This is a genomic window from Glutamicibacter nicotianae (assembly GCF_002797775.1).
Lineage (GTDB): Bacteria > Actinomycetota > Actinomycetes > Actinomycetales > Micrococcaceae > Glutamicibacter > Glutamicibacter nicotianae.
This window is the reverse complement of the sequence record NZ_PGEY01000001.1, coordinates 57,672-173,014: the sequence shown is the minus strand read 5'-3', so window position 1 is coordinate 173,014 and position 115,343 is coordinate 57,672. Positions and strand designations below refer to the sequence as shown.

The 115,343-nt window shown below is 61.6% G+C and carries 92 protein-coding genes, 3 pseudogenes and 1 riboswitch (1 of these 96 only partly in view); of the genes and pseudogenes, 53 read left to right on the top strand and 42 right to left on the bottom strand.

Features of this window, described 5'->3' with window-relative positions; genetic code table 11:
* The first annotated feature begins 371 nt into the window (after positions 1-371).
* Entirely contained in the window at positions 372-611 is a 240-nt protein-coding gene (locus tag ATK23_RS16165; RefSeq protein ID WP_022874873.1) for a hypothetical protein, read from the top strand.
* Positions 612-1,968: 1,357 nt separating this feature from the next.
* Here ATK23_RS16165 and ATK23_RS00725 read toward each other — a convergent pair.
* The 3 genes from ATK23_RS00725 to ATK23_RS00715 form a co-directional block, all read right to left on the bottom strand.
* Positions 1,969-3,174 (bottom strand): cystathionine gamma-synthase, encoded by a 1,206-nt coding sequence (locus ATK23_RS00725; protein ID WP_066139968.1) that lies wholly within the window; start codon positions 3,172-3,174, stop codon positions 1,969-1,971.
* Positions 3,171-4,478, bottom strand: a complete 1,308-nt coding sequence (locus ATK23_RS00720; protein WP_066139971.1) for an O-acetylhomoserine aminocarboxypropyltransferase/cysteine synthase family protein — start codon at positions 4,476-4,478, stop codon at positions 3,171-3,173. The genes ATK23_RS00725 and ATK23_RS00720 overlap by 4 nt, the downstream gene beginning before the upstream one ends.
* Before the next feature lie 89 nt (positions 4,479-4,567).
* A riboswitch (SAM riboswitch) is annotated at positions 4,568-4,658 on the bottom strand.
* 232 nt (positions 4,659-4,890) lie between these two features.
* Entirely contained in the window at positions 4,891-5,832 is a 942-nt protein-coding gene (locus ATK23_RS00715) for a LysR family transcriptional regulator (RefSeq protein WP_066139973.1), read from the bottom strand.
* Between the two features lie 122 nt (positions 5,833-5,954).
* Here ATK23_RS00715 and ATK23_RS00710 point away from each other — a divergent pair, with 122 nt between their 5' ends.
* From ATK23_RS00710 to ATK23_RS00700, 3 genes are read left to right on the top strand one after another with little or no spacing between them, the layout of a single operon-like run.
* A complete protein-coding gene (locus tag ATK23_RS00710) occupies positions 5,955-6,947 on the top strand; it encodes a DUF1852 domain-containing protein (protein ID WP_066140357.1) in 993 nt (330 codons plus the stop codon).
* A gap of 18 nt (positions 6,948-6,965) precedes the next feature.
* A complete protein-coding gene (locus tag ATK23_RS00705; RefSeq protein ID WP_066139976.1) occupies positions 6,966-8,006 on the top strand; it encodes a methionine synthase in 1,041 nt (346 codons plus the stop codon).
* Positions 7,993-8,541, top strand: coding sequence for a flavin reductase family protein (locus tag ATK23_RS00700; RefSeq protein ID WP_245858258.1), 549 nt, complete (start codon positions 7,993-7,995; stop codon positions 8,539-8,541). The genes ATK23_RS00705 and ATK23_RS00700 overlap by 14 nt, the downstream gene beginning before the upstream one ends.
* A 203-nt stretch (positions 8,542-8,744) precedes the next feature.
* On the opposite strand, the pseudogene ATK23_RS00695 reads toward ATK23_RS00700, so the two are convergent.
* Positions 8,745-9,399 (bottom strand): annotated as a pseudogene (locus tag ATK23_RS00695) (transposase); the annotation flags it as partial.
* Between the two features lie 672 nt (positions 9,400-10,071).
* Between ATK23_RS00695 and ATK23_RS00690 the strand changes: the two are divergent.
* From ATK23_RS00690 to ATK23_RS16160, 6 genes are all read left to right on the top strand, one after another.
* Positions 10,072-12,957, top strand: a complete 2,886-nt coding sequence (locus ATK23_RS00690; RefSeq protein WP_066139982.1) for an SNF2-related protein — start codon at positions 10,072-10,074, stop codon at positions 12,955-12,957.
* Positions 12,958-13,014: 57 nt separating this feature from the next.
* A complete protein-coding gene (locus ATK23_RS00685; RefSeq protein ID WP_066139984.1) occupies positions 13,015-14,943 on the top strand; it encodes a site-specific DNA-methyltransferase in 1,929 nt (642 codons plus the stop codon).
* A gap of 2 nt (positions 14,944-14,945) precedes the next feature.
* Positions 14,946-17,951 carry a restriction endonuclease gene (locus ATK23_RS00680; protein WP_066140360.1) on the top strand — a complete coding sequence of 1,002 codons (3,006 nt, stop codon included), beginning with the start codon at positions 14,946-14,948 and terminating at the stop codon, positions 17,949-17,951.
* On the top strand, positions 17,951-19,195 hold the full coding sequence (locus ATK23_RS00675; protein WP_100339219.1) for an AAA family ATPase: 1,245 nt from the start codon (positions 17,951-17,953) through the stop codon (positions 19,193-19,195). The genes ATK23_RS00680 and ATK23_RS00675 overlap by 1 nt, the downstream gene beginning before the upstream one ends.
* Positions 19,185-20,579: a DUF6414 family protein gene (locus ATK23_RS00670; RefSeq protein WP_066139990.1), complete on the top strand. Its 1,395-nt coding sequence runs from the start codon at positions 19,185-19,187 to the stop codon at positions 20,577-20,579. The genes ATK23_RS00675 and ATK23_RS00670 overlap by 11 nt, the downstream gene beginning before the upstream one ends.
* A gap of 225 nt (positions 20,580-20,804) precedes the next feature.
* Entirely contained in the window at positions 20,805-20,975 is a 171-nt protein-coding gene (locus ATK23_RS16160; protein WP_157066355.1) for a YdeI/OmpD-associated family protein, read from the top strand.
* A gap of 297 nt (positions 20,976-21,272) precedes the next feature.
* Here the strand turns inward: ATK23_RS16160 and ATK23_RS00660 are convergent, their stop codons facing one another.
* The gene (locus ATK23_RS00660) at positions 21,273-23,288 is read right to left on the bottom strand and encodes a DUF262 domain-containing protein (protein ID WP_066139996.1); all 2,016 of its coding nucleotides are present in this window, start codon (positions 23,286-23,288) and stop codon (positions 21,273-21,275) included.
* 1 nt (position 23,289) lies between these two features.
* Positions 23,290-24,633: a DUF262 domain-containing protein gene (locus ATK23_RS00655; protein ID WP_083515518.1), complete on the bottom strand. Its 1,344-nt coding sequence runs from the start codon at positions 24,631-24,633 to the stop codon at positions 23,290-23,292.
* A 107-nt stretch (positions 24,634-24,740) separates the two neighbouring features.
* On the opposite strand from ATK23_RS00655, the gene ATK23_RS16155 reads away from it, so the two are divergent.
* The 3 genes from ATK23_RS16155 to ATK23_RS00645 all read left to right on the top strand — a co-directional run bounded on the left by ATK23_RS16155 (position 24,741) and on the right by ATK23_RS00645 (position 26,534).
* A complete protein-coding gene (locus ATK23_RS16155; RefSeq protein ID WP_157066356.1) occupies positions 24,741-24,881 on the top strand; it encodes a hypothetical protein in 141 nt (46 codons plus the stop codon).
* A gap of 149 nt (positions 24,882-25,030) precedes the next feature.
* Positions 25,031-25,606, top strand: a complete 576-nt coding sequence (locus tag ATK23_RS00650; protein WP_066140001.1) for a YdeI/OmpD-associated family protein — start codon at positions 25,031-25,033, stop codon at positions 25,604-25,606.
* A gap of 184 nt (positions 25,607-25,790) precedes the next feature.
* Positions 25,791-26,534 carry an SDR family NAD(P)-dependent oxidoreductase gene (locus ATK23_RS00645; RefSeq protein WP_066140004.1) on the top strand — a complete coding sequence of 248 codons (744 nt, stop codon included), beginning with the start codon at positions 25,791-25,793 and terminating at the stop codon, positions 26,532-26,534.
* Positions 26,535-26,616: 82 nt separating this feature from the next.
* Here ATK23_RS00645 and ATK23_RS16150 read toward each other — a convergent pair whose 3' ends face one another.
* Positions 26,617-26,811: a hypothetical protein gene (locus ATK23_RS16150; protein WP_157066357.1), complete on the bottom strand. Its 195-nt coding sequence runs from the start codon at positions 26,809-26,811 to the stop codon at positions 26,617-26,619.
* Between the two features lie 145 nt (positions 26,812-26,956).
* Here ATK23_RS16150 and ATK23_RS00640 point away from each other — a divergent pair, with 145 nt between their 5' ends.
* From ATK23_RS00640 to ATK23_RS00590, 11 genes are all read left to right on the top strand, one after another.
* Positions 26,957-27,880: a 2-hydroxyacid dehydrogenase gene (locus ATK23_RS00640; RefSeq protein ID WP_066140007.1), complete on the top strand. Its 924-nt coding sequence runs from the start codon at positions 26,957-26,959 to the stop codon at positions 27,878-27,880.
* A 338-nt stretch (positions 27,881-28,218) separates the two neighbouring features.
* On the top strand, positions 28,219-29,367 hold the full coding sequence (locus ATK23_RS00635; RefSeq protein WP_066140362.1) for a substrate-binding domain-containing protein: 1,149 nt from the start codon (positions 28,219-28,221) through the stop codon (positions 29,365-29,367).
* A gap of 40 nt (positions 29,368-29,407) precedes the next feature.
* The gene (locus ATK23_RS00630; protein ID WP_066140011.1) at positions 29,408-30,172 is read left to right on the top strand and encodes an ABC transporter ATP-binding protein; all 765 of its coding nucleotides are present in this window, start codon (positions 29,408-29,410) and stop codon (positions 30,170-30,172) included.
* On the top strand, positions 30,172-30,936 hold the full coding sequence (locus ATK23_RS00625; protein ID WP_066140014.1) for an ABC transporter ATP-binding protein: 765 nt from the start codon (positions 30,172-30,174) through the stop codon (positions 30,934-30,936). The genes ATK23_RS00630 and ATK23_RS00625 overlap by 1 nt, the downstream gene beginning before the upstream one ends.
* Entirely contained in the window at positions 30,933-31,805 is an 873-nt protein-coding gene (locus tag ATK23_RS00620; RefSeq protein ID WP_066140017.1) for a branched-chain amino acid ABC transporter permease, read from the top strand. The genes ATK23_RS00625 and ATK23_RS00620 overlap by 4 nt, the downstream gene beginning before the upstream one ends.
* Entirely contained in the window at positions 31,802-33,019 is a 1,218-nt protein-coding gene (locus ATK23_RS00615; protein WP_245858251.1) for a branched-chain amino acid ABC transporter permease, read from the top strand. The genes ATK23_RS00620 and ATK23_RS00615 overlap by 4 nt, the downstream gene beginning before the upstream one ends.
* Positions 33,020-34,606, top strand: a complete 1,587-nt coding sequence (locus ATK23_RS00610; RefSeq protein ID WP_245858248.1) for a class I adenylate-forming enzyme family protein — start codon at positions 33,020-33,022, stop codon at positions 34,604-34,606.
* A complete protein-coding gene (locus ATK23_RS00605) occupies positions 34,603-35,253 on the top strand; it encodes a TetR/AcrR family transcriptional regulator (protein ID WP_066140019.1) in 651 nt (216 codons plus the stop codon). Before ATK23_RS00610 ends, ATK23_RS00605 begins: the two co-directional genes overlap by 4 nt.
* On the top strand, positions 35,250-36,026 hold the full coding sequence (locus ATK23_RS00600; protein ID WP_066140022.1) for a 3-hydroxybutyrate dehydrogenase: 777 nt from the start codon (positions 35,250-35,252) through the stop codon (positions 36,024-36,026). The genes ATK23_RS00605 and ATK23_RS00600 overlap by 4 nt, the downstream gene beginning before the upstream one ends.
* Entirely contained in the window at positions 36,023-36,916 is an 894-nt protein-coding gene (locus ATK23_RS00595) for an alpha/beta fold hydrolase (RefSeq protein ID WP_245858247.1), read from the top strand. The genes ATK23_RS00600 and ATK23_RS00595 overlap by 4 nt, the downstream gene beginning before the upstream one ends.
* Before the next feature lie 113 nt (positions 36,917-37,029).
* Positions 37,030-38,562, top strand: a complete 1,533-nt coding sequence (locus ATK23_RS00590) for a deoxyguanosinetriphosphate triphosphohydrolase family protein (protein ID WP_066140027.1) — start codon at positions 37,030-37,032, stop codon at positions 38,560-38,562.
* A gap of 482 nt (positions 38,563-39,044) precedes the next feature.
* On the opposite strand, the gene ATK23_RS00585 is transcribed toward ATK23_RS00590, so the two are convergent.
* Entirely contained in the window at positions 39,045-39,878 is an 834-nt protein-coding gene (locus ATK23_RS00585) for a hypothetical protein (RefSeq protein WP_066140029.1), read from the bottom strand.
* A 1,759-nt stretch (positions 39,879-41,637) separates the two neighbouring features.
* Here ATK23_RS00585 and ATK23_RS16505 point away from each other — a divergent pair.
* The gene (locus ATK23_RS16505; protein ID WP_174520604.1) at positions 41,638-42,405 is read left to right on the top strand and encodes a hypothetical protein; all 768 of its coding nucleotides are present in this window, start codon (positions 41,638-41,640) and stop codon (positions 42,403-42,405) included.
* Between the two features lie 54 nt (positions 42,406-42,459).
* Here the strand turns inward: ATK23_RS16505 and ATK23_RS00565 are convergent, their stop codons facing one another.
* Positions 42,460-44,682 (bottom strand): NADP-dependent isocitrate dehydrogenase, encoded by a 2,223-nt coding sequence (locus ATK23_RS00565; RefSeq protein ID WP_066140033.1) that lies wholly within the window; start codon positions 44,680-44,682, stop codon positions 42,460-42,462.
* 212 nt (positions 44,683-44,894) lie between these two features.
* Entirely contained in the window at positions 44,895-45,488 is a 594-nt protein-coding gene (locus ATK23_RS00560) for a TetR/AcrR family transcriptional regulator (protein ID WP_066140035.1), read from the bottom strand.
* A gap of 147 nt (positions 45,489-45,635) precedes the next feature.
* Between ATK23_RS00560 and ATK23_RS00555 the strand changes: the two genes are divergently transcribed.
* From ATK23_RS00555 to ATK23_RS00510, 10 genes and pseudogenes are all read left to right on the top strand, one after another.
* Positions 45,636-47,096: an MDR family MFS transporter gene (locus ATK23_RS00555; RefSeq protein WP_066140370.1), complete on the top strand. Its 1,461-nt coding sequence runs from the start codon at positions 45,636-45,638 to the stop codon at positions 47,094-47,096.
* 287 nt (positions 47,097-47,383) lie between these two features.
* Positions 47,384-47,692 carry a type II toxin-antitoxin system Phd/YefM family antitoxin gene (locus tag ATK23_RS00550; RefSeq protein ID WP_083515521.1) on the top strand — a complete coding sequence of 103 codons (309 nt, stop codon included), beginning with the start codon at positions 47,384-47,386 and terminating at the stop codon, positions 47,690-47,692.
* Positions 47,689-48,255 carry a type II toxin-antitoxin system RelE family toxin gene (locus ATK23_RS00545; protein WP_066140039.1) on the top strand — a complete coding sequence of 189 codons (567 nt, stop codon included), beginning with the start codon at positions 47,689-47,691 and terminating at the stop codon, positions 48,253-48,255. The genes ATK23_RS00550 and ATK23_RS00545 overlap by 4 nt, the downstream gene beginning before the upstream one ends.
* A gap of 354 nt (positions 48,256-48,609) precedes the next feature.
* Positions 48,610-50,292 carry a formate--tetrahydrofolate ligase gene (locus tag ATK23_RS00540; protein ID WP_066140041.1) on the top strand — a complete coding sequence of 561 codons (1,683 nt, stop codon included), beginning with the start codon at positions 48,610-48,612 and terminating at the stop codon, positions 50,290-50,292.
* 164 nt (positions 50,293-50,456) lie between these two features.
* Entirely contained in the window at positions 50,457-50,606 is a 150-nt protein-coding gene (locus ATK23_RS16145; protein ID WP_157066358.1) for a hypothetical protein, read from the top strand.
* Positions 50,607-50,841: 235 nt separating this feature from the next.
* Positions 50,842-51,600 carry a LamB/YcsF family protein gene (locus ATK23_RS00535; protein WP_066140043.1) on the top strand — a complete coding sequence of 253 codons (759 nt, stop codon included), beginning with the start codon at positions 50,842-50,844 and terminating at the stop codon, positions 51,598-51,600.
* Positions 51,597-53,198: a 5-oxoprolinase subunit B/C family protein gene (locus ATK23_RS00530; protein ID WP_066140046.1), complete on the top strand. Its 1,602-nt coding sequence runs from the start codon at positions 51,597-51,599 to the stop codon at positions 53,196-53,198. The genes ATK23_RS00535 and ATK23_RS00530 overlap by 4 nt, the downstream gene beginning before the upstream one ends.
* Before the next feature lie 9 nt (positions 53,199-53,207).
* Positions 53,208-54,947, top strand: a complete 1,740-nt coding sequence (locus ATK23_RS00525) for an acetyl/propionyl/methylcrotonyl-CoA carboxylase subunit alpha (protein ID WP_066140048.1) — start codon at positions 53,208-53,210, stop codon at positions 54,945-54,947.
* Positions 54,948-54,998: 51 nt separating this feature from the next.
* A complete protein-coding gene (locus tag ATK23_RS00520; RefSeq protein ID WP_066140050.1) occupies positions 54,999-55,676 on the top strand; it encodes a GntR family transcriptional regulator in 678 nt (225 codons plus the stop codon).
* A gap of 954 nt (positions 55,677-56,630) precedes the next feature.
* Positions 56,631-57,623 (top strand): annotated as a pseudogene (locus ATK23_RS00510) (adenosine deaminase).
* Between the two features lie 68 nt (positions 57,624-57,691).
* Here the strand turns inward: ATK23_RS00510 and ATK23_RS00505 are convergent.
* The 9 genes and pseudogenes from ATK23_RS00505 to ATK23_RS16500 all read right to left on the bottom strand — a co-directional run bounded on the left by ATK23_RS00505 (position 57,692) and on the right by ATK23_RS16500 (position 69,521).
* Complete coding sequence (locus ATK23_RS00505; protein WP_066140054.1) at positions 57,692-58,501, bottom strand: putative hydro-lyase; 810 nt, start codon at positions 58,499-58,501, stop codon at positions 57,692-57,694.
* 95 nt (positions 58,502-58,596) lie between these two features.
* Positions 58,597-60,000 (bottom strand): NAD-dependent succinate-semialdehyde dehydrogenase, encoded by a 1,404-nt coding sequence (locus ATK23_RS00500; RefSeq protein WP_066140057.1) that lies wholly within the window; start codon positions 59,998-60,000, stop codon positions 58,597-58,599.
* Positions 60,001-60,145: 145 nt separating this feature from the next.
* Complete coding sequence (locus tag ATK23_RS00495) at positions 60,146-60,571, bottom strand: hypothetical protein (protein ID WP_066140060.1); 426 nt, start codon at positions 60,569-60,571, stop codon at positions 60,146-60,148.
* 48 nt (positions 60,572-60,619) lie between these two features.
* Positions 60,620-62,245, bottom strand: a complete 1,626-nt coding sequence (locus tag ATK23_RS00490) for a GMC family oxidoreductase (RefSeq protein WP_066140063.1) — start codon at positions 62,243-62,245, stop codon at positions 60,620-60,622.
* Between the two features lie 98 nt (positions 62,246-62,343).
* Positions 62,344-63,912, bottom strand: coding sequence for a purine-cytosine permease family protein (locus tag ATK23_RS00485; protein ID WP_245858245.1), 1,569 nt, complete (start codon positions 63,910-63,912; stop codon positions 62,344-62,346).
* 989 nt (positions 63,913-64,901) lie between these two features.
* On the bottom strand, positions 64,902-65,027 hold the full coding sequence (locus ATK23_RS16645; protein ID WP_255209561.1) for a hypothetical protein: 126 nt from the start codon (positions 65,025-65,027) through the stop codon (positions 64,902-64,904).
* Positions 65,024-66,597 (bottom strand): annotated as a pseudogene (locus ATK23_RS00480) (BCCT family transporter). Before ATK23_RS00480 ends, ATK23_RS16645 begins: the two are co-directional and overlap by 4 nt.
* 421 nt (positions 66,598-67,018) lie before the next feature.
* A complete protein-coding gene (gene purH, locus ATK23_RS00475; protein ID WP_066140066.1) occupies positions 67,019-68,686 on the bottom strand; it encodes a bifunctional phosphoribosylaminoimidazolecarboxamide formyltransferase/IMP cyclohydrolase in 1,668 nt (555 codons plus the stop codon).
* A gap of 97 nt (positions 68,687-68,783) precedes the next feature.
* A complete protein-coding gene (locus tag ATK23_RS16500; RefSeq protein ID WP_157066359.1) occupies positions 68,784-69,521 on the bottom strand; it encodes a hypothetical protein in 738 nt (245 codons plus the stop codon).
* A 187-nt stretch (positions 69,522-69,708) separates the two neighbouring features.
* Here ATK23_RS16500 and ATK23_RS00465 point away from each other — a divergent pair, with 187 nt between their 5' ends.
* Positions 69,709-71,046, top strand: coding sequence for an MFS transporter (locus ATK23_RS00465; RefSeq protein WP_066140072.1), 1,338 nt, complete (start codon positions 69,709-69,711; stop codon positions 71,044-71,046).
* Positions 71,047-71,094: 48 nt separating this feature from the next.
* Here ATK23_RS00465 and ATK23_RS00460 read toward each other — a convergent pair whose 3' ends face one another.
* The gene (locus ATK23_RS00460; RefSeq protein ID WP_083515522.1) at positions 71,095-71,664 is read right to left on the bottom strand and encodes a TetR/AcrR family transcriptional regulator; all 570 of its coding nucleotides are present in this window, start codon (positions 71,662-71,664) and stop codon (positions 71,095-71,097) included.
* A gap of 202 nt (positions 71,665-71,866) precedes the next feature.
* Between ATK23_RS00460 and ATK23_RS00455 the strand changes: the two genes are divergently transcribed.
* Both ATK23_RS00455 and ATK23_RS00450 read left to right on the top strand, forming a co-directional pair.
* The gene (locus ATK23_RS00455; protein WP_066140077.1) at positions 71,867-72,535 is read left to right on the top strand and encodes a histidine phosphatase family protein; all 669 of its coding nucleotides are present in this window, start codon (positions 71,867-71,869) and stop codon (positions 72,533-72,535) included.
* A 108-nt stretch (positions 72,536-72,643) separates the two neighbouring features.
* Positions 72,644-75,664 carry an alpha-mannosidase gene (locus ATK23_RS00450; protein ID WP_066140080.1) on the top strand — a complete coding sequence of 1,007 codons (3,021 nt, stop codon included), beginning with the start codon at positions 72,644-72,646 and terminating at the stop codon, positions 75,662-75,664.
* Between the two features lie 93 nt (positions 75,665-75,757).
* On the opposite strand, the gene ATK23_RS00445 is transcribed toward ATK23_RS00450, so the two are convergent.
* Positions 75,758-76,288: a COG4315 family predicted lipoprotein gene (locus ATK23_RS00445; protein WP_245858242.1), complete on the bottom strand. Its 531-nt coding sequence runs from the start codon at positions 76,286-76,288 to the stop codon at positions 75,758-75,760.
* Positions 76,289-76,494: 206 nt separating this feature from the next.
* Here ATK23_RS00445 and ATK23_RS00440 point away from each other — a divergent pair, with 206 nt between their 5' ends.
* Positions 76,495-76,998, top strand: a complete 504-nt coding sequence (locus tag ATK23_RS00440) for a sigma-70 family RNA polymerase sigma factor (RefSeq protein WP_038990211.1) — start codon at positions 76,495-76,497, stop codon at positions 76,996-76,998.
* Positions 76,995-77,684, top strand: coding sequence for an anti-sigma factor family protein (locus tag ATK23_RS00435; protein WP_066140083.1), 690 nt, complete (start codon positions 76,995-76,997; stop codon positions 77,682-77,684). The genes ATK23_RS00440 and ATK23_RS00435 overlap by 4 nt, the downstream gene beginning before the upstream one ends.
* A 24-nt stretch (positions 77,685-77,708) precedes the next feature.
* Here ATK23_RS00435 and ATK23_RS00430 read toward each other — a convergent pair whose 3' ends face one another.
* Positions 77,709-79,223, bottom strand: coding sequence for an SDR family NAD(P)-dependent oxidoreductase (locus tag ATK23_RS00430; protein ID WP_066140086.1), 1,515 nt, complete (start codon positions 79,221-79,223; stop codon positions 77,709-77,711).
* 32 nt (positions 79,224-79,255) lie between these two features.
* Positions 79,256-79,825, bottom strand: a complete 570-nt coding sequence (purN, locus tag ATK23_RS00425; protein ID WP_038989987.1) for a phosphoribosylglycinamide formyltransferase — start codon at positions 79,823-79,825, stop codon at positions 79,256-79,258.
* Between the two features lie 148 nt (positions 79,826-79,973).
* On the opposite strand from purN, the gene ATK23_RS00420 reads away from it, so the two are divergent.
* Together ATK23_RS00420 and ATK23_RS00415 are read left to right on the top strand one after the other, a co-directional pair.
* Positions 79,974-80,504 (top strand): DinB family protein, encoded by a 531-nt coding sequence (locus tag ATK23_RS00420; protein ID WP_066140089.1) that lies wholly within the window; start codon positions 79,974-79,976, stop codon positions 80,502-80,504.
* A 105-nt stretch (positions 80,505-80,609) separates the two neighbouring features.
* On the top strand, positions 80,610-81,248 hold the full coding sequence (locus ATK23_RS00415; RefSeq protein ID WP_066140092.1) for a hypothetical protein: 639 nt from the start codon (positions 80,610-80,612) through the stop codon (positions 81,246-81,248).
* Here ATK23_RS00415 and ATK23_RS00410 read toward each other — a convergent pair.
* The 4 genes from ATK23_RS00410 to ATK23_RS00395 form a co-directional block, all read right to left on the bottom strand.
* The gene (locus ATK23_RS00410) at positions 81,245-82,534 is read right to left on the bottom strand and encodes a cell division protein PerM (protein WP_066140379.1); all 1,290 of its coding nucleotides are present in this window, start codon (positions 82,532-82,534) and stop codon (positions 81,245-81,247) included. The genes ATK23_RS00415 and ATK23_RS00410 overlap by 4 nt on opposite strands.
* A gap of 105 nt (positions 82,535-82,639) precedes the next feature.
* Complete coding sequence (locus ATK23_RS00405; protein ID WP_174520605.1) at positions 82,640-83,449, bottom strand: aldolase/citrate lyase family protein; 810 nt, start codon at positions 83,447-83,449, stop codon at positions 82,640-82,642.
* Entirely contained in the window at positions 83,434-84,219 is a 786-nt protein-coding gene (gene hpaH, locus ATK23_RS00400; RefSeq protein ID WP_066140095.1) for a 2-oxo-hept-4-ene-1,7-dioate hydratase, read from the bottom strand. The genes ATK23_RS00405 and hpaH overlap by 16 nt, the downstream gene beginning before the upstream one ends.
* A 251-nt stretch (positions 84,220-84,470) precedes the next feature.
* Positions 84,471-85,154: a CE1759 family FMN reductase gene (locus ATK23_RS00395; RefSeq protein WP_066140099.1), complete on the bottom strand. Its 684-nt coding sequence runs from the start codon at positions 85,152-85,154 to the stop codon at positions 84,471-84,473.
* Positions 85,155-85,306: 152 nt separating this feature from the next.
* Here ATK23_RS00395 and kynA point away from each other — a divergent pair, with 152 nt between their 5' ends.
* Positions 85,307-86,173, top strand: coding sequence for a tryptophan 2,3-dioxygenase (kynA, locus tag ATK23_RS00390; protein WP_066140102.1), 867 nt, complete (start codon positions 85,307-85,309; stop codon positions 86,171-86,173).
* Complete coding sequence (locus ATK23_RS00385) at positions 86,163-87,002, top strand: PaaX family transcriptional regulator (protein WP_083515524.1); 840 nt, start codon at positions 86,163-86,165, stop codon at positions 87,000-87,002. The genes kynA and ATK23_RS00385 overlap by 11 nt, the downstream gene beginning before the upstream one ends.
* Here the strand turns inward: ATK23_RS00385 and ATK23_RS00380 are convergent.
* Together ATK23_RS00380 and ATK23_RS00375 are read right to left on the bottom strand one after the other, a co-directional pair.
* Positions 86,999-88,372, bottom strand: coding sequence for a CoA transferase (locus ATK23_RS00380; protein WP_245858241.1), 1,374 nt, complete (start codon positions 88,370-88,372; stop codon positions 86,999-87,001). The two genes, ATK23_RS00385 and ATK23_RS00380, sit on opposite strands and share 4 nt — an antisense overlap.
* A 110-nt stretch (positions 88,373-88,482) precedes the next feature.
* Complete coding sequence (locus ATK23_RS00375; protein ID WP_066140111.1) at positions 88,483-89,172, bottom strand: LysM peptidoglycan-binding domain-containing protein; 690 nt, start codon at positions 89,170-89,172, stop codon at positions 88,483-88,485.
* 646 nt (positions 89,173-89,818) lie between these two features.
* On the opposite strand from ATK23_RS00375, the gene ATK23_RS00370 reads away from it, so the two are divergent.
* Positions 89,819-90,979, top strand: coding sequence for a YihY/virulence factor BrkB family protein (locus tag ATK23_RS00370; protein ID WP_157801616.1), 1,161 nt, complete (start codon positions 89,819-89,821; stop codon positions 90,977-90,979).
* On the opposite strand, the gene ATK23_RS00365 is transcribed toward ATK23_RS00370, so the two are convergent.
* The gene (locus ATK23_RS00365) at positions 90,962-91,681 is read right to left on the bottom strand and encodes a M50 family metallopeptidase (protein ID WP_066140116.1); all 720 of its coding nucleotides are present in this window, start codon (positions 91,679-91,681) and stop codon (positions 90,962-90,964) included. The two genes, ATK23_RS00370 and ATK23_RS00365, sit on opposite strands and share 18 nt — an antisense overlap.
* Positions 91,682-91,839: 158 nt before the next feature.
* On the opposite strand from ATK23_RS00365, the gene ATK23_RS00360 reads away from it, so the two are divergent.
* Positions 91,840-92,160, top strand: a complete 321-nt coding sequence (locus ATK23_RS00360) for a hypothetical protein (RefSeq protein ID WP_066140119.1) — start codon at positions 91,840-91,842, stop codon at positions 92,158-92,160.
* 77 nt (positions 92,161-92,237) lie between these two features.
* Positions 92,238-95,693 (top strand): TM0106 family RecB-like putative nuclease, encoded by a 3,456-nt coding sequence (locus ATK23_RS00355; RefSeq protein ID WP_066140121.1) that lies wholly within the window; start codon positions 92,238-92,240, stop codon positions 95,691-95,693.
* A gap of 21 nt (positions 95,694-95,714) precedes the next feature.
* On the opposite strand, the gene ATK23_RS00350 is transcribed toward ATK23_RS00355, so the two are convergent.
* Positions 95,715-96,971, bottom strand: a complete 1,257-nt coding sequence (locus tag ATK23_RS00350; protein ID WP_066140125.1) for a polysaccharide deacetylase family protein — start codon at positions 96,969-96,971, stop codon at positions 95,715-95,717.
* A 227-nt stretch (positions 96,972-97,198) separates the two neighbouring features.
* On the opposite strand from ATK23_RS00350, the gene ATK23_RS00345 reads away from it, so the two are divergent.
* From ATK23_RS00345 to ATK23_RS00335, 3 genes are read left to right on the top strand one after another with little or no spacing between them, the layout of a single operon-like run.
* Positions 97,199-98,659 (top strand): DUF3375 domain-containing protein, encoded by a 1,461-nt coding sequence (locus tag ATK23_RS00345; RefSeq protein WP_038990001.1) that lies wholly within the window; start codon positions 97,199-97,201, stop codon positions 98,657-98,659.
* A complete protein-coding gene (locus ATK23_RS00340) occupies positions 98,656-99,342 on the top strand; it encodes a DUF4194 domain-containing protein (protein ID WP_066140129.1) in 687 nt (228 codons plus the stop codon). Before ATK23_RS00345 ends, ATK23_RS00340 begins: the two co-directional genes overlap by 4 nt.
* A 3-nt stretch (positions 99,343-99,345) precedes the next feature.
* Positions 99,346-102,669 (top strand): ATP-binding protein, encoded by a 3,324-nt coding sequence (locus tag ATK23_RS00335; RefSeq protein WP_066140132.1) that lies wholly within the window; start codon positions 99,346-99,348, stop codon positions 102,667-102,669.
* 86 nt (positions 102,670-102,755) lie between these two features.
* Here the strand turns inward: ATK23_RS00335 and ATK23_RS00330 are convergent, their stop codons facing one another.
* The 5 genes from ATK23_RS00330 to ATK23_RS00310 all read right to left on the bottom strand — a co-directional run bounded on the left by ATK23_RS00330 (position 102,756) and on the right by ATK23_RS00310 (position 107,872).
* Positions 102,756-103,100 (bottom strand): DUF6176 family protein, encoded by a 345-nt coding sequence (locus tag ATK23_RS00330; RefSeq protein ID WP_066140135.1) that lies wholly within the window; start codon positions 103,098-103,100, stop codon positions 102,756-102,758.
* An 88-nt stretch (positions 103,101-103,188) separates the two neighbouring features.
* Complete coding sequence (locus tag ATK23_RS00325) at positions 103,189-105,696, bottom strand: ABC transporter permease (protein ID WP_066140140.1); 2,508 nt, start codon at positions 105,694-105,696, stop codon at positions 103,189-103,191.
* A gap of 3 nt (positions 105,697-105,699) precedes the next feature.
* The gene (locus ATK23_RS00320; RefSeq protein WP_066140143.1) at positions 105,700-106,449 is read right to left on the bottom strand and encodes an ABC transporter ATP-binding protein; all 750 of its coding nucleotides are present in this window, start codon (positions 106,447-106,449) and stop codon (positions 105,700-105,702) included.
* A gap of 122 nt (positions 106,450-106,571) precedes the next feature.
* The gene (locus tag ATK23_RS00315) at positions 106,572-107,498 is read right to left on the bottom strand and encodes a cation diffusion facilitator family transporter (RefSeq protein ID WP_100339217.1); all 927 of its coding nucleotides are present in this window, start codon (positions 107,496-107,498) and stop codon (positions 106,572-106,574) included.
* Between the two features lie 2 nt (positions 107,499-107,500).
* On the bottom strand, positions 107,501-107,872 hold the full coding sequence (locus ATK23_RS00310; protein ID WP_066140390.1) for an ArsR/SmtB family transcription factor: 372 nt from the start codon (positions 107,870-107,872) through the stop codon (positions 107,501-107,503).
* Positions 107,873-107,953: 81 nt separating this feature from the next.
* Between ATK23_RS00310 and ATK23_RS00305 the strand changes: the two genes are divergently transcribed.
* Complete coding sequence (locus ATK23_RS00305) at positions 107,954-108,547, top strand: DNA-3-methyladenine glycosylase I (protein WP_038990008.1); 594 nt, start codon at positions 107,954-107,956, stop codon at positions 108,545-108,547.
* 4 nt (positions 108,548-108,551) lie between these two features.
* Entirely contained in the window at positions 108,552-109,397 is an 846-nt protein-coding gene (locus ATK23_RS00300) for a DNA-3-methyladenine glycosylase family protein (protein ID WP_066140144.1), read from the top strand.
* Positions 109,398-109,724: 327 nt separating this feature from the next.
* Here the strand turns inward: ATK23_RS00300 and ATK23_RS00295 are convergent, their stop codons facing one another.
* The 3 genes from ATK23_RS00295 to ATK23_RS00285 form a co-directional block, all read right to left on the bottom strand.
* Positions 109,725-110,579, bottom strand: coding sequence for a siderophore-interacting protein (locus ATK23_RS00295; protein ID WP_066140147.1), 855 nt, complete (start codon positions 110,577-110,579; stop codon positions 109,725-109,727).
* Positions 110,580-110,642: 63 nt separating this feature from the next.
* On the bottom strand, positions 110,643-111,110 hold the full coding sequence (locus ATK23_RS00290) for an acyl-CoA thioesterase (protein WP_066140149.1): 468 nt from the start codon (positions 111,108-111,110) through the stop codon (positions 110,643-110,645).
* Between the two features lie 2 nt (positions 111,111-111,112).
* The gene (locus ATK23_RS00285) at positions 111,113-112,198 is read right to left on the bottom strand and encodes an App1 family protein phosphatidate phosphatase (protein ID WP_066140152.1); all 1,086 of its coding nucleotides are present in this window, start codon (positions 112,196-112,198) and stop codon (positions 111,113-111,115) included.
* Between the two features lie 96 nt (positions 112,199-112,294).
* Here ATK23_RS00285 and ATK23_RS00280 point away from each other — a divergent pair, with 96 nt between their 5' ends.
* A complete protein-coding gene (locus ATK23_RS00280; RefSeq protein WP_038990011.1) occupies positions 112,295-112,729 on the top strand; it encodes a pyridoxamine 5'-phosphate oxidase family protein in 435 nt (144 codons plus the stop codon).
* A gap of 84 nt (positions 112,730-112,813) precedes the next feature.
* Here ATK23_RS00280 and ATK23_RS00275 read toward each other — a convergent pair whose 3' ends face one another.
* The 3 genes in view from ATK23_RS00275 to ATK23_RS00265 are tightly spaced (at most 37 nt apart) and all read right to left on the bottom strand, a layout consistent with a single transcriptional unit that may run on beyond the window.
* Positions 112,814-113,671, bottom strand: coding sequence for a 3-hydroxyacyl-CoA dehydrogenase family protein (locus ATK23_RS00275; RefSeq protein WP_066140155.1), 858 nt, complete (start codon positions 113,669-113,671; stop codon positions 112,814-112,816).
* Between the two features lie 37 nt (positions 113,672-113,708).
* Positions 113,709-115,166: an aldehyde dehydrogenase family protein gene (locus ATK23_RS00270; protein ID WP_066140157.1), complete on the bottom strand. Its 1,458-nt coding sequence runs from the start codon at positions 115,164-115,166 to the stop codon at positions 113,709-113,711.
* 33 nt (positions 115,167-115,199) lie between these two features.
* Positions 115,200-115,343, bottom strand: the end of a protein-coding gene (locus ATK23_RS00265) for an acyl-CoA dehydrogenase family protein (RefSeq protein WP_066140159.1). Its footprint extends 1,035 nt past the window's final position; 144 of the gene's 1,179 nt are visible here — the last part of the coding sequence; its start codon lies off the right edge, out of view; it ends in the stop codon at positions 115,200-115,202.

Sequence of the window (115,343 nt, the reverse complement as noted above, 5' to 3'; positions counted from 1 at the left end):
GGCCTGTGCGGAGATGATGTGTCATGTCTGCCCACATTGATTCGGAACTTGATCCGCTGGTCGCTGATGACGAGTTGCTTCTGGCCATATACGAGCTCGAGCTATCCACAGCTTCCCGTCAGCATCAGCCGCCTCGATCGCACCTTTGCACCTCGATCGAGGATGTTCCGCGGCCCAGTCAGCGGTGCCCGGAAGGAACCAACGAAGTACGAACAATTCAACGTTCAGTGCGTCGGGCGGGTCCCGTCCGGGTGTATTCACGCTCGCCACCGAACATGAGATGACTCCCGGGGAAACGTTTAAGGAGTGGTTGATTCGGGGGTGCGTCCGGAACGCACCGGACGCACCCTGGCAACGAAAGGATCAGCACCATGCGTGAATCATTGCTCAACGTCCATCTCAATGACGAGCAAATCGAAGTTCTCAATGCTGCGCTGTGCGCCTACCGAGACCATTTCAGCGAGCTTCTTGAGTTGAACGAAGAAGCAGAAGGACCGCAAGCTCGCGAGAACAATAAGTACTGGCAGAGCAAAGTCCACGCGATTCAAGAAATGATCGATCAAGTCAACGACTCACTGTATGGTTCCCAACCCCGGGAGGGGCCTCAATAACACCCAGACATTCCGCCACCGCACACTATTCACCTATCTGCCTGTTGATCGTCGACCTTCGAGTCTTGGAATAGGCGTTTCGAGGCTAGGTACCGTGTTTAAGAGACTGATCGACTATAGGTCATCGAGCCGGCGGCCCGCTGCAGCGCGTGCTCCGCGATCCTGCGAATGTTCTCGCGGACCGTGGAGCACGCGCAAATGAATCAGCATGGTCAGTGCCCCTGCTGCGGCATCGCCCAAAGGCGTGTGCGCCGCGATGTCGGGGAGCGGTTGGGCGAGACTGAGTGGATTAATCCGCGTTTCCCGGCTCGCGGAGCGTTTCAAGGGTACGTTCGGTGCCGGCTATCCGATGTGCCCAGATCACGAGCCTGCTATCGGCCCTCATGTATCTCAGTCATGCTTCCCATCGCGACCGGCTGGCGATGTGGCTCTATTCCCCGCGCTCGGTAAGCACCTTTTCCGCGCCAGCGGCACGCGTCTTGGCTTCCTGCGGCGTTGGGGTCCCCTGGTGCCGGCTTACTCGCGCGTATCCGATAATTGCCATAGCAACAACGGGACCTTGAGCCCTTCGACCTATTTTGGTTTTAAACGGCGTTTCTGACATGCAAAGACCCTGTTTATCGCCGGAGCCGGTAAATGTTAGTTGCGACCGGCGGCTAAGACCAGTACCAGACAGAGGTTCTTGGCATGAATTTCCGCTTCAGCCATGGCGCCAGGGCGGAGGATTTTCGACCGCCTCGGCTGGGGAACTCCTGACGTGGATGTGCCTGCTCAGAGCAGATGGACGTCGCACTGTCATCAGACTGCCGTTGTGCCTCAGTATGGGATACTGGCCGTTCCTCCGGCCCACACCATCCTGCCCCGGAATCTGACTGCGTGCTCGCCGGACCTGCCCATAAGCGTTCTCCGGGAGGCTCGATAGTTCGCAGCTGTCTTCGCAGTATTGGTGAGCCATTGGACGCCCGAGGCGTTCATCGATCCGCATACCTGATCCTCGAACACTTTGGCTTCAGGGGAGAAAGTGTGCAGCTCGAACGCATGCGGCGATCCCCCGGCGTGCGCGCCGACGGCACCGACCTTCGCATTGGGCAAGTCGGGTTCCAAGGCCTGAACCTCCTCGGAGGAGCCCACTGCACCACGGCCCCGTCCTTGCCATCGCCAACTAATGGATTTCGCGGCATAGGCGGCTCCCCGAAAGCAATCGTCGTGAGGGGCACAGATCGCGATGCCGGAGATCATTAGGTCGGAACCCAGATTTGCAAGCTTGGAGTGACCCGGAGGCGCGAATCGCTAAGCCGTGCCGACGTCTTGCACGCGGGCCTTCCTGTGCGGAAGGCCCGCGTGCTGCGACGGCAGGTCAGGCGGTAGCCAGGCTGCGGTGCTGATTGTTGTCGGCCTCGGAAGCTTTCGCGGCGGCGGCCAGCCCGCGTTGCAGATCGGCGATCAGATCTTCGACCTCTTCGATGCCCACCGAGAGGCGGACCAGGTTGGCCGGGATCTCCAGCGGTGTGCCGATCAGCGAAGCGTGGGTCATTTCGCGCGGATAGCAGACCAGTGATTCCACCCCGCCCAGGGACACCGAGAGCTGGAAGTATTCCATGGACTCGGCGAAGGCGCGGGCCGCGGCCTCGTCGGCCAGCTGCAGCGAGAGGATGCCGCCGAAGCCGCGCTGCTGCCGGACGGCCAGCTCGTGGCCCGGGTGGCTTTCCAGCCCGGGATAGTAGACGCGGGCGACTTCGGGCCGGTCATCGAGCCAGCGGGCCAGGGTGGATGCGGTGGCGCAGTGGCGTTCCATGCGCAGGCCCAGGGTCTTCAGCCCGCGGGCGGCCAGGTAGGAATCCTGCGGACCGGAGACCGCGCCCCCGGCGAACTGCTGGTAGCCGACGGCTTCGGCCAGCGATTGGCCGCGGTGCAGGTGATCGGCCACGATGACCGCGCCGCCGAGAACGTCGGAGTGCCCCCCAATGTACTTGGTGGTCGAGTGCACCACCGCGTGCGCTCCGAAGTCCAGCGGCCGCTGCAGGTACGGGGTGGCGAAGGTGTTGTCCACCACCAGCAGGGCGCCGTGCTCGGCGGCGATGGCGGCCCAGCCGGCCAGGTCGGCGATGCCCAGCAGCGGGTTGGACGGGGTCTCCACCCAGAGCAGCGCGGTGTTCTGGCGCAGCGCGGCGCGCACCGCATCCAGGTTGGTGATGTCTACCGCCGAGGAGCTGATCCCCCATTTGCCGTGCAGCTTCGAGATCAGCCGGTTGGTGCCGCCGTAGCCGTCGGCGCCCAGGATGATGTGGTCGCCCGGCTCAAGCACTGCACGCAGCAGCGCATCTTCGGCCGCGATGCCCGAGGCGAAGGAGAAGCCGGCGGCCCCGCCTTCCAACGCGGCGAGCTGGGATTCGAAGCCGTTGCGGGTCGGGTTGGAGCCGCGCGAGTACTCGTGCCCGGCGCGCAGCACGTTGATGCCGTCTTGGATGAAGGTGCTGGTCTGGTAGATCGGCGGGATCACCGCACCGGTGTGCGGGTCCTTGTGCTGGCCGGCGTGCACGGCCAGGGTGTTGAAGCCGCTCATGCGAAGCTCACTTCCTTGGTGTCGGCGGTGGTCGCGGCCAGCGCGAGATCCAGCGATCGGGTGATATCGGCCAGCAGGTCGGCCGGGTCTTCCAGTCCCACCGACAAGCGCAGGGTGGAGGTGTTCAGGCCGGCGTCGGCCAGTTGCTGCTCCGAGAGCCGGCAGTGCGTCATGGTGGCCGGGTGAGAGACCATGGTGCGGGTGTCCCCCACATTCGCGGCCAGGGAAATCAGCTTGAGCCCGTCGATCACCGGGGAAACCAGGGATGGGTGGGCCAGCTCGATGGCCAGCACGCAGCCGGTGCCCTTCGGCGCCAGCGTCCGGGCCAGCTCGTGACTGGGGTGCTCGGGCAGTGCGGGGTGGTGGATGGCGGCAATGCCGGGATACTCGGCCAGCGCGTCGATCAGCCTGGTGACGCTGCGCTGCACGTGGGCCGCGCGCACCGGCAGGGTCTCGATGCCTGCAAGGATGCCCTGGGCGCTGGCCGGTGCGAGGGTCGGGCCCAGATCGTGCAGGAACTTGGAACGAACCAGCATCGCGTAGGCCGCCGGCCCGTGGCGTTCGAGCAGCGAAGTGCCATTCAGCCGCTCGCGCGGGGCGGCGATTTGCGGCCAGCGAGAGGAATCGGAGAAGTCGAAGGTTCCCGAGTCCACCACTACCCCGCCAAGCACCGAGCCGTGCCCGGCCAGTCCCTTGGTGGCCGAGTGCACCACGATGTCCGCGCCGAGTTCCAGCGGGCGCACATTCAGCGGGGTGGCCAGGGTGTTGTCCACCACCACCGGGATGTTGCGCTCGTGCGCGATGGCCGCAATGGCGGGAAGATCGGCCACGGTGCACAGCGGGTTGGAGACCGATTCCAAGAAGAATGCGCGGGTGTCGTCTTCGATGGCCTGCGACCAAGCCAATGGATCGGCCTGGTCGACAAAGCTGATGCGGATGCCGAAGTCTGCGAAGGTGTCGGTGAACAGGTCCACGGTGCCGCCGTAGAGCGAAGAGGAAGCCACGATGTGCTTGGGTCCCTGGGTCAGCGCCAGCAGGGACAACGCCACCGCGGACTGGCCGGTGGCGGTGGCCACCGCGTGGGCTCCGCCTTCCAGTGCTGCCACACGCTGTTCAAGGATCGAGACGGTGGGATTGCCGGTGCGCGAGTAGGTGAAGCCGGCCTGGCGCAGCGCGAACTTCTCGATCGCTTCGGCATGCGACTGGAATTGGTAGGCTGCGGAATTGTGCAGTGGCGGCAGCATCGGGCGGAAGTCTCCGCTCGGGCGGTATCCTGCGTGGACCGCGTCGGTTCCTTGGCTCATAGCTCCTCCTCGATTCTCTGCGAGGGAGTGCACCGATTAGGCATCGTGCAAAGGCACGAAGCACAGCGCGCAAAAGCGCGTTCGGAACTGCTCCATCGTTCCTGGCATTAGCACCTTTCGGTTTCCCGATGGTTGCTGCGACGTCAACGAGCCAGATCTCTTAGTCGCTCTTGATGGTTTGTTGTTCTTCCATGGTTGGCCATGGGCTGCGAGGGGTGCAAGCGCTATCGGGCGGCCGGCTTCATACAAGGCCGCCAAGCTTCATATGTCGTGCACTTGTCATGATGACGCGGTGGCTGGCGCCACTTTATGACGCACCAAAATGAGAAAAAGCCCCGAGACTTTCAAGGTTTTCCGGAAGTTTATGACGATGGAGCGGCACTCGATGACCGAGAGTTACGCTGTTGGCGGCTCAGCCGAGCACTTCCACCCCGAAGCTGGCGACCACTGCGCGGACTTCTTGCAGGTAGCGCTGAGCCTGGTCGGTGAGCGGGATCGCAGCGTGATCGATCCAGCCGATCTCGATGCGCTCATCAATGTCCAGCGGGATGGCAACGATGGAGGGATCCAGCTCGTCGCTGATGATGCCGGTGGAGATCGTGTACCCGCCCAGGCCGATCATCAGGTTGAAGATGGTCGCACGGTCCGAGACCTGGATTTCCCGCTGGCTGGAGCGCGTGGAGAGCACTTCCTCGGCGAAGTAGAACGAGTTGTTCGCGCCTTGATCGAAGGTCAGCCGGGGCAGGTTTTCGAGATCTTCGAGGGTGACCTGGTCACGGGTGGCCAGCGGGTTGCTGCGCGATACGAAGATGTGCGGGTCGGCGAGGAACAGCGGGTGGAACACCAGGCGGGATTCGCGCAGCAGCTTGTCGATGACTTTCCGGTTGAAGTCGTTGCGGTAGAGGATCCCGATATCGCTGCGCAGGGTTCGCACGTCCGCGATGATTTCCTCGGTGCGCGTCTCGCGGAGCGAAAACTGGTACTCCTCGGCCCCGCTGGCCTGGACCATCCGGACAAAGGCATCCACCGCAAAGGAGTAGTGCTGGGTGGAGACGCCCAGCAGCCGCCGCGCGGCGGGGCGGCCGAGGTAGCGGTGCTCAAGAAGCTCCACCTGCTCGAGCACCTGCCGGGCGTAGCCGAGGAATTCTGCGCCTTCAGCAGTGAGCGTCACTCCCCTGGCCGAGCGCATCAGCAAGGTGCGTCCCACCCGGGATTCGAGTTCCTTCATCGCCGCCGACATGCTGGGCTGCGCGACGTAGATCAGGTCGGCTGCGGCGGAGATGGACCCCTCGGAGGCCACCGCCACGAAATAGCGCAGCTGCTGCAGTGTCAAGCCATTTGTTCCCTGAACCATAGCCAGAGTCTATATGAATCCATAGTTATATCGAGTTACCTGATATCAAGAATCACCCTGCATGATTGACGCAACGACTTCCCCTCGGCCTGTCCAGGCCTCCCAAATACAGATTGGCCATCATGGCAGACGCATTAAATTTCAGCATTAGCACCACAAGATTCGACGAGAATTACTCCCCTTCTGCGAATTCTCGAACCACGACAAACTTCGCCAATTTGGCGCGCGGAGAGCGCCGCGAAGAGAACCTTCGCAATGCCCTGACGATGATCAACCGCCGTTTCAATTCCCTGGCTCACTGGGACAATCCCCAAGGTGACCGATATGCACTGGAATTGGAAATCATTTCCGCAAATGTACATTTTTCTGCCAGTAATACCGATCAGGAATTTCCTATTTTAGAAGTGCTTGAAACCACGATCGTGGATAAACTCACGGGCACCCGGTCCCAGGGCATGGTCGGCAATAATTTTTCTTCTTATGTCCGCGATTACGACTTCAGCGTGGTGCTTCCAGCTTCGTGCAATGACAGCGGAGCCCCGGTGCTTCCGGAGGATTTTGGCGATCTCCATGGGCAGCTCTTCCAGCATTTCTTGAACTCACAGGCGTACCGTGAGCGTTTTGCCCAGTTGCCGGTGGTCTGCATCAGCGTCTCGACTTCCAAGACCTATTTCCGCACCGGCAACAGCCATCCAGTGCTCGGTTTGGAATACCAGCAGGATGAAAATTCCTTGACCGACGCATACTTCGGAAAAATGGGCTTGAGCGTGCGCTACTTCATGCCGCAGGGTGCTGTCGCACCGCTGGCTTTCTACTTCCGCGGCGACCTGCTCAACGATTACACCAATCTGCAGCTGATCAGCCTGATCAGCACCATGGAGACGTTCCAGAAGATCTACCGCCCGGAAATCTATAACGCCAATTCGGCCGCTCCTTCTGTGTACCACCCGAGCCTGGGCGCCGAAGACTTCTCCCCCACTCGCGTCTTTTATGACCGCGAAGAACGAACTCAGTTGGGCAAGATCCAAGGCAAGTTCACCGAAGAGCATTTCATCATCCCGAATCGCCAACTGCTAGATCAGTGGTCTTCCTCCTACCCGACTCCAGTCGCCTAAGATTCCGAAAGATAACTCATGACTTCCCCGCTTATCCCCACGTCGATTGTCGGTAGCCTGCCCAAGCCTTCATGGCTTGCCGAACCTGAAAAACTTTGGTCCCCTTGGAAGCTTGAAGGCGAGCAATTGCGCGAAGGCAAGCAAGACGCCATGCGCGCTGCGGTCCTCGAACAGGCCCAGCGCGGCATCGACATCATTGCCGATGGTGAACAGACCCGTCAGCACTTTGTCACCACCTTCATTGAGCACCTGAGCGGTGTTGACTTCGAAAAGCGTGAGACAGTGAGAATCCGCGACCGATACGACGCGAGCGTGCCTACCGTCGTTAGTGCCGTAGAACGTGAAAAGCCAGTTTTTGTCGAGGACGCAAAGGCTCTTCGTTCATTCACTGACAAGCAGATCAAGTGGACGTTACCTGGCCCGATGACCATGGTGGACACTTTGTATGACGCTCACTACCAGAGCCGTGAAAAGCTCGCATGGGAGTTCGCGACCATCCTGAACCGGGAAGCGAAAGAACTCGAAGCTGTTGGCGTGGATGTTATCCAGTTTGACGAGCCAGCCTTCAATGTCTTCTTTGATGAAGTTGCTGACTGGGGCATCGCAGCGCTGGAGCGTGCCTGCGAGGGGCTCAAAGCCGAGACCGTGGTCCACATCTGCTTTGGCTACGGTATCAAGGCGAACAATGATTGGAAAGCCACTCTCGGCGCACAGTGGCGCCACTACGAGAAGTCCTTCCCGCTATTGCAGGCTTCCTCCATCGATACCGTTTCGCTGGAATCCCACCACTCGAATGTCCCGCTGGAGGTCGTCGAAATGGTGCGCGGCAAGCGAGTGATGCTTGGAGCCATCGACGTGGCCAATGACGCTGTGGAAACTCCCGAGGAAGTGGCGCAGACCCTGCGCAAAGCTCTCGAATATGTCGATGCGGACAAGCTGATTGCCAGCACCAACTGCGGCATGGCCCCGTTCCGCCGCGATGTGGCCCTGGCCAAGCTCAGTGCGCTCAGCGCAGGAGCTGGCATCCTGCGCGAGGAGCTTGTTGGTGCCCGCGTCTGAAGTGACAGAATCAGCGACACCATCGTTGCCCGCAGATGATTTCAAAGCGATCTTCCGCGGGCACCCCGGTGGCGTAAGCCTGATAACCGCCGATGCCGGCGACGGACCAGTTGCCCTCACGGCAACGTCCGTGGCTTCGATCAGCGTTGATCCGCCATTGCTCGTTTTCTCGATTTCTGAGCTGTCCTCGGCGGCCAAAGTGCTTACCCGCGCAATTTCTCTTGTCGTTCACAGCTTGGATGCGCATGACATCGAGGTGGCTAAATTAGGGGCAACCAGTGGGATCGACCGCTTCGCACAGAAGCAAACGTGGTCAAGGCTGAGCAGCGGCGAACCGGTATTTGATGGCGTCCGGGCCTGGGTTCGTTGCGCAGTCATCGAGCGGGTTCAGGCAGGAACATCCACAGTTTTTGTCGCGCGCGCCCTTGAGTCGCACATTGAACGCGATAGCGAACCCGGCCAGCCCAGCAACGGACTGGTTTACCACAACCGCGCCTGGCATCGGCTGGATGAAAACTCGCAGTTATCCAATTGAGGCTGTTCGGCCGCTGTCTAACCCAAATTTTCATGAGGACTCTGCCGGCCGCCAAGATCCGATACCAAGGAGTTCTCGACGGCAGTTCCTGACTCTGTCCATGCCAAATAACGCCTTGACGCACCGACGCTCGATGCCAGACTCCACTTGCCTGGATTGTAAGGACCTGTCGAAACCAAAGAAACAGCAGGACAACCACCAGATCAGGCAGCCAGCTCACCGTGGCGCCATCGCTGGAACAACGTACTGTTGCCTTCTTTCAGCTGGCATAACAGCCGCGCTGCAGGCGCTTTGCCTGGAATCAGAAGCCGGCGTTGCCGACCGCCGGTGACGACTTTCCCGGCCATTGAAAACAGCCGGTACCGCCACCGCTTCATATCCCAGCAGCCTGCCTCATGGCCACCAGGCAGCGCAGCAAGTTGCAGCCACGACACCAAATTCAGTGCGAGCATTGCCAGATCAGCCCACGCCTGGTTCGCGGCAAAAGACCAATACGGCAGCTTGCCCAACCCCGCGCTCTTCAGCAGACCCTCTTGATCCGTTTTTCGCACCGGCCACGGGCCCGGTGCCGGGCATCGAGGAACGCCACGTTGAACCGCGGGCTGTTGGTCAAGAACGCGGTCACTCGGTTCCCGTCGGTATCGAACAAGGTCGCTTTCGCGCCGGGATGCAACGGCTCGGCCCGCAAGTAAATCCTTGTTCCTAGAGGGTAGTCCTTCAGATCGATCACATTGGACGCGTCGATCACCCACGCATCATCACGCTGGTCCCGTCAGCGCTCAGCGCTGGCTCCCAGTATTTCTTCTCATCGATTCACCGGATGAACCGCTCCTTAATCACCGACAAAGAATAGGAGGTTGGCCATACAGTCTCAAAAAGCTTGCTGACTCGCCCGTAGATGTTGACGGTAGAGTGGTACTGATTCCTTCGACCAAGTGTGACTCGTGAACCTTCTGACTCCTTTGGGATGTCATCCTCGGGATCTGTCCATCTAATTGGAGCGGCCGCTGTCGTCCGACGCACCGCTATGGCTTGATCAATTAGAGATCAGAAGTTCGACAAAGAGCTCGCCAAGCATCGTGCAGCGGTTGAATGGGGTAAGGCCTGTTTGAAAGACTGGAAGGTTCTCTCGGAGATATACCGCGGAGTGTTTCATGAACTGCCGACCGTGATCCGTATTGTTCGGCTACTAGAATTCTTGCGGGACAACGCGCGGGCGACCAAGTGTAGAAAGGGCTTCAATATTAAGATTGTGGCGTATGAAACCACCAAGGACGATAATCATGTGCGAATACTTAACCCGGGTTGTAAGAATTCATACGAACTTGTCCACAGAATGCGATAGACAATCTGTCCGTCGCGACTGATACGGTTGGTTCTAACCTTGAAAACAGAATGTGACCAGCGCCTTTGTTGCGCAAAGGAGTTCACCTTAATGAAGTTCAGCGCAACATCACCACGTAGTTGCAGCGACTTTATCGCTGCCGTTGCTTCCAAATGTCTGGCTCGTCAAATATCAGGAAGAGACTGATGACTGTTTCCATTTCTGATTACCAATCAAAGTACTTTGCCCACGAGCTACAGCGTAGTTATGCCAATGATCATGTGGGCAAGCTCGCTGGCCTCCTATTTGATGCACAAGTGGAACCCAAACCTCATCAGATCGATGCTGCGCTCTTTGCATTACAAACTCCGTTCTTGCCCGGTGTGATCCTGGCAGATGAAGTTGGACTCGGCAAAACTATCGAAGCTGGGATTGTCATCTCCCAGTATTGGGCCGAGCGAAGACGCGCAGTGCTGATCATCGCTCCATCCAGCCTCCGTCAGCAGTGGAAGCAGGAGCTACACGAGAAGTTCCTTATCTCTTCATCAATCCTTGACGCGAAAAACAAGGACGTCTTACTCTCAAAAGCGGGAACCCGTCCGTCTGAAGTTCTTATCTGTTCATATGACTTTGTTCTTCGTCATGAGACCTCACTACTGAGGTCGTGGGACCTGGTGGTAGCCGACGAGGCGCACCGCCTGCGCAGTTACTGGAACGGCAAGGCAAAGATGGCTTCGGCCGTCTCTCACGTCGCCCGAGGCGCGCACAAAACGGTACTGCTCACGGCGACGCCTCTGCAAAACAAGCTCGAGGAGCTGTACGGTCTCGTCTCGATCTTCGACCCCGACTACTTCCATTCGCTCGGCGCGTTTCGTGAGCGGTATATAAAAAGCCGAGACGTGACAGGCGATGACGATCTAGTAGAGCGTGTGGCGGCTATCTCTAAGCGCACATTGCGTAAAGATGCAAACAAGTACATCCGATTCACCCAGCGAATGCCACTGACCGTCGAGTTCACCCCGTCACCAGACGAGGTGCGCCTGTATGACCTCGTCAACGATTACCTGCAGCGCGACGAGTTGTTCGCGTTCGCGGGTTCGCAGCGTCATCTGTCGGCACTGATTATCCGTAAGCGCCTAGGGTCCTCGACGTATGCCGTCGCGAGTACGCTGGAGAACATCGCAAACCGGCTGGCGGATGAGGTTGCCGCGGGCAAGCTCCGCGACAACCGTGGCGGGCTGTTCCTGGCCGACTTCGAGGCGGGTGACGAACTCGAGGAGGAGATCGTCGAGGAGGCCGAGGAAGTGTCAGCTCAGCCCTCAAGCGCGCAGCTCGATGCCGAGACCCTCAAGCGCATGCGTGCCGAGGTCGATGAACTCCGCGAGTACGCCGCCCTTGCCCGCTCGATCACGGTCAACCAGAAGGCGGTCAAGCTCAACGAGGCCCTCGATATGGGCTTTGAGCGTCTCCGCGACCTGGGTGCCGCCGAGAAGGCGATCATCTTCACTGACTCGACGAAGACACAGGAGTACATCGCCCGCACGCTGGCCGACGCTGGTCGCGGCAAAGGCGTCGTACTGTTCAACGGCTCAAACACGTCGCCCGAGCAGACCGTGATCTACCAGGCGTGGCTGACGGCAAACAAAGACAGCGACCTGATCACGGGCATCCCTGCTGTCGATCGCCGCAAGGCGCTCGTGGACTACTTCCGCGAGCAGGGCACGATCATGATCGCGACCGAAGCGGCGGCGGAAGGTATCAACCTGCAGTTCTGCTCGATGCTCGTCAACTACGACCTGCCGTGGAACCCGCAGCGCGTCGAGCAGCGCATCGGCCGCGTGCACCGCTTCGGCCAGAAGCACAACGTCGTCGTCGTGAACTTCAGCAACAAGGGCAACGTCGCCGAGCAGCGCATCCTCGAGCTGCTGACGAACAAGTTCCAGTTGTTCTCGAGCGTGTTCGGCGCCTCCGATGAGGTGCTCGGCGCGGTCGAGGACGGTCTGGACTTCGAGAAGCGGATCAGTGACATCCTCACCCGCTGCAAGTCTGCCCGCGAGATCGATGCCGCGTTCAAGCAGCTCGAAGATCAGTACGCCGGCGAGATCTCGAAAGAGATGGCCAGCGCCAAAGCCAAGGTCTTCGACAACCTCGACCCGCATGTGCAGGATCGCCTGAAGTCATACGACGAGCAGTCCGGAGAGGTGCTCAACAAGTTCGAGCGCCTGCTCCTGGCAGTGACCCAGCACGAGCTACGCGAGGTTGCCACGTTCGAGGGAGACGGGCGCACGTTCGTCCTGAATGAAGCGCCAACGGCGGGCGCGCCGACGGGGCGCTACTTCTTCAAGTCGAAGCCGCTCCCGAACGCACACCAGTACCGGTACGCCAGTCCCCTTGCCCAACACGTCACGAATGCGGCCAAGACGCACGAGACGCCACCGCGTGAGCTGAGCTTCTCTCTCAGCCAGTCGAAGCGTGCTAGTAACGCGGTCAAGGCGCTCGAGGGCCAGAGCGGCGAGCTGACGGTCAACCTACTGACCTTCACGATGCGGGCTCGCGACGAGGACGTCTCCGAGTCGTACATGCTCGCCGGTGGCATGACCGACGACGGCCAGTACCTGGATGAGGAGTACGTCGCCGACATCCTCGACCTCGCCTGCCAGGGCGTGGGTGGACAACCCGTCGCGGTCGATGTCGCCAAGGTCGAGCCACAGCTCAAAGCGCGGCTCGGTGAGCTGGAGAAGGAAGTCCAGGGGCGCAACTCTCGCTACTACGACCAGCAGGAGGAACTGCTCTACCGCAACCAGCAGGACCGCAAGGCCGAGCATGAGAGCAAGATCCGCGAGTACCGCACCAAGGAAAAGGAAGCCCGCAAGGCGGCGAAGCAAGCGGACGACCCGATGGAGCAGCTCAAGCTTAAGCGCGAGGCCCGCAAGTGGGAGCGCCGGGCGGACGAAGCCGACGACGACTTCCGCGACGCACGCCGAAAGCTGCAGGCAGAGATCGACGAGAAGCTCGACATGATCGAGCAATCCCTGCAGGGGACTCAGGACACCGAGCACCTGTTCGCGATCTGTTGGCGCATTGTCGCGTAACGGTCAGCATTCACAAAAGACATCACAATTGTTAAACTGAGGAAAGAGAAATACCCGATGAGCGAAGAAATCCACGAAACACCATCCACCACCCCGAACTTCCAGACTGAGCTGGCGGCGCAGCTTGCTGAGCTGATGCCCGAGGTCATCGCCGACGGCAAGGTGGACGTGGAGAAGCTCAAGGAACTGTTGGACGGCGACGCTGCCGACAGCAGTGAGCGGTTCGGTCTGTTCTGGCCGGGTAAGAGGCGTGCCCTGCGTGCAGCGCAGGAGCCGACGACAGCGACGCTGCGCCCCGACTTCGAGAACTCGAAGGACTGGGACACCACCAAGAACGTGTTCATCGAGGGCGACAACCTCGAGGTGCTCAAGATCCTGCAGAAGCACTACCACGCCAAGATCAAGATGATCTACATCGATCCTCCGTACAACACCGGCAAAGACTTCGTCTACCCGGACAACTACAAGGAGGGTCTCGACACCTACCTCGAGTGGACGCGCCAGGTTAATGAAGAGGGTAAGAAGCTCTCGACCAACGCCGACACTGAGGGTCGCTACCACTCCAACTGGCTCAACATGATGTACCCGCGACTCAAGCTCGCGCGGAACCTGTTGACCGACGACGGCGTGGTGATGATCAGCATTGACGAGACTGAGCAGGCCCACCTCAAAAAGGTCTGCGATGAGGTATTTGGGGAATCCAACTTCGTTACCCAAGTCACAACTATCGTGAAGACCGAAGGGCGGAGATACGGCTTCTTCGCTAAGAGTCATGAGTACTTTCTCGTCTACGCAAAGAGCGAGGCGGCGACTCAGCTCAACGAGATATCGATCGAGGGGAAAACCTTCAAGTACTCAGACCACCACGGCGGATTCAACCTTCGCGAGCTGAGGAACCAGAACGCGAAGGCGTTCAACTCCACGAACCGTCCTAACCTGCGCTACCCGTTCTATGTCGACGCAAATTCAGCCGATAAGGACGGATTGATGGCTGTCAGCGTCGACTCGAAGTACTCCGACATTGTTGAAGCCATCGTTGTCGATGGGCTTGAAAGCGTATGGCGCTGGGGACGCGAGAAGGCTCGCGCGGAAGAACGCGAGCTCGCCGCGCGTAGGGGCTCTGATGGTGTAATTCGCATCTTCCAGAAGGTCCGTCGAATAACGGAAGCTCCCAAGACTGTGTGGTTTGGAAAAGAGCTGATCTCCAACAAGGGAACTCAAGAGGTGGATGCCCTATTCGGGCGGAAGGTATTTGACTTCCCAAAACCGGTCGAGCTCATCAAGCAGATGGTCGCCATCGGGACTGACCCGGACTCTCTCGTGCTTGACTTCTTTTCAGGCTCCGCGACGACCGCTCATGCTGTGATGCAGCTTAATTCGGAGGACGGCGGTAGTCGGAAACATATCCAGGTACAGTTGCCCGAACCAGTAGACGCCACCTCGGAAGCTGGCAAAGCAGGCTTCAAAACCATCGCCGACGTTGCGCGGCAGCGTGTGCACTTGTCCGGGGAAAAGGTGAAGGCAGCTTTTGAGAGCCAGTTGGGTGTCAGGAGTGAACCGCTTGATATCGGCTACCGCTCCTATTCGTTGGTAGATACGAACTTCACCAAGTGGAAGCAGTCGAGTGACGTCGACCTGAACAAGTTGGAGCAGCACCTGCTCGACCTTCGCGAGAGCAGTAGCGCGGACGATGGGTTGCCGGACGACCTCCTCTCGGAGATCCTCCTCAAGCAGGGCTATTCCCTGACCGAGCAGATCGCACCGGTCGAAGTGGCCGGCTTGAACCTGCGCGCGGTGGGCGATGGCATCGTGCTCGCCTACCTGAACGAGCACGTCAAGCCGACGCTCGACCAGTTGCGTGCCGTGGTGGACGAGGACCCTGCTCGCTTGATCGTCCTTGAGGATGCGTTCCAGGGCGATGACCAGCTCAAGACCAATCTGGCTCAGCTCTGCAAGAGCAAGGGCATCGAGTTGTGGACGGCCTGATCATGGGAGACAACACAGCGAGTAGCGGATTCAAGTTCGACGCCAGTCAGCCCTATCAGCTGGACGCGATTAAGTCGGTGGTCGACCTGTTTGATGGTCAGCCGAAGGACGCCGAGAAGCTGGAAACGACGCTGCGGGGCCAGGTGGCCGCTGTCGACGAGACGGAGAATGCCACGCTCGACCTCGATCTCTCGCAGGAGGTGGGCGCCGTCGGCAACCGCCTGGTGCTTGATCGCGACACGGTGCTTGCGAACCTGCAGCGCGTGCAGGACAAGAACGGTCTCGAGGTTGCCTCGAAGCTGTTCGATGACTCGGCGCTCGACTTCGATATCGAGATGGAGACGGGTACGGGTAAGACGTACGTGTACCTCCGCACCATCTTCGAGCTGGCCGCCCAGTACAACTTCACCAAGTTCGTCATCCTCGTGCCGAGCGTGGCGATCCGTGAGGGCGTGAACACGAGCATCCGGCTCATGCGGTCGCACTTCGAGAACCTGTACAAGAAGCGCAACATCACCTTCGACTCGTCGGTCTACAGCGGTAAGACGGCTGAGGAGGTGCAGTCGTTCGCGACGTCGACCAACGTGCAGATCATGGTCATGACGATCGACTCGATCCGCGGCAACGCGGCGACGCGCATCATCCACCAGACGCGCGACAAACTAAACGGCCTCAAACCGATTGACTACCTGAAGGCGACGCACCCCGTCGTCATCATGGACGAGCCACAGAACATGGAATCCAGGCTCTCGCAGTCGGCCGTGAGCGAACTCGACCCCGTGTTCACCCTGCGCTACAGCGCGACGCACAAAAAGCTCCGCAACGTTGTCTACCGGCTCGATCCGGTCGACGCGCACGACCTCGGTCTGGTGAAGCAGATCGTGGTGGCCGACGTGCAGCAGCAAGGAGCGGACGCGACGCCCTACATCAAGCTGGTCGAGGTCAAGAACGACAAGGGCTGGGTTGCCCGGCTGGAGCTGTCCTGCCGCAAGGCGGACGGCTCACTAGAACGCCGCCTGGTTAACGTCAAGCAGAACCAGGAGCTGTCGGATCCTCGTCTGACAGACAACGCAAGCTACGACGGCTGGCGCGTCAACGACATGAGCATCGAACCCGCCTACGTCGACCTGACACTGCATGGCTACCTGTACCAGGGCGAGAGCATCGGCGGGTCGTCGGGCGCGATCTACAAGGAGATGATCCGCGAGACGATCAAGGAGCACCTGCGCAAGGAGACGCAGTTGCGCGCCAAGGGCATCAAGGTGCTCAGCTTGTTCTTCATCGACAAGGTGGAGAGTTTCCTCGGTGACGGCTCGAACAACAACGATGCGAACGGTCAGTTCGTGCAGTGGTTCGACGAGCTGTTCCGTGAGGAGCGCGCCAAGTCTCCGCAGTGGCAGGAGCTGCTCCCGCAGGATCCGGCTGAGTTGCGTCGCGGCTACTTCTCTGTCCTCAAGGGCAAGAAGGGCGCGGCGGACAAATTCCAGGACACGTCCGGTGCCACGAAGGCCGACGATGACGCGTACGAACTGATCATGCAGGACAAGGAGCGTCTGCTCGACGAGAACGAGCCGACACGGTTCGTCTTTAGCCACTCTGCCCTGCGCGAGGGCTGGGACAACCCGAACGTCTTCCAGATCTGCACCTTGCGCGAAATGGGCGCTGAGACGGAACGACGCCAGACGCTCGGGCGTGGTCTACGCCTGCCGGTCGCGAAGAGCGGGGGCGGCTACGAGCGTGTGGCCGACCGCGGCATCGCGACGCTGACCGTGGTCGCGAACGAGTCGTACAAGCAGTTCGCCGATGCGCTCCAGAAGGAATACAAGGACGCGGGCGTCGAGATCGGGCGTGTCCGCAAGGCGGAGTTCTCGAAGATCCCGCTGCAGAACCCGGACGGGTCTCTCACCGATGAGAACCTCGGCTACGAGGGATCCGTGTCGATCTGGGAGCACCTGCTCGCGCAGAAGTTCATCGACAAGGACGGCGTCGTGCAGCCGAAGTTCCAGCCGAACACGCTCGACTTCAGCCTCAACATGCCCGTCGACTTCATGTGGGCCGAGCCGTTCGTCATCGAGCTGGTTGGCCGTGCCAACATCGGCAAGTACTTCAAGCCGAAGAGCAAGCGGCACTCGCGCAAGCTCAACAAGGAGCTGTTCGCGAACCCGGAGTTCGAGAAGTTCTGGGAGACGATCAGCCGCCGCACGACTTACCGCGTCGAGGTGGAGCGCGACAAGATCATCGAGAACTCGGTCAAGGCGATCAAGGAAGCACCAGACATCGACCCGCTGCGCATCCAGGTCACCCGTGCGGGCGTGAAGGTGCTCCGCGGTGGTGCGAAGGGCCAGGAGCTCGGGTCACGGCAACAGGAACTCCGAGGCAGCTACGACCTGCCCGACATCATCGGAGAGCTGCAGGAGGCCACATCCCTCACACGCAAGACCATCGTCGACGTCCTCGTCGGTAGTGGCCGGCTGGGCGAGTTCATCGCGAACCCGAACGACTTCATCGCCATGGCCAAGCGCCTCATGCAGACCGAGCTCGCGAGGCTCGTCGTCGATGGCGTGCAGTACGAGAAGATCGCAGGTTCCGTCTACGAGCTGCGTGAGCTGCGCAAGGACGGCGAGGAGGAGAAGGAACGCTTCCTCGACCAGATGTACAAGCTGGAGAACGCGGACAAGTCGAACTTCGACTACGTCGTTTACGACTCCGACCCCGAGCGCCAGTTCGCGGAACTGCTCGACGGCCGCGAGGACATCAAGTTCTTCATGAAGCTGCCGGACAAGTTCAAGATCGACACCCCGGTCGGGCCGTACAACCCGGACTGGGCGATAGTGAAGCACGAGGACGGCGAGGAGCGCGTCTACATGATCCGTGAGACGAAAAGCACTGAGGACGAAATCAAGCGTCGCCCGACGGAGAACGCGAAAATCAAGTCCGCCCGTGCGCACTTTAAAGCGATCGGCGTACCGGACTACGAAGTGTCGGTGCCGGGAGGATGGAAGATCTAGTGGAGGAGGATGAACCTGGTGGAGAGTTTGAGTCCAGGACGGACGGGATATTCATTAAGGTGATCGATGTAATTGAGGACGGTCACGTCTTCTATGGTCGCCTTCAGAATGGCGGCAACAGCCGATTCTCCTTCTCGCAACCAGTCGATCTAAAACGCGGTGAAATCATCTTCGTAAGCGAAGACCAACAGTGGTTTCCGGCCCCAAACGCTGCATGGCCTGATGACAGCAGCGTCGGCGTAGTCAGAAAGATCCTCGACGACAGGAATAAGATTGTTGTCGAGACAAGTGGCGGTGGTATGCGTATCCTGAACGGTCCACAGATTATCGGTGTCGAGCCAGGAAACACGATTCAGTACACCGAAGTCGATGGGATCGTGGATATTGTCTCGAAAACACCCATCCGCTATCGAGAAACAGGAGTGGACGAGGACCTCGCGGAGTACATCGTCAAGCCGGGCGAGTCACCTCTCACCTTCGATGCCCTCGGAGGATACGACGAAGTCAAGGCGCGGGCCAAAGAGCTAATAGAGACGCAACTCGGTCGGGCTGCTGATCTAAAGGCTATCGGTGCGAAGCCGGTGAAAGGTGTCCTATTTACGGGGGCGCCCGGTACAGGCAAGACATTTCTTGCACGAATAATCGCCGACGTTTCAGGAGCGGTTTTCTATCAAGTGAGCGGGCCGTCGATCGTTAGCAAATGGGTTGGTGACAGCGAGGAAACACTCCGGCGACTATTTGAGGATGCAGCCAAGAGAGAACGCGCCATAATATTCTTTGACGAGATCGATAGTATTGCTGCTCGTCGGAGTGCCGACTCCAACGGCGAGTCCAAGCGTGTAGTCGCCCAGCTATTGACGCTGCTTGACGGGTTCAAAGCAGACAGCAACGTGATCGTCATCGCTGCTACTAATCGTGTTGAGGACATTGACGAGGCGCTCCTCCGACCAGGACGTTTCGACTGGGAAATCTCGTTCGAATTGCCCACGGAGCACGACCGCCTACAGATCCTCAAAATGAAAGCCTCTGAGCTTCAAGTTGATGGTGGACTCCCCATCGATGAGCTCGCCCGTGCAACGGATGGTTGGTCCGGGGCGATGTTGACAGCGATCTGGACCGAGGCTGCACTTCTTGCAGCTGGTGACAGGCGTTCGCGGATCGCAGATGAGGACATTGCAATCGCTTTCGAGCGCGTGCGCTCTCGTCCTGAACGCGCGAGAATGGACGCTGTCAATGTCGCTTAAGAATTGGCTGCGGCATCCGAAGAAGTCATTCCACGACTGGCGAGAGCGTCGTAGACGGAAGATTGACGCAGAGCAGATAAAGAAGGAGCTCCCGCTTCGAGAATTTGTGTATCTAGATGCCGTGAGCCTTCATAGCCTCCTTGTGTCACAAACGGACACGATCCCAGAGGCCGTCACTCAGACAATATCCCGGGCCGACGAAGCGGAACTCGTCGGCAGCGCGAGTGTCTCTGCAGGAAATGATCTTGTAGGTAAGGCCGAGTCTAGGACAACGGCACGTTACCAAACGAACAACAGTGACAGTACGCAGAGTTTCCGGAAGGCCCTAATTCAGACGCTTTTCAAGCAGTTGAGAGAACAGCCGCTTGAGTTCAGGCTGTCTGCTCCTGAACGAGTTAATGCTCTCAATGAACCAGCTGACGTGCTCTCAGCGCCGACGAATGTGGCAGCGGAGGCTTCTACTTTTGTCCGTGGAGATCTGGTTGAGGTCGCGGTCGAGCTGGCAGTGGACCCCGTCTTCAAGCTCAAAGCGATGATGAACGAGTGGTCTGCGATGGCTGGAGACTATCCGGAGATGTTTGCATCCAGTGGCGTACTTGGCTTCTTGCGCGAGTCTGAGCCCATTATGAAAGTTCTTGATCAGTTTCTCACGGGTCTGATTCCGATCAGGGCTACGGTATTGAACTATGTGGTTGTTCTCATCGATGGGGTAGAGCATGTTGTGCATAAGGATGCCGCGGTTAACCTCGACCTTGAGCTCCGTCCCCTCTTTGTCACTGGAGTGACGGAGCATCTTGGGTTCTGGAAGGATATTCGGCGAGTTCTTTTCTCTGATGCTAGATTCACGATGCTGTGTCGTGTGGCTCGGGACGGTTTGCACGACAATTGGACGCCAGTGAAGTTAGCTGATCTATTTAGCGAGGTTGCGCCCGACTTCGTTGACAAAATCAACGCGATACAAAGCCCATCTGTTGACGACCGTACTACTGCGACCGCGCCCGCCCAGAATGTCGCATTCGCAAATGCGCTTACGAATTACAGGCTTGCAATCGCTCCGGTAAACGTGACCTGGAGCTACGAACAAGAGCGAGACTATCTTGCACTAGCGATGCGGGTGTCAAGCGGAGCAACAAACGCGATTGCGCAGCGAGAAGCATTCGATCTTGTGAGAGATCAAGTGGTTACTCAGTTGGGGATTGAAGCACCCGCGCCTGATCACGATCTAAAGGCACGCCAGGAAGCACGAGCTATATCAGGTCTCGAGCTTCTGCCACGGAGCAAGGGACTCCCTGCGCCTGCGAGTACTTCTATCCCAGCTATGGTTGAGGACTCTGGGTATGCTGGACGGATACTCGATACGGAAGTTATTGCGATCTATTGGTGATGCGGAACCGACGGCTCTTGCGGCAACATCACTATTTGGGTCGCGCGTTCGAGCATCGGAATCCGTATGCCGGGGATGCCCCTGATAGGCGCGATTCGTCATAACTTACCGCAGAAAGATCTCACAGGTCGTCGTAGCGTCGAAGCGGAGCCGGTATCTGCAATAGTTGCTATGGACTACGACAACCCACTGATCCACAAGGATATCGACGCATAGCGTGCTTGGTTGGACGAAAACGAAGAAATCAGCGACGGGGTGTGGCTGCTCGAATCCAAGAAGGGCACCACCGAGCCCACATCGCTGCTCGTTGCCGACGCGCTGCAGGACGCCTTGTACAGCGGGTGGATCGATGGCCAGCGGCGCAGCCACGACGAGAATACGTTCCTGCAGCGCTAGACTCCCCGGCGCAAAGCATCCGTCTGGTCCGAAAAGAATACGCAGTTCGTCCAGAAGCTGATCGCCCAGGGCAGGATGCGCCCGCGCGGACAAGCAGAGATCGACAAGGCCACTAGCCGATGACCGGTGGGATCGCGCCTTCCAGGGGCAGGCTACGGCCCAAGTCCCCAGGCCCCTCAGCGTGCATGGATGCCGAGCTCGCAAACAGAGCGGCCGTCGAGAACGATTCCTGGCACCCGCCCTGATCAAAGATCTTTCCATCGGTACGACACAAGAGGATTTGGAAGTGCGTCTGGTTCATTCACCAGCAAGTGCCCGATTTAGCAACTTCATCATCGCCTCATGATGGTATTTCACGTCGTCGTCATTCCAGCTGCCAGATTCTGCTTGCCTCGCCATCACCTCAAGCTTCAGGCTCTGCTTGCGAGCAGCAAAATTGTTAGCTTTCTGCCCAGGAAGATAGTTACTGAATTTCGAGTTGGCGCTCACAGTCACTAACGCTAGGTTTCCGAGCCAATCGAGAAGACCACTATCACGTAGGCGATATGCCTCATCAATATGCTCTTTGTCTTCCGTTTGCGGCGAAAAGTGCTCCACTGAGGTGCGATAACTGAATGTAAAGTCCCATTGATTCAATTCCTCGACCAGTAAATAGTCCAAGTATGTGAACACGATACGCGGTATGGCGAATCCGAGTGCCATCCCGTCTGGGCTAGTTTTGTCGCTTCCTGAGTTCATCGCCATACGCAGATTCTTCTGTGCATGGGACTCAAGACAGTGAAGGAAGCCCTCACCAGTGGTGGGCGTATTTAGTACAGCTCTGTCGTTGACATACCGCAACGCCTCAGTCATCCAGTGCATCGTCCGCGGGGATGTGTAGGTGATTCGAAGCGCCGATTGCAGCAACAGAATCCGTCGTTGCAGGCTGCGTGTGCCGGTTCCTGAGTCGCCTGCGGCAAAGGTCGCCTGGTATTTGGGGGTGTCCTGCAATTGCTTACCACGACGGTACGAACCACGCATGATCCGGTACAACGACCAACTGCCTTGTTCCTGTTCTGTGGTGGATTCGTTCCCAGAAGTCAGTGACGATTCACGTTTAAGGATGTACTGATCGAACAGGAAACGAATGCGTAATAAGTCCGTAGTGAACTTACGCACCCAATTTGTTCGCTCGGAATAAGGCAGATAATCGATGCGTGCTGAGAATCGCTGAACTAGGATTTTGTCATCGAGTTGACGATCGTCAGCCCGTAGGGAGTCGTTGCGTTCGTCAGTCACCGCCAAAACTTGCAAGAGAAATGTCGGGAAGGTGATTTGAGAAGTAAATCTTTCATCACCGTTGACGTCTTCCAGCTCGCTCGTGACTATGGTTTGGGAATAGGTCACCAGCGCCTGATCAAGCGTCATCGCGGTCGACACGGTTGTAGCGAAATCTTCGTGGCCTGTAGTCTCAACCGAGTCCGTTTTGCTGTCTATTACCTGTTCTCTCAAGCAGGAGAAATCTGATGACGGTATTTTGTTCCAGTCTGAACCGAAGACTGCCGCGCGTTGGGCAGTACTTCCCGCGGTAAGGCTCATCACCACGTAATGGTCCATATCAGAGCACGCCGTCCATACCCGATTTAACAGTTCGCGATCAATTGAGTCTGGCAGATGTCGAAGAAGTCTAGCCTTGATGATGTCCACCGGACTGAGCTGCGCGCCGCGTGTATTCATGATTTCGAAATACCGGTTTAGATCGGTGCTACGGTCAATCGGCATCCGCACGAGGAGGACCTTTGTGAGCAAATAGTCGATCACACGTCGATCCTGTAAAATTTTACCTTCCTTCCCACCTGCCAGTAGCTGTTCGATAATTTTCGAAGCGCGGAGGATACCTGTGTCCTCGCGTTCATTCTGACCTTCTTCGATCTCATCGTGTCTATCAGAGATACTATGCAAAGCGCGGGTTGCCTTTTCCCGAGCTTCATAGACAAGCGGCTGCATAGGTCCGATCAGATTTTTCAGTTCTGTTCGGGACGAGAGCATCTGCAACAAGATGTATAAGGTTGTCAGGCGTTGCTGCCCGTCGATCACGTCCAGCGGATCATCCTCGTGGTCGGCAGTGGCTACCACCAGATTGCCGAGGAAATAGTCCTTGGATTCCCCTTTTTCGGCTTCGTCGAGGATGTCGTGGATCAGTCGGTGTATTTGTTCCTCACCCCATGTGTAATTGCGCTGGTATATGGGAATCGAATAGCTAGGTGCCCCAGGGGCAAACAATTGCCCGACGGGAATAGCTTGAACATCATTTAGCGCAACGGTCTCTGGCATTTCAGTAAGTTTCCTTCAACAAGTCAAGTAACCGTGCATCGTAAGAGTTGCTGGTCTGGGGAGTATCAGGAACGCGCAGATTCTCAAGTTCGATCTCTCGCGGGTCGAGGTTGTCGCGCATGGCTGAAAAAAGATTCACCTGATGATGAAAATTCTCCATTCTGGTGCTGAGTCCTCGCGCATAGTTGTCCGCAGATTTCCAACCTAGCCGTTCGTACACCAACCGGAGGGAGTATGCCCATCGAAGAATATGCCCTTGCACCCGCGATATTTCGGCATCGGAGTATTTATTCGTGTAGTAAAGGGAGGCTGCGACGTAGAGCTCCCTGCAATACCTGAACCGTTCACCCTCACGGAAAGCCTTAAGTTCCGAACTCGAAAAACCTGGGTACTTGATATCGGCGAAGAGTGTCCGGTCGAGTCGTGCACATTCTTCGAGCATAAAGGCCACGTAATCGAAGAACGACTTTCCTGCAGAAATCGGAGCATCAAGTTGGTGCAATGCACGCTTGAGATTTCTACGGGTCACCGGGTCCACATCCGTACCTACCCATTGCTGCAAACCCGGAAGCAATGACTTGGCCGCGCGGTGATACTCGGCCCCAGGCAATCGGCGAGTGGATTTTCCGACTCCCTTGAAGATGTCGAGGTCATCATTGGTAAAGTCGTGCGCCGTCAAATTGCGGCTCCACCAATAAATTCGGGTCAAGTAGGTACTGAAGAGCCGATCCAGTGCGTTCTCGTCAGCTTCCTGCCATTGTTCGACGACAGCGCGCTGCAAGCTAATGCTTGTATCCGCCATCTCACGCAGGTGAAAAGCCTTGAGTAAATCATGCGGTCTCAGTGACTTACCTCGGAAGTTCTGAGAGTCGAAAAATTGGAATGCTTCGTCCTCATCGTCCGTGACAATTTTTAATACGCTGGCTCTAGAATCAAGAAAATTCCTGTATTTGTCGAGAAGCCCCGGAGTACGATTGAGATCCGCTACCCGTCGAACGAGTTCTCGATGGACTTGGTGTAGTGGCGTGCCCCCTGTTTGGAGATGAGGGATCTTCTGCCCTCGAAGAAGCGCCCGCAACAGATGGAGAGTCAGGATTCGTTGCTGTCCATCTACCACCTCGAAATGTGTCTCTTGTCGACGTTTTAGGAGTATGACAGTCCCCAAAATGTACGGACGCTCAGGTCTACTATTGAGTGCATCCTCTATATCTGTAGAAAGCTGCGATGCGATGCGCGGGGTCCATGAGTACGCGCGCTGAAAATCTGGGATGCGCAGGTCGGGTGCATCTGTACCGAGCAGTTCCTCGACTGAGGCAAACTGAAGCATCTCTCTGTTAATCGCCATAGCGTCGACTGTAGACGGATCGCGGGTCGCAAAACCACTAGGCAGATCAGATTACGACTCACGATTTCAAATTGATCATGGACGAATAGGTCAAAGACTAGAGCGAAGTGCAACGGCTGGAACAGGCATTGGAAATCCGCCTTTCCGGGTTGGTCATCAGCGATCGTTCGGTGGTGCTGCGCACCGTCAAGCAGATGGGCCAGATTCTGGATGACCAGGGCCAGTCAGTAAGGCGCAGCCGCCTGTAGGAATTCCGGCGCGCAGAGTTCTGCCGCGGCCAGCTGCTTGTTGGTCCGCGCCGTTGGAAAGATCCGCGCGAGCCGGCGAGCGGGTCCAGCCCGACTCCGTATTTGGCGGATGCTTTCCAGCGGGGAGTCTAGACAGCACAATAGTTGCCATGGACTATGACAATCCGTTGATCCTCAAAGACGTCGATGCTTGGCGCGCTTGGCTGGATGAGAACGAAGAAACCAGCGACGGAGTATGGCTGCTTTTAGCCAAGAAGGGCACTACCGAACCGACATCGCTGATGGTTGCCGATGCTCTGCAGGAAGCATTGTGCAGCGGGTGGATCGACGGCCAGCGGCGCAGCAACGACGAGAAGACGTTCTTGCAGCGCTACACGCCGCGGCGCAAGGCCTCGGTCTGGTCCGAGAAGAATACGCAGTTCGTCGAAGAGCTGATCTCCCAGGGCCGGATGCGCCCGCGCGGACAGGCAGAGATCGACAAGGCAAAAGCGGATGGCCGGTGGGACCGCGCCTACCAAGGACAGGCGACTGCACAGGTCCCCGAAGACCTGCAGCGCGCGTTGGACGCTCATCCGGTGGCCAAGGCCGCTTTTGAGTCATTGAAGTCCCAACCGCGCTATCACATCCTGCACCAGCTGATGATCGCCAAAACGAAGAAGACCAGAGCTGCGCGCATAACCCGCTTCATCGCCCAATTGCAGGAGACAAGCGCACAGGATAGCTAACGCAAGATTCGATTCACGCTGGCCCGCGGCGGCACTGCACATAGGGTCACCGCCGGAACCCGAAAAGAACCATTGACTTAGGCGACAATAAAATTTTGTACCTCTCGGTTGGCGGTAGACTCCGATTACGTCGACATGCGGCGGCTAGCGCACAGCGGGGCTATCCCGCCGAAGGGAGAAATTCATGCAGCTTGAAAACAAGGTTGTCATTGTCACCGGTGGAGCATCCGGCATCGGCGGAGCGATCTCGCGAGTCTTGGCTCGCCGCGGCGCCAAGGTCGTGTCCGTGGATTTGAATGCCGAGGCTGGAGCAGCGCTGGCTGAGGAACTCGGCGACTCGGTGATCTTCATCGAAGGCGATGTCAGCAAGCAGGAAACCGCAGATGCAGCAGTCTCCACGGCCGTGGAGAACTTCGGCGGACTGAACGGCCTGGTCAACAACGCCCATGCTTCCCGCCAGGCACCTTTCACCGACCTGGACCAGGCAGCCTGGGATCTCTCATTCAACACCGGTTTCCTGGCCACCCGCCAGTTCATGCTCGCTGCCTACCCGCACCTGAAGGACAACGGCGGCTCGATTGTAAACTTCGGCTCCGGCTCAGCCATGGTCGGCCAGCCAACCCAGGCCGCCTACGCTTCGGCGAAGGAAGCCATCCGCGGCCTGTCCCGCGTGACCGCCAATGAATGGGCGGCCAACAACATCCGCGTCAACGTGGTCTCCCCCATGGCACTGACCGACGGCGTCAAGGCCTGGAGCCAGGCCTTCCCAGAACTATACGAACAGTCGCTGACCAAGGTTCCGCTGGGCCGCTTCGGCGATCCGGAAACTGATGTCGCACCTGTTGTCGCTTTCCTGCTCTCGGATGACTCCAAGTACGTCACCGGCCAGACGCTCATGGCAGATGGAGGTGCGAATAAGCTCTACTAACCTCTAGACCTATTTCCTGCACTCCAGGCTCCGGGATATTGTCCCGGGGCCTGGACTGCTTTAACGTCTATTTGTTCAAGGCCTACCGTCGGTTGGACTCGGCAACCATCGCGCCGGCGTGGAGCACAGTTCCTGACACCACCAGCAGCCCACCGCCAACTGGTTCTCCGAGCACGAAAACGAATAGGCCAATTACTGCAAGAGTCCAGCCAATCACCATTGTTGCGGTGGAACCTGCTGTGGCTCTCCGGCTAGTGCGCTCTGAAGTTTGAGTCATGCTCGGATTCTATCCGCTGGATCTTTTCTTCAGAGACCAAGGTGCTGGAAATCGGACGAATGAGTTCATCTCTGACGTTCTGGTTTGTCCCGGTGCGGCCGCAGCAGACACAATAGCCACGTAACCACCAATGATTGGAAATTCCGTGACCCTGCGCGTTCTCGTCCCCTGGCAACGACTCGTCGACGAATTGACGATTCCCGGCATCGAACCGATCCTCTGGCACATCAATGATGACCCCGAGGATGCCCCGCCGGCTGACGTGCTGGTCACCGAACGCCCGAGCAACCCGCAGCTGCGCTCACGAGTTTCCCGCATCAAGGGGCTGAAGCATGTCCATCTGCTGTCCCTCGGCTACGAGTGGGTGCTGGAGCTCCTTCCTAAAGAAGTGATACTAACCAATTCCAAGGGCGCCGTGGAAGATGCCACCGCCGAACACTGCCTCGCCCTGATCATGGCATCCCTGCGCCAGCTGCCGTTGGTCGGACAGCAGCAGCGCGAGCGCCAGTGGACTCGGACCTGGACCAGCTCGCTGCACGGATCAAAGGTGGTACTCCTCGGAGCTGGTGGAGTAGGCAGTGAAATCCATTTGCGGCTGCTGCCCTTCAAGCCTGCCGAGCTCACTGTTTTTGCCCGCACCGAACGACTGCATGCGCAGGGCTTCAGAATTCATTCTCTCGACCGGCTCGGGGATTTTCTTCCCCTTGCGGATGTTGTGATTTCCGCCCTGCCGCATACCCAAGAGACCGAGCAGCTCATTGATACCCAGTTCCTCTCTGCAATGAAGGACGGCTCGCTGCTGGTCAATGTGGGACGCGGGCCAATCGTCAATACCGAAGCTTTGTTGATGGAGTTGCAAACAGGTAGGTTGCACGCGGCCTTGGACGTCACCAATCCTGAACCGCTGCCGGCAGACCATCCGCTATGGAGCGCCCCGAACTGCATCATCACCCCACATATGGCTGGCGACACCCAGATGTTCCTGGATATGGTGTCCCAGTTGGCCGTGGAGCAAGTTCAGGCTCTGGCTGCCGGCGAATTCATCGCTGAGCTGCAGGTGCGGGCCTAGCACATCATCCGAACTCCGCCCCTGCCGATCATGCCGGAATCCATGCCAAAGCGCTAAATACCTACTCCTTCCCACCGTTGAATCCACCCCACGTGCCCCGCGGCACGACGGCCGTGCAAGAATGCACAGCCTAAATCGCTTTCCTGTGCAGCTTTGCCGTTGACAGTCCGGAGAGGCCCCTCCTACGCTGAAAATGTAACCTGAATCACCTTTCAGGTTTGGGGAATCACACTCAGCACATTCGGGGCCACCACCTTCCAGGACGCGCCCCATGAGGAAAGGCACGTCACGTGAAGCGAACCAGCAAGGTTGCATTGGCACTGGTGCTCTCGACAGGCATGGCACTCACCGCCTGCGCACCCACCTCCGATCCGGCAGCCGCCGGCGACGGCGACGCCGCGAGCAGCGTCAATATCGGCATTGTCTACTCCAAGACCGGGCCGCTGGCGGCCTACGGCGAGGCCTACTACGAAGGGCTTCAGGCGGGCCTGGACTACGCCACCGAAGGCACCGGCAAGGTCGGGGACACCGAACTGAACATCACCTACCATGATGACGGCGGCGATCCGGACAAGGCTGTCACCGTCGCCAAGGAACTGATCGGCAAGGACTACAAGATCCTGGCCGGCACCGCCTCCTCGGGCATCGCGCTGAAGCTGGTGGAACAGGCCGAGCAGAACAAGGTGCTCTACATTTCCGGCCCGGCCGCCACCGACTCGATCACCGGCGCCAACAAGTACACCTTCCGCTCCGGACGCCAGTCCATGCAGGACGTCGCCACCGCCGGCACGTTCGTGGATGACCTGGACGGCAAGAAGGTCACCGTCTTTGCCCAGGACAACGCGTTCGGCCAGGGCAACCTGGCCGCCGTGGACGCACTGCTCGGAGCCCAGGGAGCGAAGGTCGACTCCATCCTGGTGCCAGAAGACGTCACCGAATTCACCCCATTCGCACGCCAGCTGGTTGATGGCGACCCGGACCTGGTCTTCGCGGCCTGGGCCGGCACCACTTCCGGTTCCATGTGGCAGGCTCTGGACCAGCAGGGCGCCTTCGACGTCGCACCAATTGTCACGGGCCTGGGCGATATTGCCACCTACGGCGCCTTCGGCGATGCCGGAGAGAAGATCAGCTTCCTGAACCACTACTTCCCCGGGGCCGCGGGCACCGACGCGGAAAAGGCCATGATCGATTCCATCGAAGCCGCAGGCAAGGAAGCAGACCTGTTCTCCCCTGACGGATTTGTCGCCGGGCAGATGATCGCGCACGCCGTGGAAGAGGGAGGTGCTGACGTGGACTCCATGGTCGGCGCGCTGGAGGGCTGGAGCTTCGAAGGACCGAAGGGCACCACCACGGTGCGCGCCTCGGACCACGCGCTGATCCAGAACATGTACCAGGTCTCGCTCTCCAAGGACGGGGACAAGTGGATTCCGGAACTGGTCGAGACCATTGACGGCGAGCAGGTCGCTCCGCCAGAAGCCAGCAAGTAAACCCGCTGTCCATCCCAATCTTTGGAAAGGAGGCCACGGCATGAGTCCAACGGCACCAGCCCTGGAACTGTCCGGCGTGAGCCTGCAGATCGGCGGAGCAAGGATCCTCGAGGACGTGAGCTTCACGGTGCAGCCCGGCGAGATGATCGGCGTGATCGGCCCGAACGGGGCCGGCAAGACTACGCTGTTCAACCTCATCTCCGGGGTGCTCAAGGCCACCGGCGGATCCATCGCCATGGCCGGGCGCACCCTGGACAAGCTGCCCATCCACAAGAGGGCCGCCGCCGGGCTGGGCCGCACCTTCCAGACCTCCTCCCTGTTCAACGGGCTGGATGTCATGGAAAACGTCCGTCTCGCCGCCCAGGCGAAACTCGGCGGCTCGCTCTCCGTGCTGGCCTTCCCGCGGCGCCATGACGAGGCGAGCACCATTGCCGCCGAGTGCCTGGAACAGGTGGGGCTTTCCCACCGGGCCAAGGTGCGCACCGCAGACCTCTCCCACGGGGACAAGCGCAAGGTGGAAATCGCCATGCTGCTGGCAGCCGACCCCACGGTGATCCTGGTCGATGAGCCGATGGCTGGGGTGGGCATGGGAGATGTGCCCTCGCTGGTGGAAATCATCCGGCGGATGCACCGCGAGTCCGGGCGCACGCTGATGATGGTCGAGCACCACATGGATGTGGTGCTCGGCCTGGCCGACCGGGTGGCAGTTATGCACAACGGCACCCTGCTGGCCATCGACTCCCCCGAGGCGATCATCGCCAATGAAACCGTGCAAAGCGCCTATCTGGGACAGGGGGCCGCGTGATGGAGAACAACATTCGCCCGATCCTCAGCGTGGAAGGCCTGCAGGCAGCCATTGACGGCTCCCAGGTGGTGGAATCGGTCAGCTTCCAGGTTCCTGCCACCGGGATCACCGCGGTGCTGGGCCGCAACGGCGTGGGCAAGACCAGCACGCTGAAGGCACTAATCGGATTGATCACCCGCACCGCGGGCACCATCGAGCTGGACGGCGAGCGCATTGAGAAGCTGCCCACGCACAAGATCATCCGCCGCGGCGTGGGCTATGTTCCCGAGGACCGCGAGGTCTTCTCCGCGCTGAGCGTGGCAGAGAACCTGCGTCTGGCCGAACGCGACGACAGTCCGCGCCGCGCCCTGGTGGAACAGCTCTTCCCTGATCTGGTGAAGCGGGCCAACCAGGCTGCCGGCTCGCTGTCCGGCGGGCAGCAGCAGATGGTGTCGCTGGCCCGGGCGCTGCTCAACGAGAACAAGCTGCTGCTGGTGGACGAGCCGACCAAGGGCCTGGCTCCGAAGATCGTGCAGGAGGTGGCCGAGGCGCTGGCCGAGGCGGCCAAGACCGTGCCGATCCTGCTGGTGGAGCAGAACCTGCCGGTGGTGCGGCAGCTGGCCGACGGGGCGCTGGTGCTCTCCGCCGGGCAGGTGGTGCACCGCACCGATTCGGCCCGCCAATTCCTTGATGACGAAGCGCTGACCCAGCGCTACCTGGGCGTGCAGTCCGAGCCTGCGGCCCACGGCAACGGGCACCAGATGCCTGCAGGAGGTGCACGATGAGTACGCTGGTTCTCTTGCTGATCACCGGTGTGGGGCTCGGTGCCCTGTACTTCCTGGTGGCCTCCGGCCTGTCGCTGATCTACGGGCTGATGGGCGTGCTGAACTTCGCCCACGGCGCGTTCCTGACGCTGGGCGCGTTTGTCGCCTGGGAATTCTCCCGCCGCTTCGGCGAGGGATCCTGGAGCATGTTCCTGCTCTCCCTGCTGATTGGCGCCATTGTGGGCGGGGTCTTCGCGGCCCTGACCGAGGTGGTGCTGATCCGGCCGCTGTACAACCGGCACATCGAGCAGGTTTTGGTGACCGTGGGGCTCTCGCTGGCCGCGGTGGCCATCTTCGAGGGCGTCTGGGGCACCGATCCCCAGTACCCGGCGGGACCGGCCTGGCTTTCGGGCACCACCGGGATCCTCGGTGCGCAGATCCCCAATGACCGGTTCGTGACGATCATCATCGCGTTGCTGGTGCTCGCAGGCATTGTGCTGTTCCTGAAGAAGACCCGCTACGGCATGATCATCCGCGCCGGGGTGGAGAACCGTTCCATGGTCACGGCCCTGGGCATCGACGTGCGCAAGGCCTTCACCCTGGTGTTCACGCTCGGCGGCGCCGCCGCGGGCCTGGGCGGGGTGCTGGCCAGCCACTACTTCGGCTACGTCTCCCCCGCACTGGGCGGCTCGCTGCTGATCTTCGCATTCATCGTCACGGTGATCGGCGGGCTCGGCTCGCTGGCCGGCGCGGCCATCGCCTCCGTGGTGGTGGGCGTGCTGCAGCAGCTGGCGAACTTCTACTGGGGCGTGGGCGATTTCGTGGTCATCGTGCTGCTGGCAGTCGTCCTGCTGAGCAAACCGACCGGATTGATGGGGAAGATGGCATGAACACGCAACCAACAAACACCTCTGAAGCCATGGACACACGGCCCGCGGACGCCGGGACCGTCTCGGCGCCGCTCGAACCGGGCACTGAAACCCAAACCGGCCAGGCAAGCCAGGCGGGAACTGCCAGCAAGCTGGCCCGCCGCGTGCGGGTAGCTGAATCAGGCCCACGCACAGCCCGTGGCCAGATCGGCATCTGGGCTGCGGGAATCGTAGGGGTCATCATCCTGGCGCTGCTGCCGCTGCTGAACATCAGCGTTCCCGGCCTGCTGCCCACCCCGACCTACCAGCCCGGGGCGCTGCAGCTACTCTCGCTGTGCCTGTTCATGGCGGCCGCGGCGCTGAGCTACCACCTGCTCATCGGTGTGGCGGGGCTGCTGTCCTTCGGCCATGCCCTGTACTTCGGGGCTGGCAGCTACGGGCTGGCCATTATCCTGAACACCTTCGGCCTGCCGCTGCTGCCCTCCATGGGCCTGGCCCTGGTGGCCGCGCTGCTGCTCTCCGCGCTGACCGGCATGGTGGCGCTGCGCGTCACCGGCATCCCCTTTGCCATGGTCACCCTGGCCTTCGCCCAGGCCGGCAGCGTGCTGGTGCGCCGCAACCCGGGCGGAGCCACCGGCGGCGAGGAAGGCCTGAGCCTGAATACCGCCGGCGTACCAGACTTCCTGGTGGGCGTCGCCAACACCCGCAACCTGTACTGGCTGGCACTGCTGACTCTCATTGTGGTGTTCGCGCTGGTCAGCTGGGTGCAGGCAGGACGCGCCGGGCATGTGGCCGCCGCGGTGCGCGAGAACGAGCTGCGCGTGCGGGTGCTCGGCCTGCAGCCCTACCGGGCCAAGCTGCTGGTGTTCGTGGTCGGCGGAACCCTCGCCGCCCTGGTGGGCATGGTGTTCCTGCTATTGCAATCCGGCACGGTTCCGCGCCAGGTCTCCGCGGACTTCACCATCACGCTGCTGGTGATGGTGGTGCTCGGCGGGGTCGGCTCCAAGTGGGGCGCGGTGCTCGGCGGGGTGATCTACACGCTGCTGGACCAGCGGCTGACCACGCTCTCGCAGTCCCCGGCACTGGATGCCCTGCCACCGGTGCTGCATGTGCCGCTCTCCGAGCCGCTGTTCATCCTCGGCACGCTGTTCATCCTGGTGGTGCTGTTCATGCCCGGAGGCCTGGTCGGGGCAATCCAGCGGCTGCGCGGCCGCTTCTCGAAGAAGCAGGCCTAGATGGAAACCGCAGCCATGCCCCCTGCCGGCCTGCACACCCTGGGCCGCTGGACCACCGACCGGGCGCTGACCAGCCCTGAACGCATCGCCATCGATGACCGCGGGGTGCTGGTTACCTACCGCGAACTCGATGAGCGCGCTGAGGCCCTGGCCGCCGCACTGCGTGCCGCCGGCTACGCCCCGGGAAGCCTGCTGGCCACCCTGTCCGGCAACAGCGCCGAACAGGTGATCGCGTTCTTCGCCTGCGCCAAGGCCGGACTGGTGCTGGCTCCGCTGTCCTGGCGGCTGACCCCCGCCGAGCTGGCAGACCAGCTGGTCACCGCCGATCCGCTGCTGTGGATCGTGGAAGACGAGTTCATGGCCCTGGCCGACTCGGCCCGCGCCCTGCTGGCCGCCGAGATGCCGGTGGTCCGCATGGGCCACGGCGGCCTGGAACTGGAGGTCCCAACTGCGGCCGGGCTTGGCCTCGATGCTGCGCCGGTCATGGCCCGCGCGCCGCAGGACGAGGACCCGCTGCTGATGCTGTTCACCTCGGGTACCGAGGGAACAGCCAAGGCAGTGCAGCTGAGCCACGCCAACTGCTTCTGGAACAACCTCGCCCTGTCCCGCACCCTGGATCTGACCAGCCAGGACACCGTGCTGGCGGTGCTGCCGCAGTACCACAGCGGAGGCTGGAACATCCAGCCGCTGCTGGCCTGGTGGACCGGCGCCACCGTGGTCCTGGAGCGCACCTTCGATGCCGGGCGGGTGCTGCAGCTGCTGGCGCACCGCAAGGTCACCACCATGATGGGCGTGCCCACGCACTACCTGGCGCTGGCCAGCCATTCGTCCTTCGCCTCCACCGACCTGGGCACGCTGCGCGTGGCGGTGGTGGGCGGAGCGCCCATGCCGCCCAGCCTGCTGCGCACCTGGCACGCCCGCGGCGTGAAGCTGGTGCAGGGCTACGGGCTGACCGAAGCCGGGCCGAACGTGCTCTGCCTGAGCGCAGAAGACGCCGTGGCCAAAAGCGGCTACGCCGGCCGCCCCTACCCGCACGTGGAAATCCGGGTGGTGGATCCGGCCACCGGGGCCATCCTGCCCGGGGCCGGCACCGGGGAACTGCAAGTGGCTGGCCCAAGCGTCTTCTCCGGCTACTTCCGCGACCCGCACGCCACCGCGGCGGTGCTGTCCGGCGACTGGCTGCGCACCGGGGACCTGGTTCAGCGCGACGAGCAGGGCTACATCAAGGTCATCGACAGGATCAAGGATGTGTACATCTCCGGAGGCGAGAACGTGGCGCCCGCGGAGGTGGAACAGGTGCTGGCCAACCACCCTGCCGTGGCCGAGGCCGCAGTGCTGGGCATCCCCGACAGCACCTGGGGCGAAACGGGAGCCGCGTTCATCGTGCTGCGCCCCGGAACCCACGCCGACGCCCAGCAACTGGCGGAGCACTGCGCCGCCTCGCTGGCCGCATTCAAGGTGCCGGCCCGGTTCACCTTCGTGGACCAGCTGCCGCACACCGGGATCGAGAAGGTCTCGCGCTCCAGGCTGCGCAGCCGCCTGCCCCGGCTGCCCGAGCATGAATCACAGAACAGAAGGACACCATGAGCACCGCACCGCGCACCGCGCCACGCACCGAACGGGGCACCCGCACCCGTGCCAAGCTGATCGCCGCGGCCGAGCAGGTCTTCGCCACCTTGGGCTACCACGAGGCATCGATTGTGAAGATCACCGAAGCCGCCGGCGTCGGCTCGGGGACGTTCTACCTGTATTTCGACAGCAAGCAGCAGATCTTCGATGACCTGGTCGAGGACCTGAACCGCCGGGTGCGCAACGCCATGAGCACCGCGGCCAGCCAGGAAACCGACCGGCTGGCCGCCGAACGGGCAGGATTCCGGGCCTTCTTCGGCTTCACCGCCACCCACCCGGCGCTCTACCGGATCATCCGGCAGGCCGAGTTCGTGTCCCCCGGAGCCCTGCGCCTGCACTATTCGCGCATCGTGGACGGCTACATCCAGGGGCTGCAGGCATCCCAGGCCGCCGGACAGGTCAGGGACATGGACCCGGAGGTCGCCGCCTGGGCGCTAATGGGCATCGGCGAGCTGATCGGCATGCGCTGGGTGCTCTGGGAACAAGCCGGAGCGGACGGCACGCACCCGGATGTCCCCGAGCATGTCTTCGAAGAAATGATGGACTTCATCAATCGCGCGCTGGCCCCCAATGGCCAGCTGCCAGCGGAAGGAACACAGCGATGACCAACAGCGCAAACACCAGCGGCGGCGCCGCAGTTTTGTCCGGACGCCGTGCACTGGTCACCGGCGGCGCCTCGGGCATCGGCCTGGCCTGCGCCACCGAGCTGGCCCGCCTGGGCGCCGCGGTCACCGTGGCCGACCTGGACGGGCAGTCAGCGCAGGAGGCCGCCGGGAAGGTCGGCGGCACCGCCTGGGCGGTTGACCTGTCTGATACCGCGGGGCTGGAAGAGCTCAGCCTGGACACGGATATCCTGGTCAACAACGCGGGGGTGCAGCGCGTGGCGCCAATCCACGAATACGCACCGGAAGATTGGCGGCTGATCCACCGGCTGATGCTCGAAGCGCCCTTCCTGCTGATCCGCGCGGCACTGCCCGGCATGTATGAACGCGGCTTCGGGAGGATCATCAACATTTCCAGCGTGCACGGGCTGCGCGCCAGCGCCTTCAAGAGCGCCTACGTGGCGGCCAAGCACGGGCTGGAAGGGCTGTCCAAGGCCACCGCGCTGGAAGGTGCGGAACACGGGGTGACCTCCAACTGCATCAACCCCGGCTATGTGCGCACCGCGCTGGTGGAAAAGCAGATCGCAGACCAGGCGAAGGTGCACGGCATCGACGAGTCCGAGGTGGTGCAGAAGATCATGCTCACCGAGGCGGCCATCAAGCGCCTGGCGGATCCCGAGGAAGTCGCCTCGCTGGCCGGGTGGCTTTGCGCCGAGCAAGCCGGGATGGTCACCGGCGCTTCCTACACAATCGACGGAGGATGGAGTGCCCGATGAAGACTTATCGAACCACCACAGTCCCGGTCACCGGCGGGCAGCTCCAGGTGGGACTGTGGGGCCCCGAGGACCTCGATGCCCCGACGGTGCTGCTGGTCCACGGCGTCACCGCCTCCCACAAGGCCTGGGGCCGGGTGGCACAGTGCCTGCCCGGGGTGCGGCTGATTGCCCCGGACCTGCGCGGGCGTGGACGCAGCAACCAGTTGCCCGGCCCCTACGGCATGCCGGCCCATGCCGCGGATCTGGCCGCCGTGGTGCGGCAGCTGGCCGACGGCCCGGTCGCCGTGGCAGGGCACTCCATGGGCGCTTTCGCGTCCCTGGTCTTCGCCGATAACTACCGCGACCTGGTCTCCTCGCTGCTGCTGGTGGACGGCGGCCTGCCGCTGCAGGTGCCGCCGGGCCTGGATGATGACCAGATCGTGCAGGCGGTGCTCGGCCCCGCCGCCGAACGCCTGGCCATGGAGTTCGAATCCGTCGAGGCCTACAAGGAATTCTGGGCCCCGCACCCGGCGTTCGCCGAGCACTGGAACGAGCTGGTGGACGAATACCTCGAATACGACCTGCACGGCGCCGCACCGCACCTGCGCCCGGCCACCAGCTATGAGGCCGTCGCCCAGGACACCGCCGAGCTGCACCGCGGCGCCTCGCTGCTGGCAGCGCTTCAGCAGCTGCACCATCCAACCGTGTTCCTGCGCTCGCCGAAGGGGCTGCTTGGAGCGGAACCCGGGCTCTACGAGGCGGACTATGTCAAAGAATGGGGGCAGCGGCTGCCGGAACTGGCCATCGAGGAAGTGCCCGGCACGAACCACTACACGATCGTGATGGACTCCCCCGGGGACCAGATCGTGGCCGGGCACCTGCGGGCCATGCTCGGCGCGGTGCGCACCTAGCTCCGATTGGCCATCCGCCCGGCAGGTAATTCCTGCCGAACGGATCCGGCTGGCACAGATCGCGTGGCGCGGGCGGCGGGCCGCCGGGCTGCGGTACTAAGCTGGGGTCTACCATGGAATACAGGGCCAAGACACACCTAAGCGGCGGGCGGGAGCGCGCCATTGCCGAACCGAGCCTAAACGGCGAGGACGAGTTCCGCATCGATATCGAGCGCATCCGCTTCTCCCCCTATTTCTCCCGGCTGTCCTCGGTCACCCAGGTGATCCCGCAGGCCGGATCCGGCACACTGGTGCACAACCGGTTGACCCATTCGCTGAAGGTCTCCGCAGTCGCGCGCTCCATCGCGATCCGGCTGCGCAACGCCGATGAATCAACTAGAAGACTCGTCGACCATTTGGGTGGCTGCGATCCGGTGGTCGTGCAGGCCGCCGCAGCGGCCCACGACCTGGGGCACCCGCCCTTCGGCCACCTTGGCGAGCTGGAACTGGACCGCGTCGCCCGGGGATTGCTGAATCTGCCCGACGGCTTCGAGGGCAACGCCCAGACCTTCCGCATCCTCACCGCGCTGGACAGCTGCGATGCGACCGCCCGAGGCATGAACCTCACCCGCGCGGTGCGCGCCGCCGTGCTGAAGTACCCGTGGACCCGCAACGAATGGCGCGCCCTGGCCCCGCTGGCTCCCGAGATGCTGCCGCGCGGTGTGGGGACCGACCCGGCTGCAGGCGCATTGAAGTACTCTGCCTATGATGTCGATGCCCACGAGATGGCCGATGTACTCTCGGTCTTCCCCAATATCGGCCGGCACCAGCAGACCCTGGAGAGCTCGGTGATGGATATTGCCGATGACATTGCCTATGCCGTGCATGACCTCGATGACTTCTACCGTGCCGGGGTGCTGCAGTACACCAGCGTTTCGGCGGAATTGCGCGCCTGGCTGGAGCAGTCCCGGGAACTTGGACAACTGAAGCAGGCCGAACTCGATGCCCGCCGGCCGGGCCACGCCTTGGAGGAAACGTGGCGCAGGGCGCTGGCCAAGGATCCATGGATCGCCGATGCGCAGGCGTTCCGTGACTCCGTTGAACGGGTGGGCCATGATCTGGTCGACGGGCTGTTGGCAGTCCCCTATGACGGCGGGCTGGAAGCGGATCGCGCAGTCACCGCGTTCACCCGCCGGTGGATCGAGCGGCTCCAGACCTCGGTGACCGTCGAGCAGACCCCCACCGTGCGCAGCGGCCACGTCCGGTTAGGCGATGAGGCCTGGCATGACGTGATCGTGCTGAAATTCGTCCACGCGCGCTTCGTGCTCGAACGCCCGGATTTGGCGGTGTACCAGCGCGGGCAGACGCGGATCATCCGCTCGCTGGCAGAAGGGTTCCACACCTGGCTCAATGATCCCGATGACGCCGGGCGCGCCCCGCGCCGGCTGCTCGATTCGGTGGAAGCGGCCACCGAGGAATACCGAAACCTGCGCGAGCTCTCCCCTGAGCTCTTCCGCCAGGCCGGGCCGGACGAGGTGCAGCGCCTGGGCCAGTCCCGGGCCATCGTGGACTACATCGCTTCCTTCACTGATGCGCAGGCTGTCTCGCTCAATGCGTTGCTGACCGGCACCGCGGATAACCTGTGGGAGGCCGGTCGCGGGCTGTAAAATGCAGGATTTATACTGAAGAGTTTCAACTTCAAAACTCAAGTCCGGGTTCAGCGATGGTCGCACCTGACGTTCTATAAAAGCAATCCCCCGCACTCCAGCAGTGGCGCGAACAATGGTGCTTCAAAATCCCGGCGAGTGGTAAGAATCATTTCTCCTGATGCACCTTGGTTTCCCGAGGATCATTTTACTGATACTTACTCTCTTTGGGCTTCTCAGCTGTTCAATAATCGGAGGCCGTGTCAAAAGGTACCTTGAGAAAGGCGAGCCTCGCCTCGAAATTCCAACCTTGCGGATATTTTAAGACCCAATATTTACCTGCCCACGCACCGAAGCCCGATATATTGTTGACCACAAGCTTCCTTAGTGCGTCAAGCGCCGATCGGTCGGGAACAAGGACGATTCCATAGGAATTTTTGGCTTCGGTGTCACCGTGCGTCTTTCCGTACAACTTTCGAAGTTACGTTGCCGTCCACCAGTTTTCAGTTTCTCGATTCAACCGTAAATCCGATTGATACACCGAGAACAAGGCCCAGGTTTATAGCGAAATACATTTCCCCTAGATTCGGGCGCTCTTCGAACCCCTCATATGAAAAGTGCCTAAGTGCCTCCATCTCGATCTCTGAATTGGATGCCCTGAATTTCTCCGTAAGAATTGCAATCACTTCAGAAACAGCTGACGAAACCTCACCCACTCTTTCGAAGCGCCGCACTTCTCGTTCCCGTCGCACACGATCTGCCAACGATCCTAAGTACTCGCGGACATTCACCCGATTGACATTCACAGGCTCGGACAGCACAAATTGTCTAGAGACCATCGGTGGAACATCTGGAACGAATACAAGGTGGTGACTGTTTCCATCGTCAGGTATTTGACTGGGCCGGCATCCATACGAATGCTCCACGACTGTTCTGTCCAGGTAATGCTCATTAAACTCAGCTTGTTCACGGAATCCAGGCGCCAAATACCCGATAAAGTACGGCTTGCGGGAATTGCTCAGCCGACTTTCAAGCTCTTGGAGCAATGCCAGCTGATGATGCCCCGCAGGGAATTTTGTCCGAAAGTGCTTACCACCTGCGTGGCGCCAAGTATTACTTCCACGATGTTCCCGCGAAATGAACTCACCAAGTTTAAATTGGAGGATCAAGGCTATGTTTGTTGCATCTATCTTGACGTCGTACCCAACGTTGCGCTCTCTTCGGAGCGTTGGAAAATCTGGCGCTCCCAACAGCTTATGCCCTGTCGACTCGAGAAGCTGCTCTACTTCTTTCGTCGCCGCAAACGCGAAAGCAGTCTCAGAAAACTGGATCTCCATAATTACCCCCGAAATGATTCATACATTTGATAATTGCGTTCATGCCATTTAACTTAGCAAGTCAGCATACATTTCGTTAACCGTGATGCAATTCAGCCTTTGCAGCGATCGTCGATAGTAGTGCAATTCGACTAAGCGGATTCGCCAACCAAATTAGATATCCAGCCTAGTTATGGACCCCTGTCCTCTACCTCTTGGCTAACGCCTCTGAGTCAACGCCGCGCAATGCCAGATTCCACTTGCATGGACTGCATTGACATCTAAAAACCAAAGAAACTACAGAACAATCACCAGACCGAGTTCTGGTATTGACTTAAGTGAATAGCATCGGTGCTGGATGTTTCAGTCATTCCTCAGAGATTCCCCATCACGCCCACGAGCGTCATTACAATTCGGCTGCCCGTTGGTTAGCAGCGGCTGGGCCGCGTTCCAGACACGAAGCTACTAATCCAGCGCACGACGGGGAGAACTTCTATATGGCCCAGAACTCGTGAGAGTTCTGCGGCCAACTTCGAAAGCCATGCGTAGGTCGCTAACGCTATTTGTCGGTCACTCTGTCAACATTCCAAGTAGGCTTGGAACCCAGCACCAGCAAGAAACCTGCCAAGATCCGCTATTTGATTTGCTTAGTCATCAAAGTAGGATGTTTGACAGAAGCTGGACCGCTTGCCTTGTAAAAGTTGGGATTGTGATCCGTGCAAATTACATTGGGAAGTCCTCGTATTGCTACGCGATATGGGGTTTCTTTTTGTATATGATCTGAGCTGAGCCCCATACCCCCGACTATTCGGGCTCCCCTATTTGGTACCCACTGAGGCTCCGGCTTTCGAAAACCCAAGATCTCCGAGTAGCACTTCGCCGCTGTTTCATCGAAAAAGCAGCGACGAACGACTTCTTCAGTATTGTCCGAGCACCGCCTCGTTGTTCTTCGTCAGCTTTGTCTTGCGGCAGCCGGCCGGTATCGCCTTCAAACCGGACATCAGGTCAGCGAGCGTTACTGATGTGATTGCTACGTCCTCCGCCAGCGACGCGCGCCAGTCGACAATGTGTCCCGCCAGCGAGGGGCTGGAAGCTCTCGGAGATGACGTCGCGTCTAAGACGATCACAAGAAATCCACCGACCGCGCATTATCATCACGCGGTGGAACTGGAAATTCCTGGATAGCACCGGACTCTTGGGTCGCAGTCAGCAACACCACGCCGATGTGCGGCCGTAGGGCTGCATTGGTGAGGATGTCGCGAACTTCGGCTTCCAAGGAACAGACGTATTTCTTGGTCTGGGCGGCGAGTTTGCTGCTTCACTGCCTTATCGAGACCACGAACGAGGATGGATGACATGGATCATCGCCTCCTCTGCTATCACTTTCGTAAGCTCGAACGACGCAGTCCCACCAGGATAGACAGAAGTAACAGGCAAGGTTCACGGTCTGACCGCTGCCGGCTTGGCCAAATGCCCCACTGTTGGCCTGGTCGAAATGTCGGTGCGCCATGGCAAGATCTAGGTATCGACATCACCCACGGCAAGGAGCACAGGGGACTCGCAACTTCCCCTCAGAATCCTCGAAGCGGTCGGTCTGCTGCACCGGCTGGGCTACCTCGGGCTGAGAATCCTGCCCGGCATCAACGCCTCGGGCACCGCGTGGCGCATCGTCATCTCCAACGTCGCCGAATGGAAACCGGGCCTCAAGTACGGCGATCCACACAGTGCCGAGGAATCATGCCTGTATTCCACGGCCGCAGAAAACGTCTTCAACAACGACGTGCAGTTCCCCGAGGACGTCAGCCGCGTCAGTGTCGCCGAAGCAATCCTCGAGGCCTTGCCATCGCTGCAGCGCAGCACCCAGGGCGAGACCGGAAACCTGGACTACGTGCGCTGGTACGCGCAGCTGCTCTCGCAGGTCACCCGTCTCGATGAGCTACCGGTGGCCTATGCGGACTACTTCGATGATTCCGAGGGCTGGGAACTGGGATGGGGCAGCGACCGTCGCTTCCCGGCACCGCCGAGCTATCGGCCGGAACCTGTGGCAACCACGGTGCCGGAGCACATCAAGCAACGCGATGAGCACTACGTGATGGAGCTGTGCGCCGAGGTGCTGGGTATGTCCTGCGCTGGCCAACAGACCTTCGACTGGTTGCGCGGGGAACCGTCGCTGAAGAGCGGCAAGCGCAAGGCGTTGCCGGTCGACGGCTATTTCGAGGCGCTGGGTCTGGTGGTGGAGTACCACGAGCGGCAGCATTCGGAGCCCGTCCCATTCTTCGACAACAAGGTGACCTCCGCCGGCATGCTGCGCGGGGCGCAGCGCAAGCTCTACGATGCCCGCAAAGCGGCGCTGATTCAACAGCATGGACTGACTCTGCTGGTCGTCGACTACCGCGATTTCTGCCACAAGAAGGGCAAGATCGTACGCGATGCGCCGCGCGACCGTCAGATCGTGGCGGCGCTGCTGGCCCGGGCTGCCGAATGCACCGAACCCGCGGTCATCACGAACTTCCCGGTGCCGCTGGCGGAAACACCCGCAGAACGTTAAAACAGGCAGGTGCCGCCCCAATGGGACGGCACCTGCCTGTTCAACTCGGGAGGACTACTTGGTCAGCAGTTCCAGCGCCTTGTTCAGGGTTGCGCTTGGGCGCATCACTGCGGAGGTCTTGGCCTCATCCGGACGGTAGTAGCCGGCGATGTCCACGGCCTTGCCCTGGACCTCGGCGAGCTCTGCCACGATGGCCTGCTCGTTCTCGTCCAGCACCTTGGCAACCTCGGCGAACGCGGAAGCCAGCTGCTCATCCTTGTCCTGCTTGGCCAGCTCTTCTGCCCAGAACTTGGCCAGGTAGAAGTGGCTGCCGCGGTTATCCAGCTCGCCCACCTTGCGCTTAGGCGACTTGTCTTCCAGCAGGAAGGTGCCGGTAGCTGCATCCAGGGTGTCTGCCAGCACCTGGGCGCGGGCGTTGTTGGTGGTCACTGCCAGGTGCTCGAAGGAAGCGCCCAGTGCCATGAACTCGCCCAGCGAATCCCAGCGCAGGTGGTTCTCGTTCACCAGCTGCTGCACGTGCTTCGGGGCGGAGCCGCCGGCACCGGTCTCGAACAGGCCGCCGCCAGCCAGCAGCGGAACGATGGACAGCATCTTGGCGCTGGTGCCCAGTTCCAAAATTGGGAACAGGTCGGTCAAGTAGTCGCGCAGCACGTTGCCGGTGACCGAGATGGTGTCCTCGCCCTTGCGGATGCGCTCGATCGAGTACTTGGTGGCCTCGACTGGGGACAGGATCTCGATGGTCAGGCCATCGGTGTCGTGTTCCTTCAGGTACTCGTTGACCTTGCCGATCAGCACTGCGTCGTGGGCGCGGTTCTCGTCCAGCCAGAACACTGCCGGGGTCTGCGAGGCGCGGGCGCGGTTCACTGCCAGCTTCACCCAGTCGCGGATGGCAACGTCCTTGGTCTGGCAGGCGCGCCAGATGTCGCCGGCGAAGACCTGGTGCTCGATGAGCACGGTGTCGTTCTCGTCGACGATCTGCACGTGGCCGTTGGCTGACAGTTCGAAGGTCTTGTCGTGCGAGCCGTATTCCTCGGCCTTCTGCGCCATCAGGCCGACGTTCGGCACGGTGCCCATGGTGGTCGGGTCGTAGGCGCCGTTGGCGCGGCAGTCCTCGATCACGGTCTGATAGACGCCGGAGTAGGAGGAGTCAGGCAGCACGGCCAGGGTGTCTGCGGTGTTGCCCTTGGCATCCCACATCTTGCCGCCCAGGCGGATCATGGCTGGCATGGAAGCGTCAACGATGACATCCGATGGGACGTGCAGGTTGGTGATGCCCTTGTCGGAATCGACCATGGCAACTGCCGGGCCTTCTTCCAGGCCCTTGGCGATCAGCTTCTCGACGCCGGCGCGGACCTCGTCGGACAGCTCGTCCAGGCCGTTCAGGATAGCTGCCAGGCCGTTGTTCGGGTTCAGGCCGGCCGCTGCCAGTTCCTTGCCGTAGGTCTCGAACAGCTCGGAGAAGTAGGCCTTGACCACGTGGCCGAAGATGATCGGGTCGGAGACCTTCATCATGGTGGCCTTCAGGTGTGCCGAGAAGAGGATGCCCTCTTCCTTGGCGCGGGCCACGGAGTTCTTCAGGAACTCGGACAGCGCTGCGGCGTGCATGACGGTGCCGTCGATGACTTCGTCCTTGAGCACGTCGAATGGCTTCTTCAGGACCTTGACTTCGCCGTCTTCTCCAACGAAGCGGATCGAGATCTTCTTGTCCGCGTCGATGACCACGGACTTCTCGTTGGAAGCGAAGTCGTCGGCACCCATGGTGGCCACGTTGGTCTTCGAGTCGGCTGCCCACTCGCCCATGGAGTGCGGGTACTTGCGGGCGTAGTTCTTCACGCTCAGCGGGGCGCGGCGGTCCGAGTTGCCTTCGCGCAGCACCGGGTTCACTGCCGAACCCTTGATCTTGTCGTAGCGTGCGCGGATGTCGGTTTCCTCATCCGAGGACGGGTTGTCCGGGTAGTCAGGCAGTGCGTAGCCGGCAGCCTGCAGCTCGGCGATGGCGGCCTTCAGCTGCGGGATCGAAGCCGAGATGTTCGGCAGCTTGATGATGTTCGCTTCCGGGGTCTTGGCCAGGTCGCCAAGTTCCGCCAGTGCGTCACCGATGCGCTGTTCCTCGGTGACATAGTCCGGGAAGGTAGCGATGATGCGACCGGCCAGCGAGATGTCGCGGGTCTCAAGTTCCACCCCGGCGGTCGACGCGAAGGCCTCCACGATTGGCAGGAACGAGTGGGTCGCCAGCATTGGCGCTTCGTCGGTGTGGGTGTAAATAATCTTTGCCATAGGTGTGGCGTCTCCCTGAACGTCGTGCGGAAGCGGTGTTACCGCCCTGAACTCAACGTTCCAAATCTACCTGATTTTGCCCAGCACCACACTTTCCGGCCAGCAGAAATACGCGCGGCAATCCCCCATTTTCGCTGAAATCCCGGGCTGGACTGCCCGCAAGCAGTTCGTCACATTTAAGTTAATCGGCGATAACTCAAGATTGGCCTTCGCTATTCGGGCACAGGCCCGGCCAGCAGCACCAGATTCATCATTGCCGCATCGAAGAGCTCAACCGGATCCGCAGGCTCTCCGACCTGCTCCGCCTGGCCGAAGCACTGCCAGGCCACCCGCCAAAGCGCGGCCAGGGTTTCGCCGATGATCAAGGCGGGCATGGCAGGCAGCAGCCCGCGGCGCTGCAGCTCCTGCGCTGTGGCCGCTGAGAAGGCCTCCTCCTGCCGGGTAATTGACAGCAGCAGCTTCGGTTCGATGACAATCAGCCGGGAAATGCGGCGGTATTCGCTAGCGCGGATCTCGGCCACCAGGAGCTTGCGGCACTCGGCAGCGAGCACCCGGAAAATCTGCGCGCTCGTGGAGCCGGAGGCAATCTCGCATCCGGTCACGGCCTCGATCAGCTCATGCTGGGCAGGCACGATGGCTGCTTCCCTGGAATCGCAGTAACGGAAGAACGTCCGCTCCGAGATGCCCGCGCGGGCGGCAATCTGCCCCACCGTCACCGAGTCCAGCCCCTGGGATTCCACCAGGTCCAGGGCCGCTGCCTGAATTGCCTTGAGGGTTGCCGCTTTGCGCTCCTCGCGAATCCCCATGGTGCTCTCCAATGTTCCAGGCCGCCTGCGACGCGCAGGCTGCGACCGCCGAATTAGTTTCCTGTCACAGTCTGACAGATTCACTTACGAGAAAGTGGCAGAGTGTGACAGTATTTGCTGGTTGGCATCCTAGAGGAAGAAGAATTCATGACGACAGAACCCGCTGCACCCAGCGCTGAGCCAGGAGCCGGGCCCGCCGGACAGCTCAGCAGCAGGGCCTTGACTGGCATCATCGCCTCCTTGGCTTTGGCCGCATTCATGATGATCCTGAACGAAACCGTGCTCACCGTGGCACTTCCGGGCATCATGCAGGACATGGGCATTTCGGCTTCCACCGGCCAATGGCTGACCACCGGGTTCCTCTTGACCCTGTCGGTAGTCATCCCTACTACCGGCTTCCTGCTGCAGCGCTTCGCGCACCGCTCGCTGTTCTTATTCGCGATCATCAGCTTCATCCTCGGCACCGCCATCGCGGTCGTGGCCCCGAGCTTCGCCTTCCTGCTGCTGGGGCGTATTGTCCAGGCAGTGGGCACGGCCATCGTCCTGCCGCTGCTGATGAGCACTACTTTGGCGCTGGTGCCGGTGCACCTGCGCGGCACCGTCATGGGGCTGAACTCGATCGTCATCGGCGTGGCCCCGGCGATCGGGCCGACCGTTTCGGGCGCCATCGTGCATGCCCTGGGCTGGCACTACATCTTCGTCCTGATGCTGCCGATCGCCGTGGTGGTCCTGGTCTTGGGCGCCATCTTCTTCAAGCTCCCTTCCACCGCTCGCAAGCTCAAGGTGGATTCCGCTTCGGTTCTGCTCTCGGCCCTGGCCTTCGGGTTCCTGGTCTACGGCATTTCCAGCATCGAGCAGGCTGCGGATAACGCCACGATGATGATCGCCAGCTTCGGAATCGGCCTGATGGCACTGGCCCTGTTCATCATCCGCCAGGTCAAGCTGGCCCCAAGCGGCCGCGAACTGCTGAACCTGACTCCATTCGCCTTGCGCACCTTCAGCTTCGCGATCGCGATAATCATGATCGCCTTCGGCACCCTGCTCGGCTCGCTGATGATCGTGCCGATCCTGCTGGAATCCGGCCAGGGCATCGACTCTCTGCAGATCGGCATCATGCTGCTTCCCGGCGGGCTGGCTCAGGCCATCGCCTCGCCGATTTTCGGGCGGATCTACGACAAGCGCGGACCGCGCCCGGTCCTGATACCCGGCGCCTTGCTCTTGGCCGCCGGTCAGTGGATGTACACCACCGTCACCGTGCAGACCGAGTTGTGGATGTTCATGCTCTGCCACATCGTCTTCTCCATCGGCTTGGCCCTGCTGATGACCGGCCTGATGCCCTCGGCCATGGCTTCGGTGGATCCACGCCTGTTCGGCCACGGTTCAGCGATCTTCAATACCGCGCAGCAGCTGGGCGGTGCCATCGGCACCACCATCTTCGTGACCGTGATGTCGCTGCCCTCCAAGGTCCAGCTGGACGCCGGGTCCGAGGTGGCCGAGGCCTTGTTCTCCGGCGCGCACATCTCGTTCATCGTCGGCGCGGTATTGGCCACGCTCGGCATCATTTTCGCCTTCATGATCAAGGGCGAGAAGCCCAGCGCGAATCGCTGAGGCACCACGTCGGCGATTGTTGATCCCGACGACTTTATTCCAGGAATCCTGGATGAAGCTTACCGCTACTACTCATGGGTCGAAGAAAACATTGGAACCGACGAAAACCAAGCCCTCCAGTCCGTGAATTCGTTGCGTCATCAGTTCCTTGAACGGAAGCATTCAAGCTAACGGATCCCCCGCTCTCTCAAGCTGGGTCGCTACCAAGGGTGGCGACCCAGCTTTTGCTTTAACGAGGCACGGAAGGCCCACTAGAAAATCTAGGTAGAAATCTATATAGTTTTCATATGACTACTTTGAGCATCACAGAAGCATCACGCGCGGGACTCTCTGCCCTTGTCGCCGCCGCCGAGGAAGGCCGGGATACCCCCTTGTCTCGCCATGGCAAGGTCGTGGCCGAAGTCGTTTCCGCCAAGGAAATCGCTCAGCTGCGTCAGGACCGCGACACCCTGCGCGATGCCGCATTGGTCATGGCGCGCTTTGCCACCGATAGCGGCGTACGCACGACTCTTGACCAAGCGATGGAATTCTTCAATTTGAACCGCGCAGAGCTTGAGGCAGAAAATGCCGAAGAAGCCCAGTCTGATAATTCGTGAATCAGCCTCAAGACCGCCTGTGCATCGTCAGGCTAACTGAAGACGCAGTATCTGACCTACATCGCCTTCACAAAAAGGACCCGCAGATCGTGCGATCCGTTTTCAAGAAGATGCTGCTGCTCGAAAAATCCCCTGAGGCTGGCGAGCCCTTGCTCGGTGCGCTAGTCGGTTTCCGCAAGTTAGTGGTTGGCGATCGCGACTGGAGAATCGTATGGCGCATTACCGAAGACGCGTCCGGCCGCCCAATTCTTGATATTTCTGAGGTCTGGGCTGTTGGCGCTCGTTCGGATAGCGAGGTTTACGATGAGCTCACCTCACGGGTCGCACGCATGGGCGATAACCCGAAGATTCAATCGCTCAAAGACGTCATTGCCCGGATGGGACGGCTCTACGAATCCATTGAAGCTCAATCTGAACCCGCACGGGGATCTGTCTTGCCCACTTGGATGGAAGCTGCGCTCGTAGAACAACTCCATCTGTCCACACAAGAGATTTCAGGATTGAGCGAACAGCAAGCCCAGCAAAGACTCATGCAGCATTGGTCCCGCAACAAGGACAGCTAAACCTTCCCCCGGCACCGCCGAGCTCAGCGGCAAACGTCCTAGCCAAGCGTTCTTCGTGTTGATCATCCGGCGCCTATCAAGATTGCTTGCAATGACGCCTCGCAGTTGGTTCTGTGCCGTTTCAGAGCTGAGAATCGCTGGCTTCAATAGAGGGGCACCTTCTCCGTGAAATGTGGAACAGGCACTGTTACCACTTCGCCAGGCCCGGCTCGGATAGACACCGTTCCACGTACTGCCCGACGCAGCCTTCTCGCCTCGCCTGCAAGATGGTAGCTTGAAGGCCAATCAGGGAATACCAATTGCCTTGGTCTTCCTCATCCCCGGATCACCGGGCCGCCAGATAGGGGACGCAGCATGGCAGGAGTGCAGGACACCGACATGAGCGATCTCGCGATTGCCTCGCGGGCAGTGCTCGCACCGATCTCCCGGATCGCCGAAGCCGCCGGAATCCCCGACGCTGCGCTGGAACCCTATGGCAAGTACAAGGCCAAGATCGATCTGGCGCTGCTGCCCACCGAAACCCGGCGCGGAAAGGTCGTTCTGGTCAGCGGCATGTCCCCGACACCTGCAGGGGAAGGCAAATCCACCATGGTGGTGGGCCTGGCCGATGCGCTTTCTGCCACCGGGACCAAGGCCATGATCGCGCTGCGCGAGCCCTCGGTCGGCCCGAGCTTCGGCATGAAGGGCGGAGCCACCGGCGGCGGCCAGTCCCAGGTGCTGCCCATGGACGAGATCAATCTGCATTTCACCGGGGATTTCCACGCTATCACCAGCGCGAACAACCTGCTCATGGCAATGCTCGACAACCACCTGCAGCAAGGCAACGCGCTGGGCATCGACCCTCGGTCCATCACCTTCAAGCGGGTGCTGGACATGAACGACCGGGCACTGCGCCACGTGGTGATCGGCCTGGGCGGTACCGCCAACGGGGTTCCCCGTGAAACAGGCTTTGAAATTACCGCCGCCTCCGAAGTCATGGCGGTGTTCTGCCTGGCCACCGGGCTCGCGGACCTGCGTGCCAGGCTGGGCAGGATCACCGTCGGATACACCTACGCCAAAACGCCGGTCACCGCCGATGACCTGGGCGCGGCAGGTGCCATGGCGCTGCTGCTCAAGGAAGCTATCAAGCCCAACCTCGTGCAGAGCATCGGCGGCACTCCCGCACTCATCCACGGCGGGCCCTTTGCCAACATCGCCCACGGCTGCAACTCGGCCATCGCTACCAACACCGCCCGCGCACTGGCCGATGTGGTGGTGACCGAGGCAGGCTTTGGCACCGACCTGGGCGCCGAGAAATTCATGGACATCAAGGCCCGCTACGCCGGGTGCCCGCCGGACACGGTGGTCATTGTCGCCACCGTCCGCGCGCTGAAGATGCATGGGTCGGTACCAAAGGAAGTGCTGGGGACCGAAAACGTCGAGGCGGTACGGGCCGGGCTGCCGAACCTTGAACGCCACGCGTCGATCATCTCCAAGTTCGGCATCAAGCCGGTCATCGGCATCAACCGCTTCACCACGGATACCGATGCCGAGTTGGAAGCGGTCACCAGCTGGGCAGCGCAGCAGGGCATCGCCTGCGCCGTAGCCGATGTCTGGGGCCACGGCGGTGCAGGGGCCACCGAGCTGGCCTCCGAGGTGCTGCGCGCCATCGAGGAACCGGGCAATTTCGCCCCGCTGTACGAACTGGAGCAACCGGTCGAGGACAAGATCCTGGCTCTGGTGCGCGAAATCTACGGGGGCGAAGGCGTCGAGTACTCCCCCAAGGCCCGGCGGATGCTCCAGCAGATCCACGGCAATGGGTGGTCCCACCTGCCGGTCTGCATCGCCAAGACGCAATATTCCTTCTCCGATGACCCGCAGCTGCTCGGCGCCGCAAGCGGCTTCACCGTGCAGGTCCGCGAGCTGATTCCCAAGACCGGTGCCGGATTCATCGTGGCCATTACCGGGGCGCTGACCACGATGCCGGGCCTGCCGAAGGTTCCGGCTGCCGTGCACATGGATGTCGACGAGCAGGGCAACGCCATCGGATTGTCGTAGCTGGCCGACTCGCCGCGGATGCTGCCCGTGGGCACCGTTCCACTGCGGGCGAACATGGTAGTTCGCTGAGCGTGCCAGACTCCACGCAGCTCCCCCGGCTAGGCTGTGTGGACCAGCACCCTCCAGCTGGCATTAAGACAAGGCACGGAAGAAGGGAAGCAACCATGGGAACCGCAAACCACGACGAAACCACAGGACCACGCGAGACCCCGGATCCAGAGGGCGAGAATACTGCTGTCCCTGATCCGGACGACGCACAGAGCGCGCCCATCCCGTTCGGCCATGAAGGTGCCGACGGCGAAGAAGAGGACTAAAGCTAAGCGGCGCACAGTCCAGCACGAGACCGGCTCGGGGCCGGGGATTCCATACGGAATCCCCGACCCCGGGTTTTCCCTTTCTTGGTGCAATTCTCCTGTTCAGCACGCAATTCGGGGCGATTCCTCCGGCCCTTCGTAGAGCTGTCCTCCAAACTCGACGTCAAGATTGTTGAACAATTACGGAAATTGAGGCATTCTTTTACCAACAGGTTTTCACGAGACGGGGATCACAATGCCATATATAGACTTGAATTCGGACGTCGGAGAGTCCTTCGGCAACTGGAAGATGGGCGACGATGCCGCCATCTTCACCTCCGTTTCCTCCGCCAACGTCGCCTGCGGCTTCCACGCCGGAGATCCGAGCACCATCGCCCAGACCTGCCGCGATGCCGTGGCAGCCCAGGTCACCATCGGCGCCCACGTGGGCTACCGCGACCTGGCAGGCTTCGGCCGCCGCTTCCTGGATTGCTCCGCCACCGAACTGGCCGATGACGTGCTCTACCAGCTCGGTGCCCTGCAGGCGCTGGCCCGCAGCGCCGGCAGCGAAATCAAGTACGTCAAGCCGCACGGCGCCCTGTACAATACCATCGTGCACCACGAGGTGCACGCCCAAGCGGTCATCGATGCCATCAAGGCCTTCGGCACCGACCTGCCGGTACTGCTGCTTCCCGGCTCCGTTGCCCTGCAGAAGGCCGAAGCCGCTGGCCTGCGCGGCGTCGCCGAAGCCTTCGCCGACCGCAACTACACACCGGAAGGCACCCTGGTCTCGCGCCGCGAAGCCAACGCCGTGCTCCACGACCCGGCTGCGGTCACGCAGAACATGGTCCGGCTGGCCACCGAAGGCACCATTGTTGCCGTGGACGGCAGCACCATCAAGATGCCTGCCGAAAGCATCTGCCTGCACGGCGACACCGCCGGCGCCGTGGCCATGGCCAGCGCCGTGCGCGCCGGCCTGGAACACGCCGGAGTGCAGATCCGGAGCTTCGCGTGAGCATCCGCGCCATCCACCGGGCAGGATCGCACGACCTGCTGGTCGACCTCGATTCGCTCGACTCGGTGCTGGCGCTCACTGCCGCGCTGGAAGCTGACCCGCTGCCCGGGCAGCGCGACCTGCTTTCTGCAGCGCAAACCCTGTTCCTGAAATTCGGGACCTCCGAAGAAGCCGCCCAGGCCAGCGAGCAGCTGCCCGGACTGGACATCGGCGCTGTTGCGCACGCAGCTGGCAAGATCGTCGAGGTTCCGGTGCACTATGACGGCGAGGATCTGGCCGCCGTGGCCGAACTGACCGGCCTGGGCATCGACGGGGTCATCAAGGCCCATTCCGGCCAGTCCTGGCGTGCGGTGTTCGGCGGGTTCGCCCCGGGCTTTGCCTACCTGCTCGGCGAGAACCAGCTGCTGAATGTCCCGCGCCGCGATACCCCGCGCACCAAGGTGCCTGCTGGTGCTGTCGCACTGGCTGGGGACTACTCGGCCGTCTACCCGCGCCAGTCCCCCGGCGGATGGCAGCTGATCGGCCATACCGATCTGCAGATGTGGGACCTGGACCGCGAGAATCCTGCGCTGATCCGCCCGCAGGACACCGTGAAGTTCATTCCTGCCACCGAAAGGATTTCCCTCCAGGCACCGGCCGCCCAGCCCGCCACCGTGCAGGATCCCGGCGTCGGAGGCCTGCGGATCGTTGATCCCGGGCTGCAATCGCTGCTGCAGGATGCCGGGCGCATCGGCTACGGCAACCTGGGTGTGGGCGCCGCCGGCGCAGCCGACCCGGCCGCCTTCCACCAGGCCAACCGCCTGGTCGGAAACCAGCCGGGCCAGGCAGTGATCGAGAACCTCGGCAGCCGCCTGAGCGTCGAAGCCGAGCAGGACCAGGTGCTGGCACTGGCCGGAGCCGAAGCCGAACTGTGGATCACCCCGGCCGAGGACGATGAGCTGCGCACACCGCGCCGGGTGGCGATGAACGCGCCGTTCGCCCTGCTGCACGGCGAGCGCCTGGATGTCGAGCCAGCTGGGCGCGGGCTGCGCAGCTACCTCGCGGTGCGCGGGCGCATCGCGCAGGAGCCGGTCCTCGGCTCGCTGTCCACCGATACCCTCTCCGGGCTGGGCCCCGAGCCGCTGCAGGCCGGGAGCATGCTTGAGGTGCAGCGCCCGCGCATCGGCCACATTGTCGGCAACAGCGAACCGGGCACCCTGCCGGCCCCGGACGAGAACGGCGTGTACACGCTGCGCGTCATCCCCGGTCCGCGCGCCGACTGGTTCGGCCCGGCAGGCCTTGAGCAGCTCACCGCGCAGGTCTGGGACGTCACCAGCGAATCCAACCGCGTGGGCGTCCGCCTGGCTACCGGGCAGCAGCCGCTGCAGCGCGTGCGCGAAGGCGAGCTGGCCAGCGAAGGCGTGGCCCGCGGATCCCTGCAGGTGCCGCCCTCCGGCCTGCCGGTGCTGTTTCTCGCAGACCACCCGGTGACCGGCGGCTACCCGGTGATCGCCACCGTGGTTGCCGAAGACCTGAGCGCAGCCGCGCAGCTTCCTCCCGGAAGCAAAATCCGATTCATCCTCCAACCCGCTGCCGGCCACGCGGCATCTGACGCCTAAGGAATTGCCATGAAAAAGGTACTCATCGCCAACCGAGGCGAAATCGCTGTCCGCATTGCCCGGGCCGCCGCCGACGCGAACATTGCTTCGGTAGCCATCTACTCTGATCCGGATGCTGATGCCTTGCACGTGCGCCGCGCCGACGAGGCGTATCCGCTGCACGGTTCCACCGGGGCCGAGACCTACCTGGATATCGAGAAGATCATCGGCATCGCGAAGCGTTGTGGCGCCGACGCGGTGCACCCCGGCTACGGCTTCCTCTCGGAGAACGCGAACTTCGCCAAGGCAGTCATCGATGCCGGCATGAGCTGGATCGGCCCGTCGCCGCAAGCCATCGAAGTCCTGGGCAACAAGGTCACCGCCCGCCAGATCGCCGTCCGGGCCGGCGCACCGCTGGCCCCGGGCACCGACGGCCCGGTGGCCGATGCCAGCGAGGTACGGGCCTTCACCGAAGAGCACGGTGTTCCGGTGGCCATCAAGGCCGCTTTCGGCGGCGGCGGGCGCGGCATCAAGATCGCTCACTCGCTGGAGGAGATCTCCGATGCCTTCGAATCCGCCACCCGCGAGGCCACCGTGGCCTTCGGCCGCGGCGAGTGCTTCGTGGAACGCTTCCTGTCCAAGCCGCGCCACGTCGAGGCGCAGGTGCTGGCCGATACCCACGGCAACGTGGTGGTGGTCGGCACGCGTGACTGCTCGCTGCAGCGCCGCCACCAGAAGATGGTGGAAGAGGCTCCGGCACCGTTCTTGACCGATGAGCAGCGCGCCCGGATCCACGAGTCCGCCAAGGCGATCTGCAAGGAAGCCGGCTATGTCGGGGCCGGCACCGTGGAATACCTGGTGGCCCAGGACGGGCTGATTTCCTTCCTCGAGGTCAATACCCGTTTGCAGGTGGAGCACCCGATTACCGAGGAGACCTCAGGGGTTGACCTGGTCGCCGAGCAGTTCCGCATCGCCGACGGCCTGCCGCTGTCCATTACCGAGGACCCGCACCCAACCGGCCATGCCATCGAATTCCGCATCAATGCCGAGGACCCGGCCCGCGGCTTCCTTCCCGCCCCTGGCACCGTTGAGCGCTTCGAAGCGCCAACCGGGGCCGGCGTGCGCGTGGACTCGGGCGTGCGCAGCGGCTCGGTCATCCCCCCGTACTACGACTCGATGATCGCCAAGCTGATTGTGCGCGGTGCCGACCGCGACCAGGCCATCCGCCGGGCCCGCCTGGCCCTGGAGGAAATCAGCATTGCCGGGGTCCCCACGGTCTTGCCCTTCCACCGTGCAGTGATCGAGCATGAGGCGTTCAACGGCGACTCGCTGGGTGTCTACACCACATGGATCGAGGACGAGTTCCTCAACGAAGTCGAAGCCAGTGACGATATGGATCTGGACCAGCGCGACACCAGCCGCGAGACCATCACCATTGAGCTCGATGGCAAGGCAGTCCAGCTGGGTCTTCCCGCGGCGCTGACCAATGCGCTGCGCAATACCTCGGGGGGCGGCAGCACCGCCGCCTCGCAGGATGAGGATGGCGGAGCAGTGGATGCCGCCGCGGTGCGCAGCACCATGGACGGGAACCTGGTCCGCTTCGCCGTGGAAGATGGCAGCGAGGTCACCGAAGGGCAGAGCGTAGCCATTGTCGAGGCGATGAAGATGGAATCCACCATCACCGCGCACCGTGCCGGAACGTTCACGGCGGCCAGCATCAGCGTCGGATCCGGAGTCCGCCGCGGCGATGCCCTGGGCACAATCAATTAGCAACACGCCTGGGTGGATAGAACTGCAGGGCACATGGGATAAATTGGGATCATGAATGCCGACAGCACTACTGCCACGCACCCAGCTAAAGCCCCGCACGCGCATAGCGGCGTATGGGCCGCCGATGAGCTGCGCCGGCGAATTGCCGAAGGTGAACTGCTGCCGGGAGACAAGCTTTCCGAACAGGCACTAGCCGAATCCCTGGGGCTTTCGCGCAACACCCTGCGCGAGAGCTTCACCCTGCTCAACAGCGAACTGATCATTACCCGCATCCCCAACCGCGGGGTTTTTGTCGCCTCCCCGGATGCCGATGACGTGCGTGAGATCTATGCGGTCCGACGGACCATCGAGCCGGCATGCCTGGCCTGGGGCCCAGAACTGGATCTGGAAGAACTGGAGCGGATCATCGCCCAGGCGCGGGCGGGGCTCGCAGCCGGCGACGTGGCGCGCATGGCCAGCGCGAACCAGGAATTCCACAAGCAGCTCGTGCGTTCCTCGAGCAGCGAACTGCTTCAGGAGCTCATGGGCCGGGTGCTGGCACGCATGCGCTTGGTCTTCCATGCCATGAGCGATGCCCCGGATTTCCATTCGAACTATGTGGAGCGCAACGCAACGCTGCTTGCGCTATTGCGTGATGGCAAGCGGATGGAAGCGGCCGAAACCCTGCGCATTTACCTCGATACCGCTGAAGCTGAATTGCTCAGTCATATCGACCAGCATTCTGCCTGAGCTTCGGCTCCGGCACCGGCAAGGCTTGACGGCCAGCGATTTTCATCTCAATGCATCCTGCGCGACCGGAGCGTTGCTCCTGAGGCAGAGATTGGCACCACCGTCTTGGGTCAGAAGAGGATCCGAAGCAACGCGGTTTGCCCCTGCCCCATCGGCACGGTTTTTGACGCGTCAATATGAAGTGGACGCCCCTAATGTGAATATTTGACTCCTTGAGGGCCACCAATATTGCCGTTCAGAGCCACCAGCTGAAAACGCCGTTATTCTCGATCAGAGCCACCCTGTATAAGCCCCTCTGTCAAGGGTCATGAGTTTCTGCCCACCGGCGGCCACGAATAATGCCCATTAAGGGTCAGCAAAACTGCCTGATGCCCATAATCAGCCAATGTGGTATCAGCCGTCATGCGCAGTAGTCTGCCCGTGCTGAGAGGGGCTACATCAAGGAACTCACCCCAGCACCAGCCAACACCTGCGTCAACCGAACAGATTCACCGCTGGTCTGGCAAATGTGCGCCTGACGCAGCAACCGATCCACCGAGGACGTCGCCAGGGCATTGGGCATCAATTTACAGTGTCCTGATGCTCGATCAGTGGCTTTTGGAACCACCCAGCGTGGAAATTTCGCGTTCTATTATCGTGCTCATGGAGCAACAGTAAGACAGAGCATCCCCATTTTCTGCACGCAGTACAAGCAGTCGGACTACCCCGGCCGGCTGGTGGCTCTGAACAAGAATATTGGGTGGCTCCCAAAGCTTCGAATATTCACCGCAGCGACTCTCCGACGCAATTCTCCGCGGCAACGCCTTATGGCGCGTGGCCACATCGCAGAAGCATTACGGGCATGTTCCAAGGGTCGCATAGATAGCCACCGTATGATTTAAGGAAGACCTTGCCGTTTCCGAGGACTTGTCCCGGCAGCGGCGCATCGATTCCCTGCTCGAAAGGTCATCGCCCGTGAAATTGCCTGTCGCTGAATTGCATGTCCATTTGGAAGGAACGCTCGAGCCGGAAATGATCATGGCCCTGGCTAAAAAGAATTCCATTGAACTGCCTTACGCGTCCATCGATGAACTGCGCGCCCAATACCAGTTCACCAGCCTGCAGTCCTTCCTGGACCTGTTCTAATCGAACATGGCCGTGCTGCGCACGGCACAGGACTTCCACGAGATCACCGTCGCGTACCTGCAGCGGGCCAAGGACTCGGGCGTACGCCACGTCGAGCTTTTCTTCGACCCGCAAGCCCAAATCGGCGGCACCCTGGGGCTATGCGAAGTCGTCGCAGGAATCCGCGCAGGACTTGCCGATGGACTGGAACGCTGGAACATCTCGAGCAAGCTCATCGCCTGCTTCTGGCGAAACGCCCCGGCAACCGAAGCCATGGAACTGATGAAGGTGCTGGTGGAGCAGAGGCATGACATCGACGGCATCGGCCTGGACTCCTCTGAAGTCGGCTTCCCGCCACAGCTGTTCACCGAGGTCTTCGACTACGCCCGGGCCCACGGGCTGCACGTGGTCGCGCACGCGGGCGACGAAGGCCCCGCCGAATACATCTGGCAGGCCCTGGATCTGCTCAAGGTCCAGCGCGTGGACCACGGCATCCGCAGCCTTGATGATCCGCTGCTGATTCAGCGGCTGATCGACGAGCAGATGCCGCTGACCGTCTGCCCACTGTCCAACATCCGTTTGCGTGCGGTGGACACCATGGCTGAACACCCCTTGCCGAGGATGCTTGCCCAGGGGCTGAAGGTCTCGGTGCATTCCGATGACCCGGCCTACTTCGGCGGCTGCATGGACGCGAACTTCGATGCCTTGATGGAGCAGTTCGCTTTCAGCACCGGGCAGCTGGCCACCTTGGCGAAGAATTCCTTCGAATCCTCGTTCCTGGACGAGCCGTCCAAGCAGGCGCGTATTGCCGAAGTCCGAGCCTGGGCCGAGCTGCAAAAATAGCGCTTTACGATCAAATAACGAACGCGGCGGCCTTTTGGGAGATGGCCGCCGCATTCAGTTATTAAAGATCAGGGAACTTGGTATTCGGTGTCCCTGATGTCAGTGATGAGCATATGACCTGGTGCGTGGCCGATGGCCAATGCAGGACGCGATTCCATGACTGCTGCCTGCGGGGTCACCCCGCACGCCCAGAACACCGGGATGCTCTCTTCCGGAATCTCCACCGGGTCGCCGAAGTCAGGTGCGGCCAGGTCTTCGATGCCCAGTTCTCCGGGATTGCCAATATGCACAGGCGCACCATGCACCGCCGGGTACCGGGAGGTAATGCGCACTGCGTCGGCGACTCGTGCGGCAGGGATGGGGCGCATGGAGACGACCATCGGCCCGGAGATGGTGCCGGCCGTCGTCGAGCGGCGGTTGGTCTTGTACATCGGGACGTTGACGCCCTGGTCGATGTGAGCGACCGAGATTCCATTTTCCATCAGCGCCGTTTCGAAGGTGAAGGAACAACCCACGATGAACGTCACCAGGTCATCACGCCAGTATTCGCGCAGATCGGTGGGTTCAGCGACCTTGACGCCGTCTTCGTACACCACATATTTGGGGACATCCGTGCGGATGTCTCCCCCGGCCAGCAATTCGCTGCTGGTCTGCCCGGCCTCCAGCACCCCGAGGATGGGGCAGGACTTGGGATTGCGCTGGGCGAAGAGCAGCACATCGAAGGCCAGTTGCTGCGGAACGATCATCAGATTCGCCTGCGCGTAGCCGGCGCTGATTCCAGCGGTCGGCAGTACTTGTCCGGCCCGGAAGAGCTCGCGGGCCTCGCGTGGTGACATTGCAGACTTCTCCACGTTGTTCATGGACTGAAGGTCTAACATTTATCTTGCTGCTTTCTGTTCCAAGTGCCGAATCCCATCGATGCGATACTACGTATCCGGCCGCCTTTCGATGAAATTTATCGCGGAACTGACCCTTAGGTGGCTTTATACACCAAGCGTTTGTTTACAAATTCGTCCATGCCGTTGGGACCAAGTTCCCGCCCGAATCCGGATCGCTTGATACCGCCGAAAGGTAATCGTGCTCCAAATGCTGCTGCGGTATTAATGTGCGTCATTCCAGTGTTGAGCTGCAAAGCAACTTTCCTGGCACGCTCCGGATCAGTCGAAAACACTGCACCGCCTAAACCATAGGCACTGTCGTTCGCGAGCGTCACTGCTTCATCGTCGTTAGACACGCTGTAGATTACGGCCACAGGGCCGAACAGTTCCTCGTCGTAGGCTCGCATGCCAGGCACAACGCCTGTCAAAACGGCTGGCGCGAAGTAGGCTCCGTTAGTTTCGTCTACTACCCCGCCGGCATGAAGCGTAGCGCCTTTGGAGACTGCATCGCGAACCTGCTCTAGAAGACCGCGAGCCGCGTTTTCCGAAACCAATGGATTATAGGTTCCGTTCTCTTCCAGCATTGGATTCCCGGGAATAAGACCCTTGGCTTCTTCCACAAGAGTAGCTACGAATTCATCAAAAATGTCTTCGTTTACGATCATGCGTTTGTTGGAATTGCAAGATTGACCCATATTAGAGATACGGGTTTTCCACGCAGAAATTGCAGAGGTTTTGACATCATCCGAATCGAGCACGATGTAGGGATCCGACCCGCCCAATTCAAGAACGATTTTCTTCAGATATTTCGCTGCGATCATTCCAACTGCTTGCCCAGCTCGTTCAGATCCGGTCAACGATACGCCCTGAATTCTCTCATCGGCGATAACCGTTTCGATCTGCTCATGATTAGCCAACAGAGTGTTGTAGACTCCGTGCGGAATGCCGGCTTCGTCCATGATCTTTTGGACGGCCAAAGCAGAAGCGGGGCACGGCTCGGCTGGTTTGATGATGACAGAATTGCCCGCAATCAGATTGGGAACGGCGAAACGAAGAACCTGGTAGTACGGGAAATTCCACGGCATGATTCCAAGCAATGGACCGAGAGGAAGCTTTTGGACTTCCGCTTGCCCACCTTCAATATCGTCTATTGGAGTGGGAGCAACTAACGCAGGACCATCACTTCCGTAGTATTTGAATATCCCGTGGCAAAGCGAAACCTCGCTGCGGGCTTCCGAAAGTCCCTTACCCATTTCTTCTGTTGCAATGCGCGCGAGTTCTTCCGACCGCTCCTTGAATAACTTACCTGCTTGTAGCAGTGCTTCGGCACGTGCTTCAGATGAAAGCTTTCGCCACGTCAAAAAACCCTCGTGGGACTGTTCTAGCGTTTCGAGGACTTGTTCGTTTGTAGCTTCTGGGTATGTGAGGGTCGTGATTCCAGTTCCCGGATTCTGAATCCGATAGCGGTCTTGCTCTAAAGTCTTGTCTGTTTCTTTCATTGGTTCTCCATCGCACATAAAGTAATCACGGGCCAGCTGGGCGTTAAAGGTCACGTCTTTCGAAACACTGGAAATTAGCAAACAATCCGATTAGTTTCGCAGCTCAAATTCACTAGTGTCAGCAGCCGCCATGAAACCTTAACCGTCAGCTGCCAGTAAGGCGGAAAGTGTTCCCTCGTCTAACCACCGGTGCGGTTAGCTCAGCAAGGGCGGCGAGACGTGCTTCCTCATCGTCAAGTGGGATAGTTTCCTTGTCCAAATAATCAAGGATTCCCGTGACGCTCTTATCAAGAAAATAACTACCGGCAATGAGCTCGGCAACATCCAAAAAACGTTCCGGATGCCGGGCACGGATATCTGGCAATATCCGCTCATCAGTGGAACCCAGATCTGCTATCAGGGCTCTTGCAGCATCAATCAGGTCCGGCCTGATTTTAAATATTCGGTCAAATCCACTCGTCAGGTCTGATTCGGAAGCTTTCGGCATTCCGGCCCCGCCTGGAATCAGCAAATCGGCGAACCTAACAAGAATCGTTTGTTCCTGAACCCTCAGGTACGTTGACTCAGCCAATTTTGAATTTCCTTTCAATCTTCCAACTGTCCGCAGCCTCCGCAGAGATTACGCCTGTCGTCCCGAGATGATGATGTTCGCAGTGCGCATTGCCATTGCTACAACGGTCGCCGTGGGGTTGACACCTGCTGAGGTCGGCCAGGTACTTCCATCCACGATGTATAGATTCGGTACTGTGTGGGCACGGCCGCTATGGTCTACTACGGAGTCTTCAGCAGTCGAGCCCATCTTAGCTGTGCCCAACAGATGCCATCCGGTGTTGCGGATATGGGGTGCCACCGTGATTTTCTTCGCGCCGGCCTCTAGCAACGATTCCCGAGCACGCTCAACGTGGAAAGCCAACAGCTTCCTGCTGTTCTCGGAAGTCTCGTAGGAAATTTTCACTGCCGGAAGCCCATGGGCGTCGACCAGATCGGAGCTAAGTTCAACTCGATTGTGTTCTTCCGGAAGGTCCTCTGCGATGATGCCCCAGGTAACGGAGTGATTCAAACGTTCCTGTAATGAAGTATTGAAATTCTGTCCCCAAAGGTCATCGTTGGCTCCCCATGGGAATGATCTCGTCATTTCCATCGCGCCTCCTGTGGGCATTAGCCCCCATTTAGCACCACGCACGAAGCCACGTGTTTCGTCAGTTTCATAGAATTCCATCGAGTAGAGGGTATGGCCATACGCTCCCTGCGTAGTACCGATTTCCTCATCGAAGGTACCTACAACTGCAGAGTAGGGATGCATCATCAACCGTTTGCCTACCAAGCCGCTAGCGTTGGCCAAACCATCTGGGTGCTGTGCGTTTGCAGACATGAGCAGAAGACGGGGTGTTCCGATGCCGCTTGCTGCAAGGACCACGAGGGACGCCTTCTGGCGCCGCTCATTACCATCAGCGTCGAAGTAGATCACTCCGGAAGCTTTGCCGAAGGAGTCCGTTTCAATGCGGGCGACCGTGGAACGAGTTAGCAAGTATGCATTTTCGCGACGCGCGATATCGGGCCAGTGTGTGACGTCCACGGTGCTCTTACTCTGGTCTCCATTTCCCAGATAGCTCGCTCCTCGTCGGGTGCTTGGCTTAAGGCGACCATATTCTCGGGTTGCGATACCGTTGGCTCCTGGCCACCAGTGCCACCCCAGGGAATTGTGTGCTTTGCCAAGTAGGGCACCAGATTTTCCGATGGGCGTCGGCGCCATGGGAAAGTCCGTTTCTGGTACCGCGGGATCACCATTGAAGCCGGCGATTGCAAAGTCCTTCTCCGCCTGCTTATAGAAAGGAATCAGTTCCTCATAGGACATCGGCCAGTCGTCTGCCACACCGTCTTGACTCTTTACACGGAAGTCCGACGGCATATTGCGTTGCCATTGCGCCGCGTACATCATCGCGCTACCGCCCACGCCGTTCCAAAGCAAAGCACTGATATCGGCATCGCTCTCATCGATGGGGTAGTCACCAATGCCCTTGCGAATGTTAGGAAGGGGCGACCATTCGTTACCACCGACGATTTCGTATTCTGCTCCGGCATTGCGTGAAGTTGAGTAATCAGGCCAATCGCCCTGGTCGAGGCATACAACACTCATTCCTGCTTCAGCGAAGGCTTTAGTCATCACTGCACCAGCTGGACCGGCACCGATTACCACGGCATCAGCGACATCTGGCAAGACCTGCCCACCGATTTTTTCTGCCATTGAATTTTTCCTTTCTCAATGGGGATGATTCCAGAGCCAAAAGAACTCATTAGTCCTTGCTGAAATTCCTGACTCTTACTCTCTGACTTTTCTGTACGCTATTGCTTCCGGCTCGGTAGTTCCGATGTCTGGACCGAATTTTGGCAACCTAAGCAGAGCACTCGGTGTTGCTCATCGGTAGTATCCATTTCGATCGCTACATACGAAAGCTCACATTCGCTGCATTGCACGCGTGTCCCCCACAGATCATCAATCTGCTCGCGCACCGCGTCGCTCGGCACATCCTTCAGAGAACTCATACCGGTCAGCTGAGTAAATGCATACAAGATAACGGCCAGAGCAAAGGAGACCAATGGGGCCAAAGCCGATAGCGTAGGCAGCTGGTTTGGCATCTGCAGAAGAACAACGCCCACGCCCGACGAAACGATCCAAACGAAGAAGCCGGCCCCAAAACGCTTGATCCGTGCCGAACGGAATTCCGGCGTCTCTTTCGATTTCATGAACCGATCCGTAACCATCATGGCGATCAGGGTTACGACCAATACCGCCTGCCACGCTAGGGCAACGGAAATATAGCTGAAGACATCAGTCAACATGACTAGGAAGACTAGGACCGAAAGTACGAAGACCCAGGTTCTTCGGGAAATACCCTTCGTTGTGAAATGAGCTATGAATCGTTCTAGGTTGACGCTCGCGAAGTAGTAGTTCGCAGAGTTTATCCGGACCTGGCTAACGATAATTACTATGAGCCCAAACAGGCCAAGCGCATTAACGACACCTTGCACAACACCGCTTTCGGATATTTCAGTCCCAGTTTCGGAGAACCCGACAATTGCTATGCCGGCAAGTCCGTTGAATAAGAAAGCAATGCCATAAAAGACCCAACCGAACGTGACGTTTTGGTGAAATGTCTTGTCAGCTTCCCGAGCGAACCTAGCCGTATCTTGGGTTTCTGGAAACAATACGAATATTCCCATGTACAGGACGAAGACCGCGAGCCACCCAGGAATGACGTTCGACTGCTCTGCTGCTGAGTCAAAAGCGTCCCAATTGCCGGACCAACCAACATTAGACGCTGCAACGATCACGGCACCAAGGATGCCGAAGAAGTAAATAGGGAGGGAGACCCAGTTCAATTTGCTCAGCCACGTCTGGATGCCACCCAGCATGAATGGGAGCATGCCCAACACAACAATTCCGTACCAAACTCGAATATCCCAGACGCCAAAATAGGCTTGGAGTGCGACGGCTACGATACTTGCTTCAAACACGGCGTAGTAGAACAGCGAAATGCCGACAAGCAAAGGAACGATGGCTGCTCCCTTTACTCCAAACAAACGGCGAGAAATCAGCGTCGAGTTCAACCCCCATCGAACGGCTTCTGCAACGCTGAATCGTCCAAGTAATGAATATGCTACAACGACGAGCAACAGGCCGATTATCGCCTGCACAACGCCTGCTATCGAGGCAGCCAAAGCCCCGTACGAGACGAAAGCCATGGCGCTAGTGATAGAAGACCAGCTGCCGATTATCTGACCCTTGCTTTGACGGGCTGTTTTAGGAACGACGTGGTTCGTGTAGTCCTCTTTGGTCTGCTGTTCGACAACACGCGGATCGTCCTCCAGCGAAGTGCGAAATTCAACAGGATAAGAATGAGTTTCTTTCACTCCTGCTCCTAACATTTGAGCCGCGGCAACCCGTGGGCTAGTGACTGGATATTAATAAGGCTGTCACGTGACGCCCAATGGAGTAGTGACGGAGGCTACATTACCGTTGTTCAACAATTCAAGCAATAGGTTGTTGAACAATTTTTGAAAGATGATAAATCGTTACGCACCGAATCACGTGCGGCCTAGACAGCAAACCTCCATGAATTCAGTTGCCTGATCGCCTTTTTCCACGGTCGCTTCCCGCATCGGCTGCGGTTCTGGCACTTGTGCATCGCTGATAGCGCCTTCTGGCCAATCGTTACCCACGGAATATGCGCAACCGCTTCGAGGTGGCAACGGTAAAAAGCTATGGAGCGGAGTGTTTCAATTCGCATAGCACGTGGCAACACAAGCCGCCGAGGGGATCGAGAATGTGGCCTACCAGGCTGCTCTTATGCTTTCGAACGTGCAACGTCTTGATTCAGGAGCTCGTATCTAGCTTCGTTAAGGAGATGAGCTAAGGATCCTGGCGCAGGACAGTCGGATGACGAAATTCGATTCATGGTCAAAGGCAAACCCTGGTTCGCGTAAGACGGCGGCACTTCGGAGAAGACGGATCATGACGTCTTCATAGGTATAAGCACATGGACACTAAGCACCTGCGTAGAAGTTCTTTGCAGGAGGGAATGGCTACTGCATTTTCAATGCCGGTGATCACATGGCGTCGAATGGCGGGACCAAAGGGCAAGAACAGTATCGTCTCTCCGGACGCTTTCGCCTTAACAGGCCGAAGGCGAAACCTTTACCTGATATCTTCCTTAATTTGAAAGGATCTGCACACTCTGGCTTCTAGGTGCATGGTTCCCGGTTCGCCGCGCTACGGTTTTCACTCGCGCTCGGAACATTGGTACCAAACACCGCAAGGCCGAGCTCAGCGCACATGGGCTAGCCGAGCTCGGCCTTGATCAGATAGAACCTGCCTAAATCGCAGGATTTCTGGTTTCAGATTATTCTGCTGGTTCAGCCTCGTTTTGAGGATCCCCAGCACCTGGATCCAGTGCAACAGGCTCCGCAAGCTTCTCCTTGACCTCAACGATGTCCAGCATGCCGGTATCCGTGTACCACTCGGTCAATGCAGGATCATCGCTTTCGAAGTCCGCGCCTGCCCCTTCTTCTTCAGGCACTGCAGCAACACCGAAGACAAAGTCATCGCCGTGCTCGTCAATGCCCCTGCGCACGCCTCAACGGCATATCGATGGCGGATCATCGCAGGGGCGTTGCGCAGGTCGATGGCCCAGGAAACCATAACGCCAATCAGGATGATGGTGAACGGCAAGGCACAAGTCACCATGATGGACTGGAGTCCGGACAAGGCGTTGCGCCCGCCGGCCAGCAGCAGGAACATGGCGATCAGGCCCAGCGCCACACCCCAGATGAGGGTCACCGGCTTGGATGGCACCGGGCGGCCCGATTGGGACATGGAGCCATGACATTTGCTGCCGAGTTCGCCGCGGTGACGAAGAAGACCAGGATGACCATCAGGCACACAATCCACAACACCGGGCTGAGCGGCAAGTTCGCCAGCAGATCGAACATGACATTTTCGCCAGCGCCCTTCACTTCCATATCCATATCGTTCATGCGCATCCAGATGGCGCTGCCGCCGAAAGTCACGAACCAGATAATCGAGATTAGCGCCGGGGCGACGACCACGACTGCGACGAATTCACACAGCGAACGGCCCTTGCAAATCTTGGCAATGAACATGCCGACGAATGGCGACCACGAAATCCACCACGCCCAGTACAGGGTCGTATAGGAGGTCAGGTACTGCTTCTGGACTTCGCCTTGGCTGGCTGCCACAGACAGCATCTCCGGCAGATTGCCGGCGAAAGCAATCAATGAACTCGGAATCATGTCCAAAATGAATACTGTTGGCCCGAAGGCCGTCACGAACAATGCCAGGCCAATCACCAGCGCCATGTTCGTGTTCGACAGAAGTCGAATGACCTTCTTAATGCCCGCGACTGCAGAAAACGTGAAGACAACGGTCAATACGCTGATCGCGACGACTACGTAGCCATTGCCCAGCTCAAGTCCGGTGATGATGTTCGTACCGGTTCGGATCTGCAATGCGCCAATGCCCAGCGAAGTGGCAGTGCCGAAGAGCGTTACCAGAACAGCGAAGACATCAATGATCTTGCCCAGCACCCGATGATTGCCATTAGAGAAGACCGGTTCGAAAAGCGATGAGATCAGGGGCAGGCGGCCTCGGCGGAACGAGGCGTAGGCCAAAGCACCGCCGACCAGGGCGTAGATGCACCAGGCGAAGCTGGCTTGATGCAAGAACGAGTCGGTCAAGGCCGGCAGGACCGCGTCAACGAATTCGGCCTCCGCACTGGTGGATGGCGGTGGCGCTATGAAGTGGCTCAGCGGTCCGAGCGGCCCGTAGAAGACCAGGCCGATTCCCAGGCCGGCGGCAAAAAGCATCGAAATCCACGAGAGAGTCGAGTATTCCGGAGTGCTGTCATCGGCACCTAGCCGGATTTTGCCGGTTGGTCCAAACCCGACGACCAACATGAACACGACGATGATTAGGACCGTGAGATTGAAAAGCCAGCCGAAATTGGTGACCACCCAGCTTTGCATTGCCGTGCCGACAAGATTCAAATTGCTCGGCGCGATAATCGCCCAAACGAGCACGGCAACCGAGACCACCAGCGCGGTGATGAACACGCTGCGCCGTGTGGGGAACTTGGCGCCGGTGTCTTCCACGCTGATGCCGGGAATCAATCCGGGGTGGATGCCCAGGGTTGTTTCCTTGACTGCGGCGCGCAGGGCGTTCTTAACTCTTTCGACTCTCTTTCTGGAGTTTTGCGGTTGGCTAGATTGCCCGTTTTGCTGCGCGCTAGGTTCACCTTTTAGTCTCTCTGGACACGATTTTTCAGTATCCGTAACTGATCATTCTAGGCGAACTATGCTCTGGCCACGAAATAATCTCCAGAACACACCACTGAAAATGAGGCAAACCAGCCGGCTGGACGAGACCGATTCCAGACAAAGAAAACGGCCACGGCAGCAACAAATTGCCGTTGCTGACGTGGCCGTTCAGCACTAAGGAATTTTAGTGGAAGAAGTGGCGGGCACCGGTGAAGTACATGGTGATGCCTGCTTCGTTCGCGGCGGCGATGACTTCCTTATCGCGCACCGAGCCGCCTGGCTGCACGACAGCCTTGACGCCGGCGTCGATCAGGATCTGCAGTCCATCGGCGAACGGGAAGAATGCATCCGAAGCGGCCACTGCGCCCTGCGCGCGCTGCTCGGAAGCACCGGTGGCGTTTTCGGCACCGCCGGCGGCATCTGCGCCGGACTCGACCTTCACGCCCAAGGTGTTGGCACGCTCCACTGCCAGCTTGCAGGAGTCGATGCGGTTGACCTGGCCCATGCCGATGCCCACGGCGGCACCGTCCTTGGCCAGCAGGATCGCATTGGACTTCGCGGCGCGCACGGCGCTCCAGGCGAATTCCAGATCTGCCAAGGTCGCGGCGTCAGCTGCCTCGCCGGCGGCCAGGGTCCAGTTCGCCGGGTTGTCGCCCTCGGCGTCGATCTTGTCGCCGGCCTGGACCAGCATGCCGCCGGAGACCTGGCGGAATTCGTTCTTGTTGCGGCCGTAGCCATCTGGCAGGGCCAGCAGGCGTATGTTCTTCTTGGCCGAGAGGATCTGTACTGCTTCCTCTTCGAAGTCCGGGGCGATGACTACCTCGGTGAAGATGCCCTTGACGGTTTCTGCCATTTCCTTGGTGACCGTGCGGTTCGCGGCGATCACGCCGCCGAATGCGGATACTGGGTCGGTGGCGTGCGCCTTGCGGTGCGCGTCGGCAATCGGGTCTGCAGCACCATCCGAAGCCACTGCCACACCGCAAGGGTTGGCATGCTTGATGACCGCAACGGCCGGCTTCTCGAAGTCGTAGGCGGCGCGCAGTGCGGCGTCGGCGTCCACGTAGTTGTTGTAGCTCATTGGCTTGCCGTGCAGCTGGTCGGCCTGGGCGATGCCGGCCGGGGCGGCCTCATCCACGTAGAGCGCTGCCTGCTGGTGCGGGTTCTCGCCGTAGCGCAGCACCTCGGCGCGCTGCAGGGCCACGCCTGCATAGGCTGGCCAATCGATGACGCCGTCGCCGTCCTCATCGAGGAACTGGCTGGCGGTCCACGAAGCGACCGCGGTGTCGTAGGCTGCGGTGTGCGCGTAGGCCTTGGCGGCCAGGCGCTGGCGGGTCTTCAGATCGAAGCCGCCCTCGGAGGCGGCGGAGATGACCTGCGGGTAGAACGCCGGGTCAACCACGATGGAGACGGCGGCGTGGTTCTTCGCTGCCGAGCGGACCATGGCCGGGCCGCCGATGTCGATCTGCTCGACCACTTCGTCCTGGGAGGCGCCGGAGGCGACGGTCTGCACGAACGGGTACAGGTTCACCACGACCAGGTCGATCTGCTCGATGTCCATCGAGGAAAGGGTGTCCATGTGCTCGGCGACGCGGCGGTCGGCGAGGATGCCGCCGTGGATGCGCGGGTGCAAGGTCTTTACGCGTCCGTCGAGCATTTCAGGGGAACCGGTCACCTGCTCGACCTCGGTCACGGGAATTCCAGCGGCGGCGATCTTCTTGGCCGTGGAACCGGTGGATACCAGTTGCACGCCTGCTGCATGCAAACCAGCGGCCAGCTCCTCCAAGCCGGTCTTGTCGTAGACGGAAATCAGCGCGCGACGGATAGCGACTTTGTCCAGCACGGTCTTACTCACGAAATTTTTCTCCCGGCGGTGAGAATGAATGGGGCGGGCAGCGCAGAGGCCACCGCCAACATTCTAACCAACGAAGGCACCGAAATTTCAGTTCGTGTCAGGCCCCTTCGGATAGTGCGGAAAGCTGCGGGAAATACGTGGAAAGCTGCTTGTCAGTCAGGCAAAGCTGCAGAAGCTTCTCAGCATGCTCCTCATCTGCGACATAGGCCACCAGATCAACCTTGGTCCGCTCATTCAACTCCTCGCGCAAGGAACGGGCCACCGCAACCAGCGTGTGGTAGTAGCGCTTGATGGTCGGTTCCCAGCCTTCGCGTGCGGCCAGCCCTGTCATCGCATCGGACCACAGGGTAGCCGCCGGGTCTTCGCATAAATCAATGGATGACCAGTGCCAATCGCTGGGCTCCCACTTATCCGAGTAGAAGCTTTCGGCGTCGTCTTCTTCCAGATCCGCTTCCAGGGAGGCCAAGACGTCATCGAGGTCTTCCCCGTCGGAGTCCTCGCCATCTTCCGGCTCGTCGTCCTCGTCGTCGGAATCCGAGATCAGCAGCGAATCTTCTTCCAATGTGACGGTTTCGGGTCCAAGGCTTCCATCGCCTTCGGCATCGGGACGGTCTTCGTAGTCGGCAGGCTCATCGGTGTCCTCGCCGCGTTCCACCAGTTGCTCGCGGGATTCGGTGAGGCGGTCGCGTTCCAGGGCCTGCACCGAGTTCAGGGCCAGCAAGGGCATGGCGATGGTTTCGCTTTCCTCGGTGCTGACGCCATGCAGGGCAATGGCATAGAAGTCTTGGTCCGGGTGTCCAGCTATCACTTCCGCTGCGTGTCGAAGGGCAGTCACCCGTATAGCCTCTTCGAGAGCGGTCCAATCTACTCCCATGTCCGAAGATTACTCCCTTGCCGTCGCTTGCAACAGGCCTTGACGCGGCGCGATAAGAAGCGTAGAGAGCTACACCTGCACCCCGGTTTTCGGCTATGCTTCACGCGGTACACACCAATTCCGCTCGCACACCGAAAGGTGCACCACTGTGTCTTCCGCACCCCCGCCCTCTGGCACGACCATCGTGCAAGAGCTGCCATTCAAATGGAAGGTGCAGGGCACCATCTTCATTATCGGCGGCCTCGGCTTCATGTTCGACGCCTGGGACGTCACCCTCAACGGCGCGTTGATTCCACTGGTCGCCGAGGAGTGGGGGCTGGATCGTCCCACCGCGGCCCTGCTGGGCACCTCCAATCTGGTGGGCATGGCCGTAGGCGCGTTCCTCTGGGGCGGGATCGCCGACAGGTACGGTCGCAAGAACGCGTTCAGCCTGACGCTGCTGATGTTCTCGCTGTTCACCGTCCTCGGCGCGCTGTCGCCGAGCTTCGGCTTCTTCGTCGCCTTCCGCTTCCTGGCCGGTGTCGGCCTGGGCGGCTGCATCCCGGTGGATTATGCGCTGGTCGGCGAATTCACGCCCGCCAAGCTGCGCGGACGCGTGCTCACCGCCATGGACGGCTGGTGGCCGGTGGGCGCGGCGCTGTCCTTCTTCGTCTCCGGCTGGGTGATGGCCACCACGGATAATTGGCGGCTAATCCTGGCAGTCATGATCCTGCCGGCGTTCATGGTGTATCTGGTGCGCCGCTCCATGCCCGAGTCCCCGCTGTTCCTGGCGGCCAAGGGCCGGGATGCGGAAGCCCGTGCGGTCATCGACCAGCTGGTGGAACGCACCGGGGCAACCAAGCGCGACTACGTGATCGAGCCGGTGGAGCTGGAAAAGGCTCCGCGCTGGTGGCAGCAGGTGGCCTCGCTGTGGCGGTATTCATGGAAGATCACCGCCACCAGCTGGCTGCTGTTCATGACCATTCTGCTGGTCTACTACCTGGCATTGACCTGGTTGCCGTCGATCCTCACCGAGGCCGGAATGGCCCAGTCCGCGTCCTTCTTCGCCACCGCGGTGATGGCACTGATGGGCCTGGCAGGCGTCGTGCTGGCTGCCTGGCTGGTGGAGCGGGTGGGCCGCAAATGGCTGCTGGCGATCTCTGCCCCGCTCTCCGGCCTCGTGCTGGTCATCGTCGCGCAGAACCTCGACGTCCCGGCGGCCGCGATTGGCTGGGTGCTGGTCTTCGGCGTCAATGTCCAGGTCGCCATTCCGGTACTGTATGCCTACGTTTCGGAGCTGTACCCCACCGAATTGCGGGCCAGCGGCTTCGGCTGGGCCTCGACCATGTCGCGCTTTGCCGCCGGCTTCGGCCCGCTTATTTTCGCGGCGCTATGGCCCGTGGTGGGGCTGGGCTGGCTGTTTGCCGGCGCGACCGCGCTGGTGCTGCTGGCCATCCTGTTCATGGCACGCTTCGCACCGGAAACCCGCGGACTGCAGCTGGACTGAATCTCCCCCCCCAATAGCGAATGCCGGCACCATTGGTGCCGGCATTTTCTAGTTCTGCGCAGGTTGCGGGCGCAAGCCGTCACGCATGATCTGCACGATGCGCTCTTCCAGACCGGGCTGGGAGTTGCTGAAGGCCCGAGGCATCGGGCGGGTTATGGACCCGACGGTGGCAATCAATTCCAGCCCGGAAATGTCGGCGCGAACCAGCTGGGCGTTCTTGGCCAGTCCCAAGGCGGAGTTCAAGGTCCTGGATGCCTCGGCTTGGGCTTCGAGGATGCGCGGGCTGACCTTCTTGGGCAGCTGCAGTCCCAGGGCTTCGCTCAGCGCCCCGAGGTTCTGCTCGATCAACGAGTCCAGCAGAACGTCCCAGCCCTCTGCCTCATTCGCGTCAAGCCGCTCTATCGCCTGCTGGGACGCGCTGCGGATATCCTCCAGCATGACGAGGGTGACTTCCTCAACCAATGCCAGCCGATCAGCGAAGTTCCGGTAGAGTGTGCCGATGCCGACACCGCTTGCCTCCGCAATGGTTTCCATTGCAATCTGGGCGCCGCGTTCGGCAAATAATTCACGAGCAACTCGAAGGATGTTCTCACGTCGCCGAAGAGCATCTGAACGCATGAGCGGATTCCGATCTGGGGGAACTTCCAGGTCGCGGCTTGCCACCTGTCGAATTTACGATAGCGGACGGGCAGTGCTCAGACGAAGCGGAAATCATCATTCCAGATAGAAATGTTTCTTCCGTGCGAGAAGCCATTCCGCGTTTGCGCGAAACCGTGCTATCCCTAGGATCCAGGACCGCTAGGCCAAGGAAGCAGAGGATATGCGTTTTCAACTCATCAGGCATGGGCAAACCCCGTCGAATGTTGCCGGGAAGCTCGATACCGCCTTTCCCGGTGCCAGTCTCACCCCGCTGGGCCATCGCCAGGCTCGCGCCCTGCCGCAGGTATTCAGTATCGGGCAGCTGCAGTCGATCTACGCCTCGACGCTGAACCGCACGCAGCTCACAGCCCAGCCGCTGAGCGAGGCAATTGCAGAACCGGTGCGTGTCATTGACGGTCTCGAAGAGATCTCGGCGGGCGAGCTGGAAATGCTGGCAGATGAGGCATCGCGATCCGCCTATGTCATGTGCCTGCGTTCCTGGATGCACGGCGATTGGGAGCAGAAAATGCCCGGCGGGCCGAACGGCTACGACTTCATCGAACGCTATTCCAAAGCCTTGGAATCCATCGCGCAAGCGCAGGACTACTCGGGAACCGCAGCGGTTTTCAGCCATGGTGCGGCCATTCGCGTCTTCAGCGCCTGGGCCACCAAGATGTCCCCCGATGCGGCATCGCAGCTGGTCATCGAGAACACCGGCGGTTCCCTGCTGGAGCTGGGTATCGGCGGGCAGTGGTCACTGGCGCGCTGGGATACCGAACCGCTGGGTGGGGACTTCGTCCGCGATGCCCTCGACCAGGATGTCACCGGCGGCGAGGACGACGCGGCCTGAGCCCTGCCGACTTCTGGCGAATGCGAGTTGGACCAGCTCAGCACCTGATATTTCGGTAGTCTGGCTAGGGAGCTCATTTTCTGCGGAGCGCACAAACGGAAGGCCCTGATGCACGACGACATTTCCCTGACCATCGGACGCGTCCAGCGCGTTTTGACCGAACGTATCCTTCCAGCGATATATTCGGAAACCCTGCCGCTGGATCTGTCATGGCATGAGCTGCCCGGCGAGCCGGTCACCCCGGCTGAGGGCCTGGCACTGGACTACCAGCCAACCGCCGTTGGCACGCCCTGGGGCGCGGCGTGGGGCACCACCTGGTTCCATCTGCAGGGCCGGGTACCGGCGCAGTGGGCCGGACGCCGCGTCGAAGCGGTGATTGATCTGGGCTTTGACGTCAACATGACCGGTTTCCAATGCGAGGGCCTGGTCTACCGCCCCGACGGCATCACCATCAAGGCGATCAATCCGCGCAACCAATGGGTGCCGATCACCGCCTGCGCAGAAGGCGACGAGGTCATCGACCTGTACCTGGAAGCCGCCTCCAATCCGGTGCTGCTCGACTACCACCCGTTCCTGCCCACCGAGCAGGGCGATATCCTCACCTCCTCTTCGCGCCGCTTGTACACCACCCGCCGGATGGACCTGGCAGTCTTCGAGCCAGTGGTGCATGAGCTGTCCCTGGATCTGGAAGTGCTGCTGGATTTGCAGGAGCAGCTTGGGCAAACGCCGCGCAAGATGCAGATCCTGCAGGCCATGGACAACGCCCTGGACGTGCTGGATCTGCAGTGCATCGCGCAGACCGCGCAGGCCGCCCGCGATGAGCTCGCCGAGGTCCTGGCCGCCCCGGCGGAACACAGCGCCCACCAGATTTCGGCCATCGGCCACTCGCACATCGACTCGGCCTGGCTGTGGCCGCTGCGCGAAACCATCCGCAAGGTCTCGCGCACCTGCTCCTCGATGGTGGAGCTGCTGGGCGACGAGGAAGAATTCCTCTACGGCATGTCCAGCGCCCAACAGTACAAATGGCTCAAGACCCACCGCCCGGAAGTCTGGGAACGGGTCAAGCAGGCGGTAGCCGACGGGCGCTTCCTGCCGCTGGGCGGCATGTGGGTGGAATCCGACACCGTGATGCCTTCGGGCGAATCACTGGTCCGCCAGTTCCTCTACGGCCAGAATTTCTTCCGCAAGGAATTCGGCATCACCTCGAAGGGCGTCTGGCTTCCGGACTCCTTCGGCTACTCCCCCGCCCTGCCGCAGCTGATGCGCCGTGCCGGCTTCGAATGGTTCTTCACCCAGAAGATCTCCTGGAACCAGCAGAACAAGTTCCCGCACCACACCTTCGACTGGGAAGGCATCGACGGCTCGCGCATGTTCAGCCACTTCCCGTCGATGGACACCTACAATTCGCAGCTTTCCGGCGAGGAGGTCGCCAAGGCATCGCGCCAGTTCCGCGAAGCGCGGGTCACGAACAATTCCATCGCGCCGGTGGGCTGGGGCGATGGCGGCGGCGGCACCACCCGCGAAATGACCGGCAAGGCCAAGCGCCTGGCCAACCTGGAAGGCAGCGCGAAGGTGGCCTGGGAACACCCCAACGACTTCTTCGACCGGGCCAAGGCCGAACTGCCCAACCCTCCGGTCTGGGTGGGCGAGCTCTACCTGGAATTGCACCGCGCCACGCTGACCAGCCAGCACCAGACCAAGCAGGGCAACCGGCGCACCGAGCAGCTGCTGGTCGAAGCCGAGCTGTGGGCCGCCACCGCTGCGCTCTGCACCGGAGCCGACTATCCCTATGAACTGCTTGACGAACTGTGGGAGACGGTGCTGCTGCACCAGTTCCACGACATCTTGCCCGGCACCTCGATTGCGTGGGTGCACCGCGAGGTCGTGGCCCGCTATGCGCAGGTGATCGAGCAGGCCGAAGCACTGATCCGCACCGCCCAGCAGCAGCTGGCCGGCGAAGGATCCACCCCGATTGCGTTCAACGGTGCCGCGTTCACCCGCAATTCCTTGGCCTTCGGACAGGCCAAGCCGGTGCAGCCTGCTGCCGCGTCCCCGGTCAGGGCAACCGCCGTGGACGGCGGCTATGTCCTGGAGAACTCGCTGGTTCGTGTGGCGATCAATGCCCAGGGCCTGCTGACCTCCGCCGTGGATCTGGCCACCGGCCGCGAAACGATCGCCGCAGGCCAGGAAGCGAACCTGCTGCAATTGCACCAGGACTTCCCGAACATGTGGGATGCCTGGGACGTGGACAAGTACTACCGCAACCAGGTCACCGACGTGCGCGAGCTCGACAGCCTTGAGCTGTCTTCGCGCGAGGACGGCAGCCAAGTCGTCACGATTGCCCGCAGCTTCTCGCAGTCCACGCTGGTGCAGGAACTGTCGCTGGCTCCCGGCTCGCGGACCCTGCAGATCTCGCAGAGCACCGATTGGCATGAGGCCGAGAAGTTCCTGAAGGTCTCCTTCCCGCTGGATATCCGTGCGGAGCACGCAATTGCCGAAACGCAGTTCGGCTACCACAAGCGCGTCACCCACGTGAATACCAGCTGGGAAGCGGCGAAATTCGAAACCTCGATGCACCGCTTCGTGCTGGCCGAGGAGCCCGGCTTCGGCGCGGCGCTGATCAATGATTCCATCTACGGTTTCGATGTCACCCGTGATGCCAAGGACGCGGAGGTGACCACGACCATGCGGCTTTCGCTGCTGCGTGCCCCGCGCTTCCCCGACCCGGAAACCGACCAGGGCGTGCAGACCCACCGCTACGGCTTGGTGATCGGCGCAGACGTGGCCACCGCAACTGCGGCCGGCGCGTTGCTGAACAGCGAAGAGCGCGTCATCGACGGCGCGCAAGGCGTGGACCCGCTGGTTACGATATCCGGCGAGGGATTGGTGGTCTCCAGCGTGAAGCTGGCGGCTGACCGCTCCGGCGATCTGGTGGTGCGCGTCTACGAATCCCTGGGACGCCGTGCCAGCGGCAGCCTGAGGGTCAACGCGCAGATCTCGCAGGCATCCACCGTGAGCCTGCTGGAAGACGAACTGGACAGGCAGTGCATCGAACTGGCCGATGGCGCAGTGCCACTGAAGCTGGGCGCGTTCGAAGTACGCACCCTGCGCTTCACTGTGGCCAAGTAGCCGCAGGAGCCACAAACCGGGCCGGCACGCAGCTTCGCGTGCCGGCCCGGCTGGTTTCCCGACGATGATTGCCAGGGATTAGTGGATCATTGCTTATTGAATCATCGTCCCGTCGGGAGCCACCGCGAACCAGACCCCGCCGACGCCTTGCCCGGCAGTATCCCCGGGCTTGGCATCCTGGGCAAAGGCGTACAGGGGCATGCCGTTGAGCGTCAGGTGCTTTTCGCCATCGGGGCTTTCTATGGTGCCCACTTCGCCGGTGATACCCTCCAGGACCGGCTCATCGCTCGTGGTCGTGGCGATCGGCCACTTGGCCAGGCAATCGCCGGTGCACGCGCTGCTCGTCGTTCCCTTCTCATCCTTGGTGAAGTAGTACAGGGTCATGCCCTGCGAATCCACCACAACATCTCCCAAACCGGTGGAGGCAACACCCAAGTCAGCGCCGGACCCGCTTTCGCTTGGCGCTTCGCTGGCGCTGTCTACCCCGCCGCCATAACCGCCACCATAACCGTCCCCGCCGCCGTTGCCGGAACCGGTGCCGCCGCTGCATCCCGCCAGCAGCAACACCGCGGAGCACAGGACTGCCATTGCAACCGCAAACGGCTTGCTGTTCTTCTTGCCCATGGTCATTCCTCTCGTCATGCAGGCTCAGCCGCATTCTCGGGCAGCGTGCTTGCCACGCCTTCACCCACTAAGACGCAGTGAATCGTGATCTGGTTCACCGGCCAGGGAAGTTCTTATGCATACTTGGGGCATGGGTGAACTATTTGCCGCTGCGCTGCGTCTAGGGAAGTGAAGCCTTGGATCACAGGAAGCCGAACCCGAAGAAGGTGCCCTTGGATGCGCAGATAGTCTCCGATATCTACCGGGAGCATGGCGATGCCCTGCGGCGTTTCGCGCTGCGGGTGGCCCGCAGCCAGGAGGAAGCCGACGACGTGGTGCAGGAAACGGTGCTGCGGGTCTGGAGAGCCTCGCCGGAGGTGACCGGTTCGCTGCGCAGCTACCTCTTTGCCACGGCGCGCAATGTCATCATCGACAGGCATCGCCGAGCCGCCGCGAGGATCTCGGCAATCCCGCTGGGAGAAGTCGACCCCGAGTCCAGGGATTCGACCGCCGGCATCGCCGAGGCGCTGGACCGGATCTTGATGGAGGAAGCACTGATGCGCTTGAGCCTTGAGCATCGGCAGGTGGTAGTCCATCTGCATTACTTCGGTTCCACTGTGGCCCAAACGGCTCTGGAGCTGCAGATCCCGGAGGGTACCGTGAAGTCCCGCGCCTACTATGCCCTGCGCTCGTTGCGCGGGATCCTGGCCGAAATGGGAGTGGAGAAGTGAACGAGCATATCGACCTCGGGGCCTACTTGCTCGGCGGGTTGGCACCGGCAGAACATGCGGCATTCGAAGCGCACCTGGCCGGGTGCCAGCAATGCCAGCAGGAGGCCAAGCAGTTCGGCGCCATCGGTCCGCGGCTGCGCGCCCTGGACGAGGCCACCGCCCATGCCCTGCTCATGGAGCGGCCCGCGCAGCAGACTGCGGAGCAAACCGCCGAGCACGGGCAGGCACCACCGGAGCGAACACTGGATGGCCTGCGGGCGCGGCGGCGGCGCCGGAGGATCGTGAAGGGCGCCGGCTTGGCAGCGGCCGTGGCAGCATCGGTGGCGCTGGGGCTCGGGCTCTCTCCGGTGCTGTTCCCCGCGCAGGCGCCGGCAACGGATGCCAGCTACGAGGTGCGCGGCGGCACCGGCGCGCAGGTGGATCTGGGGCTGAAGGCCAAGGCCTGGGGCACCGAAGTCCATTTCGACGGCCGCGACCTGCCCACCGATGGCCAGCTTTCGCTGTGGGTGCTGGATGCGGCGGGAAGCGCCGAGCAAGCCGGAGCCTGGCTGGCCACAACTACCGGCACGACGCAGATGACCGGCGCCGTGCCGGTGATGCTGAACGACATTTCGGTGATCCAGCTGCGCGATGCCGGCTCGGCGGTGCTCGCCGAGGTGCCGCTGGGCCGACAGGGTGCGTCCTAGCCCCGGCGCAGCACGCGCGGCTTCCTACCACGGCGAGGGCTGGTAGTCCTTGAGGAAGCAGCCGTACAGGTCGATGCCGCGCTCGCCGTCAACGATGGGCTGGTAGACGCGGGCGGCGCCGTCGATCAGATCCAGCGGGGCGTGCCAGCCTTCGGCGACCATGCGAACCTTGGAATCGTGCGGGCGCTCGTCGGTGATCCACCCGGTGTCCACCGCGGTCATCAGGATCCGGTCGGTGGCGAGCATTTCCTCGGCGCTGGTGCGGGTGAGCATGTTCAGCGAGGCCTTGGCCATATTGGTGTGCGGGTGCCCGGCGCCCTTGTAGCGGCGGGAGAATTGGCCTTCCATGGCCGAGACGTTCACGATGTACTTGCGCCGCGCCTCGGAGGCGGCCAGCGCGGGGCGCAGCCGGGAGGCCAGCAGGAAGGGCGCGGTGACATTGCACAGCTGCACTTCCAGCATTTCCAGGGCATCCACATCCCCGAGGATCTGGGTCCAGGAATTCTCCGTGACCACATCCGGCACCAGTCCCCCGGCATCGATGGCGGTGCCCGCGGCAATGCGCTCCAGGGAGGCTGAACCGGCGGTCATCGCCAGGTCCGCGAGCTGCTGCGCGTCGTATCCGCCCAGCGTGCTCGGGGCCAGCAGCGCGGAATCCTCCAGCCGGAAGGCGCTGGCCAGCGCCCGCGGGTGCTCGGCCGGCGGGTTCGCCTCGCCCCACAGCTGAGGTCCGCCCTGCCCGAAGGCCAGTTCACCGGCCAGCGGCTGCAGCTCTGCTTCGATCAGGTGCTGGTAGGAGTTCGCAGTGCGGCGCACGGTCTGCGCGGCATTGTTGATCAGGATGTCCAGCGGGCCCTCGGCCGCAATGCGGTCGGCCAGCGAGATCACCTGAGCGGGGTCGCGCAGGTCGATGCCCACGATGCGCAGCCGGTGCATCCAGTCCGCGCTGTCCTCCAATGCGGCGAAGCGCCGGGCAGCGTCCTTGGGGAAGCGCGTGGTGATGGTGGTGTGGGCACCATCGCGCAGCAGGCGCAGGGCGATATGCATGCCGATCTTCGCCCGGCCGCCGGTGAGCAGCGCGCGCTTGCCCGACAGGTCGGCGCGGGCATCGCGGCGTTCGCGCCCGGCGGCGGCGCAGTCAGGGCAGAGATAGTGGTGGAAGGCATCCACCGTGGTGTAGCGCTGCTTGCAGATGTAGCAGCCGCGCGGCTTGCGGAATTCCCCGGCACTCTGCCCTCGGGTCGGGGTGCTCAGATCCAGGCCCAGGGTCTCGTCGTCCAGCCGCTGCGGCGAGCCGGTGGCGGTCCGCTCGATCAGCGCGCGGTCAGCGGCGCTGATCTCGGCGCGCTTCTGGGATTTGCGGTAGCGCTTGGCAGCCTTGAACATGTTGCTGGTCGCGCGGCGCACGGCGATATGCCGTTCATCCGCGGAGTCCAGCGTGTGCACCACGGAGAGCACCTTCAGCGCGGTCGCCAGTTCCTCGTCGGTGAACAGTTCGGTTTCGGTTGCCTGCCCGGGCGGCGGTGTCAGTTCATTCATCTCGCCACCAATTTTACGTGGTGGGCCGCCGGCTAGTTTCCTTGGGCCAGATCCGCCAGGGTGGCGATGAGCAGGCGGCGCTCGACTACCTTGATGCGCTCGTGCAGGGATTCCTCGGTGTCGGTGTCCTCGATGGCCACCGCTTCCTGGCGCAGGATTGGACCGGTGTCCACCCCGGCATCCGCAATGTGCACGGTGCAGCCGGTGACCTTCACACCGTAGGCCAGCGCGTCGCGCACGCCGTGGGCGCCCGGGAAGGACGGCAGCAGGGCCGGGTGGGTGTTGATGTAGGTGCCGTCGAAGGCATTGATGAACTCTTCGCCGACGATGCGCATGAATCCGGAGGACACTACATAGTCCGGGGCGTAGGACAGGCACTTTTCGGTCAGCGCATGGTTCCAGTCGCCGCGGTCCGCATAGTCCTTGAAGTTCACCACGAAGGTCTCGATGCCGGCGGCAGCCGAGCGTTCCACCCCGTAGGTGCCGTGCTTGTCTGCGCCGACGGCAGCGATCTCGACGTTCTCCAGTTCGCCGCTGGCGACGGCATCGATGACTGCCTGGAGATTAGAACCGGTACCTGAAACCAAAACCACAATGCGCATGGGTTCAATTCTACGGTTCGCTTCTTGCCTCCCTTGAACCCGGACGCAATGTTGCACTGCGTTTCCCCTGCTGCCGCCATATTCGATGCCCGCGTGCTGTACCGGCCATAGACTGGCCTTAACAACGCAGTTCGATGTGGAGGTCTTGATGAGCCAGATAGTTCCCGACGGCAAGGACTGGACAATTGTCCTGGATACGGTGTGCGAGCAGTGCGGCTATGACGTGCGCCGTATCTCGCCGGGCGATGCCATTGAGCAGCTGCCTGGACACGTGGAGCGCTACATCTCGGTACTCTCACGTCCCGATGCTGCCATCCGCACCAACCCTGCGCGCTGGAGCGCGCAGGAGTACGTGGCGCACGTCGCCGAAATGCTTGAGGTGATGACCGGGCGCTTCACCCTGATGCTGGAACGCGATGAACCGGAGTTCCCCAACTGGGACCAGGACCAGGCGGCCGAGGCGGGAAACTACAACGCGCTGGGAGCCGGTCAGGTCGCCGAGCTGCTGCGGAAGAATGCCGCGGGCTACGCCGCGATACTGGAGAGCCTGGATCCGGCGCAGTATTCCCGCCGCGGCCTGCGCTCGAACGGCGCCGCGTTTACCGTGGAAACGCTGAACCAATATGCCTGGCATGATCTCGTGCATCACCTGTGGGATCTGGGTGTGGAAATCAGCTAACTGTGCCCGACACGGACCCAGCAGGTCAATGGAATGGGTTGTGGCCTTTGGCTAGACTTCTTGGCGTATGCGCGAAAACAGGTCTACGTAAGGAGCCAGGCGTCCATGCCAAAGGCATATTTCGGAAAAGTTTCTGCACTGGCAATCACCGGGCTGATCACCCTGACGGCATGTTCGGCCGGGACTCCCCAGAGCGCACCAAGCGATGTTCCGGTCCCTTCGGCCGAGGAATACCTGCCGCTGCTGGCGCAAACGCAGGACGATGACGACAAGCTTCCCGAGGGCTTCGAGGATACCGAATCCTACGACCCGCAAACCCGCCACCTGCTGGCCACCTCGGACTTCGGCCGGCATTATGTCGCGGTCGGCAACGAAGGCCAACTGTGCATGGTGGCCATTCCCGAGCCGGTGGAAGAGGGCGGCGACTACGAGATCGCCGGGACCACCTGCCCGACGATGGATTACGTGGTGGAGAACGGGGTTCCGCTCAAGGTCAACGGCGGCGAGAACAGCCTGGAAATCGTCACCTACCTGATGCCTGCCGGTATCAGCGGCGAGACGGTTCAGAACGCCGTCTCCGAAATGCGCGCCTCGCACCCTGAGCTTGCCGCCGAGGATATCCAGGTAGTCACCGAAAACGACTCCGTGCTGCTGGTGATGGAAGAATCAACCGCCGCGACGCTGGGACAGATCACCATCAACCGCCCCGAGGGCGACCCGCTGGTGCTGGCCAGCCTGACCTAGCCTTCGAGCACCGGGTCTGTTTCGAAGAGCGGGGCAATCAGGTAGCCGATGGCGGTGCCCAAGCCGATTTGCAGTGCCAGGGCGCCGGCGGTGGCCCACATGTTCGGGCCGATCTCGACCAGCCGGCCGATGGCCAGGGAACCGGAGGAGAGCCAGGAACCGACAAGGCTCAGCAGCCCGGTCACGACCCCGGTGAAGACCGCCAAGCATGCGGTCGAGGCCCCCAGCGACAAGGCATTGAAGGGAATCCTGCGGGCAAACCAGTCTTCGAGGTGGTTCTCGCCCACGCGCAGGAAATACCAGCCGGCCACGATGCCTGCGGCCACCGGGATCAGCAGGAACAGCCATTGGTGCGCCATGTCCCCGGAGGGCAGGGACGCGAGCATTGGAATCGACGGCAGCGGGCCCACCGTGGTTTCCAGGGTGGACAGGGTGCTGCCAGTGCCGATGCTGAACCCGCCGCCGCTGATCCACGACAAGACCCAGAACACCGCATTCGGAATGAAGGACAGCTGCACCAGGGTCAGCGCTGCCGAGCCGATCGGTCCCGGGCGCAGCTCCTGGGACACGTTGGCGACATCGGTCCAGTGCACCCCGAGGTTGATGGTCAGCAGCAACCCGGAGATTCCCACGGCGGCCACATAGCCGAGGAATCCGGCGACGATTACATGCCAGACATAGGATCCGGCCCAGCGGCGATGCGGCGAGATCCGCTGGATATACCCGGCCATGTCAACACCGAACAGGCGGGCCCAGGAGCCGGCTTCTCGGCGCGCGCCGATAATCAGGCCCAGCAGGGCGATGATCAGCGGGATGAAGGCGGCGGCAAGGATATTGACCCGCGCATAGGAATTATTGGCAAGGAAACCGATGCCGGTGCCGATGGCCCCGTAGGCCAGGAAGGCTCCGGCCAACCCCTGCCAGAGCTGGTCGGTGTAGGATGCGCGGGCGATGCGCCGTCCGGCACGCAGGCAGAACAGGAAGGGCACCAGCGACAGCCCCAGGGGGATCAGCGTGAGCCATCCAGTCACCGAGCTGGGGTCCGCTTCGGGACCGAGATTCAGGATCTCCACCGGCACGCCGTGGACGAGCAGCCAGATGAGGCCGCCGAACTGCAGGATCGCCTCGAAGGAGTCTTCCAGAAAGCCCCCGCTGAAATAGACGGCGACCAGCGGCAGCGTGATCAGGGCAAGGCAAAAGACCACGGATTGCAGTATCTCGAAGACCCCCTGCAACGCCAGGGGCATTGGCCAGCCGTTGCGCAGGCGCAACATCACTGCCTTCATGGGTTTCTTTTCGCGGCTCATCATCTTCAATGGTGCCACCATTGGCGCCGACCGGCCTCGATCGACGCGCAATGATGAGCTGAAGGGTTGCCTAGAACGCCCGGGCTAGTAGCTGTCCGGGGTGGCGCCCTGGGCTTCGGAGGAGAAGCTTGCGGCCAGCGCCTCGGTGGCGCGGGCCAGCAACGCCACATCGGCGCCCACGCCGACAAAGTCCGCGCCGGCAGCCATGTATTCGCGGGCGCTCTTCTGGTCGAAGGCGTTCACCCCGGCATACTTGCCCGCCGCCTTGGCCGCGTTGATCGACTTGAGCACCGCGGCGACCACGTCCGGGTGGCTCTGCTGGCCGATCACTCCCATGGAGGCGGCCAGGTCCGATGGGCCGATGAAGATGCCGTCGACACCTTCGGTGGCGACGATGTCCTCGACGTTGCGCACCGCTTCATCCGCTTCGATCTGCACCATGATGGTGATGGTCTCGTCGGCACGGGTCAGGTAGTCGGGGATGCGGTTCCAGCGGGCCGAGCGGGCCAGCGCGGAACCGACGCCGCGCACGCCCTTGGGCGGGTACTGGCAGGCGGCCACGGCAGCCGCGGCCTGCTCGGCGTCGTTGACCATCGGGATGATCAGCGACTGCACGCCCAGGTCCAGGAACTGCTTGATTGTCACCGGGTCGTTGACCGCAGGGCGGACCACCGGCACTACCGGGTAGCTTCGCACCGCTTGCAGCTGGGCCAGGATGTTCTGCAGGTCGTTGGGCGAATGCTCGCCGTCGATGAACAGCCAATCGAAGCCTGCGCCTGCGCAGATCTCGGCGACCAGCGGGGAGGCCGAGCACACCCAGATGCCGGCCAGCGAGTGGTCGGCGTCCTTGAGCGCGTCCTTCAGCGACGGATCCGGCTCTACTCGAAATGGCATGTCACAGTTCCCAACGGTCCGTAGTCGGCAAAGACGGTGTCCCCGGCGTTGACCCACATGGGGCGGGTGAAGGAACCGGCAAGGATGATTTCCCCGGCCTTGAGCTTGTCGCCGTGCGGGGCGATCTTGTTGGCCAGCCAGTACACGCCAGCGGCGGGGTGGTTCAGCACACCAGCTGCGACACCGGTTTCCTCGACGGTCTGGTTCTTGAACAGGATGCCGGAGACCCAGCGCAGATCGATGCTCTCGGGCTTGACCGGGTTGCCACCGATCACCATGGCGCCCATGGCCGCGTTGTCGCTGATGGTGTCCACAATCGTGCGGCCTTCCATCTCCACGCGGGCATCGAGGATTTCCAGGGCCGGGATGACGTATTCGGTAGCGTCGAGCACATCGAAGATGTTCGCCCGCGGGCCTTCGATATCCTTCTTGAGCTTGAAGGCCAGTTCCATTTCCACGCGGGCGCCGGTGAAGTCTTCCCACTTCAGCTTGGCGCCGGAATCGTAGACCATGTCGTCGAAAATGATCCCGTAGTCAGGCTCGGTAATTCCGGTAGCCATCTGCATGGCGCGGGAGGTGAGGCCGATCTTGCGGCCTACCAGCACACGGCCGGCCGCTTCGGACCGCTCGCGCCACAGGTTCTGGACGCGGTAGGAATCCTCTACCGTCATTTCTGGGTAACGCGCGGTCAGGCGCGGCACCGGAGTCCGCGTCTCGCCGGCCTGGACCAGCTCATCGGCAATGGCCGTGATTGTTTCCTCGGATAGCATCGACGGCTACACCTTTCACTACTCTTCAAACCTCGTTCAGCTGCCGTCATCTCGGAGAAATGACTTAGCTCACGGTTCTTGATCGTACCGAGGTTCGGTATTGATGGCACATCGTACTAACATATTGCTTCGCTTTGACGGCAATTCGATGCCACTGCGTTAGAAAGCATGGATGAAGAAAATTGGCCCCGCTCCCAAGCATTCCGAATGGACGCATGGCAACGGGGCCAGAATGATGGAGGCAGGCCGGCTCAGGAACCGGATTTGAGGTTCGCCAGCAGCGCTTCGAACGGCAATGAGGTGAGCTCGTCATCGGGATCGGCGAATTCGCTGACCGATGGGGCGATGGATCGGGTGTCGCCCAAATCCGCGTCCGCGGATAGTTCGCCTTCGCTCAGCGACAGTGCCAGGACGACTTCCCGCGCAACCCGGCGAGCGCGATCGGCCAGCGTGCCGGACAGTCCCTGCCCGCCGAAATCCTCGGAGGCCGCGAAGACTGTGGTCGGCATGATCTGCGCCCGCAGGTAGGAGAAGATCGGGCGCATGGCGTAGTCAATCGCGAGCTGGTGGCGCTGGGTTCCCGCGGTGGCGGCGAGCACGACCGGCTTTCCGCTCAGCGATTTGGGGTCCAGGATATCGAGGAAGGACTTGAACAGGCCGGAGACGGAGGCGGTGAAGACCGGGGTCACTGCCACGAGCACGTCGGCACCCACTACCGCATCGATGACCTTCTGCAGGCCCGGAGCGGCGAATCCGGTGAGCATGTTGTTGGTGATCTCACCGGCATGCTCACGCAGTTCGATATTGGCCACGTCGGCCTGCACCCCAGCGACAGCCAGCTGAGTGGCAATATTCTGTCCGATTTGCCCACCGAGCAGCGAGGAGCTTGATGGGGTTCCCAGTCCACCGCTGATGACGACTACTGACTTGCTCACGGTTCCTGCCTTTCACGATTTATATGCGTATGCATGTATCAACGGCGGGGGCGCCCGAGGTATTCCCATTTGCCGAAAAACATTTTGGCTCGTAGCGGGAGCCGTCTTTTTCAGTATTGTGACGATCGCAATGTTATTGATAATATCGGCCTATGAGCACCCCGCAGCCCCAGACCGAGAACCAGCGCGAAATCGAAGAAGGCGTCCGCACCGACTTCAAGAACACGATGTCCTACGGCAGCTACCTCGACCTTGACCGCATCCTGTCCGCGCAGCATCCGGTCAGCGTTCCCGAGCACCACGATGAAATGCTCTTCATCATCCAGCACCAGACCAGCGAACTGTGGCTCAAGCTCATGCTCCACGAGCTCATCGAGGCTCGCCGCCTGCTGGGCGTCGACGACTTCGGCAAGGCGCTGAAATGCCTGGCCCGGGTCAAGCACATCCAGAAGACCCTGACCGAGCAGTGGTCGGTGCTGGCAACCCTGACGCCGCGCGAGTATGCGCAGTTCCGCGATTTCCTCGGCTCATCTTCCGGCTTCCAGTCCTTCCAGTACCGTGCCGTCGAATTCATCCTGGGCAATAAGCATGAAGGCATGCTCAAGGTCCACGAGGCAGATCCCAAGGCGCACGAGCTGCTGTCCAAGCTGCTGCACGAACCAAGCCTCTACGACGTCTTCCTGGCCGCCTTGGCCCGCCATGGCTACAGCATCCCCGACGAAGTGCTGTCCCGCGATGTCACCAAGCCGTGGGCGTTCCAGGAGGCACTGGTTCCGGTATTCAAGGACATCTACGAGTCCGAGGACACCCGCTGGGGCTTCTACCAGGCCTGCGAGGACCTGGTGGATGTCGAGGACAACTTCCAGGCATGGCGCTTCCGGCACATGCGCGTCGTCCAGCGCACCATTGGCTTCAAGCGCGGCACCGGCGGCTCTTCGGGAGTCGACTTCCTCAAGCGCGCCCTGGATCTGACCTTCTTCCCGGAACTGTTCGCCGTGCGTACCGAAATTGGCAAGTAGCACCTCGCTTACCGCGCTGAGCCTCGATGATTTCGAGGCGCGAAGCGGAAGCGCGACATCGATTATCCGTACGATCACCGGCCTGTATATCAGGCACGAGAAAATACCAGTGGCGCGAACCCGCATCGTGGAGCTGGCACAGGCCGCCGGGATTTCGGCTCCTGCGGCGCAGACCGCCATCTCCCGGCTGATTGACCGCGGAGTGCTGGAAGCCGGGCAGCCATCCACCTTGGGCGTGCCGAGCGCGGCGCAGCAGATGTTCGAGCGCGGCACCCGGAGAATCTTCACGCCACGGCAGATGTCGGACGCTGATCTCTGGTGCCTGGTCGCCTACTCGCTGCCGGAGAGCCTGCGCTCCGTGCGCCATCAGGTACGCAAGCATTTCCTGCAGCTTGGCGGAGGCATGCTGGGATCCGGGTTATGGATTTTCCCCGAGTACCTGCGCGAGGAAGCCACGGCAGTGCTCATGGCTTTGGGCGCCAGGCAGCACGCGACGCTGTTCACTGCGCAGCAGCCGCACTTCCCCGGCACGCCGCGGCAGGCCGCCAGTGCGTGGTGGGATCTTGAGCGCCTGGCCGCGCTGCATCAGGCATTCCTGGAGAACACCAATTCCCTCGATGCCAGCGACAGCACTCCATCCAGCGCCTATCGGGGATATGTGGCGATGGTCGATTCATGGCGCGCGCTCCCCTACCTCGACCCCGGTTTGCCCGGATCCATGCTGCCCTCGCAGTGGCCTGGCGATGACAGCCGGGAACGCTTCTTGAGGCTGTCCTCGGCTTTCAAGGAACCGGCCCTGCGCTTCGCCCGCTCGCTGCTGGCTTCCTAGCTCCAGGCTGGTTTGCTTTCTCCGTACGGCGCCGGCGGATGGGGATAATCCATTGCATGGCCTGCAAAGCTGAAGGGCGGTGGAACATATTCAAGCATGCCGTAAGAACTGTCCATCTGCCGCAGCTGCACGCCACTGCCGAAATCAGCAGGGTATTCGCGCCCTTCATCTAAGGCGAACAGGGCATGAGCCGTCCGAGCCAAGGAGAATCGCACCGCCCCGGTTCGCCCTTGGGCGCTGCGGGCGCCAGCCAGGGCAATGATTGCAGCAGCCAGCCCGTAGCCGGTGGCATGATCCAAGGCTTGCACCGGCAAAGCGCCGGGAGTCCTGCCGTCGCCGCTATAGGCTTGCGCTATGCCGGTGGCGGCTTGCACGACGCTGTCGAACCCGCGCCGCTGGGCCCAGGGCCCGGAAAAGCCCCACGCACCCAGTTCAGCGATCATCAGCCGCGGATAGCGCTGGGCTAATTCATCCCGGCCAAACCCCGCCGCGGCCAAGGCTCCGGGGCGATAGCCCAGGATGACGACATCGGCATCCTGCAGCAGTTCATGGATCTTTGCCCGCCCCGCTGCGCTCTTCGCATCGAGCACCGTGCTGCGCTTGCCGAACCCGGTATCGACATGTTGCCAAGGCAGTTCCGGAAGCCGCGGACCGTCCACGCGCAAGACCTGGGCACCGAAGGCCGCGAGGGTTCTGGTGGCGGTGGGTCCGGCGATCACCCGTGTGAGATCCAGGACTTTCAACCCTTGAAGGGGCAATCCCGCACGCGGATCATATTTCCAGAACAGTGCCGAAGCGAGCGGACGCATGCTGAACTGCGCCCAGTGCCCGTTGCCTGCCACCTTGCCCTCGGCGGAGCTGAGCCACTGCTGCCGGGATCGCACCCGCGCGGCAACGCCGCCGGCCGCCACGATGCGCTCCTGGGCATCATGTGCCGGCAGGCCTGCCAGCGCATCGGCTATGCCGCTACCCGAGGACATCCCTAATGCAGATTTGAGCGCACTCTCATGATGAGGGTAATTCGCGTGCGTCCTGATCCAGCCATCGGCTGTCCGGTAGAAGCCCGAGTGCGGGGCAAAACCCTGCGTATTCTCCCCCGCGATCCGCAGGTGGGCAGAGGACGCAAAAGCAGCTGCGATGTCCGCCGTCGCTGATGCCGCCCGCAGTGGCGGAGTAGAAAGCGCATTGAGTGCAGAGCAGACCAACCCGACGGATCGTGCCGCGAGCTGCTCCACATCCAGAGGACCACCCCACCAGGCTATAGGCCCGGAAACGGGCCAGTTGCCTGCTGCCTCAAGCAACTGATGCTCATGGAACCCAGAGCCCAGGACGTGCTCCATGGACGCGCGCTCTTCTTCGGAATGCAGCATGCTGCTCAGCCTATACCTGCAAGACCACCGTTCCGCTGCCGGCCGCTTCAATACAGAAAACCCGCAGCGCGTAGAAGTACGCGATGCGGGTTTTCGGAAGCTCAGCGAAATTAGTTCGCTGGAACGTTCAGGGTCTGTCCAACCATGATGTAGTCGGGGTTGGACAGCTGGTCGTCATTCAAGACGAACAGGCCACGCCAGTCCTTGACGCCAAGCTTGTCGGCAATCTTGGCCAGGGTGTCGCCCGACTTGACGGTGTAGTCCTTGCCCGAGTCGGTCACATCAATGTTGAACACTGGTGCCTTCGGAGCTGGAGCAGCGTGCTTTGGAGCTGCCTGCTGCTTAGGAGCCTGCTTCTGGGTCGGTGCCGACTGCTGCTTCGGAGCTGCCTGCTGCTTTGGTGCGGCCTGCTGCTTCGGAGCCTGCTTCTGCGGAGTCGAGGAACCCGAAGGGGAACCGCTGATGCCCAGCTTTGCAGTACATGCTGGCCATGCGCCCCAACCCTGCGATGCCTGGACCTTGGTTGCAATGCGGATCTGCTCGGCCTTCGAAGCCTGGTGCGGCATGCCCGAGCCGCCGAACGCCTTCCAGGTGGACAGCGAGAACTGCAGGCCACCGTAGTAGCCGTTGCCGGTGTTGATCGACCAGTTGCCACCGGACTCGCACTGGGCCAGCTTGTCCCAGGTGCTTGCGGCGTTTGCTGGTGCGGTTGCGGCAACGATTGCGGTGCCGGCAACTGCTACGGCGGCCAGCGAGGCTCCACCGCGACGGATCAAGTTCTTAGTCTTCTGCTGGATCATGATTCTCCAGTTGCTCTTCCCGCGCTCAGGTCTTCCTAGACCATCCTCGTGCACCGCTCAGCGTCGCATTTCGACTTTGATTAAATACTGCCCTGGCGAGCGGTTTGGAAGTCCCGGCAGTACCTGTTTCCCCATAACACTGCGAGTGTTATCGAAACGTTATGAAAGACCATAACGCACCAACCCACCACCCTCGCAACTCAGGAAACGGTCAGAAACCCCGTAAATACAGGTCAATTGGTCAGAAAAAAATTTAGAATCTGGCCGCGAAATCGCTCCGAACCCCTGATCAAGCGACGAAAATGTTACTCGGATGAAGTGGATATTCATCAGGACACTGTGATATAGCTTGCAATCCACTCACGGGCGGTTTCCAGCACCCTTCAAGGCTGCTTTTCCGCATCGACGAAGCTGCACAATCTGGATCCGCTACGCAGCATGTTCGGCATTCGGAACGAGGCAATTTCTCCCCGGCAGATCCCCTCGGCTCTCAACGCCCTCAAGATCTCAGCGTGCAATAGACACACCACGCAGTTCCAGCAACGTGTCAACTAAATTGCCCTTAGGTAATGTGATTCAAGAAGCCGGAACTGTAGGTTTGATTTCATCAGTCAGACAGGGGAACTCGATGCCACTGGGAAACAGCATGACGAAAGAACGGTTCAAGGAGTCCTTGAGCTGCTATCCCCGTGCCCTGCGGGAATTCTTCCGCAATGACGGGCTGGATATAGCGGCGTCTCTGTCCTACTTCATGGTCCTTGCCATGTTCCCCGGCCTCTTGGCCTTGATCTCGCTGCTGTCCTTGGCCGGTGCCAGCGAAAGCGGCACCAAATGGATCATGGAGCTGCTCGAGCAGAGTCTCGCCCCGAACGGTGAATCGGCAAGCGGCGACTCGCAGCAGCTGCTCGACACCGCCGAACAGCTGCTCGCAGGCTTGGCATCCCAGGCCAGCGGAACATTCTGGGCAATCCTCGTCGGTTCACTCGGCGCCTTGTGGAGTACCTCTGGCTATGTCACGGCATTCAGCCGCGCATTGAACCGGCTTTACGGTGCACCGGAAGGCCGCCCGCAGTGGAAGCGCCGCCCGCAAATGTTCCTGATCACCGTGCTGATCATGCTCGTTGCCGTCGTAACCTTGGTGCTCCTGCTGACTTCGGGCTCCGTCGCCCGGGCAATCGGCAACATCATCGGCATGGGCGACAGCTTCGTGCTCATGCTGAATATCGCAAAGCCACCATTGATGCTCATCATGCTGCTGCTGGTTCTGGCCTTGCTCTACTACTTCACCCCCAACGTCAAGCCGACGAAATTCCGCTGGTTCTCGCCCGGTACCCTGACCGCTCTGGTAATCCTGGGGCTCTCGGTCTTCGGCTTCGGCATCTACGTTTCGCAGTTCGCCAGCTACTCCGCCACCTATGGAACCATTGGCGGCGTGATCATCCTGGTCCTTGCTTGCTGGATCAGCAATATCGCTTTGCTCCTCGGGGCCTTGGTGGATATCGAATTCATCCGCCTCCGCCAGCTGCGTACCGGCATGCCGGCCGTTGATGATGTGCTGCTTCCGCTGCGCGATGACACTTTGATAGCGAAGCAGGAACTGGCCTCGTACAAGGACCTGGTCCAGGCCCAGGAGATCCGGATCAAGCACGGTGGCGACCCGCTGGAGGATATGGAAGCGGATCCTTCAACCAGTCCGAAACGCAAGATGAAGCTGCTGCCCATGGGGCTGGTTGCCGCGGCCGCCTGGACCGCTGGCCGAATGAAAGCCAAACGCGATTTGCGCCGGGACTCAGAACAGTCCCGATAGGCTCAACAGCGCCCACCAGAGGCCGCCGAATCCCAGAATCGCGATCGCCAATAACCACAAGGAAGGAAAGGTTCGCGTCGCCGCAGCGATCAAGTACGCATCGGACTTGGCAATATCCTTGCGCCTCCACAGGTGCACCGCGAGAAGCTTCACGAAGTCCTTCAAGCCCGCCAGCAGCAGGAACCCGGCAATCAGCAATGCCAGATACAGGTAGGCATCGACCGGCGCAAAGAAGACCACTCCCAATGCCACTGCTGCGCTGATCGTGCACACGACAAAGGCCGGCCAATTGCGGACGAAGACCAGCGCCAGCAGGAACAGCAACGCATAGATTCCCAGGGCCCGCCCGGCATAGCCCGCAGATATCCCCCACAGCATCAACGCTGAAACCCAAATGGGTGCGGGGTACCCGAAGATCCCGGCAATGATGACGGAGAACTTGCCCCGGCCGATGCTGCGCACTTCCCCGGAATGGTCCCAGCCCAACCGCAAGCCAGCCACGTACCTGCCGGTGAACAAGGCCGCTACGATATGGCCGAGCTCATGGATCAGCGTGGAGTACAGCCCGGTGATACGCCATACCGGACGCGGTACTACCAAGACCAGGATCAGGAACGCCAGGATCAGCCACTGCCACTGGTTCAAGGCCACGTCCACCGGCTGCGCGAGCCGGTCCCAAGCCTGGGCAATATCTAGATTCATTCCTGCTCCTTCGTGGCATCCAACATGACTCATTCTTGCAAGCCCGGCCTGCTACCGGCTGTCCGGCGAGCGCATTTCCCGGCTTTCTGGGAAACATCACAGGTGGCAGGCATAGTCTGCATAGCGAAACACTTTGCTATATCCCTTGAAGGAGTCTCATGTCCCGCATCGCTTCAACTGCCTTGGCCACCACCGGTTTGCTGGGCGGCTACGCTACCGGCCGCGCCACGAAGAAGCGTCCGCTGGCCGCGGTAGTGCTCGGTGCCGCCGGCGTTGGCGCGTTCCTGCTGTGGAAGAAGGACGCCGGAACCGGCAAGGCGGTGGCCCTGGCCAGCGCGTACCTCGTCGGCTTCGGTGCGTCCCATCCGCTGGCCAAGAAAATCGGCGCGTGGCCAGCAGTGAACACGGTGACTGCCGGCGTGGCCCTGCTCTCGCTGGTGCTCGGCGGTTCCAAGAAGAAGGCAGAGGAGCTCTCCTAAACGGGAACAGTGAATCTGTCGGGGTCTGGTGCTACGTTGACTAGGTAAGAATCGAGTCAGCGAAAGGCCCAGGCCCCGTGTTCTTCCTGGATGATCAGTTCATCTTCTCAGCGAGCGACCTGTCGGTCTCTGTTGACTGCAATTACCAATCCCTGTACCTGCTGGATGTGAAGCTCGGCCTGCGTCCCAAGCCGGATATGGCACGGGATGAGATGCTCGAACGCACGGCGGTGCTTGGCGACGCCCATGAGCAGAACGTCCTCAAGGAGCTGATCGCGACCTACGGCGACTACGACCCGCAGACGGGGACCGGCGTCAAGCAGTTCGCCGACCGTCCGCAGATGACCCCGGCAGGCCTGCGGGCCGCCCACGAAGCGACCATGGATGTGCTTCGCAACGGTGCCGATGTCATTTTCCAGGCCACCTTCTTCGACGGGGCTTTCCTTGGTTTTGCCGACTTCCTGGTCCGCCAGCCGGATGGCACCTGGGCCGTCTGGGATACCAAGCTCGCGCGCCATGCCAGGGTCAGCGCGCTGCTGCAGATTGCGGCCTACGCCGACCAGATGCTGGCAGAGGACATCCCTGTATCCACCTCGGCAACACTGGTCCTCGGCGACGGGACCCACTCGGTGCACCGCGTTGACGAGGTGCTGCCGGTCTTCCGGGCCCAACGCGAACGCTTCCTGGCCATGGTGCACAAGCACCGTGCGAAGAACCAGCCGGTCGAGTGGAATTCCGACGAACTGCGCCTGTGCGGCCGGTGCGACTACTGCGAAGAGCAGGCCCAGGCATCACGCGACCTGCTGCTGGTTGCCGGGATGTCCATGGTGCAGCGTGAAAAGCTGCGCGCCCGCGGCATTACGACCATTGACCAGCTCGCCGGGCTCGACGCCGAGCCGCGCACCGCGCTGCAGCGCGTCACCGACCAGGCCAAGATGCAGCTGGGCCTGGCCACCGCGGATGGCAGCGCCCACGGCGTGTCCTACCGGGTGAAGAACGCCGGCCCGATCTCTTCCCTGCCGCGCCCCGACCAGGGCGATATCTTCTTCGATTTCGAGGGCGACCCGCTCTACCAGGACCCGTCCGATGGTTCCTGGGGGTTGGAATACCTCTTCGGCGTTGTCGAATACGACACCGGTGCGCCGGTATTCAAGCCGTTCTGGGCGCATAGCCGCGCCGAGGAACGCCAAGCGTTCCTGGACTTCATCGCCTATGTCGAGGAGCGCCGCCAGCGCTACCCGCAGATGAAGGTCTACCACTACGCGCCCTACGAGAAGACTGCGCTGCGCAAGCTCTCCCAGGTGCACATCGCCGGCGAGGACGAAGTCGACCAGTGGCTGCGCGAGAATCTGCTCGTCGATCTCTATGAGACCGTGCGCAATGCCCTGGTGGTGTCCACCCGCTCCTACTCCATCAAGAAGCTTGAACCGCTCTACATGGGCGAGCACCTGCGCTCCGGCGATGTCACCGATGCCGGCGCGTCGGTGGTCGCCTACGCCCAGTACATGCTGGCGCGGGACACGGAGAACGAGGATGCAGCTGCGTCCATCCTGGCCTCCATTGCCGACTACAACGAGTACGACTGCCTGTCCACGCTGCGCCTGCGGGATTGGCTGCTCACGCTCGTCGACCAGGCGCCCGGCACGCTTCAGGACACGCCCGAGCCTCCCGCGGCTGGCGAGGAGTACGAGCCCACCCCCGAGGAGCTGAGGCTGCAGGACTACCTGGCGCAGCTGCCCCACGGCCAGGCGCTGAGCGATGATGACCGGGCGATCGCCATGGTCGCCGCCGCGACCGGGTACAACCGCCGCGAGAAGAAGCAATTCTGGTGGGAGCACTTCGATCGGCTGTCCGCGCCGATGGATGACTGGAGCGATGTCCGCGGGGTCTTCATCGTGAACTCGGGGGAAGTGCTCGAGGACTGGCATAAGGCCACAGAGCGGGCGCGCACCTACACGCGGGTGACGAAATTGCAGGGAACGCTGGCCGAAGGCTCGCTGCTCTCCCCCGGCTCTTCGGTGTTCGCCATGTTCGATGCGCCGTTGCCTGAGGGCATGGCAGTGGACGACGCCGTGCGCGGCGGCGCATTCAATGCCACGGTGGTCGAGCTCGGAGAAGGCTGGATCACCATTGCGGAGAAATCCAGCGGCAAGATTCCTGCCTACCGTGCACTTCCCTGCGCTCTGGCACCCGACAAGCCGTTGGCGACCGTGAGCATCGATGCGGCGCTCACCGAAATCGCCCAGCAAGTTGGCTCCACCGTGCCGGTGCTCCCGCAACGGCCGGGCATCGACATCCTGCGGCGGATTCCGCCACGCCTGAAGACCCTGTCGGCGCCGGTTGAACCGGAACTGGTCGACGGCCAGGCCCAGGTCTATCCTGCCGTGGTCCAAACGCTGAAGGACCTGGACAATTCCTATCTAGCGGTGCAGGGTCCCCCGGGCACCGGCAAGACCTTCGTCGCTTCGCATGTGATCCGTGAACTCATCGACTACGGATGGAAGATCGGGGTGGTGGCCCAATCCCATGCGGTGGTTGAGAATGTGCTGCGCAAGGCCGTGGAAGCCGGGGTGGATCCCGAGGTGGTGGCCAAGGAAGTCAAGCACAAGGATCCGGTGCCTTGGACCGGCACGTCCAAGGAATCCGTGGCCGAGGTGCTGGATGCACCCGGCGGCGCGCTCATTGGAGGCACCGCCTGGACGCTGACCGGTTCGAAGGTTCCTGCCGGGAGCTTGGACTTGCTGGTGATCGATGAGGCCGGGCAGTTCTCCTTGGCCAATACGCTGGCCGTCTCCCGCGCGGCCCGTAATTTGCTGCTGCTCGGAGATCCTCAGCAGCTGCCGCAGGTCACCCAGGGCACCCATCCGCAGCCGGTGGATGAATCCGCGCTGGGCTGGCTCTCCGGTGGCGAACCGGTGCTGCCCGCCGAGTTGGGCTACTTCCTGGCGGCCTCATGGCGGATGCACCCGGCATTGTGCGCCAAGGTGTCGGCGTTGAGCTATGACCACCAGCTGTTCTCGGCGGATGCTGCCGGGCTGCGGGTGCTGGAAGGCACCGAAGCCGGGGTCGAAACGGTGTTCGTTGAGCACCGGGGCAATACCGTCAGCAGCGTGGAAGAAGCGGAGGCCATTGTCCGCCTGGTGCGCGAGCATCTGGGCATGCTGTGGAGCCCGGGCCCCGGCAAGCCGGCCCGCCCGCTGGCCGCCGACGACATCCTGGTGGTAGCCGCCTACAACGCGCAGGTGAATCTGGTGCGCGAGGTCCTGGAAGCCGAGGGGCTGCCGGATGTCAGGGTGGGAACGGTCGACAAGTTCCAAGGCCAGGAAGCCCCGGTAGTGCTGGTGACCATGGCGTGTTCCAGCGCCGCCGATGCATCGCGTGGCATCGAGTTCCTGCTCAACCGCAATCGCATCAATGTGGCGATTTCCCGCGGCCAATGGAAGGCTGTCATCGTGCGCAGCGAACGGCTCACCGATTACCTGCCGTCCAACCCGTCGACGCTCTCCCAGCTCGGTGCGTTCATGGCCTTGTAGCCTGGGTGCGGATTGGTCCGGTCACTTGCGGGCCGGATCGATCACGTCCTGAACATCGAAGAAGCTGTCCAGTACTGGACGGTCGCCGCGTTCTTCCTTGGCGAACTGCAACCCGTCCACGTTGATGCGCATCTGCCGCTGGTATTCATCTCCTTGCTGCATCCATGCGCGGATGGTTCCGTCAACGCCGTAGAAGTAGTCGAAGCCCTGCTCCTTGAAGAACTCGTAGCGGGCACCTGAGTAGCGTTGGGTCCGGGCAATATCCGATCCGAATGGATAGATGAAGTGGCCGGTCTTTCCCACGATCGGTTCCACCTCGTCCTTCCACAGCTTCATGTCGCGCTTGAGCCGAGCCATGCTGTCGGTCCCGGTGGCAATGTGCCCCCACGAATGCGATGCGAACACCCAACCGCTGTCCTTCATCGCCTCGGCGATCTTCGTGGCCATCTTCTGGTCGGCTTCCAGCGTCGTGCTTTCCGGGTACTGGCTGGCCGAGGTGCGGTAGCCGAACGCTCCGTTGTATCCGGTCATCGCGACCAGGCCGCGGGCATTGCGGTAGCTGAAGTCGGGATGCTCGGCGATGAAGTCATCGACCATGGTGGTGACGTCGTATGCGCCAACGTGCGTTTTGCCTTCCGCATCTACGTATTCGTTGCGGACCTTGCCGTCCTTGTCCAGCACCAGCTTGCTGGCGAAGCCATCGCCATCCATGTATTCGTAATAGCTCAGGTCGTCAACGGACAGCACCAGTGGCTTCTTATCCTTGGGAAGCATGATGTCCCGGTACTTCATCTGCCCCTGCTTATCGGGCGAAGCGAAGTCTTCAGGGTTGACCAGCACATAGTCGCGCTCATGCAGTTCTTCGAGAATGGCCGCGAATTCCTTCTGGGTCACCATGTAGTTGGCGTAGCCCTGTGAGCTGTTTCCGCCGTCAAAGGCCCGGTCCGGATCGACTATCAGCGAGTGGAAAAACAGGTGGGGTATCTGGTCCGGCTCGTCCCACGCCGAAACTTGGCTCTTCTCGTCTTCCAGGCCGCCAACCATCTGGTTCAGCTCTTCGGCGCTGTCCTCCTTGGCGAGCTTGATCGCCGCGTCATAGTCGTATCCGTCAGCCAGCCGGTTGATCTCGGCCTTGACGCCGTCCACGCGTGCTTTTTCCTGCTCGGCCTTTTCAATGGCAGCGGGATCCGTGGACGGTGCTGAGGGCGGTTGCGCCGTGCTGCACGCGGCAAGGCCCAGCACCAGCCCGAGCGAAATCACAATGCGTAGGTTTTTCATTGGCTGCGACCTCCATGACCTCCACCGCGCCTGCAGGTCCGGAAGAAAACTAGTTGTCATCTGCTATTTTCGACCCTACACAGGTAGTGCTGGGGGTAAAACCCTTTCGCGATGAAATGTCGAAGCAGAACGTTGCCTATCATCCAGCTTTTAGGGAGCTCACATTTTGGAAGGAGTCCAATGATTTAGAATTGATTGGTTAGGCATTTCAAAGATCAAGGAAGTACATGCAGCCCTCGCACCGCGCGAATAGTTTGTGGCTTCAGTCCCAGCAGTTCAAAAGCTCGGCAGCGTATCGGCTTCTGACCGCCCAGCCGTGGGCTGTGGCATTCATCCGTGCAGAGTTCACCGCAGATCGTTCCCGTATCGCATTGGAGCTTTTCCATGCCTCGCTGGATTCCTTCCTGAAGCAGGCACGCAAAAGCGATGACCAGATCCCTGCGTCCTATTCGGCCCAGGATTTCGCCGAGACCTGGGTCAAGCAGGGAATCCTGGCTCGTCCGCTGATTGACGGGCGCTTCGTCTATGAACCCAGTGCGCAGACCTTGCGCACCTTGCGCTTCTTAGCGGATTTCTCCACCGACGATTCGCATTTGAACTCCTCGCGCCTGAACACTTTGCTCTCGTCCTTGGAGTCGCTGGCCCACGAGACGGATCCGGATCCCGAAGCGCGTATCCGTGCCCTCGAATCCCAGATCGCGCTGCGCCAAGCCCAAATCGACCAGCTGCGCAGCGGGGACGATCCGGCGGTGCTCTCCCGCACCACCGCGTTGTCGGCCACCCGATCCGTGCTCGATCTGGCCTCCAGCCTGCCTGCGGATTTCCGGCGCATGCGCGATGGCGTCCAGGACATGCTCCACTCGCTGCGCGAAGGCATTCTGGATGCGTCCACTGCAAAGGGCGTCGCCGTGGGCCAGGTGCTGGAAGCCGATCGCCAATTGCGCTCCACCGCCGAAGGCGAAACCTTCAGCGGATTCACCGAGTTTTTGAATTCGCCCGAAGCGCAGCAGCGGTTCCGCGCGGCACTGGCCGAGGTCCTGGAACGCGACTTCGTCGATGATCTGGAAACCCCCGAACGCCAGATCCTCACCAACCTGTTGCGCGAACTGCGCCGCCAGGCGGCTGAAGTCCATGCCTCCTACGGCAAGCTCTCCGAGTCCCTGCACGCCTTCGTCCAGTCCGAGGACTACAAGCAGGCCGAGCTGCTGCGCCAGGCAGTGCGCGAAGCCGAACTGGCGATCAGCAAGTCCACGAGCCTGAAGCCGCGCAGCGGCCTGGCCCCCATGGAGCTGTTCGCCCCGCAGTTCGTCACCCTTGCCGGGCTTGGAATCTACGATCCCTCCGAGCATGTGGCTCCGCCGCCGCTGGCCCAGGCGCCGGAATTCAGCGAAGCCGACATTGTGCGCAACCCGTCGACACCCCAGGCCGACATGCAGTTGCTGCGTGAATCCATCACCCGGCAGCTGGGCCAGTCCGGTTCCGGTTCGGTTCGGCTCGATGACGTCTTTGAATCATTGGATGCCGAGCAGCGGCACCTGAATACGATTCGCGCCCTGGTGGAGATCGGGCGCACCAATGGCGAGCCGCTGAACGAGAGCGACCTGCTCAGCATTGAATTCCAGCAACTAGATGGTTCTCAGCGAACCGCTATCCTGCCCGCGTTGAGCTTTACGAAGGAGCCGCTATGACCACGAGCGATTCATACGCCGCACCGATCACCGACCCGCTGTTTGACGGCGATACCGGAAAGTTCTCGCTGCCGCTGCGCCAGCTGCTGGTCCGTCTGCTGCGCGGCCCCTACCTGGACGGATCCACCGATCCTTCGGCGTGGCAGCTGCTGCTGGACCAGCAGCAGGGCATCAGCGATTACTTCTCCGAGATTTTCCTGGCCTTGCGGCTGGACATGGATCGCAAGATCGCCATGCTGGCCCCGGTCCAGATCGAACAGGTCCACACCTCCCCGATCGCTCCGCGCCGTCCGCTGAAACGCGATGAAACCCTGCTGGCCCTGCGCCTGCGGCTGCTGCTGGAGCAGCATTCGGGCAGCGGCAGCGATGCGGTGATTTCGCGGGCAGGCATGCACGAGATCCTGGCTGAGCACCGCCAGGCATCGGACCGTGACGACAAGCGCTTTGCCGAATCCTGCGATGCCGCTATCACCCGCCTGCAGTCCTTGCGCCTGCTCACCGGCACCGAGCTGGAGAACGAGTTCCGCATTTCCCCGGCACTGGCGATGGCCTTGCCGATCACCAATATCCAGGACATCCCGCGCTACATTGCGGCCATCGACGCCAATGACCCGGTGTTCAGCCTGGGCGCCGATGACACTGATGACCTCGCAGAGCAGACCCCCGAGTTGGTGCAGGAGTAACCGATGAGCATTGAAATGACTCTCCCGCTGGGCGGGGCGCTCAACCCAGGCCAGCATCGCCTGAGCCGAGTACAGATCGTCAACTGGGGCACCTTCCACGGCTTGCATGATCTGGCGGTGGACCGTGCCGGCACGCTGGTCACCGGCCATCCGGGCGTGGGCAAATCCACCCTGTTCGATGCGATGGGCCACGTCTTTTTCGCCACTCCCCGGCTGAACGAATCGGCCAATGATGCGGCCACCCGCGAGGACCGCCGCACCACGTTCTCCTATATGCGCGGGCGCAAGTTCAAGACCAGTGCCGGTACCGTCTACCAGCGTCCGGGCGCGACGTGGAGCGCCATTGTGCTCAGCTACGACGACGGCATGGGCAACACCGTGACCGCCGGCGCCGTCTTCGACCTGCCCGACGCCGGTCTGGAAGGCCAGGTCTCCAAGCACTACCTGTTGTGCGAGGACAAGGTCGATATCGCGGAGCTGGAAAACCACGGACCGCGCCGCTTCACTGTGTCCTCGCTGTCCAAAGCTCTGGCACCCAGCGAAGCCTTCGATACGCACAAGGCGTTCATCGAGCGCCTGCGCCGCCGGCTCGGAGTGGAAAGCGACAAGGCTTTCGCCCTGCTGCGCACCTTGCAGAACGGCAAGGGCCTGGCCAAGGGCGTCAACCAGTTCTTCCGCCATGAGGTGCTGGAAGAACCAGCCACGCTGAAGGCCGCCGCCGCGGCGGTGGAGGACTTCGCCCACCTGCGCGGCATCTACCGCCAGCTGGATACCGCCCGCGCCCAGCGCGACGTGCTGGCGCAGGTGCCCGAGCAGGACCAGGCCTACCGCGACTTGGCCGGGCAGATTGCCAGCACCCGGCAATTGCTCGAAAGCGACGTGAACACCCTGGAAGCCCAGGTCCGCCAGCTGGTGCTGCGCAATGACCTGGCCTCCCATGAATCCGAGCTGTCCAAGCTCAAGGCCGAAGAAGCAGAGCTGCGCCAGCGCAAGGATCAGCTCGATGACCAGCTGGCGTCGCTGGAAGCCGCCCACGATTCCGCCGGCTCCGCTTCCCTGATGCTGCTAGAGCGCGAAGCCGATGTGGCCCGCAAGGCGCTGAGCGAGAAGGAAAGCCTCATCCGCACCCTGCAGCAGCAGGCGGCGGATGCCGGATTGTCCTTTGAATTCTCCGCCACCGGCTTGGATGAGCTGCGGGCCAATGCCGCGCGCACCCTGCAGCAGCTCAGCTCGATTACCCATGATGCCCAGACTGTCGAGTACGAGGCCATGGCCACCCTGGTCAACCTGCGCAAGCGCGCAGAAACCCTGGCCGAGCAGATCCGCTCCTACCAGCGCCGGGCCAGCAACATCGACGACCGGTCGATCGCCGCCCGCCGTGCCATCGCCTCGGCCTGCTCGCTCAAGGAAGAACAGCTTCCCTTCGCTGGCGAGCTCATGGATGTCTCGGCCGATGCCGGCAGCTGGCGCCTGGCCGCCGAAAAGTCCCTGCATTCGCTGGCCCGCACCCTACTGGTTCCGGGCGAGCTGCTCGCCCAGGTCACCCACGCCATCGACCGGCTCGACGGCTTGGGCCGTGTGAGGTGGAGCGATATCTCGCAGCAGCCGCGCACCGCGCAGGCCGGCCCGGCGGATCTGGTCACCAAGCTGGACTTCGCGCCGGGCGACGCCGGGGCCTGGCTGAAAGCCAAGATCACCGCCGACTATCCATTGGCCTGCGTCGAGAACGATGCTGCCATGCATGTGCACCCCAAGGCGATCACCCCGGCCGGCACGATCAAGTCCGGCACCGGAACTTTTGAGCGCGACACCCGCACCCTGCCGGCGTCCGAGTACCTGCTGGGCTTCACCAACGAGTCGAAGATCGCCGAGCTGCAGTCCAAGGCGGCGCGGCTGGACGAGAAGATCATCAAGGCCCAGCAGGCTGCCGACGAGCGCAGCGCTGCGAAGAACAAGGTCGTGGCCAAGGCCCAGCTGCTGCAGGCGCTGGTTGCCGACGAGCGGACTTTCGGCCAGCTCGATGCCTCCGAAGCGCTGGAGGCATTGCGCCGCAGCGAGCAGAAGCTCGGCGACGCACTGGCGCTGTCCGGGGACTCCTCCCGGGTCCGCCAGCAGATTGAAACGGCGAAGGCCGAAGCCGAAACGCTGGTCGGCGACCTCGCGCTGGTCCGCTCGCGCATTGCAGATCTTGAGCTGCAGGTGCAGCGCGCGCAGCAGATCCTCTCTGCCAGCGAAGAGCTGGATTCCGGATGGGAAGACAGCATTCCCCCGGCCCTGCGCCAGCATCAGCTGCTGGGCCCGGTACTGCAGCAGGTTGCCGCCGGCGACTGCCCTGCCAGCGAGGACATCAGCGAAGCCTTTGCCGAGGTCAAGCTCCAGTTGGGCAGCCAGGTCAATTCCCTGCAGTCGCGGCGCCAGGAAATCGGTGGCGCATTGAGCGAAACCTTCCGCCGTTTCGCCCGCGAGTTCGGCACCTCCCACGCGCAAACCCACGGCACCACCGCTGAAGCCGCAGAGCACTACGCGCAGCTGCACGACCAGATTGTGGCCGATGGCCTGCCTCACCATGAGGCGCAGTTCCGCGAATACTTCGCGAACCGTTCCTACGAACGCTTCAGCGACCTGTTGCAGCTGCTGGATGAAGAGCGCCGGATGATCTCCGAGCGCATCAAGCCGCTGAACCAGATCCTCTCCGAGGTGGCCTTCGAGCATGGCTCGGTGCTCCGCCTGGAAGTGGCCAATGCGATTCCGGTGGAGGCCGGAACCTTCCGCAAGGAATTGAAGGACGCGTTGCAGGAGGCCTACACCACCAAGGACGAAAGCACCCTGGCCAGCTCGTACCAGGCGCTGGAGGCACTGGTCACCGCGCTCAGCGACCCAGCCATGACCGCCTGGCGCTCCACCGTGCTCGATGTCCGCCAGCATGTGATGATCAGCTGCAACGAGCACAAGCCCAACGGAGAAATCGAAACCGGCCTGGAACCGGGCACGCTCTCCGGCGGCGAAGGCCAGCGCTTCACTTCCTTCATCATGGGTGCCGCATTGGCCTACCAGCTGGGCTTCGCCTCGGCCGGGTTCACCTCCTATGGCACGGTGATGATTGACGAGGCCTTCATCCAGGCCAACTCCGAATATGCGGCGGCAGGCATACGCGCGTTGCAGGAGTTCGGCTTCCATCTGGTGCTCGCGGCCCCTGAAGACAAGATCGATTTGAGCCGCCATCTGGGATCCATCACGGACATCATCAAGCATCCGGGATCCAACATTTCGGGCTTCGTGACTACCGGCCGTTCCCCGGCCATGGCCACCACGATTACCCTGCGCTAGCTGCGCGGCACAGCACGGGGCCCGCAGGACGTTCCGCCACGCATCCGGCAAAGCGTCCTGCGGGCCCTTGCCTGCCTTCGGCGTGGCTACTGCATCTGTTCCCGGATCCGCTGCGGGATCATGCTTACCCGGGTGACCAGCGTCTGCGGGGCGAAATCGGGATCGATGCATTCGTCCCAGTATTCCAGGTGCTTCTCATCGAGCCAGTGCGCCGAGTCGCGGACCTCGGTACCGCCGTGGCCCTGGATGCTGTACAAGTACAGGTATTCGGCCCCGTCCAGCGTCTCGCTGAAAATCGTCTCGACGTACATCCGCTCCCCCTCCAGGGTTTCCAGCACCGCCGGCATATTGGAATTCAGGAACTGCAGCCATTGGTCGACTCGTTCGATTTTGCCTGGTTTCACGCGAAAACGCATCAGCTCAATGTTCATTGAACCAACGGTATACGAGCAACGCCCGGGTCCGATGACGTGAAGTCATCGGGCCCGGGCGTCTGCCTGCCGGTCGCGAGGCGCTGGCCTACTCGGCGGCCAGCCCCTGGACCGGGGAGAGCTTCGCGGCGCGGCGTCCCGGGGTCACCGAGGCCAGCAGGGCGGCTACGATGCTGACTACCAGCACCAGGGCCAGCTGCAACCACGGGATCTCGTAGGACATCTCGCCGACCGCCGAGAGCGTGGCATGCGCGCCGAGCAGTCCGTAGACCACGCCGAGCACCAGGCCCAGCAGGGCCGCCACGCCGCCGATCAGCACGGCTTCCTGGGCCAGCATGGCCCGTAGCTGCTTCTTCTTCAGTCCCAGGGCCCGCAGCAGCGAGTTCTCGCGGGTGCGTTCGAGCACCGAGAGGCTGAGCGTGTTGGCCACGCCGATCAGCGCGATCAGCACCGCCACGGCCAGCAGGGCGGACACGATGGCCAGCAGCACGTCAATGACCTGGGAGAACATGGCGTTCTGCACCACGCCGCCGTCGATCATGTACGACTCGACGTTGGCCACATCGGCGATCTGCTCCACCAGGGCGGTGATGTCGGCGTTGGACAGGTCGGGGGCCGCCTTGATCAGCACGCCGCCGTACTCGTTCTCCGAGTCGGCCAGCTTCAACGATTCCAAGGTGTCCTTGGTGACCAGGTCCTGGTACAGCGCCGCGGAGGACACCTTGACGTCCAGTTCCCTGCCTCCGACGGTCAGCTTCTTGGGCTGTTCTTCTGTGCCGGTGTTGAAGCGGATGATCTGCCCGTCCGCCGGCACGATGCTCTGGTCCAGCACGGTTTTGGAGAAGCCCTGCGGATCGACGCCCATCAGCTGTACCGGGGCTTCGTCCTCCCGGCCCTTGATTTCCGCAGTGCCGGCCACGAAGGTCGAGGTTTCCTCGATGCCGTCCAAGGAGGCCAGCTCGCGGGCCAGTTCCTGGGTCTTCGCGTCGTCGACCTGGCGCTCATACAGCGAGAGGGTCAGATCCACGGGGAACTCTCCGGCCAGGGAAGTGTTAAGGCTGGACTTGGCCGTCTGTCCGCCGACCATGATCATGGAAACCAGGGTGACTCCGATCAGCAGGGCCGTGGCGGTGGCGGTGGTGCGGCCCGGGTTGCGCACTGCGTTCAGGGCGGCGAGCTTGCCAGCCACCGAGCGCCCGGCCACCAGCTTGCCGATGCCGAAGACGCTGGTCGGGACGAACAGCGATGCGAGCATCAGGATGCCCGGGAAGGAGAGCAGGCCGCCGAGGAAGGCGATGGGCAGCGAACCGTCGATCGCGCCCCAGGCCAGCAGCCCGGCGCCAGCCAGGGCCAGCAAGATCCCGATGACGATGCGCAGCTTGCCGGCGCGGTTTTTCACGCTCGCCGCGTCGAAGGGACGCAGGGCCGCCAGCGGGGCGAGCTTCATGGCGCGGCGGGCCGGCAGGCTCGCGGCGATGACGGTCATTGCGATGCCCACGACCACCGGGATCACCAGGCCCTTGGCATCCAGCGCCAGCGTGGCGTAGGACAGGCTCGGCACCATCACGTGCAGCAGCTGGATCAGGCCTGCCATCAGCGCGACGGCCAGGGCGACGCCGATCGTCGAGGCGACGATGCCGATGACCAGGGCCTCGACGAGCACGGAGCTGCGGATCTGCTTGCGCTTGGCGCCCAGGGTGCGCAGCAGCGCCAGTTCGCGGGTGCGCTGGGCGATCACCACGTTGAAGGTGTTCACCACGACCAGGCCGGTGACCACCAGAGCTACCAGGGCGAACACCAGCAGCACCACGGTGAGCTGGTCGGTGCCGTCCGTCAGCATGGCGACGTCCTTGATGACCTTTTCATCGGCGGTCAGTACCGAGACGTCTCTCATCTGGTGCTCGGCGAAGTACGCGGCCAGCGCCTGCTGGGCGGCCGGGAGGGAGTCCTTGGCATCGATCACGATGTTCTGGAAGGAACCGGAATCGCCGGCGATCTTCGTCCAGACGGATTCCGGCAGGCCCACCATGGCGTAGCCGGAGAGCTGCGGATCGGTGCTGGTGCGCTGGATGCCCACCACCTTCATGTCCTTGGTGGACTCGGAGGTGGTCAGGCCGACGGTGTCGCCCACCGATACCTTCATGCGATCGGCGTGCTCGTCGTCGAGGATGACCTCGTCGGCGTTCAGCGGGGCACGGCCTTCGAGCAGCTCCATGCCGCCGAGGTTCTGCTCGGCGGACACCGGCTGCAGCAGCACGCCATAGCCGTCGTCCGCGGTGTGCAGTTCACCGGTTTCGTAGGCGGTGCCGTAGGCGGTGGAGATCTCCGGGAGCTTGCGGATGTCCTCGACCTGTTCCATGGCCAGTTCGGTGTACTCGAAGTCGGGATCGTCCTCCGGCACCAGTTCCCAGTCCTGGAAGGCGACCAGGTCGGCGTTCTTGTAGGTGTCGCCCAGCGAGTTCTTCAAGGTCGCGCGGGTCGAGGTGTTAACGGCCAGGGTGGCCGCGAGGAAGGCGGTGCCGATGGCGACCGCCAGGACCACGGCGATATAGCGCCGTGCATAGGTCTTGATATTGGCGAGGGCTACGTGCAGCATCGACTACTCCGCCAGCGAGGCCAGGGCCTCGGTCACGGTGGCCACGGTCGGGTCATCCAGCTGGCCCACGATGCTGCCGTCCTTCATCAGCAGCACGGTGTCCGCGTAGGAGGCGGCGGCCGGGTCGTGGGTGACCATGATGATGGTCTGGCCCATTTCGCGGGTCGAGGTGCGCATCAGCGAGAGCACCTCGGCCCCGGTGCGGGAGTCCAGGTTGCCGGTGGGCTCGTCGCCGAAGACGACTTCCGGCCGGGTGAGCAGCGCCCGGGCTACCGCCACGCGCTGCTGCTGGCCGCCGGAGAGCTCATGCGGCTTGTGGTTCAGCCGGTCGCGCAGGCCCAGGGACTGGATGACGGTGTTGAACCAGTCGCGGTCGTGCTTCTTGCCGGCCAGCGACAGCGGCAGCAGGATGTTGTCCTTGGCGCTGATGGTGGGCACCAGGTTGAAGGACTGGAAGACGAAGCCGATCTGCTCGCGGCGCATCTCGGTCAGCTGGTCATCGCTCAATTCCAGCAGGTTCTTCCCGCCAATGACGATTTCGCCGGAGTCGGCGGTGTCCAGGCCAGCCAGGCAGTGCATCAGCGTGGATTTGCCGGAGCCCGAAGGGCCCATGATGGCGGTGAAGCGGGATCGTTCGAAGGAAACGGTGACGTTGCGCAGGGCTTCGACTCTGGTGCTGTCGTGCCCGTAGGTCTTGGTCAGGCCGCGGGCGGCGACCGCGTTCTCGGTTTTCGGCATAGTCTCGGAAGTCATATTAGAAAGACTACAAATCACCTAGCCATACCGGCATCAACCGCCAGGATCCAGTTCAGCGGGTCCAAGTCATACCAGGGGATGAGCGAAGCCGCGGTTCGCCTCCACCCGGTGCTGTCCGCCTAGCAACCGTGCTCGCGTTCGCTGAGCTGGTGCGAGGCCGGCTCGATCTGGAAGGTCGAGTGCTCAATGCTCACGGTGAAGTGGTCGGCCACGCATTGCTGCAGCTCGCGCAGCAACCCGCCGGCCGCGCCGGCGCTGAACACCGAGTCCTCGACCACCACATGGGCGGTGAGCACCGGGAGGTTGGAGGCAATCTGGCTGGCGTGCAAATCGTGCACCGCGATGACTCCGGGCAATGCTTCCAAATGCTCCCTGACCGCGATCAAATCCAAGCCCTTCGGCGTGGATTCGAGCAGGATGTGGGTGGTCTCCCCCAGCAGCTTCATGGCCCGTGGAACAATCAGGGCGCTGATCACCAGGGCCGCCACGGAGTCCGCCCGCATCCACCCGGTGAAGGTGATCACCAGTGCGGCAATGATGACGGCGACCGAGCCCAAAGCGTCGTTGACCACTTCCAGGAAGGCCGCGCGCATGTTGAGGTTGTTGTTGCGACCCGCGGAAATGATCCACATGGAGATGACGTTGCCGGCCAGGCCGATGATGCCGAAGGCCAGCAGCCCGGCCGGCTGCACTTCTGCCGGGGCGAAGAGCCGGCGGACCGCGTCGACCGCGGCATAGATGCCCGCCGCCAGCAGCAAGGCCGATTGGAAGGTAGCCGAGAGCACTTCGGCGCGGCGGAATCCCCAGGTGCGCTTCGTCGTGGGCTTGCGCATGATCAGGTTGGCGGCGGTCAGCGCGAGCAGGAGCCCCAGGGTATCGGTGAGCATATGCGCCGCGTCAACCAGCAAGGCCAGGGAATTGGTGAGGATCGCGCCAACCACTTCGGCGACGAGGATCGTCGCGGTGATGGCGAAGGCCCACGCCAGACGGGTCCGGTTGGCTCCTGAATGGTCATGCGAGTGGCCGTGGGAGTGGTCGTGTCCCATGCTCAGTCCTCCCTCCGGTCCGTGCCGTGGGCTTCGTGCCACTGGTGGTGGGCCGCGTCCTGCGGCAGCAGTGCCGACGCGGCGGCGGCCAGGGCATCAAGCGCTTCTTGCTGGCCCAGCGAGTAGATGCTGGCCCGCCCCTGGCTTCTGACGCGGACCAGGCCGGTGTCCTTCAGGCAGGACAGGTGCGCGCTGACCGTGCTTTGGGCCAGGCCCAGATGCTCGGTCAGTTCCCTGACCTTGTGCTCCCCGGTCCGCAGGTGGTCAAGGATCAGCAGCCTCGTCGGGTCGGCGAGCGCATGGAAGAGCGCCGCGAACTGGAGCTTGCCGTTGCGGACTTCCACTGCATCGATACCTGACTCTATTATCGCCATATAACGATGATAGGCCACGTGGCCGCGAAACGAAACGTTGCATGGCACTGCGAGAATCCGGATGGATGGGAAGATGAAAATATGACTGAAGATCTCATCGTTGGCGAGGACGGGTTGGCGCGCCCTCGCTGGGCCGCTTCGAATGGCATGCTCCGCGCGTACTACGATGCCGAATGGGGCATGCCGATCACTACGGAAGCCGGCCTTTTCGAGCGGCTCAGCCTTGAATGCTTCCAGTCGGGCCTGTCCTGGGCCATTATCCTTTCCAAGCGCGAGGCATTCCGCCAGGCCTTCGAATACTTCGATCCCGAGAAAGTCGCCCTGTTCACCGAGGATGACTTCAATCGGCTGATGGAGGATGCAGGGATCGTGCGCAATCGGCTCAAGATCCGCGCAACAATCGCCAACGCCGAAGCAACCCTGATGCTTCGCGAAGAGGGCGGCCTGTCCGATTTCATCTGGTCATTCAAGCCGGAGCAGACGCCGGCTCCGCGCACCTTCACCGAGATCCCCACGCAAAGCCCGGAGTCCAAGGAGCTGGCCAAGGCGCTGAAGAAGCGGGGCTTCAAGTTCGTCGGCCCGACCACCATGTACGCCCTGATGGAAGCCATCGGCATGGTGGACACCCACCTGATCGGCTCGCACCGCCGCGGAACCTCCGGCATCTGGGCCTAAACAAATGGAACTGCGCCTGCCTGCAACGGGAACACTGGATGCCAGCCACGCGCTGGCGGTGCTGGCATTGCATTCGCTGCCAGCCCAGGAGCGGCTGGACCCCGCCGCGGCCCAGGTCCAGCGCATCCTGCGGGTGCAGGGTCACCTGGTAGAAATTTCCCTGAGGCTGGATGCCTTCGGCGTATCGCTCACCCATGACGCCCCGCCGGAATCCGTTGCCCGGCTGACCGGGATCATCAACCATTGGCTGGGGCTGCAGCAGGACACCAGTGCGGCCTATGCGGCGCTTGGTGCCCTGCCGGGCTACCAGCCGCTGGCCATGGCCTTGCCCCACCTGCGGCTGATCAGCTACCCGGATCCTTTCGAGGCCCTGGCGACCACTGTCATCGGGCAGCAGGTGTCCCTGGCGGCGGCACGGACCTTGGGTGGACGCTACGTCGATGCCTTGGGGCAGCCGCACACCTCAGGCCTTCGGGCCTTCCCCTCGGCTGCCGCAACGGCCGCCTGCACGCCTGCAGAATTGCAGCAGATCATACGCTGCCCGCTTTCGCGGGCGGTGACACTGCAATCGGTGGCCGAATGGTTCGAGCTCAGCGGGCAATTCCTGCTTGGCGACGCACCGGCATTCCTGGATCAGCTCCAGGCGCTGCGCGGGGTGGGCCCATGGACGCGCAATTACATGGCGCTGCGCGGATTGCGGGATCCGGAGATTTTCCTCGATTCGGATCTGGTCGTCCGCCGAGCCCTGGGGAAGCTTCGCGATGGCGGTGCGGTCGTCGCACCCCCGCCTCGGGGCGCTGGCTATCTGGCGACCCTACTGCTGTGGTCTTTTGATGCAGCAAATCCCTAGGGACGAGAAAGGGAGCTTATCAAGGTGTGCAATCTTGATAAGCTCCCTTTTCGACGAATCGGCTGACTGAGCAAGTCCTCCGATTCTCCATTCCCCTAATTCAAGCCGGCTACGCCCCTCACTGGCCCGAGGTGAGCAGCCCCGGCATGCAGTGAGCTAGCCGATAAATATCGGTCAAGCTTGACGCTTCTCCCGACCACACACGGGAGAAGCTCTGGAATAAGCATAACCTAAGAACCGGCAATAACGTCAATACCTATTTGCGTAATTTTTCAAATAGTTTCTTAGGTCGATCTAACTTCTGCGAATCAGGTGACGGCACTCAGGCTAATCGGCGAAAATCTTGCCGATGTCCGTGCGCTTCTCGGCCTGGAACGCGTCTTCGGCGCGGCCGTAGGCCCAGTAGGCGGATAGCGACATGTCGCGGCGGTCCACTCCATGCTCGTCATAGAAGACGTGGCGCAGCTTCTTCATCACTTCGCGCTCACCGTGGGCGAAGACCTGCACGCGGCCCTCGGGCCACGGGATCTCGCGGATCACCGACTCGAGGATGGTGCTTTCCGGGGTGAACTGCCCATTGCGGTGGATCCAGCGGATCTCCATGCCGGCCGGAGCCTGCAGCTGCATTTCATCGGCCTCGTCGGCGACCTCGATGACCACCAGGCCCTTCATCTGCGGGGACATGGATTCCAGGGATGCGGCGATGGCGGGGATGGCGGTTTCGTCTCCGGCGAAGAAGTGGAAATCGAATTCTTCCTTGGGGACGAACATGCCGCCCGGGCCCGAGAAGCAAATGGACGAGCCGATCTGCGCATCTCGCGCCCACGGGCCTGCCAGGCCCTCATCGCCGTGGACCACGAAGTCGACCTCGATGGTGCCCGCCTCCATGTCACTGCGGCGCACGGTGTAGGTGCGGCGAACCGGCATGTCCTCGGGAGCCAGCTGCTCGCGCAGCGCCTCCATGTCGTAGGGCAGCTCGAGTCCCAGCTCGGGCTTGGCGAACAGGAATTTCACGTAGCGGTCGGTGGCCGGCTTGTCGACGAAATCTGAGATGCCTGGGCCACCAAGGGTGAGCCGCACCAGATGCGGTGCGATGCTCTCACGCTTGAGGACCTGCAGGAGGACCTGAGGGCGCGCGGGGCGACCTCCACTTTGCGGGCGACCACCAGCGGGCTGGGACACAACATCACTTCCTGTCTTAATAAGGGTAGATAGATCAATCCTAATTGACAGGAGCGCCAGTGGTTACTTGGGGAACGTCGAGGGCCCTTCATATGCGCTGAGCCCAGCCCGCTCTTCGGGGCTCAGGCGTTGCACGCGCGCGGTCGCCGGGTCGAAATAGGCCAGGGTCGTGGCCGCTTTGACGCACAGGTGGTCTTCCACCGGGTCGCGGAATTCGTAGCAGATGTCGAAGCTCGCAGGCTTGATATTGGCAACCCAGAGGTCCACGTTGACCGGCACGTTGCGGTATTCCAGCGGACGGGAGTAGCGCACCCGATGCTCGACAACGAGGATCTGGGTTCCGACCGGCACCGCCGAGAAGATGTCGGCCTGCGGCTGGACGCCTGGCGCCCCGGTGCCGCCGGGCACGCCGAAGCCGGCGATGCGCGCTTCTTCCATCAACCGGATCAGGTTGACGTTATTGACATGGCCGTAGGCATCCATGTCGCCCCAGCGCATCGGCACCTGCACCCGCAGGGTGGTTCCATCCATGGCTAATCTTCCTTCAACAGGTTCGTGCTGTCGTTGCCCGCGATCCCCAGCTTGGCCAGCTCCCGCAGGATGCGTGCTCCGTCCGGCTCGTAGACCCAGCGCACCCCGGGAGTGGTCCGGCGCAGTTCATGCGAGCGCCCGCCTGCCAGCACCGCTTCGGAAGGGGTCAGTTGGCGGATCACGATCGCCCGGACCAGTTCCGGGTAGCGGCGCGCGAACTCCGCATAGATGGCCGGATCATGCTGGCCGTCATCGCCAACGAGCACCCACGAAATATGCGGGAATTCCTCGGCCAGCCGGCGCAGCTGGTCGACCTTGTGCTGCATTCCGCTGCGGAACCAGGAACGGTCGGTCGGTCCCCAATCGGTCAGCAGCAGCGGCCCTTTGGGGAACAGGTTGCGCGACATGAAGCGCTGCAGGGTCTGCGCGACATTCCAGGCGCCGGTGGACAGGTAGATGGTCGGAGATCCCGGATGCTCATGCAACACCGTCTGGAGCATTACCGCCATCCCGGGGGTCGCCACGCGGGCATGCTCCGAGAGCACGAAGGAGTTCCAGGCCGCCAGCAGCGGGCGCGGCAGCGCGGTGACCACGACCGTGTCATCCACGTCGCTGATCACCCCGAACTTCTGCGCCTGGTCGATCACGAGAATCTTTGCCTGCGCGTCATCGCCGTCATGGGCCTGGAGGCGGATCTCGTTCCAGCCGGCGGGCAGGTCGACCATCAGCTTCACATCGATGACACCGCCGCGGTCGGCCTGCACCTCGAAGCGATGGTCGCCCACGTCGATGCTGACCTTGCCGCCGGGGAGGATCGGGGAAATGAAGTTGCGGAAGCCGCGAATGCCATCGGCAATCACCTGGGCCTTGTGCTGCCCGTCCTCGAAGGCGCCCGGCTTGGCCAGCACCACACGGGCGAAGACTCGGATCCAGCCGCCGTTCGGTCCGGTGGAGCCATATCCCACATAGGGCAGGATGACCGCTTGATGGCCATTGGCAAGGGCGCGCCGCGCGCGCCACCGATGCACTCCGTCTTCAATTCGCGACGCTACATGCCGTGCATCGCCATCAGCCGAAATATGACTCATGGCTCCAGTCTTTCATGCCGATGCCCGCGCAGGGGAAAACGAGAACTTGTGTCTCAGGCCCTTGCGCTTTTCTACAAAGAGTAGAAAACTGGTGCTATGAAATTCGAACACGAAATGAACAGTCCGGTCCTGGTCTTGGATGAGGACCAATCGTGGCAGCTGCTCTCGCACACCTCCCACGGACGCGTGGCGACCTCGGTTGCAGGGTTGATCGATATCGTCCCAGTGAACTACGGGGTGCACAACGGCAAATTGTTCCTGCGCACTGCGCCCGGAAACAAGCTGGCGGCCATGTCGATCAATGAAAAGATCGCCTTCGAGGCCGACGGCATCCTTTCCGATGAGGCGTGGTCGGTGGTCGTGCACGGCAGCGCCGAAGTGCTGGAGCATGAAGCGGATATCAAGGAGGCGCGCGAAAGCGGCGTCTCTCCATGGATCCCGACCCAGAAGGATTTCTGGATCCGGGTCAATGTCGATTCCATCTCCGGACGGCATTTCCAGCTCGGCGAGCAGCCAGAGGTCGCTGAATAGCTCCCCCGGAGAACCGCACGGAAAACGCCGCTGCCCACCCGATGCTGATCGGGCAGGCAGCGGCGTTTCCAGCCTGGGCCGTGCTCAGGAGTAAGGGTAGAACCCTTCCCCGCTCTTGCGCCCGAGCTTGCCGGCTGCAACTTTTTCGGTGATCAGCGGGTGCGGCTGATCGGCCGCATCGCCGGTTTCGGCGTAGGTCGCTTGGGCAATGAAATCGATGACGTCCAGGCCCACCATGTCCATCAGCTCGAACGGACCCATGGGGTGGCCCAACGCGGTCTTCGCGGTGGTGTCGATATCCTCGATGCTGGCGATTCCCGCGTGCGCCAGGTTCAGCGCCTCGGCGTTGATCGCGCCCATCATGCGGTTGGCGATGAACCCGGGGATCTCCTTGTTCACCAGCACCGGGTTCTTTCCGAGCCGGCTGGCCACCTCGGTGACGGCCTCGATGGTGGCGTCGCTGGTCTGCGCATTGCGAACCACCTCGACGCACTTCATCACCAATGCCGGATTGAAGAAATGCATATTGCACACCTGCTCCGGACGGCCGCTGGCCTCGGCCACCTTCGAGGACGGCAGCGTCGAGGAGTTCGTTGCAAGGATGGCGTGGGCCGGTGCATGCTCGCCGAGCTGCGCGAAGATCTGCTCCTTGATATCCAACCGCTCTACCGCGGCCTCGATGACCAGGTCCGCCGTGGACGCGCCCTGGACCAGATCGGTGTCCTGGCCCAGGCGTCCCAGCGCCGCATCGGCTGTGGCCTGATCCAGCTTGCCCTTGGCCACGCGCCCGGCAGCCCAGGATTCCAGTTCGGCACGGGCGGCGTCCAGCGCGTCGGCAGAGATGTCCTGCAGCACTGTGCTGTATCCGCCCAACGCGCAGCTCATCGCAATCTGCCGGCCCATGGTGCCGGCGCCAATCACCAAAATACGTTCAATCGTCATTGATCATTACTCTCTTTGCAGTCCCGCCCGGCACCCTTCAGCCGCGCAGGTAGGTCGTCGTAGTGTGCGTGTAGAACTCGCGAGCTGCCGCTCCCTGCTCTTTCGGTCCGTAGCCAGAAGCCTTCGCACCGCCGAAAGGCACATGCGGGTCGGCACCTGCTGACTCCGAATTTACATGCAAAATTCCCACGTCGAGAGTTTGTTGCGCTTCCAGTGCCAGCGCGAGATTCGAGGTGAACAGCGCCAGGCTCAAGCCGAATTCCGAGTCTTCAGCGGCTTCGAAGGCTTCCTGCCACCCGTTGACCCGGCGCACCGCCAGGATCGGTGCGAAGAATTCTTCCTGCCATGCGCAATTGGCCCGCCCCGCTTCCCCGTCCGGGAGCTCCAGGATGGTCGGGGCCAGGAAGCTGCCAGTGTCCGGGGCCTGCCCGCGATAATTCAGTGTCGCGCCCTGTTCCAGCGATCGTTCGATCCCCTGGGCTGCCGAGGTGGCCGCCTTGGCATCCACCAGCGGACCCATGTGCACCGACGGATCCAGCGGATCCCCGGTCACCCACTGCGCGAGCCGCCCGGTGAGCTTGGCCAGGAACTCATCGGCAATGGACTCATCGAGGATCAACCGGCTGGTGGCCGTGCACTTCTGCCCGGTGGAGCGGAAAGCCCCGAAAAGCACCTGCTCGCTGGCCAGGTCCAGGTCGGCATCGGCCAGCACCACCGATGCGTTCTTGCCGCCCATCTCCGCCTGCACCGGAATCCCGCGCGCTGCCCCCGCGGCGCAGAGCTTGCGGCCCACCCCGGTGGATCCGGTGAAGGTCAGCCCGTCCAGCTGCTCATTGGCGATGAAGGCATCGCCCAGCGCTCCGGGGCCGATGACCAGGTTGAGCACGCCAGCTGGCAGCCCGCCATGCTCCAGGGCCTGCACCAGGCGCATGGCCAGCAGCGGCACCAGGCTGGCCGGCTTGAACACCACGGTGTTGCCGAAGACCAGCGCCGGGGCGATCTTCCACGCAGGAATCCCGATGGGGAAGTTGAAGGGCGTGATCACCCCGATCACCCCCAGCGGCTTATGCGTCACCAGGATCTGCTCCCCGGCGCGCGGGGATTGGAAGACGGTGCCGGCAGCGCGTTCGGATTCGCTGGAATAGTAGGTGAGGATCTGCGCTGCGCGCAGCACTTCGCCGATGCCTTCGGCCCGAGTCTTGCCCTCCTCGGCGGCCAGTTCCGCGCCGAAGTCCTCGGCATGCTCCGTCAGGTAGCCGGCGGCCTTGGCCAAGATCGCCCCGCGGGCTGCCATCGGGGTGGCGGCCCAGGACTTCTGCGCCGTGCGGGCGGCATCAAAGGCGGCCGCCACCTGGCCCGTGCTGGCTGCGGTGCCCTCGGCGAGGATACTGGATTGGTCTGCGGCGGCCGTCGAGCCGATGCGCCCGCCGTCTCCGGGAACCCAGGCACCGTTGATGTAGTGCTCCAGGGTGGCAACTGTTGTCGAAAGTTCCATTGGTTTCTTTCCCGTCTACTGTGGCTTCGCGGCTTAGCGGAAGGCCGGCACGCCGGTGAGCTTGTTGCCGAGGATCAGGGCGTGCACCTCGTCGGTGCCCTCGTAGGTGCGCACCGACTCCAGGTTGTTGGCGTGGCGCAGCGGCGAGTAGTCCAGGGTGATGCCGTTGCCACCCAG

Coding starts and splice junctions, on each gene's coding strand:
- ATK23_RS16165 (WP_022874873.1), top strand. CDS start 372: ATGCGTGAATCATTGCTCAACGTCCATCTCAATGACGAGCAAATCGAA.
- ATK23_RS00725 (WP_066139968.1), bottom strand. CDS start 3,174: ATGAGCGGCTTCAACACCCTGGCCGTGCACGCCGGCCAGCACAAGGAC.
- ATK23_RS00720 (WP_066139971.1), bottom strand. CDS start 4,478: ATGAGCCAAGGAACCGACGCGGTCCACGCAGGATACCGCCCGAGCGGA.
- ATK23_RS00715 (WP_066139973.1), bottom strand. CDS start 5,832: ATGGTTCAGGGAACAAATGGCTTGACACTGCAGCAGCTGCGCTATTTC.
- ATK23_RS00710 (WP_066140357.1), top strand. CDS start 5,955: ATGGCAGACGCATTAAATTTCAGCATTAGCACCACAAGATTCGACGAG.
- ATK23_RS00705 (WP_066139976.1), top strand. CDS start 6,966: ATGACTTCCCCGCTTATCCCCACGTCGATTGTCGGTAGCCTGCCCAAG.
- ATK23_RS00690 (WP_066139982.1), top strand. CDS start 10,072: ATGACTGTTTCCATTTCTGATTACCAATCAAAGTACTTTGCCCACGAG.
- ATK23_RS00685 (WP_066139984.1), top strand. CDS start 13,015: ATGAGCGAAGAAATCCACGAAACACCATCCACCACCCCGAACTTCCAG.
- ATK23_RS00680 (WP_066140360.1), top strand. CDS start 14,946: ATGGGAGACAACACAGCGAGTAGCGGATTCAAGTTCGACGCCAGTCAG.
- ATK23_RS00670 (WP_066139990.1), top strand. CDS start 19,185: ATGTCGCTTAAGAATTGGCTGCGGCATCCGAAGAAGTCATTCCACGAC.
- ATK23_RS00660 (WP_066139996.1), bottom strand. CDS start 23,288: ATGCCAGAGACCGTTGCGCTAAATGATGTTCAAGCTATTCCCGTCGGG.
- ATK23_RS00655 (WP_083515518.1), bottom strand. CDS start 24,633: ATGGCGATTAACAGAGAGATGCTTCAGTTTGCCTCAGTCGAGGAACTG.
- ATK23_RS00650 (WP_066140001.1), top strand. CDS start 25,031: ATGGACTATGACAATCCGTTGATCCTCAAAGACGTCGATGCTTGGCGC.
- ATK23_RS00645 (WP_066140004.1), top strand. CDS start 25,791: ATGCAGCTTGAAAACAAGGTTGTCATTGTCACCGGTGGAGCATCCGGC.
- ATK23_RS16150 (WP_157066357.1), bottom strand. CDS start 26,811: ATGACTCAAACTTCAGAGCGCACTAGCCGGAGAGCCACAGCAGGTTCC.
- ATK23_RS00635 (WP_066140362.1), top strand. CDS start 28,219: ATGGCACTCACCGCCTGCGCACCCACCTCCGATCCGGCAGCCGCCGGC.
- ATK23_RS00630 (WP_066140011.1), top strand. CDS start 29,408: ATGAGTCCAACGGCACCAGCCCTGGAACTGTCCGGCGTGAGCCTGCAG.
- ATK23_RS00625 (WP_066140014.1), top strand. CDS start 30,172: ATGGAGAACAACATTCGCCCGATCCTCAGCGTGGAAGGCCTGCAGGCA.
- ATK23_RS00620 (WP_066140017.1), top strand. CDS start 30,933: ATGAGTACGCTGGTTCTCTTGCTGATCACCGGTGTGGGGCTCGGTGCC.
- ATK23_RS00615 (WP_245858251.1), top strand. CDS start 31,802: ATGAACACGCAACCAACAAACACCTCTGAAGCCATGGACACACGGCCC.
- ATK23_RS00610 (WP_245858248.1), top strand. CDS start 33,020: ATGGAAACCGCAGCCATGCCCCCTGCCGGCCTGCACACCCTGGGCCGC.
- ATK23_RS00605 (WP_066140019.1), top strand. CDS start 34,603: ATGAGCACCGCACCGCGCACCGCGCCACGCACCGAACGGGGCACCCGC.
- ATK23_RS00600 (WP_066140022.1), top strand. CDS start 35,250: ATGACCAACAGCGCAAACACCAGCGGCGGCGCCGCAGTTTTGTCCGGA.
- ATK23_RS00595 (WP_245858247.1), top strand. CDS start 36,023: ATGAAGACTTATCGAACCACCACAGTCCCGGTCACCGGCGGGCAGCTC.
- ATK23_RS00590 (WP_066140027.1), top strand. CDS start 37,030: ATGGAATACAGGGCCAAGACACACCTAAGCGGCGGGCGGGAGCGCGCC.
- ATK23_RS00585 (WP_066140029.1), bottom strand. CDS start 39,878: ATGGAGATCCAGTTTTCTGAGACTGCTTTCGCGTTTGCGGCGACGAAA.
- ATK23_RS00565 (WP_066140033.1), bottom strand. CDS start 44,682: ATGGCAAAGATTATTTACACCCACACCGACGAAGCGCCAATGCTGGCG.
- ATK23_RS00560 (WP_066140035.1), bottom strand. CDS start 45,488: ATGGGGATTCGCGAGGAGCGCAAAGCGGCAACCCTCAAGGCAATTCAG.
- ATK23_RS00555 (WP_066140370.1), top strand. CDS start 45,636: ATGACGACAGAACCCGCTGCACCCAGCGCTGAGCCAGGAGCCGGGCCC.
- ATK23_RS00550 (WP_083515521.1), top strand. CDS start 47,384: ATGACTACTTTGAGCATCACAGAAGCATCACGCGCGGGACTCTCTGCC.
- ATK23_RS00540 (WP_066140041.1), top strand. CDS start 48,610: ATGGCAGGAGTGCAGGACACCGACATGAGCGATCTCGCGATTGCCTCG.
- ATK23_RS16145 (WP_157066358.1), top strand. CDS start 50,457: ATGGGAACCGCAAACCACGACGAAACCACAGGACCACGCGAGACCCCG.
- ATK23_RS00535 (WP_066140043.1), top strand. CDS start 50,842: ATGCCATATATAGACTTGAATTCGGACGTCGGAGAGTCCTTCGGCAAC.
- ATK23_RS00525 (WP_066140048.1), top strand. CDS start 53,208: ATGAAAAAGGTACTCATCGCCAACCGAGGCGAAATCGCTGTCCGCATT.
- ATK23_RS00520 (WP_066140050.1), top strand. CDS start 54,999: ATGAATGCCGACAGCACTACTGCCACGCACCCAGCTAAAGCCCCGCAC.
- ATK23_RS00505 (WP_066140054.1), bottom strand. CDS start 58,501: ATGTTAGACCTTCAGTCCATGAACAACGTGGAGAAGTCTGCAATGTCA.
- ATK23_RS00500 (WP_066140057.1), bottom strand. CDS start 60,000: ATGAAAGAAACAGACAAGACTTTAGAGCAAGACCGCTATCGGATTCAG.
- ATK23_RS00490 (WP_066140063.1), bottom strand. CDS start 62,245: ATGGCAGAAAAAATCGGTGGGCAGGTCTTGCCAGATGTCGCTGATGCC.
- ATK23_RS00460 (WP_083515522.1), bottom strand. CDS start 71,664: ATGCGTTCAGATGCTCTTCGGCGACGTGAGAACATCCTTCGAGTTGCT.
- ATK23_RS00455 (WP_066140077.1), top strand. CDS start 71,867: ATGCGTTTTCAACTCATCAGGCATGGGCAAACCCCGTCGAATGTTGCC.
- ATK23_RS00450 (WP_066140080.1), top strand. CDS start 72,644: ATGCACGACGACATTTCCCTGACCATCGGACGCGTCCAGCGCGTTTTG.
- ATK23_RS00445 (WP_245858242.1), bottom strand. CDS start 76,288: ATGGGCAAGAAGAACAGCAAGCCGTTTGCGGTTGCAATGGCAGTCCTG.
- ATK23_RS00430 (WP_066140086.1), bottom strand. CDS start 79,223: ATGAATGAACTGACACCGCCGCCCGGGCAGGCAACCGAAACCGAACTG.
- purN (WP_038989987.1), bottom strand. CDS start 79,825: ATGCGCATTGTGGTTTTGGTTTCAGGTACCGGTTCTAATCTCCAGGCA.
- ATK23_RS00420 (WP_066140089.1), top strand. CDS start 79,974: ATGAGCCAGATAGTTCCCGACGGCAAGGACTGGACAATTGTCCTGGAT.
- ATK23_RS00415 (WP_066140092.1), top strand. CDS start 80,610: ATGCCAAAGGCATATTTCGGAAAAGTTTCTGCACTGGCAATCACCGGG.
- ATK23_RS00410 (WP_066140379.1), bottom strand. CDS start 82,534: ATGAAGGCAGTGATGTTGCGCCTGCGCAACGGCTGGCCAATGCCCCTG.
- ATK23_RS00405 (WP_174520605.1), bottom strand. CDS start 83,449: ATGCCATTTCGAGTAGAGCCGGATCCGTCGCTGAAGGACGCGCTCAAG.
- hpaH (WP_066140095.1), bottom strand. CDS start 84,219: ATGCTATCCGAGGAAACAATCACGGCCATTGCCGATGAGCTGGTCCAG.
- kynA (WP_066140102.1), top strand. CDS start 85,307: ATGAGCACCCCGCAGCCCCAGACCGAGAACCAGCGCGAAATCGAAGAA.
- ATK23_RS00380 (WP_245858241.1), bottom strand. CDS start 88,372: ATGCTGCATTCCGAAGAAGAGCGCGCGTCCATGGAGCACGTCCTGGGC.
- ATK23_RS00375 (WP_066140111.1), bottom strand. CDS start 89,172: ATGATCCAGCAGAAGACTAAGAACTTGATCCGTCGCGGTGGAGCCTCG.
- ATK23_RS00370 (WP_157801616.1), top strand. CDS start 89,819: ATGACGAAAGAACGGTTCAAGGAGTCCTTGAGCTGCTATCCCCGTGCC.
- ATK23_RS00365 (WP_066140116.1), bottom strand. CDS start 91,681: ATGAATCTAGATATTGCCCAGGCTTGGGACCGGCTCGCGCAGCCGGTG.
- ATK23_RS00360 (WP_066140119.1), top strand. CDS start 91,840: ATGTCCCGCATCGCTTCAACTGCCTTGGCCACCACCGGTTTGCTGGGC.
- ATK23_RS00350 (WP_066140125.1), bottom strand. CDS start 96,971: ATGAAAAACCTACGCATTGTGATTTCGCTCGGGCTGGTGCTGGGCCTT.
- ATK23_RS00345 (WP_038990001.1), top strand. CDS start 97,199: ATGCAGCCCTCGCACCGCGCGAATAGTTTGTGGCTTCAGTCCCAGCAG.
- ATK23_RS00340 (WP_066140129.1), top strand. CDS start 98,656: ATGACCACGAGCGATTCATACGCCGCACCGATCACCGACCCGCTGTTT.
- ATK23_RS00335 (WP_066140132.1), top strand. CDS start 99,346: ATGAGCATTGAAATGACTCTCCCGCTGGGCGGGGCGCTCAACCCAGGC.
- ATK23_RS00330 (WP_066140135.1), bottom strand. CDS start 103,100: ATGAACATTGAGCTGATGCGTTTTCGCGTGAAACCAGGCAAAATCGAA.
- ATK23_RS00325 (WP_066140140.1), bottom strand. CDS start 105,696: ATGCTGCACGTAGCCCTCGCCAATATCAAGACCTATGCACGGCGCTAT.
- ATK23_RS00320 (WP_066140143.1), bottom strand. CDS start 106,449: ATGACTTCCGAGACTATGCCGAAAACCGAGAACGCGGTCGCCGCCCGC.
- ATK23_RS00315 (WP_100339217.1), bottom strand. CDS start 107,498: ATGGGACACGACCACTCCCACGGCCACTCGCATGACCATTCAGGAGCC.
- ATK23_RS00310 (WP_066140390.1), bottom strand. CDS start 107,872: ATGGCGATAATAGAGTCAGGTATCGATGCAGTGGAAGTCCGCAACGGC.
- ATK23_RS00305 (WP_038990008.1), top strand. CDS start 107,954: ATGACTGAAGATCTCATCGTTGGCGAGGACGGGTTGGCGCGCCCTCGC.
- ATK23_RS00300 (WP_066140144.1), top strand. CDS start 108,552: ATGGAACTGCGCCTGCCTGCAACGGGAACACTGGATGCCAGCCACGCG.
- ATK23_RS00290 (WP_066140149.1), bottom strand. CDS start 111,110: ATGGATGGAACCACCCTGCGGGTGCAGGTGCCGATGCGCTGGGGCGAC.
- ATK23_RS00285 (WP_066140152.1), bottom strand. CDS start 112,198: ATGAGTCATATTTCGGCTGATGGCGATGCACGGCATGTAGCGTCGCGA.
- ATK23_RS00280 (WP_038990011.1), top strand. CDS start 112,295: ATGAAATTCGAACACGAAATGAACAGTCCGGTCCTGGTCTTGGATGAG.
- ATK23_RS00275 (WP_066140155.1), bottom strand. CDS start 113,671: ATGACGATTGAACGTATTTTGGTGATTGGCGCCGGCACCATGGGCCGG.
- ATK23_RS00270 (WP_066140157.1), bottom strand. CDS start 115,166: ATGGAACTTTCGACAACAGTTGCCACCCTGGAGCACTACATCAACGGT.